General features: G+C 26.8%; 92 protein-coding genes, 3 tRNA genes, 1 other RNA gene and 1 other annotated feature. Of the genes, 14 read left to right on the top strand and 82 right to left on the bottom strand.

Going from position 1 to position 92,040, the window contains the following annotated elements:
* Nucleotides 1–132: 132 nt before the first annotated feature.
* The 3 genes from ACTHUW_RS01140 to spoIIP all read right to left on the bottom strand — a co-directional run bounded on the left by ACTHUW_RS01140 (nucleotide 133) and on the right by spoIIP (nucleotide 1,644).
* Nucleotides 133–414, bottom strand: coding sequence for a hypothetical protein (locus tag ACTHUW_RS01140; RefSeq protein WP_442212327.1), 282 nt, complete (start codon nucleotides 412–414; stop codon nucleotides 133–135).
* A gap of 47 nt (nucleotides 415–461) precedes the next feature.
* Entirely contained in the window at nucleotides 462–1,004 is a 543-nt protein-coding gene (gene lepB / locus ACTHUW_RS01145; RefSeq protein WP_442197927.1) for a signal peptidase I, read from the bottom strand.
* Nucleotides 1,005–1,065: 61 nt separating this feature from the next.
* Nucleotides 1,066–1,644 carry a stage II sporulation protein P gene (gene spoIIP / locus ACTHUW_RS01150; protein WP_442197926.1) on the bottom strand — a complete coding sequence of 193 codons (579 nt, stop codon included), beginning with the start codon at nucleotides 1,642–1,644 and terminating at the stop codon, nucleotides 1,066–1,068.
* 169 nt (nucleotides 1,645–1,813) lie between these two features.
* On the opposite strand from spoIIP, the gene rpsT reads away from it, so the two are divergent.
* Nucleotides 1,814–2,077, top strand: a complete 264-nt coding sequence (rpsT, locus tag ACTHUW_RS01155) for a 30S ribosomal protein S20 (RefSeq protein WP_442197925.1) — start codon at nucleotides 1,814–1,816, stop codon at nucleotides 2,075–2,077.
* Nucleotides 2,078–2,113: 36 nt separating this feature from the next.
* Here rpsT and holA read toward each other — a convergent pair whose 3' ends face one another.
* From holA to ACTHUW_RS01195, 8 genes are all read right to left on the bottom strand, one after another.
* The gene (gene holA / locus ACTHUW_RS01160; protein ID WP_442210126.1) at nucleotides 2,114–3,142 is read right to left on the bottom strand and encodes a DNA polymerase III subunit delta; all 1,029 of its coding nucleotides are present in this window, start codon (nucleotides 3,140–3,142) and stop codon (nucleotides 2,114–2,116) included.
* Nucleotides 3,132–5,552 (bottom strand): DNA internalization-related competence protein ComEC/Rec2, encoded by a 2,421-nt coding sequence (locus ACTHUW_RS01165; RefSeq protein ID WP_442197923.1) that lies wholly within the window; start codon nucleotides 5,550–5,552, stop codon nucleotides 3,132–3,134. Before ACTHUW_RS01165 ends, holA begins: the two co-directional genes overlap by 11 nt.
* A 98-nt stretch (nucleotides 5,553–5,650) precedes the next feature.
* A complete protein-coding gene (argF, locus tag ACTHUW_RS01170; protein ID WP_442197922.1) occupies nucleotides 5,651–6,646 on the bottom strand; it encodes an ornithine carbamoyltransferase in 996 nt (331 codons plus the stop codon).
* 25 nt (nucleotides 6,647–6,671) lie between these two features.
* A complete protein-coding gene (gene arcA, locus ACTHUW_RS01175) occupies nucleotides 6,672–7,901 on the bottom strand; it encodes an arginine deiminase (protein ID WP_442197921.1) in 1,230 nt (409 codons plus the stop codon).
* Nucleotides 7,902–8,100: 199 nt separating this feature from the next.
* Nucleotides 8,101–9,375, bottom strand: coding sequence for a hypothetical protein (locus tag ACTHUW_RS01180; RefSeq protein WP_442197920.1), 1,275 nt, complete (start codon nucleotides 9,373–9,375; stop codon nucleotides 8,101–8,103).
* On the bottom strand, nucleotides 9,365–10,510 hold the full coding sequence (locus ACTHUW_RS01185) for a DUF58 domain-containing protein (protein ID WP_442197919.1): 1,146 nt from the start codon (nucleotides 10,508–10,510) through the stop codon (nucleotides 9,365–9,367). The genes ACTHUW_RS01180 and ACTHUW_RS01185 overlap by 11 nt, the downstream gene beginning before the upstream one ends.
* Nucleotides 10,511–10,518: 8 nt before the next feature.
* Nucleotides 10,519–11,475, bottom strand: a complete 957-nt coding sequence (locus tag ACTHUW_RS01190) for an AAA family ATPase (protein ID WP_442199161.1) — start codon at nucleotides 11,473–11,475, stop codon at nucleotides 10,519–10,521.
* 19 nt (nucleotides 11,476–11,494) lie between these two features.
* Nucleotides 11,495–11,674 carry a DUF4177 domain-containing protein gene (locus ACTHUW_RS01195; RefSeq protein WP_442199160.1) on the bottom strand — a complete coding sequence of 60 codons (180 nt, stop codon included), beginning with the start codon at nucleotides 11,672–11,674 and terminating at the stop codon, nucleotides 11,495–11,497.
* A 167-nt stretch (nucleotides 11,675–11,841) separates the two neighbouring features.
* Between ACTHUW_RS01195 and ACTHUW_RS01200 the strand changes: the two genes are divergently transcribed.
* Nucleotides 11,842–12,231, top strand: a complete 390-nt coding sequence (locus tag ACTHUW_RS01200; protein ID WP_442210117.1) for a hypothetical protein — start codon at nucleotides 11,842–11,844, stop codon at nucleotides 12,229–12,231.
* 11 nt (nucleotides 12,232–12,242) lie between these two features.
* Here ACTHUW_RS01200 and ACTHUW_RS01205 read toward each other — a convergent pair whose 3' ends face one another.
* Together ACTHUW_RS01205 and eam are read right to left on the bottom strand one after the other, a co-directional pair.
* Nucleotides 12,243–12,824, bottom strand: a complete 582-nt coding sequence (locus ACTHUW_RS01205) for a hypothetical protein (RefSeq protein WP_442210115.1) — start codon at nucleotides 12,822–12,824, stop codon at nucleotides 12,243–12,245.
* Between the two features lie 51 nt (nucleotides 12,825–12,875).
* Nucleotides 12,876–14,135 (bottom strand): glutamate 2,3-aminomutase, encoded by a 1,260-nt coding sequence (eam, locus tag ACTHUW_RS01210; protein WP_442210114.1) that lies wholly within the window; start codon nucleotides 14,133–14,135, stop codon nucleotides 12,876–12,878.
* A gap of 196 nt (nucleotides 14,136–14,331) precedes the next feature.
* Here eam and ACTHUW_RS01215 point away from each other — a divergent pair, with 196 nt between their 5' ends.
* On the top strand, nucleotides 14,332–15,300 hold the full coding sequence (locus tag ACTHUW_RS01215; protein ID WP_442197821.1) for a hypothetical protein: 969 nt from the start codon (nucleotides 14,332–14,334) through the stop codon (nucleotides 15,298–15,300).
* A gap of 23 nt (nucleotides 15,301–15,323) precedes the next feature.
* Nucleotides 15,324–16,052 carry an alanyl-tRNA editing protein gene (locus ACTHUW_RS01220; RefSeq protein WP_442199156.1) on the top strand — a complete coding sequence of 243 codons (729 nt, stop codon included), beginning with the start codon at nucleotides 15,324–15,326 and terminating at the stop codon, nucleotides 16,050–16,052.
* A gap of 27 nt (nucleotides 16,053–16,079) precedes the next feature.
* On the opposite strand, the gene ACTHUW_RS01225 is transcribed toward ACTHUW_RS01220, so the two are convergent.
* The gene (locus ACTHUW_RS01225; RefSeq protein ID WP_442197823.1) at nucleotides 16,080–16,535 is read right to left on the bottom strand and encodes a hypothetical protein; all 456 of its coding nucleotides are present in this window, start codon (nucleotides 16,533–16,535) and stop codon (nucleotides 16,080–16,082) included.
* 142 nt (nucleotides 16,536–16,677) lie between these two features.
* Between ACTHUW_RS01225 and ACTHUW_RS01230 the strand changes: the two genes are divergently transcribed.
* The gene (locus ACTHUW_RS01230) at nucleotides 16,678–17,178 is read left to right on the top strand and encodes an SEC-C metal-binding domain-containing protein (protein ID WP_442197824.1); all 501 of its coding nucleotides are present in this window, start codon (nucleotides 16,678–16,680) and stop codon (nucleotides 17,176–17,178) included.
* Between the two features lie 38 nt (nucleotides 17,179–17,216).
* On the opposite strand, the gene ACTHUW_RS01235 is transcribed toward ACTHUW_RS01230, so the two are convergent.
* The 3 genes from ACTHUW_RS01235 to ACTHUW_RS01245 all read right to left on the bottom strand — a co-directional run bounded on the left by ACTHUW_RS01235 (nucleotide 17,217) and on the right by ACTHUW_RS01245 (nucleotide 19,647).
* Nucleotides 17,217–17,774, bottom strand: coding sequence for an HD domain-containing protein (locus ACTHUW_RS01235; RefSeq protein WP_442197825.1), 558 nt, complete (start codon nucleotides 17,772–17,774; stop codon nucleotides 17,217–17,219).
* Nucleotides 17,775–17,873: 99 nt separating this feature from the next.
* Nucleotides 17,874–19,175, bottom strand: a complete 1,302-nt coding sequence (locus ACTHUW_RS01240) for an alkaline phosphatase family protein (protein WP_442197826.1) — start codon at nucleotides 19,173–19,175, stop codon at nucleotides 17,874–17,876.
* Nucleotides 19,168–19,647 carry a methylated-DNA--[protein]-cysteine S-methyltransferase gene (locus tag ACTHUW_RS01245; RefSeq protein WP_442197827.1) on the bottom strand — a complete coding sequence of 160 codons (480 nt, stop codon included), beginning with the start codon at nucleotides 19,645–19,647 and terminating at the stop codon, nucleotides 19,168–19,170. Before ACTHUW_RS01245 ends, ACTHUW_RS01240 begins: the two co-directional genes overlap by 8 nt.
* A gap of 136 nt (nucleotides 19,648–19,783) precedes the next feature.
* Here ACTHUW_RS01245 and ACTHUW_RS01250 point away from each other — a divergent pair, with 136 nt between their 5' ends.
* Complete coding sequence (locus tag ACTHUW_RS01250; protein WP_442197828.1) at nucleotides 19,784–20,338, top strand: biotin transporter BioY; 555 nt, start codon at nucleotides 19,784–19,786, stop codon at nucleotides 20,336–20,338.
* A 38-nt stretch (nucleotides 20,339–20,376) separates the two neighbouring features.
* On the opposite strand, the gene ACTHUW_RS01255 is transcribed toward ACTHUW_RS01250, so the two are convergent.
* Genes ACTHUW_RS01255 through ACTHUW_RS01265 form a run of 3 tightly spaced genes read right to left on the bottom strand, consistent with a single transcriptional unit; the run spans nucleotide 20,377 to nucleotide 22,509 of the window.
* Complete coding sequence (locus ACTHUW_RS01255; protein WP_442197829.1) at nucleotides 20,377–21,411, bottom strand: hypothetical protein; 1,035 nt, start codon at nucleotides 21,409–21,411, stop codon at nucleotides 20,377–20,379.
* Nucleotides 21,412–21,432: 21 nt separating this feature from the next.
* The gene (locus ACTHUW_RS01260; protein WP_442197830.1) at nucleotides 21,433–21,693 is read right to left on the bottom strand and encodes a GIY-YIG nuclease family protein; all 261 of its coding nucleotides are present in this window, start codon (nucleotides 21,691–21,693) and stop codon (nucleotides 21,433–21,435) included.
* 42 nt (nucleotides 21,694–21,735) lie between these two features.
* Nucleotides 21,736–22,509: a methyltransferase domain-containing protein gene (locus ACTHUW_RS01265; protein ID WP_442197831.1), complete on the bottom strand. Its 774-nt coding sequence runs from the start codon at nucleotides 22,507–22,509 to the stop codon at nucleotides 21,736–21,738.
* Nucleotides 22,510–22,598: 89 nt separating this feature from the next.
* Here ACTHUW_RS01265 and ACTHUW_RS01270 point away from each other — a divergent pair, with 89 nt between their 5' ends.
* Together ACTHUW_RS01270 and ACTHUW_RS01275 are read left to right on the top strand one after the other, a co-directional pair.
* Nucleotides 22,599–23,426 (top strand): thymidylate synthase, encoded by an 828-nt coding sequence (locus ACTHUW_RS01270; RefSeq protein WP_442199154.1) that lies wholly within the window; start codon nucleotides 22,599–22,601, stop codon nucleotides 23,424–23,426.
* Nucleotides 23,427–23,436: 10 nt separating this feature from the next.
* A complete protein-coding gene (locus ACTHUW_RS01275; RefSeq protein ID WP_442197833.1) occupies nucleotides 23,437–23,946 on the top strand; it encodes a dihydrofolate reductase in 510 nt (169 codons plus the stop codon).
* Between the two features lie 17 nt (nucleotides 23,947–23,963).
* Here ACTHUW_RS01275 and ACTHUW_RS01280 read toward each other — a convergent pair whose 3' ends face one another.
* The 10 genes from ACTHUW_RS01280 to ACTHUW_RS01325 form a co-directional block, all read right to left on the bottom strand.
* A complete protein-coding gene (locus ACTHUW_RS01280) occupies nucleotides 23,964–24,284 on the bottom strand; it encodes a YkvA family protein (protein ID WP_442197834.1) in 321 nt (106 codons plus the stop codon).
* A 66-nt stretch (nucleotides 24,285–24,350) separates the two neighbouring features.
* Nucleotides 24,351–24,728, bottom strand: a complete 378-nt coding sequence (locus ACTHUW_RS01285; protein ID WP_442197835.1) for a universal stress protein — start codon at nucleotides 24,726–24,728, stop codon at nucleotides 24,351–24,353.
* A gap of 116 nt (nucleotides 24,729–24,844) precedes the next feature.
* Nucleotides 24,845–24,941: transfer RNA gene (locus ACTHUW_RS01290), tRNA-Sec, on the bottom strand.
* Between the two features lie 81 nt (nucleotides 24,942–25,022).
* On the bottom strand, nucleotides 25,023–25,877 hold the full coding sequence (locus ACTHUW_RS01295) for a GerMN domain-containing protein (protein WP_442199517.1): 855 nt from the start codon (nucleotides 25,875–25,877) through the stop codon (nucleotides 25,023–25,025).
* 18 nt (nucleotides 25,878–25,895) lie between these two features.
* Nucleotides 25,896–27,350, bottom strand: coding sequence for an ATP-binding protein (locus ACTHUW_RS01300; protein ID WP_442212329.1), 1,455 nt, complete (start codon nucleotides 27,348–27,350; stop codon nucleotides 25,896–25,898).
* The gene (locus ACTHUW_RS01305; protein ID WP_442197838.1) at nucleotides 27,319–28,014 is read right to left on the bottom strand and encodes a response regulator transcription factor; all 696 of its coding nucleotides are present in this window, start codon (nucleotides 28,012–28,014) and stop codon (nucleotides 27,319–27,321) included. Before ACTHUW_RS01305 ends, ACTHUW_RS01300 begins: the two co-directional genes overlap by 32 nt.
* A gap of 37 nt (nucleotides 28,015–28,051) precedes the next feature.
* A complete protein-coding gene (gene selB, locus ACTHUW_RS01310) occupies nucleotides 28,052–29,959 on the bottom strand; it encodes a selenocysteine-specific translation elongation factor (protein WP_442197839.1) in 1,908 nt (635 codons plus the stop codon).
* A 1-nt stretch (nucleotide 29,960) separates the two neighbouring features.
* Nucleotides 29,961–31,373 carry an L-seryl-tRNA(Sec) selenium transferase gene (gene selA, locus ACTHUW_RS01315; protein WP_442197840.1) on the bottom strand — a complete coding sequence of 471 codons (1,413 nt, stop codon included), beginning with the start codon at nucleotides 31,371–31,373 and terminating at the stop codon, nucleotides 29,961–29,963.
* 11 nt (nucleotides 31,374–31,384) lie between these two features.
* Nucleotides 31,385–32,422 carry a selenide, water dikinase SelD gene (gene selD / locus ACTHUW_RS01320; protein ID WP_442210109.1) on the bottom strand — a complete coding sequence of 346 codons (1,038 nt, stop codon included), beginning with the start codon at nucleotides 32,420–32,422 and terminating at the stop codon, nucleotides 31,385–31,387.
* A gap of 16 nt (nucleotides 32,423–32,438) precedes the next feature.
* Entirely contained in the window at nucleotides 32,439–33,074 is a 636-nt protein-coding gene (locus ACTHUW_RS01325; protein ID WP_442197842.1) for a helix-hairpin-helix domain-containing protein, read from the bottom strand.
* A 161-nt stretch (nucleotides 33,075–33,235) separates the two neighbouring features.
* On the opposite strand from ACTHUW_RS01325, the gene ACTHUW_RS01330 reads away from it, so the two are divergent.
* Nucleotides 33,236–34,522 carry a D-alanyl-D-alanine carboxypeptidase family protein gene (locus tag ACTHUW_RS01330; protein ID WP_442197843.1) on the top strand — a complete coding sequence of 429 codons (1,287 nt, stop codon included), beginning with the start codon at nucleotides 33,236–33,238 and terminating at the stop codon, nucleotides 34,520–34,522.
* A gap of 24 nt (nucleotides 34,523–34,546) precedes the next feature.
* Here the strand turns inward: ACTHUW_RS01330 and ACTHUW_RS01335 are convergent, their stop codons facing one another.
* The 39 genes from ACTHUW_RS01335 to polA all read right to left on the bottom strand — a co-directional run bounded on the left by ACTHUW_RS01335 (nucleotide 34,547) and on the right by polA (nucleotide 70,837).
* Nucleotides 34,547–35,203 carry a helix-turn-helix transcriptional regulator gene (locus ACTHUW_RS01335; protein WP_442197844.1) on the bottom strand — a complete coding sequence of 219 codons (657 nt, stop codon included), beginning with the start codon at nucleotides 35,201–35,203 and terminating at the stop codon, nucleotides 34,547–34,549.
* Between the two features lie 12 nt (nucleotides 35,204–35,215).
* Nucleotides 35,216–37,687 (bottom strand): leucine--tRNA ligase, encoded by a 2,472-nt coding sequence (leuS, locus tag ACTHUW_RS01340; RefSeq protein WP_442212331.1) that lies wholly within the window; start codon nucleotides 37,685–37,687, stop codon nucleotides 35,216–35,218.
* A gap of 72 nt (nucleotides 37,688–37,759) precedes the next feature.
* Nucleotides 37,760–37,942, bottom strand: a binding site (T-box leader).
* Nucleotides 37,943–37,969: 27 nt separating this feature from the next.
* The gene (rsfS, locus tag ACTHUW_RS01345; protein ID WP_442210097.1) at nucleotides 37,970–38,326 is read right to left on the bottom strand and encodes a ribosome silencing factor; all 357 of its coding nucleotides are present in this window, start codon (nucleotides 38,324–38,326) and stop codon (nucleotides 37,970–37,972) included.
* 11 nt (nucleotides 38,327–38,337) lie between these two features.
* Nucleotides 38,338–38,913, bottom strand: a complete 576-nt coding sequence (gene yqeK / locus ACTHUW_RS01350) for a bis(5'-nucleosyl)-tetraphosphatase (symmetrical) YqeK (protein WP_442210096.1) — start codon at nucleotides 38,911–38,913, stop codon at nucleotides 38,338–38,340.
* 9 nt (nucleotides 38,914–38,922) lie between these two features.
* Entirely contained in the window at nucleotides 38,923–39,534 is a 612-nt protein-coding gene (gene nadD / locus ACTHUW_RS01355) for a nicotinate-nucleotide adenylyltransferase (RefSeq protein ID WP_442212333.1), read from the bottom strand.
* A gap of 49 nt (nucleotides 39,535–39,583) precedes the next feature.
* On the bottom strand, nucleotides 39,584–39,769 hold the full coding sequence (locus tag ACTHUW_RS01360) for a hypothetical protein (protein ID WP_442197122.1): 186 nt from the start codon (nucleotides 39,767–39,769) through the stop codon (nucleotides 39,584–39,586).
* Between the two features lie 60 nt (nucleotides 39,770–39,829).
* Nucleotides 39,830–40,123, bottom strand: coding sequence for a ribosome assembly RNA-binding protein YhbY (yhbY, locus tag ACTHUW_RS01365; protein ID WP_442197121.1), 294 nt, complete (start codon nucleotides 40,121–40,123; stop codon nucleotides 39,830–39,832).
* Between the two features lie 24 nt (nucleotides 40,124–40,147).
* Nucleotides 40,148–41,425 carry a GTPase ObgE gene (obgE, locus tag ACTHUW_RS01370; protein WP_442197120.1) on the bottom strand — a complete coding sequence of 426 codons (1,278 nt, stop codon included), beginning with the start codon at nucleotides 41,423–41,425 and terminating at the stop codon, nucleotides 40,148–40,150.
* A gap of 125 nt (nucleotides 41,426–41,550) precedes the next feature.
* Nucleotides 41,551–41,844: a 50S ribosomal protein L27 gene (rpmA, locus tag ACTHUW_RS01375; RefSeq protein ID WP_442197119.1), complete on the bottom strand. Its 294-nt coding sequence runs from the start codon at nucleotides 41,842–41,844 to the stop codon at nucleotides 41,551–41,553.
* Nucleotides 41,845–42,177: a ribosomal-processing cysteine protease Prp gene (locus ACTHUW_RS01380; protein ID WP_442197118.1), complete on the bottom strand. Its 333-nt coding sequence runs from the start codon at nucleotides 42,175–42,177 to the stop codon at nucleotides 41,845–41,847. It lies immediately after the preceding gene.
* 8 nt (nucleotides 42,178–42,185) lie between these two features.
* Nucleotides 42,186–42,497, bottom strand: coding sequence for a 50S ribosomal protein L21 (gene rplU / locus ACTHUW_RS01385; RefSeq protein ID WP_442197117.1), 312 nt, complete (start codon nucleotides 42,495–42,497; stop codon nucleotides 42,186–42,188).
* Nucleotides 42,498–42,590: 93 nt separating this feature from the next.
* Nucleotides 42,591–44,084: an Rne/Rng family ribonuclease gene (locus tag ACTHUW_RS01390; protein ID WP_442212335.1), complete on the bottom strand. Its 1,494-nt coding sequence runs from the start codon at nucleotides 44,082–44,084 to the stop codon at nucleotides 42,591–42,593.
* A gap of 22 nt (nucleotides 44,085–44,106) precedes the next feature.
* The gene (locus tag ACTHUW_RS01395; RefSeq protein ID WP_442198951.1) at nucleotides 44,107–44,775 is read right to left on the bottom strand and encodes a TIGR03936 family radical SAM-associated protein; all 669 of its coding nucleotides are present in this window, start codon (nucleotides 44,773–44,775) and stop codon (nucleotides 44,107–44,109) included.
* Nucleotides 44,775–46,613, bottom strand: a complete 1,839-nt coding sequence (locus ACTHUW_RS01400) for a TIGR03960 family B12-binding radical SAM protein (RefSeq protein ID WP_442210128.1) — start codon at nucleotides 46,611–46,613, stop codon at nucleotides 44,775–44,777. The genes ACTHUW_RS01395 and ACTHUW_RS01400 overlap by 1 nt, the downstream gene beginning before the upstream one ends.
* 51 nt (nucleotides 46,614–46,664) lie before the next feature.
* Nucleotides 46,665–47,546 (bottom strand): site-2 protease family protein, encoded by an 882-nt coding sequence (locus tag ACTHUW_RS01405; RefSeq protein WP_442210092.1) that lies wholly within the window; start codon nucleotides 47,544–47,546, stop codon nucleotides 46,665–46,667.
* Between the two features lie 14 nt (nucleotides 47,547–47,560).
* The gene (locus ACTHUW_RS01410; protein ID WP_442198949.1) at nucleotides 47,561–48,235 is read right to left on the bottom strand and encodes a murein hydrolase activator EnvC family protein; all 675 of its coding nucleotides are present in this window, start codon (nucleotides 48,233–48,235) and stop codon (nucleotides 47,561–47,563) included.
* 82 nt (nucleotides 48,236–48,317) lie between these two features.
* On the bottom strand, nucleotides 48,318–48,725 hold the full coding sequence (mgsA, locus tag ACTHUW_RS01415) for a methylglyoxal synthase (RefSeq protein WP_442210089.1): 408 nt from the start codon (nucleotides 48,723–48,725) through the stop codon (nucleotides 48,318–48,320).
* 12 nt (nucleotides 48,726–48,737) lie between these two features.
* The gene (gene minE, locus ACTHUW_RS01420; RefSeq protein WP_442197111.1) at nucleotides 48,738–49,022 is read right to left on the bottom strand and encodes a cell division topological specificity factor MinE; all 285 of its coding nucleotides are present in this window, start codon (nucleotides 49,020–49,022) and stop codon (nucleotides 48,738–48,740) included.
* Nucleotides 49,023–49,036: 14 nt separating this feature from the next.
* Nucleotides 49,037–49,834: a septum site-determining protein MinD gene (gene minD, locus ACTHUW_RS01425; RefSeq protein ID WP_442198947.1), complete on the bottom strand. Its 798-nt coding sequence runs from the start codon at nucleotides 49,832–49,834 to the stop codon at nucleotides 49,037–49,039.
* A 21-nt stretch (nucleotides 49,835–49,855) separates the two neighbouring features.
* Complete coding sequence (locus ACTHUW_RS01430) at nucleotides 49,856–50,476, bottom strand: septum site-determining protein MinC (RefSeq protein ID WP_442198946.1); 621 nt, start codon at nucleotides 50,474–50,476, stop codon at nucleotides 49,856–49,858.
* Between the two features lie 48 nt (nucleotides 50,477–50,524).
* On the bottom strand, nucleotides 50,525–54,004 hold the full coding sequence (locus tag ACTHUW_RS01435) for a penicillin-binding transpeptidase domain-containing protein (RefSeq protein ID WP_442198945.1): 3,480 nt from the start codon (nucleotides 54,002–54,004) through the stop codon (nucleotides 50,525–50,527).
* Nucleotides 54,005–54,008: 4 nt separating this feature from the next.
* Complete coding sequence (mreD, locus tag ACTHUW_RS01440; protein ID WP_442197107.1) at nucleotides 54,009–54,512, bottom strand: rod shape-determining protein MreD; 504 nt, start codon at nucleotides 54,510–54,512, stop codon at nucleotides 54,009–54,011.
* Nucleotides 54,513–54,535: 23 nt separating this feature from the next.
* A complete protein-coding gene (mreC, locus tag ACTHUW_RS01445; protein WP_442197106.1) occupies nucleotides 54,536–55,375 on the bottom strand; it encodes a rod shape-determining protein MreC in 840 nt (279 codons plus the stop codon).
* Nucleotides 55,376–55,387: 12 nt separating this feature from the next.
* A complete protein-coding gene (locus ACTHUW_RS01450) occupies nucleotides 55,388–56,440 on the bottom strand; it encodes a rod shape-determining protein (protein ID WP_442197105.1) in 1,053 nt (350 codons plus the stop codon).
* A gap of 23 nt (nucleotides 56,441–56,463) precedes the next feature.
* Entirely contained in the window at nucleotides 56,464–57,159 is a 696-nt protein-coding gene (gene radC / locus ACTHUW_RS01455) for a RadC family protein (RefSeq protein WP_442197104.1), read from the bottom strand.
* Between the two features lie 11 nt (nucleotides 57,160–57,170).
* Nucleotides 57,171–57,758 carry a nucleoside triphosphate pyrophosphatase gene (locus tag ACTHUW_RS01460; protein WP_442212337.1) on the bottom strand — a complete coding sequence of 196 codons (588 nt, stop codon included), beginning with the start codon at nucleotides 57,756–57,758 and terminating at the stop codon, nucleotides 57,171–57,173.
* Between the two features lie 153 nt (nucleotides 57,759–57,911).
* Nucleotides 57,912–58,889, bottom strand: a complete 978-nt coding sequence (locus tag ACTHUW_RS01465; protein ID WP_442198943.1) for an RnfABCDGE type electron transport complex subunit B — start codon at nucleotides 58,887–58,889, stop codon at nucleotides 57,912–57,914.
* Nucleotides 58,890–58,903: 14 nt separating this feature from the next.
* A complete protein-coding gene (gene rsxA, locus ACTHUW_RS01470) occupies nucleotides 58,904–59,476 on the bottom strand; it encodes an electron transport complex subunit RsxA (RefSeq protein ID WP_442197101.1) in 573 nt (190 codons plus the stop codon).
* A 1-nt stretch (nucleotide 59,477) separates the two neighbouring features.
* On the bottom strand, nucleotides 59,478–60,110 hold the full coding sequence (rsxE, locus tag ACTHUW_RS01475) for an electron transport complex subunit RsxE (RefSeq protein WP_442197100.1): 633 nt from the start codon (nucleotides 60,108–60,110) through the stop codon (nucleotides 59,478–59,480).
* A gap of 12 nt (nucleotides 60,111–60,122) precedes the next feature.
* Complete coding sequence (locus ACTHUW_RS01480) at nucleotides 60,123–60,701, bottom strand: RnfABCDGE type electron transport complex subunit G (protein WP_442198942.1); 579 nt, start codon at nucleotides 60,699–60,701, stop codon at nucleotides 60,123–60,125.
* Nucleotides 60,694–61,635: an RnfABCDGE type electron transport complex subunit D gene (locus ACTHUW_RS01485; RefSeq protein ID WP_442197098.1), complete on the bottom strand. Its 942-nt coding sequence runs from the start codon at nucleotides 61,633–61,635 to the stop codon at nucleotides 60,694–60,696. Before ACTHUW_RS01485 ends, ACTHUW_RS01480 begins: the two co-directional genes overlap by 8 nt.
* A 19-nt stretch (nucleotides 61,636–61,654) precedes the next feature.
* Nucleotides 61,655–62,980, bottom strand: a complete 1,326-nt coding sequence (gene rsxC / locus ACTHUW_RS01490) for an electron transport complex subunit RsxC (RefSeq protein WP_442197097.1) — start codon at nucleotides 62,978–62,980, stop codon at nucleotides 61,655–61,657.
* A 237-nt stretch (nucleotides 62,981–63,217) separates the two neighbouring features.
* Nucleotides 63,218–64,006: an SPOR domain-containing protein gene (locus ACTHUW_RS01495; RefSeq protein ID WP_442197096.1), complete on the bottom strand. Its 789-nt coding sequence runs from the start codon at nucleotides 64,004–64,006 to the stop codon at nucleotides 63,218–63,220.
* Between the two features lie 14 nt (nucleotides 64,007–64,020).
* Entirely contained in the window at nucleotides 64,021–65,079 is a 1,059-nt protein-coding gene (dinB, locus tag ACTHUW_RS01500) for a DNA polymerase IV (RefSeq protein ID WP_442197095.1), read from the bottom strand.
* Nucleotides 65,080–65,150: 71 nt separating this feature from the next.
* A tRNA-Leu gene (locus ACTHUW_RS01505) sits at nucleotides 65,151–65,237 on the bottom strand.
* A 57-nt stretch (nucleotides 65,238–65,294) separates the two neighbouring features.
* Complete coding sequence (locus ACTHUW_RS01510; RefSeq protein WP_442198941.1) at nucleotides 65,295–66,950, bottom strand: ABC transporter substrate-binding protein; 1,656 nt, start codon at nucleotides 66,948–66,950, stop codon at nucleotides 65,295–65,297.
* 35 nt (nucleotides 66,951–66,985) lie between these two features.
* Nucleotides 66,986–67,531 (bottom strand): lytic transglycosylase domain-containing protein, encoded by a 546-nt coding sequence (locus tag ACTHUW_RS01515; RefSeq protein ID WP_442197093.1) that lies wholly within the window; start codon nucleotides 67,529–67,531, stop codon nucleotides 66,986–66,988.
* A gap of 23 nt (nucleotides 67,532–67,554) precedes the next feature.
* Nucleotides 67,555–68,172, bottom strand: a complete 618-nt coding sequence (coaE, locus tag ACTHUW_RS01520; RefSeq protein ID WP_442198940.1) for a dephospho-CoA kinase — start codon at nucleotides 68,170–68,172, stop codon at nucleotides 67,555–67,557.
* Nucleotides 68,159–70,837, bottom strand: a complete 2,679-nt coding sequence (gene polA / locus ACTHUW_RS01525; RefSeq protein WP_442197091.1) for a DNA polymerase I — start codon at nucleotides 70,835–70,837, stop codon at nucleotides 68,159–68,161. Before polA ends, coaE begins: the two co-directional genes overlap by 14 nt.
* A gap of 201 nt (nucleotides 70,838–71,038) precedes the next feature.
* Between polA and ACTHUW_RS01530 the strand changes: the two genes are divergently transcribed.
* Nucleotides 71,039–71,125, top strand: a tRNA-Leu gene (locus tag ACTHUW_RS01530).
* Between the two features lie 58 nt (nucleotides 71,126–71,183).
* On the opposite strand, the gene ACTHUW_RS01535 is transcribed toward ACTHUW_RS01530, so the two are convergent.
* Nucleotides 71,184–72,599 (bottom strand): hypothetical protein, encoded by a 1,416-nt coding sequence (locus ACTHUW_RS01535; RefSeq protein ID WP_442197090.1) that lies wholly within the window; start codon nucleotides 72,597–72,599, stop codon nucleotides 71,184–71,186.
* Between the two features lie 134 nt (nucleotides 72,600–72,733).
* On the opposite strand from ACTHUW_RS01535, the gene ACTHUW_RS01540 reads away from it, so the two are divergent.
* Nucleotides 72,734–73,648 carry a selenium metabolism-associated LysR family transcriptional regulator gene (locus ACTHUW_RS01540; protein ID WP_442197089.1) on the top strand — a complete coding sequence of 305 codons (915 nt, stop codon included), beginning with the start codon at nucleotides 72,734–72,736 and terminating at the stop codon, nucleotides 73,646–73,648.
* 18 nt (nucleotides 73,649–73,666) lie between these two features.
* Here ACTHUW_RS01540 and ACTHUW_RS01545 read toward each other — a convergent pair whose 3' ends face one another.
* The 10 genes from ACTHUW_RS01545 to ACTHUW_RS01590 all read right to left on the bottom strand — a co-directional run bounded on the left by ACTHUW_RS01545 (nucleotide 73,667) and on the right by ACTHUW_RS01590 (nucleotide 85,740).
* Nucleotides 73,667–75,094: an aminopeptidase gene (locus tag ACTHUW_RS01545; protein ID WP_442197088.1), complete on the bottom strand. Its 1,428-nt coding sequence runs from the start codon at nucleotides 75,092–75,094 to the stop codon at nucleotides 73,667–73,669.
* Between the two features lie 36 nt (nucleotides 75,095–75,130).
* A complete protein-coding gene (locus ACTHUW_RS01550; protein WP_442198939.1) occupies nucleotides 75,131–75,790 on the bottom strand; it encodes a response regulator in 660 nt (219 codons plus the stop codon).
* Nucleotides 75,750–76,931 (bottom strand): sensor histidine kinase, encoded by a 1,182-nt coding sequence (locus tag ACTHUW_RS01555; RefSeq protein ID WP_442197087.1) that lies wholly within the window; start codon nucleotides 76,929–76,931, stop codon nucleotides 75,750–75,752. The genes ACTHUW_RS01550 and ACTHUW_RS01555 overlap by 41 nt, the downstream gene beginning before the upstream one ends.
* A gap of 36 nt (nucleotides 76,932–76,967) precedes the next feature.
* Nucleotides 76,968–77,423 carry a chemotaxis protein CheW gene (locus ACTHUW_RS01560; protein ID WP_442197086.1) on the bottom strand — a complete coding sequence of 152 codons (456 nt, stop codon included), beginning with the start codon at nucleotides 77,421–77,423 and terminating at the stop codon, nucleotides 76,968–76,970.
* 69 nt (nucleotides 77,424–77,492) lie between these two features.
* Complete coding sequence (locus ACTHUW_RS01565) at nucleotides 77,493–77,663, bottom strand: DUF896 domain-containing protein (RefSeq protein WP_442197085.1); 171 nt, start codon at nucleotides 77,661–77,663, stop codon at nucleotides 77,493–77,495.
* A 31-nt stretch (nucleotides 77,664–77,694) separates the two neighbouring features.
* On the bottom strand, nucleotides 77,695–78,720 hold the full coding sequence (locus ACTHUW_RS01570) for a LacI family DNA-binding transcriptional regulator (RefSeq protein WP_442197084.1): 1,026 nt from the start codon (nucleotides 78,718–78,720) through the stop codon (nucleotides 77,695–77,697).
* A gap of 35 nt (nucleotides 78,721–78,755) precedes the next feature.
* Entirely contained in the window at nucleotides 78,756–84,050 is a 5,295-nt protein-coding gene (locus ACTHUW_RS01575; protein WP_442212340.1) for a diguanylate cyclase, read from the bottom strand.
* Nucleotides 84,051–84,067: 17 nt separating this feature from the next.
* Nucleotides 84,068–84,487 carry a MarR family winged helix-turn-helix transcriptional regulator gene (locus tag ACTHUW_RS01580; RefSeq protein ID WP_442212342.1) on the bottom strand — a complete coding sequence of 140 codons (420 nt, stop codon included), beginning with the start codon at nucleotides 84,485–84,487 and terminating at the stop codon, nucleotides 84,068–84,070.
* 39 nt (nucleotides 84,488–84,526) lie between these two features.
* Nucleotides 84,527–85,423: a diacylglycerol/lipid kinase family protein gene (locus ACTHUW_RS01585; RefSeq protein ID WP_442198649.1), complete on the bottom strand. Its 897-nt coding sequence runs from the start codon at nucleotides 85,421–85,423 to the stop codon at nucleotides 84,527–84,529.
* A 125-nt stretch (nucleotides 85,424–85,548) separates the two neighbouring features.
* The gene (locus ACTHUW_RS01590; RefSeq protein WP_442198652.1) at nucleotides 85,549–85,740 is read right to left on the bottom strand and encodes a hypothetical protein; all 192 of its coding nucleotides are present in this window, start codon (nucleotides 85,738–85,740) and stop codon (nucleotides 85,549–85,551) included.
* Nucleotides 85,741–85,883: 143 nt separating this feature from the next.
* Between ACTHUW_RS01590 and ACTHUW_RS01595 the strand changes: the two genes are divergently transcribed.
* The 3 genes from ACTHUW_RS01595 (at nucleotide 85,884) to ACTHUW_RS01605 (ending at nucleotide 91,404) form a co-directional block, all read left to right on the top strand.
* Entirely contained in the window at nucleotides 85,884–87,638 is a 1,755-nt protein-coding gene (locus ACTHUW_RS01595) for an ABC transporter ATP-binding protein (protein WP_442212344.1), read from the top strand.
* 12 nt (nucleotides 87,639–87,650) lie between these two features.
* On the top strand, nucleotides 87,651–89,726 hold the full coding sequence (locus ACTHUW_RS01600) for an ABC transporter ATP-binding protein (RefSeq protein ID WP_442212346.1): 2,076 nt from the start codon (nucleotides 87,651–87,653) through the stop codon (nucleotides 89,724–89,726).
* A 124-nt stretch (nucleotides 89,727–89,850) separates the two neighbouring features.
* Nucleotides 89,851–91,404 carry a putative polysaccharide biosynthesis protein gene (locus ACTHUW_RS01605; RefSeq protein WP_442212348.1) on the top strand — a complete coding sequence of 518 codons (1,554 nt, stop codon included), beginning with the start codon at nucleotides 89,851–89,853 and terminating at the stop codon, nucleotides 91,402–91,404.
* A 20-nt stretch (nucleotides 91,405–91,424) separates the two neighbouring features.
* On the opposite strand, the gene ssrS is transcribed toward ACTHUW_RS01605, so the two are convergent.
* Together ssrS and ACTHUW_RS01615 are read right to left on the bottom strand one after the other, a co-directional pair.
* Nucleotides 91,425–91,601, bottom strand: a non-coding RNA gene (gene ssrS, locus ACTHUW_RS01610) — 6S RNA.
* Between the two features lie 64 nt (nucleotides 91,602–91,665).
* Nucleotides 91,666–91,959 (bottom strand): hypothetical protein, encoded by a 294-nt coding sequence (locus ACTHUW_RS01615; protein ID WP_442212351.1) that lies wholly within the window; start codon nucleotides 91,957–91,959, stop codon nucleotides 91,666–91,668.
* Nucleotides 91,960–92,040 lie beyond the last annotated feature (81 nt).

The raw sequence follows: 92,040 nt of genomic DNA on the forward strand, positions 1-92,040 counted from the left end.
ACTCTAGTTCTTCTTTCTCTTATATCCATATTTTCCTCCTTGTTTAGGAAATATTAAAAATTTCATTATTATCTAAGTTGTAGAATATCATATAATCATATATAAGTAAATAAAAAGCGACAAAGTCGCTTTTTATTGAAAGATATCTACTATTTGATTTTTAATATTGTAAATGATTTCTGATAAATTAATATTGTATTTATTACCAAATAATTCAATTACATGAGTAGATTTTTCATATTCATAATTAAAAACTGAAGTATTAGATAAATTAAAATAATTATACAAACTATCATTTACAATACTAATAGCAATAAATAAAAAAGCTATAAGTAATAAAAAAACCAAATATTTTTTTAAACCTTTTCTTTTTTGTTTCTTTTGTTCTAAGTATCTATTAAGTCTACTTTCCATATTTTATCACCATTAATAATTATGGACAGCTATTTGAATTTTATACTTTATTTTAATCTTCCAAATCTATCATTAAAAGGATAATATCTAAAAAATGCCTTGCCTGTTATCTCATCTATGTTTACAGTTCCAAAATATCTACTATCTTTACTAGCATTTTTATGTCTATTATCTCCTAGTACAAAAACTTCTTCCTTACCTATTTCTATTTCTAATTCTTCATTAGTATAAACATCTTCATCTATATATTCTTCTTTTAATTTTTCACCATTTAAATATACAAATCCATCTTTAATTTCTACAATGTCTCCTTCTACACCTATTACTCTTTTTATATAATCTTTATTTCTTTCATCAGGAGCATGTAATACTACAATATCTCCTCTGTCTGGTTCACCTATTAAATATAAAACTTTATTTGTAAATAATCTGTCCTTTTCATGTAGTGTAGGATACATGGAATTTCCTAAAACATAAGTGGTATTGAATATGAATGTTTTTATTATTATAGCAATAACTACAGCAAATAAAATGCTTTTTATCCATTCAAAAGCTTCGTTCCTAACCTTTTCTTTTTTATCTTGTGACACAAAAACACCTCCGATTAAACTAATAGTATTATAACATTTTTAGGAAAAAAAAAGAAGGGTATCAATTTACTATACCCTTTAGTGCTACATCTAATATTTCTGCTATATAATTTGCAGTCATTTTTGTTTCATCAAGTGTATTTACATTAGATCCTATCTCTATAAGCAAACTATAATCACTCATATATTGATTGAATTTTCCATAAGGTTTTATTATAGGTTTCAGGCATAATCCTGGATACATCATATCTGATACAGATTTTACATAATTAGAAAACTGTATCAATTTATCTTTATTTGGGTTGTCATTTCCAACTACAAATTTAAAGGTTCCAACACGCTTGCCATCTATCTCTACTACACTTTCTTTTTTCATGCGATTATAATAAGAGGCACCAGGAGATACTCCATCTCTATGTAAATCCATTAATATTTTTAAATTTTTTCCATTTGATAATTCTGTTTCTAGAGTTTTTCTTGCTCTAGAATAGGAAGCGTTATAATTTGGTGAATCATGCATTGTTTGTACATGCTTTACTGCATGACCTTTTTCTATTTCTACTCCTGAAATTTCTTTATCTTTTCCCTCAGTATATATTTCCCTAGCTTCTATGGCTAAATCTGTACGTGCACTAAACATATCTATCACTCCATTTCAATTTTTTCATATATATAATATACTTCCTAAGTGAATGAAAAAATATTCTTATGCCTTTAAATTTTATATATTCCATATTTTCTCTTGTAATAGAAGTTTTTTTGTGGTAAAATAGCTTTTGTTAACGTATTTTGAAGGGGGTGAAAACCTAATGGCAAATATTAAATCCGCTAAGAAAAGAATTAAGGTTATTGAAAGTAAAACATTGGTTAATAAAAAAAGAAAATCTCAAATAAAGACATACATCAAAAAGTTTGAAACTGCTTTAGATAATAATAATATAGATGAAGCAAAAGAATTATTTAAAACAATAGAAAAGAAACTTGACAGAGCTGCAGTTAAAAACACTATGCATAAAAATAAAGCTAGCAGAAAAGTAAGTCAATTATCTAAAAAATTAAATATAGCTAAATAATATAAAACTTCGGGGAATATTAAATACCCGAAGTTTTTATTGTTTCATATTCATTATAAGCATCTCTACTCCAAGAATCTGCTCTATTTTACCTTTTTTAATATCCCTATCTGTTAGTATGCATTGCTCTAAGGTGTTTTTCAGTTCAATTATAGAGAAATTTTTACTTTGATTTATTGTTTTTCTAGCCACAAAATTTGGGACTTTCATCTTTTTAGCTAGTTCTCCTATGCTATAACCCTTAGCTTCTAATATCCTTGACATTAATAATAGTCTAAACTGTCTTGTTATCATATGAATGATTAAACCACATGGCTCATTATTTAAAATCATTGTATTGAAAACAGATATTGCTTTATCAAATCTCATTTCACCTAACATATCAACTAATTCAAAAATATTTGCTTGTAAGGATTTTATAAGTACTTTTTCTATTGTCTTTTCTTCTACCTTTTCATTTTGCCCTATATAATTTATGATTTTTTGAATTTCATTTTTTAAATCATATAATGTAATTTCATTATTATTATTTAAGTAGCCAGTTAAATCTATAATTTTATCTATACTAGATTCATCTATAATTTTATTTTTACTTTTAAATTCTTTTTTAATCCATCTTTCTAGTTCTGATCCCTTAATTTTTGAAAATTCTATAGTTCCATTGTTTTTCTTTATAGTCTTAAATACTTTTTTTCTTTTATCTATAGATTCAGATGTTAAAACAAAAATTAAAATTGTAGAATTGCTAGGCTTTTCTATATAATGTGATATTTCTTCTATATCTTCTGCTTTTGCTTTATTTGAAAACCATAAGGGATTATTTACTACAACTATTTTTTTGTCTGACATAAAGGGTAATGTTTCAGCTGCATTACTTACCTCATTTGCATCTACTTGCTTGCCATCAATAGATATGAAATTCAATGTTTCAAAACTTGGCTTTATATATTTTTCTTTTATTGTTTGTATACAAAAATCTATCAAATATGTTTCTTCCCCATAAAAAAGGTAGACATTCTTTAAGCTATTATTTTTTATATCATTTAAAATTTCTTTATATCCCATCTAACTTCTCCTTTGTATTTTGAAATTCTATATACTTTAAATCCATAAATAATATAATCATGAATAGAATCATATTAAATACATCTTTTAAACTTAGTATAATTCTTTTTTCATTATATAAATATATATCATAATTTTTATAGCTGTTTTTGATTAAAATGTTTCCATCTATATCAGTTCTTTTAACTCTTATATTTTCATTTTTAAGATTTTCTAATACTTCTTCATTTGGATGACCATAACTGTTTTTACCTACAGATATTATAGCTAAATTAGGCTTTATATTTTCTAAAAGATTAATGGATGTAGAAGTACCGCTCCCATGATGACCTATTTTTATGATATCATATTTAGCTTTATTGTGTTTTATAAATTCATCTTCAAGTTCTTTTTCTGCATCACCCATATATAATATTTTCATCTGATCAGTATTCATACTTATAATATTGCTATTATTGTTTTCTTCTAAATCTGTCTTTTCATTGTTAAAAAATCCAAATTCTGCTATGTCATATACCTTTAGTTTATTTTGATTTTTCATTTGAATCATTTCTATATTTTTTAATTTTGATATATTTTTAATTTCTTTATATAAATTATTTTTAATATTGTTTTGATTATAGTATATCTTTTTAACTTTAATAAAATCTGTTTTTAATAAACTAATAAGCCCTTCAGTATGATCTTCATGAAAGTGTGATATAAATACCCCATCTAATTTTCTAATATTGTTTTTTAAAAGATATGGTATTAAAAGTTTTTCTCCTAAATCATAATCAGAAAGTATATTTCCACCTGTATCTATTAAAAATGCTTTATCCTTTATTCTAATAAGTGAGCTATCACCTTGTCCTACATCAATAAAATTGATACTCCACTTAAAAGTAGATAGAGACACAAAATTCAAAATAGTAACTAATAAAATTGTATAAAAAAACATATTAACATATCTATATTTAAGTTTTTTAATTTTTTTTATATTAAGCAGGATATATATAATTATGTAATAAGAAACTATATTCATTAAATACCAAGAGGAATCATTCAAAACTATATTTAGATAATTATGATGAAAGTTTATGATTTTTGTAAAGTAATTAAGTGTTATATCTATAATTTTCATAATAGTTATTGATAGATTAAAAAATGGTATTGATAATCCTAGTAATATGATTGTAGCTATTAACACATATGATAATATAGGAATAAGTATCATATTAGAAAAAAGTGATGTTAGAGATATATAATTAAAATGATATATAAGCAAGGGCAATGTCCCCAGTTGAACTGAAATTAGGGCTGAAAATGTTTTTGCAAATCTAACTTCTGAAAATATTTTTTTACTTATTATAGGTGTTAGTATTACAATAGATAAGGTAGCTATAAATGATAATTGAAAGCCTATATCAAATATCCATAATGGATTATAAAGTAATAATATTAGTCCCACAAGACTAATGCTATTTATATAATCAGGCCTTTTAAAGAAAATCCTAGCAATAATTATCATGAAAAGTATCATACTTGCCCTAAGTATAGATGCAGGAAAACCTACAATATATCCATAAGTAAATATAAATATCAATGTTATAAAACTAGAGATTTTATAACTTATAGCTAAATTTCCAAACACAAATAATAAGGCACCTGCTATTATTCCTATATGAAGCCCAGAGATTGCAAGTATATGTGCTATGCCAAGCTGCCTGTACTTGTCCTTATAATCCTCATCTAATAAAGAATCATCCCCTAATATAATTGCTTTCATTACACTAGCATTTTTCTTGTTTAAAGATGTATGTAAAAAATCTTCTATATAAGTTTTAGAATTGATTTTTAAGTAAGAAAAATAAGTTGATTTTTTTCTGCCTATTATTTCATAACTTTGCTTATTTAAATCAGCAATTGAATGTATTTTTTTGGTTTTTAGATATGTAAAATAATTAAATAGTCCTTTATTTGTATTAGACTTAGCTTTTAATAAATTCACCTTTGCTTTTATAATGGTATTATATTCTAGATAATCTTTGTTTTTTATCTTTATAATAGATTTTTCATCAATCTTATATGATTTTTCATTATCATATATATTAATTATTTTTCCTTCATATGTATTTGAATAATCATTTTCATTTACTAATTCTTTTATAAGGATGGTAGAATCAACTTCTTTACCTATAAAATCCTTTGTTTTATAGGTATTTATATTTAAGTACAATATCAATCCTGCAATGGTAATTATAAAAATATTAAAGAATATCTCTTTCATCATATTATCTTTAAGATATATGCTTAAAACCAAGCTTACAATAGAAAATAATAATATAAGATATAAATCTATTTGAATGTAATAGAAAAAAAGTATAGCAATTATATATAATATTACAATATTTAAAAATGGTCTCTTCATTTTTATTCTCCAATTACTTTTTAATAGTATTATATCATTTTTACTATAAAAAAAGAAAAAGAAAAGGACCAAATCAAATTGGTCCTTTTCCTAAAAGATTAATCCCCGAGTGTTGCTACCATTACAGCTTTTATTGTATGCATTCTATTTTCTGCTTCTTCAAATACTACTGATTGTTTAGATTCAAATACTTCATCTGTAACTTCCATTGCATCTAAATCAAATTTTTCATATATATCTTTACCAACATCAGTTTGAGTATTGTGAAAAGATGGTAGGCAATGCATGAATATTGCTTCATCATCAGCTTTGCTCATCATTTCCTTGTTTACTTGATATGGTTTTAATAGTTTTATTCTTTCTTCCCATACCTCTTTAGCTTCACCCATTGATACCCACACATCGGTATATATTACATCTACTCCTCCTACACCATCATCTACTGAATCTGTAACAGAAATTTTAGCACCAGTTTCTTTTGCTATTTCTTTTGCATTATCTACTAAATCTTGCTCTGGAAATAAACTTTCTGGAGATACTATTCTAAAGTCCATGCCCATTTTTGCAGCACCTATCATTAGAGAGTTTGCCATATTGTTTCTTCCATCACCAACATATGCAAATTTAATCCCTTTAAGATATCCTTTTTTTTCTTGTATAGTCATCCAATCTGCAAGAATTTGAGTTGGATGAAATTCATCAGTTAATCCATTCCATACTGGAACTCCTGAAAATTCTGCTAAAGTTTCAACTGATTCTTGAGAAAATCCTCTATATTCTATACCATCATACATTCCACCAAGAACCCTTGCAGTGTCTTTTACTGTTTCTTTTACACCCATTTGTGTACCTGTAGGTCCTAAATATGTTACTCCTGCTCCTTGGTCCATTGCTCCAACTTCAAACGCACATCTTGTACGTGTTGATGCTTTCTCAAATATTAAAGCAACATTTTTTCCTTTCATTGTTTGTCTTTCAGTTCCTGAATATTTTGCCCTCTTTAAATCTCTTGATAAATCAAGTAAATAATTAATCTCTTTTGGTGAATAATCTAATAATTTTACAAAACTTCTACCTCTTAAATTAACTGGCATAAAAGACCTCCTTAAATTTTTTATATTATATTTTTTCCCTAATTAAAGGCATGCTCATACATCTTGGACCTCCACGGCCTCTCACAAGTTCAGTTCCTTCAACCTTGTGTAATTTAATTCCTTTTTCTTCTAATAATTTATTTGTAACATGATTTCTATCATAAACTACAACTTCTCCTGGAGCAATTGCAAGTGTATTTGAACCATCATTCCATTGTTCACGTGCAGAATCTATTGGATCTCCTCCAGCACATCTAATCAATTCCACATTGTCTAATTCAAGATACTTTGCAAGTAAATGCTCTAGAGTATCTCTTTCTCTTTCAATATTTAAATCTCCATCCTTGCCCTTAGTAATTGAAAATACAGTTAAAGGACCTTCTATTCCTGGATGAATTGTAAATTTATCATAATCAATCATTGTAAATACAGTATCTAAATGCATAAATGCCCTAGTTTTTGGAATATCAAAAGCAAGTATGGTTTCAAATGATTCATTGTTTTCAAATAGCCTTTTAGCTAGTTTTTCTATAGAATCAGCATCTGTTCTTTGAGATATACCAAGTGCTAGAACTTTTTCACTAAGTACAAGCTCATCTCCACCTTCCATAGATGTTTTTTCATCTCTGTTTAACCATATTGGTACTCCAGCATCTTTAAATCTTTTATGATATTTAAATATATATTCTGCAAATATAGTTTCCCTATTTCTAGTTGCAGTTCTCATTTGATTTATAGTTATACCCGTTCCTATAGTTGCAAATGGATCTCTTGTAAAATAAAGATTTGTCATAGGGTCTAATACTAACGGGTAATCATCATCTGCCATATCTGCAAGTGATTCAGCATTATAATCTTTTAACTCAGTTTTTCTAATTCCAGCCATTAAAGTATCTATTAAATCTTTATTATCTAACTCACTAAAATGCTCTTTTAATGCTTTTATAGTACCTTCACCACTTATATTTGCTTCTTGTAAAAATTGCTCGATAAATTTTTCTCTTATCTTTTCATCCTCTATTGACTCTGCTGCTAATTCTTCTAAATATAAAACTTCTACTCCATTATCCTTTAATACTTTTGCAAAATTATCATGCTCTTTTCTTGCAGCTTCTAAGTCAGGAATATCATCAAATAAAAGTCTTTCCATAAAATCAGGCGTTATATTTTGAAGTTCACGTCCTGGTCTATGAAGTAATACTGTTTTCAATTTACCTATTTCAGATGTAACATTTATAGCCTTTTTCTCATCCATAATATATCCTCCTATTTAAAATTTTATAACTTGTTTCATTTTTCTACCATATTAATTTAATACCCAACAATATAGTTTTAAACATAGTAAAGTGATTTTTTTAAATATTTATTCACTTAATTAATATTATTTCATATTATTATTATAGACAACTTTTTATGCATTAATAATATAAAGGTTACAATTATAAAAATTAATTTTATTCTCTATTAAAATCATCCTTATATTTATATATTTTCATCATATCTTCTTCACCTATACTTTTCTTGCCATATCTTACCTTTTCATATGTGTCTATAAATTCTTTTGTTTTTTCTAAATCTTTTTTGTTTTGGAAAATAAATTCTCTTGGAGTAAAATTCTTTTTATACTCATATCCTTTTTGAATCATTGAATTTGAGATATCTATAAAAATAAGCCTGATTATATGCATATTTTTATTTGTATTATTATTTGTATTTTTCTTGAATTTATTTTTTATATTATTTATTATATTTTTTCTATTAAATATAAATTCTTTTTCCTCTACAATAATATTATCATTACTTTTTTCACCACTATCTATGTTTTTTGAAATCCTATATATTATATAAACTAAAGTAGCTATTATAAAAGCTACTAAAAAATATCCTAAATAATTTAATACAACTTGTGCAATTTCATTTTGTTCTATATTTTCCTCTAATAAATTATTATCACTATTTTCTAAATTTAAAGAATTTTCTTGTGGTGTTTCTTTAAGCTTGAAATCAGGAAATATTTTCTTAAAAAATTTATATAGTATTGACACTATAAATATAAGTGGATTTATTACAAACTCTAATACAGGATATATTTTAGTCTTTACCAATTCCATATTACTAATTCCAAAAGAAAAATATAATATTATAAGCATAATAAATATTATTATAATATTTGATAAAACATTGAATATTTTTAAATTCTTGCTTTTATTTATGGCATTATTATCTAAGTATGCATTGTATAAATTTAATCTAATGCTATATATAAAAGAAACTATTATGAAAATAATTATATATGGAACTAAATCATTCATAAACCATCTTGTATTTCCCATGAATATATCTAATGAGAATATAGTTGCTATAAGTGATGTAAGTATAATTTTTTTAAAAACATCATCATTACTATAACTTTCATCTTTTAATCTAAGACTCACAATCCAAATAGATAAATAAATTATAGTAAATAGTATAAAAACCAAGCTTGATTTTGTGCTATAATATGAAAAAACAATTGCAGTTATTATTCCAAGAAAAGGTATAATCTTTAATAATTTATTTTTATTAATATTGCTTTTACTAATAAATCCAGATAATAAATAGCTAAGTATCATTATAAGGAAAACAAATAATACAAGCTTATTAAAGATAATATTCTCTGTCACCATTCCTATTATTGTCATAATCAAAATAATATATCTTAACCCATCAAAAGCAATTTTATAAATCATAATATAGCTCCTTTAGACTGAATATTTCTATATTTTCATCTAGCAAATAGTCATTTGAACTTCCTCTAAGAAGTATCAGTTTTATACTATAACCTACATATAAATATTCATTAATGATCTCTATTGTTTTTTCATCTAAATATGGGGTTATTAATATAAATGTAGTATCTCTTTTATAATTATTTACTGTTTCATAAAGTAAATCTGATACTTTTACTTTAAATAACAAGGAAATTCTAGCTAATATATTTAATATTTCTTCTGCTATATTTATATTTGTATTTGGAGAAATTGTAATTATTTTTTCTTCTATTAAATTATCAGAAAGCAATATAGAATTTGTCGAAAATCCCACTGGTATACCTGATTCTATTGAGTCATTCATTATAGCTGCTGATATATCTACTCCCTTTTCTATTGAATATTCATCATTATCTGCCCAAGGTATTTCATTACATTGAACATTCAGTATTATTTGAATAGATTTTTCAGATGTAAAATCAAAATCTTTAACATATAAATTATTAAACCTTGCAGTAGCCTTCCAATCAATTATATTAAAACTATCATTAAAATTATATTCCCTAACTCCCTTTATAGCTAAGGGGTCAGAAATTATAAACCTATTGACAGAGATTTCACCTTGTGGTTCATTTTCATCTACAATCAAATCATTTATATTTTTAATCTCAGGATAAACAACTATAGAAATAGGAGATTTTATATTCATAAGCCCTTTAGATATACCAATAAAGTCCCCTATAGTAAGTCTGATATTATCAATATTATAATAGCCTCTTTTATTTATATAAAATTTATTTTTCCTTGTCACTTTTTGGAATGGAAGTAGGGATGTTATTACCTTATATATATTTGTATTTATATTTTTTTTATATTTATATGACTGATCTATATATTTTATTGGTTCAGATAATTCACTATACATTTCTATCCATGGTAAGGGGATAATTTTATGATTAGATATTACTGTAGTGATTACAATTTCTTCATTTGGAAAAACTATATCTTTATCTATAAATCTATTGTATCTTACATTTTTTATTGATAACTCCGGCCAAGTCCTGATTAATAAAAAAGATATAATTATAAAAAATAAAATTGATATAAATATCATATTAATACCTAATTTCCAATTTGTTCTGAAGGTACTAATGTATCTTCAATGATTTTTTGAATTATTTGATCATTGCTAGTATCAGTAAACCTAGATTTACCTTTTACAATAATTCTATGTCTAAATATAGGCTTTACAATACTCTTTATATCATCTGGAATCACATAATCCCTGCCTGAAATAGCTGCTTTTGCTTGTGCTCCTTTAAAAAGAGCCTGTGCTCCACGTGGACTTATGCCAAGTTTTATATTTTCATCTTCCCTTGTTTTCCTTACTAGATTTAGTATGTAGCTAGTTAAGTCATCATCTACCCTTATCTTTTGAAATAAATTTCTTGCTTTTAAAATATCCTCTGAATTTATAACTGGCTTTATTTGATCAAATGGATTTTTATTCTTAAATCTTTTAAGTATTTTAAACTCTTCTTCAAAATCAGGATATCCCATTGAAATCTTCATAAAAAACCTATCTAATTGGGCTTCAGGTAGTGGATATGTTCCTGCATTTTCAACTGGATTTTGTGTAGCTATTACAAAAAATGGTTGTTCTAATAAATGCGTTTTACCATCTATTGATAATTGATTTTCTTCCATTGCTTCAAGCAAGCTTGATTGTGTTCTAGGTGTTGCTCTATTGATTTCATCTGCTAAGACTAACTTATTCATAATAGGACCTTTTTTAAAGATAAATTCACTTTTCTTTTGATTAAAATAATTTATTCCAGTAATATCAGATGGTAATAAATCTGGAGTAAATTGAATTCTAGAAAAATTACTATCTATTGATTTTGAAATGGTTCTTGCAAGCAATGTTTTACCAAGTCCTGGTACATCTTCTAGAAGTATATGACCTGAACATAGGATAGATATAACTATATTTTCTATTATTTCATCTTTTCCTACAATTACTTTTTGAACATTTTCTTTCACATGGTTGGTCATTTCTTTTATTTTTTGTATTTCCACTTCAAAACTTCCTTTCATATTATATTTTTTCTCTTTTAAAAACTGCTGCTATATTCCTACCACTTGCAGATGCAGTAAGTCCTACCATTTCCCAACCTTCTTCTCCTAATTCATTTAATTTTTTTTCATGTTCTTTTGTAAGTACCATAGATGTCATTCCATGTAATCTCATGTTTTCTACCTTGTATTCAAATTTCATAATATATCACTCCTTTATATATCTCGAATATTAATTATTATTTTATCATATTTTAAAACAAAGATATTAATTTTATTGAATTTGGTTTATAATTTTATATATTAAGGATATAAATATAATATCTTTAATATCTTTTAAATAGAATAAAATAAATAGGAGATGATGAAATGTATAAAAATAGAATTCAAGTTGATTGGTTAAATAAATTGTATGATGATATTTATTATAGTGAGTTAGAAGATAGTGAGCATACTTTAGATATAATCACTAATTTGATTTCAAGTAAAGAGGTTAAGTTTCAAGAAGAGGAAAAAAGTCTTGTAGCTGTTGTAATAGAGGTCACAGAAGAATTAGCAAGCTTATTAGAAAGTGAAGAATTGCTAGAAAGTTATAATTTTATTACTAAAAGAATAGAGGAAATACAAATGGGAGATTTTGATAATGCCTTTAGAGAAGAATACTTCCCTGATTTTTATGATTTAGAAAAAGATGAGGAAATGGAAATAGAAATAGATATGGAAGAACTAGATGATGAAGATGAAATAGATGAATATTAAAAAAAATCCTATTAGATTAGGATTTCTTTTTTTTCTTTAAGTTCATTTATAAATTCAACTGATGGTGAAGGTTTGTAGAAATATTTTAATTCTCCATGCTCATTATATAATTTTTCAATTAAAAAAGAGATGTTTTCAACTGTTATTTTATTAAAATCATATTTCAAGAGTTTATTTATAATATAAGATGCAAGTTCATTATCAATAACATATACATCATAATCACTAACTTTAAATGCTTTTCTAAGTTCTGAAACTGTAAGGATATCTTTTAGAGCTATATTATATATATTATTATATTGATTTTCTATATCAACCACCATTTTAGACCAATGTTTAAAGCCTTCTGTGTTTAACTTTGGTAAAACTTTGTTTTTATCTTCAAATATTTTTATAAGAAGTATTTTAAGAGAATGGTTTATAGCAGATTTGGCTATAAATAACTCATACCATTTTTCCTCACTTAAATCAGAGTTTAAACCTGACTTAGCTCTAATCTTTCTTATAACACCTATGTTTTCATATTTATATTTCATAATAAAAAAATCAATAAATTCTCTTAAATCTGTTAATAATGATTCATTATAATTCAAAAAACATCTACCTCCTTTTTTAATATTGTTGACAAACTACAATTATATATACTAGTAAACTTCCTTTATGTCTATAGTTTGATGGTTTTCATACTTATAAGTTTTACCTTCCCAAGTTCTTATCAATATATAATCCTTACCCCTTGAAATTAAATATTCAGGAAGTATTGGAGTTTTACCATGACCTTTAGGTGCATTAATTATATAGGTTGGGATTGCCATACCGGATGTATATCCTCTTAAATATTCCATTATTTCAATTCCATCATCTACTGAAGTATTAAAGTGAGTAGTCCCTTTTACATGTTTAGCATGAAAAATGTAATATGGTCTAACCCTTATTTTTAATAATTCTTGATTTAATAATCTCATTATATATTTATCATTGTTAATTCCATTTAAAAGTACAGCTTGGTTTCCAAGAGGAACGCCTGCATTTGCAAGTTTTTCACATGCTTCTTTTGACTCTCTTGTAACTTCTTTAGGATGATTAAAATGTGTGTTTATATATATAGGATGATATTTTTTTAGCATATTTACAAATTCATCTGTTATTCTTTGAGGCATTGTAACTGGAGTTCTTGTACCTATTCTTATATATTCTACATGTTCTATTTCATAAAGGCTCTTTATTATCCATTCCAATCTATCATTTGATAAGGTTAGTGGATCTCCACCTGTTATTAAAACATCTCTTATTTCTTCATTTTCTTTAACATAATCTATGGATTCTTGAATTAACTGTGTATTAGTATGGTTGTCAGTCTGACCTATATTACGTCTTCTTTGGCAATGTCTACAGTACATAGCACATTCATTTGTTACATTGATTATTAATCTATCTGGATATCTTCTTGTTATAGTTCCTGCAGGATTTGTAAATTCCTCACCCATTGGATCACTATCACCAAGTTCATCTATTAGCTCTATACTAGAAGGAATGGATAACATCCTTATAGCATCATATTTATCATACTTGTCCATTAAGCTGACATAATATGGTGAAATTGACCATCTATATTGCTCTCCTACTTTTCTGATTGAATCTATTTCCTTTTCAGTTAAATTTATCATTCTATTTAAAGTCTCTATGTCAGAAACACGATTTTTCAACTGCCATTTATAATCATTCCAATTTTCTTCATTTGCATCTAAAACTTTTAAAATATGATTTTTGTTTTTTTGATATTCATTTTCTAAATCTAAACCTTTTGGGATAGATTTTCGAATATTCAAATAATCATCAATAGTTCTTTTTAATTCATCAGCTCTTTTTAAAGATTCTTCTCTCTGCTTACTTATTTTGGCCATAGGATGCCTCCTTATTTGTTTTTATTGTTACAGGATTATTTATAGATTATTTCTTTATTCATAAAGAGAATATATATTTAATATCTATATATTAAGGATAAGTTATTAAAAATTTGAATTTTATGAAATTTATTTCACCTTTAATTATATCCTTAATGCTCTAAAAAGTCAATTTTGCTAAAGGAGATATACTACTATGAAAAAATCTACATCCTTATTTTTTATTGTTACTTTTTTTATTGTTATGACTTTAATTTTGTTTCTTAGCTATAAGGTCATTCCAATCTCACATCAAAAAACAGATTCAAAGTTAAGTGAAAAAAATATTGATAATTACTTCTCAGATAATATAAAAGAAAAGACAAAGGCTATAGAATCAATAAAAGAAATAGTGCTCTCAGATTTAGGTTTTAAAGAATGGATGGATTATAAAGAATATATGAGCATATTAGTTTTTCCAAGTGATTTAAAAAATGAAAATATAGATCTTATAATAGGTCTTAACTTGTCTAAAGATACAGGTGTTATAGCTTTATATGAAAAACAAAATGATAAATATGTTTTACAAGACTCTATAAAAGATTTATCATATATTGATTATATAAAAACCAAAGAATTTAATGATAAATTTTTATTAATAGTAGAAGAAACTATTGATGAAAAACTTGGTGGGTATTTTTATGATGAGAGACTTGTGATATATTATAAACAAGAGGATTTTAAAAAAGTTTTTGATAAAACTAAAGTATATGAATCTTACCTATATGAAGGTTGGAAAAAGGAAAAAATCAAAAACCCAAAATGGTTTAAATTAACAGAAAATAATATAATAGATATTGTAGAAAAGGACAATTTAAATATAGACTTACATAAGGAATTAAATATCTACACTAGTGATGAATCATCTACTTCTATACCAAGTAATTTTAAGGAATATAAAAATAAAAACTTGAAATTAAATTATACTTGGGATAAAGATTTTAATTATTTTATTCAAAATAAAGGAATTATAACTTCTACTAAGGAATCAGTTGGTATAATATCTATGTCAAATCAAAGTGTTGACTATTATTTAGACAATGAAAAGATATTATATAAGATAATTGATAAAAAAGGTGATGTAAGATATGAAGATTCTGATAAAATTAGGGTATTAGAGAAATAACAAAGTTTGAAGAGGTGTTAATAATGACAGAGAAAATTTATTTGAAAAATCCTTATTTGATGAAATTAAATGCTAAAATAATAGAAAATGATTTTAAAGATAATAAGTTCCACGTTAAATTAAATAGAACTTTATTTGAGCCTAATATTTCTGGAGGTCAATTTGGAGATAAAGGCAGTATTGATGGAATTAGCGTGTTAAATGTTTATGAGCAAAAAGATGATATCATTCATGTTTTAAAGGATTTACCAAAAAGTAAAGAAGTTGAAATATCTATAGATTGGGATATTAGATTTAGTAATATGCAACAACATACTGGAAGTCATATACTTTCTAATGCTTTTTATAAATTATATGATTTTGACACATTAAATTTTCATATAGGAGAAAACTTTAATTATATTGATATCAATACTAATCTTTTAAATAAAAATATAATAGAAAAAATAGAATCATATTCTAATAGAATTGTATTTTCTAATTTTGAGATTTCTACTTATATTGTAGATAGGGAATATGTTTCTAATTTGCCTATAAGAGGTAGTATAAAAAAAGATGGAGACATAAGAATTGTAGAGATAAATAGATTGGATTTTTGTGAATGTAACAGCATCCATAATAGAAGAACTGGTGAAGTGGGGCTTATAAAAATAATTAATTGCTATAAGATAAAGGAAAATTATAGGGTTGAATTTGTATGTGGTATAAAAGCACTTAAAGATTATCAAATGAAAATATCGATGAAATTATAAGAGATATAAATAGATAGATCAATTGATTTATCTATTTATATCTGTGTTTTTCTTTTTTTCATCTAAGCTCCTTTTTATATCTTTATATCCTAAAATAAAATATGCGTATTCTATAGAAAGTATAGATATGCTTAGTAATATTAAAAGCATAGAGTATATATCATTTTTTATGCTTGCATTTTCTGATAATACAAAATTCATAATACCATTTGCAAATAATAGGAAAGTAATTATAAATGCTATAGTTATTATAATGTTAAATCTAGTTTTTGATTTTAGCTTGTAACTATTTCTAACTATCCTAATCATTATATAAGTTATATAAATGGCATATATAAATATGTAAATAAAATATTTGTTTTTAAATAAATATTCATTATTAAATTTATATATACTATATACAAATAATATGAAGCTTATTATTCTTATAATTATTCCTAAAGGTGATACTTTTTTTATTTTAATTCTATTCCTTCTACTCATACATTCCCTTACCTTTCATTTTTTATTATAACATAATTTTTTATTATAACATAATATTTTCTTTAAATTCTATCTTATAATACATATTCCCTTAATTTTATGTTATAATTATTTTTGCAATAAATTTTAAAGGAGAATGATAATGGGTTTATATAAAGATTGGACAAATTTAGTAGAATCACATGCTACACCTGAGCAATATGAAGAATTTTGGAAAATATATCTTCCACAAGAACAAAAGATTTATGAAGCAATATTAAAGAATAATGAAAGTATAATTGAAGGTAATATGAAAGATTTAGCTGAAAAATATGATGTAGAAGCAGTTATATTTACTGGATTTATTGATGGAATAAATACGAGTTTAAATAAAGAAATTGATTTAGAATCTTTAGAAGAAGATAAAAATGTAGAAATTGATTTAAACTTTGAAAAATTATTTTATAATATGCATGAAGCTAAAGCTAAATGGCTTTATAAGTTACCAGAGTGGGAAAATGTTCTTTCAAAAGAAAAAAGAAAAGAAATAAAAAAAGAATATGATAAGACAGTTATAGTAGTAAAAGAAGAAAAAGTAGGCAGAAATGATCCTTGCCCTTGTGGTAGTGGGAAAAAACATAAAAAATGTTGCTTAAATAAATAATATAAAAATACAAACCATATGGTTTGTATTTTTATTATTTATAATAAGCTCAAATTTTCTTTATTTAAATCTTCTTCCCTATTTCTAAGACCTTCAATTAATATGTTTATATGTTCTGTAAGATCCATATTCAAATCTTCACTACTTTCTTTTATCTGATCCCTATCTACAGCGGCTGCAAAAGATTTTGTCTTTAATTTCTTTTTAACAGATTTAGCTTTTAAACCTTCAAATTTAGTAGGTCTTACAAGTGCTGATGCTACTATAAAACTAGATAACTCATCCACTGCATATAGGGTTTTTGCAAGTAAACTTTCTCTTTCTTCTTCTTTTTTCCCATGACCCTTTATAGCGTATATTATATCCTCATCTATTCCTTTTTCCCTTAAAATCTCAAGACCTTTATAAGGATGTTCTTGTGGATACATTTCAAAATCAATATCATGTAATAATCCAGTTATAGACCATTTGTCTAAATCTTCATTAAAATGATTTGCATAAGTTATCATGCTTGTCTCTACAGCAAGTGAATGTTTTATGAGACTATCTTCTTTGACATATTCTTTTAATAAATTAAATGCTTCTTCCCTATTCAAAATATCACCCCTAACAAATTATTATAAATTATAATATCATAGATTACAGTGAATTGACAGAATAATTTATAAATTGTTTTACACATTATTTTGGATATCTTACTCTATTATTTCATCTAATACCCTACCATCTATATCATTCATTTCAAAGCCTAAAATTCTTGCAAAAGTTCCTGCATAGTCTATAAGACTCATTTCATCAATTACAATGCCTTTCTTAATCCCACACCCTTTTGCCATAAATACAGTAGTATAATCTTCTTTAAATGGAGAATATCCATGTGTTGATAGTGTAATATGTGCAATATTACCTATATCTTCTTCTTTTATATCTTCTATTACCTTCCTTTTATGATCATCTAAAAAGTAATATCCTTTTTTAGCTTCAAGCATAAATGCACATTTCTCATCTGCACCTAGTTCTTTTGCTTGATTAGATGTAAATATATTATCTATACAATTATGTTTCATATTAAATTCATTTAACAGTTCAAAAATTTCCTCTTTTATCTTTTCATCATCATTTTTTGTATAAACATAGGCTGACCCATCACAATTTTTAACTATTGCTAGGTAAGTAACTATAGACCCTTCTTTATTTACTTCAATATATCCTTTTTCTTTTAATAATCTATTTAAATAAATTACTTTGTTTTCATTTAAGCTACTATGATCACCTAGTAATATCAGTGTAGATTCTTCATACATATTAGACTCTTTAAGTGTATTAATTATTTGACCTAATCTTTGATCATGTCTATCTAAAGCTTCCTTTGCTTCTTTCCCCTCAAATCCAAATTCATGTCTTATGGAATCTAGGTCTGTAAAATGAACCATAGTAATATCAGCTTTCTTATTTTTTAAGGTGTCAATTAAGGATTTACTTGTAAAATTGTCTAGTTCAGGCTGGGCGCGACCTTTACGTATATACCCATATTTATAATTCATCTGAATTTGATAAAGTGGACTTCCATTTAATAATGAAACTATTATTTGATTTTGCCACTTTCTATTTGCAAATATTTCTGGCATATTATATTGTATCTTGGATTTAGCTGTTACAGGCCACAAAAGGGCTGCTACTTTCATCCCCTTTTCTATAGCTATATCATAAAATGTCTGTGCTTTTATATCACTCCTCTTCCAATACCAATCTGGAGAGTCAGTATTTAACTCAAAATAAGTATTATTTACTACCCTATGATTATTTGGATATTTTCCTGTTACAATAGAGGTATGAGCTGGATAAGTAAGACTTGGATAAACACTATATACATTTTTACAATATGAAGAGTCTTTTATAAATTCTTTGAAATTATCTAATGTATTTATATAATCAAAATCTAGGCTAGATAGACCATCAAAAGATACAATTATCAAATGTTTCGTTTTTCTATTCATCATTATTCTCCCTTTCATGATTAAGTAGCCATTCCTTTTTTGAAATTCCTCCTCCATATCCTACTAATTTACCACTACTACCTATGACTCTATGACATGGAATTATTATAGAAATGTTATTTTTATTATTTGCGCCCCCTACTGCTCGAGATGCATTTTTATTATTTATATTTTTAGCTATTTCACCATAAGAACAAGTTTTTCCATATTTTATATTTTTAAGTTCATTCCATACCTTTTTTTGAAATTCTGTTCCTTGTAATTTAAAAGAAATAGTAAATTCTTTTCTATCTCCTTTAAAATATTCAACTAATTGTTCCTTGCATTCTAAAATAATATCATTATGATTTTCTTTTTTATCTTTTTTATCTACAAAATTTACAGATAAAATATCTTTATCATCTGCTGTTATTTCTATAATTCCAAGAGGTGAATCTAAGTATAATAAATAATTAGAATTTTTTTTAGACATGCAATTCTCCTTTATTTTTGCATTGTCAACCATTTATTTAAAAAACAGTTGACAATCATGTTTTTTTAGAATATTATTTAATTGTTAAGTAAAATAAACCATATTAATTTAAAACTAAAAATTTTGGAGGAAAATTATGAAAACAAAAAATCTTTTATTATCATCATTATTTGTAGCTTTAACTGCAGTATGTGCACAAATTTCTATTCCACTTCCATCTGGAGTACCAATTACCTTGCAAATTTTAGCTGTTTTTTTATCAGGCACTATTTTAGGTGCTAAATTTGGATTTATATCGCAATTAGTATACATTTTAGTAGGTGCTATAGGTATACCCGTATTTGCATCTAGTAGTTCAGGACTTCAAATTTTATTTGGTTTAACGGGTGGATATATCTGGAGCTTTCCTATAGCTAGTTTTCTAATAGGGCTTATAACAGAAAATATAAAAACAAATAAAGATTCTATTATAATTATAAATTATAGCTTATCTTTTGTATTAGGTCTTATAACAATTTATATATTAGGATCCTTTCAATTTTATATTTTATCAAATATAGCTTATATAGATACATTAAAACTTACTATACTTCCCTTTATAATACCTGATTTGATAAAAATTGCTATATCAGTTCCTATAGCTTTAAAAATCAAAAAATCCTTATTAAAAGCAAATTTAATATATACATAATATCATATATTAAAAATAAAAAACCCCTAGGGGTTTTTTTATTTAATATATTCTTCAATTCTTTTTATCAATTGATTTTTTAATATATCTGATTTGGTAAAATCAATATTATCTACATAAAATTTTTCTAATTCATCATGTAAAGCTTTTGAATGTTTTATATTTTCTACTGCCTTTTTAATTAAATCATTTGAAACATTTTTATCTTCTTCTATAATTTTTTTGTATGGCTTATATTTTTCCTCATCCCTATATTTATTCAGATTTAAAGTTTTATTTTCATCTATAAATTTTTCATCTATAGTTATTCCTACCTTAATATCCTTAATAAATACAGTTTCTATTTTTTCTGGCATTAAAGGTGTATGTAAAACTTCTACATCTAATCCTTTTTCAATTGCAGATTTATATATTTTTTCAAGTATAGTTGTTTTTCCTGTTCCTATATCTCCACTTATACTATGAATTTGTGTTGAATTAGATAAAACAGATTCAGTACAGCTTACAAAACCTCCTGGAGTATATGCACTTCCAAATAAGTGTCTTGCTTTTCCAAGTTTATCTGAATAAGTATGACCCATAAAAATTTCAGATATAAATTCATTTGTCTTTAAATTTATTTGACCAAAATCCATAAATGAACTATTAAGCTCCATTGTATCTTCTAATACAAGTTTTGCAGCTTTTAAATATTTATATACTCTTTTAAAACTCCTACTTACATCCTTTGTTAAAGGAATTACTTTTTCTTTGTTTTCTTCCATTTTTTTAACATCCCAAAATTCACCCAAATTTATAATTTCATCAACTACTCCTGGATTTTTAGCTGCTATTGTATGAGGTGATGTAGCATCAATTGAATTATTATCAGATGAACAATGATGATATTCTATGTCAAAACCTCTTTTAAAAAATTCTCTACCTATATCCTTCATTAAAGATGATTTACCCGTTCCTGGTCCACCCTTTAACAAAAATATTCTATTTGCATCATTTCCTATAACATAATCATAATATGAAAAGAACCCTTCACCTGTATTTCCCCCCGGAAAATAATCTTTTATTATTGGCAATATAATTACCCCTTTCTAAGTTTATATTTTATTTTTAGATTTAAATTCATTGATTATCATTTCTTTTTTTCTTCTAGTGAGTTTCTTTATATTATATTCTCTTTTTGTTGCTTCTTTTTTACTATCATACTTTTCAAAGTATTCTAATTTAACAGGTAATCTTCCTCTTGTGTATTTAGCACCTTTTCCACTATTGTGCACCTTTAATCTATTGTCAATATCAACTGTCCATCCAGTATATAGAGTATTGTCCTTACATCGTAAAATATAAACATAATTCATATATTATCATCCTAAGCTCTTCGTTTTTTATATAATATCATATTAAATTAATTTTGTTAAAAATAATATGGCTTCATAATCTATTTGTATTTTCTTGTTATTTTCTTTTAAAATATTTCTTATATCAATATTTAAAGATTTTTTTATATGATCATCTAATAGATAATACATATCATCTATATTTAACATATCGATATATTCCTCCACTGAGTATATTTTATTCCAATTATACTTTTTTGTTTCAAAATTATAAAATATATTTTTATTTATTATTTCTTTCTTTATTTTAAATATATTATCTAAAGAAGAGTCATAGCTATTTAAAAATAATTTTAAATTTATTTTATTATATATATCATTTAGTTTTTCTTTGATTTTATAATCTGCACTTTTTTCAAATATCCAAAATAATGCCATAACTCCATCTTTTTTTAATGTATTTTTTATTTTATTAAGCCTTATTTTAGGATTTAAAAAGTGAAAGGAATTTGCACACATTATCATATGGTATTTATATGTTGGATTTTGCCATTCTTCAAAAGAAGATATATAAATATCAACATTTTGATTGAATTTTCTATCCATATAAGCTCCTAATTCATACTCTAGTTCTATACAAGTTACATCATTAAAATTCAAATCCAATATCCCTTCTGTAGCTTTTCCTGTCCCAGAACCTATTTCTAATATCTTACTATCTTTTCTTAAATCTCCATAATTGTTTATATCCATGAAAATTTCTTTTGGATATTTAAAAACTAGTTCATCGTATTTTTTAAATGTTTTATATATATTCTCACATCTTATATTATACATATTAATACCTCTTCTTTTTTTAATCTATATTCATATATACCCTTATATATGATAGAATATTTTTAATATAGATGAAAGGAGTTTTAAAAATGATAAAAGCTGATAAAATATTTATAGATAATATAAATGAAATATTATCCAATGGATATAGTACTGAAGATGGGAAGGTTAGACCACATTATTCTGATGGGACTCCAAGTCATACACTCTTTATACCTCAGGTATATGAGAAATATGATATTTCAAAAGGAGAATTCCCTATCATAACTCTTCGTCCTACAGCATGGAAAAGTGGGATAAAAGAAATTTTTTGGATTTACCAAGACCAAACTAATGAACTTTCAGTATTAAAAGAAAAATATAATATTCACTGGTGGGATGATTGGAATGTAGGTGATGGAACTATCGGAAAGAGATATGGGGCTACAATTAAAAAATACGATCTCATAAACAAATTACTTGATGGCATAAAAAATGAGCCTTATGGAAGGCGTCATATCATGGATTTATATCAGTATTCTGATTTTGATGAAAGTGAAGGATTGCATCCTTGTGCTTTTATGAGTCTATGGACGGTAAGGGGAGATTATTTAGATATGACCTTAGTGCAAAGATCAAATGATTTTCTAGTAGCTGGACACATAAATAAAATTCAATATGTAGCACTTATGATGATGATAGCAAAGGCTACAGGTTATAAGCCCGGAATATTTACTCATTTTGTTCAAAATCTTCATATATATGATAGACATACTAAACAAGCAAAAGAACTTTTAGATAGAAATCCAAAAGACACTCAAGCTAAATTAATTTTAGATACAGATAAAACAAACTTTTATGATTTTACTATAGATGATTTTAAAATGGAAAATTATGATCCAATAAAACCGCAATTAAAATTTGAACTTGCCATATAGGGGGTAGAAAATGCAAATAAATATGATCGTAGCTGTAGATAAAAATTTGGGGATAGGTAATGACAATAAATTATTAACCCATATCCCAGAAGATTTAAAATACTTTAAAAATGTTACTAAAGGCCATATTATAGTTATGGGTTATAATACTTATATGTCTCTACCAAAAAGACCCTTGCCAAGTAGAACTACTATAGTGCTAACTAGGAAGGCTAAAAACGCTTATAGTGAGCTTCAAGATGTATATGTATCTAAGAGCATAGATGAATTGTTTATCTTGCTTAAAGATGAAAATATGGCAGGTAAAGAGATTTTCATTTGTGGTGGTGCATCTATTTATAAACAATTCATGCCCTTTGCAAATAAATTATATATTACTCATATATTTGAAGAATTTAATGCCGATACTTTTTTTCCTGAAATAAAAAAGGAAATATGGCACATGGCAGAAATCAAAGCAGATTTTGAAAACATATATAATGAAAAACCTCATATATTTACTATATACAATAAAAAATAGACCATATGGTCTATTTTTTATTGTATATCATTATCTTTGTCTTTTATATCATATTCTACTCCATCAACTACATTTTTATTTCTAAAATTTACAACTCTACTCTTTTTATTTTTCTTAGGTATATATTTATCTAGATAATCTGATAATTTTGTATATGCATATAAAAATATAATTAGGTCATCTATCCAGCCTAAAAATAATATAGGATCTGGTATAATGTCAAATGGAAATATTATATATGCTGCTGCAATAGCAATCAATGCTTTTTTAGATAATGAAACATCACTATCTTTGAAAAATCTAGGTAACATCTTTAATTTATAAATGAACTTACTCATTTTTATCATCCCTTTATTAAAGTATACTTGTTTATACCCTTTTTTTTGAAATTTCAATTATATTTTTTATATAATTGAAAAATTACATGATGGTAATTCTTTCTTTAGTATATTAGTTATATTATCATTTTTATTACCCTCATCAGGAGATTCTCCCATTACTATATGTGTTATATCTTGTTCTTTGATAAATTTTATAATAGCTTCAGATAAATTTTTTGATCTTATCACAGTTAAATTTGCTCCTACAGCTTTTGAAACACCAAATAGGTATTCCAATGCTTCACCATCATTATTTTTATTAAGAAAGGTATCGTTTTCATTTACTACATGTATAACATATAATCCATCTTTATTTTCTTTTATACTGTCATTGCCAAATTTGATAAGTCTTTCACAGTTTTTCTGCTGAGTAACGCAAACCATAATCTTTTTTTCTTTCATTTATTGCTCCTTTCGCTAAAATACATCTTTATCATTTAGCTCTATGATATAACCATTATAACAATAATTTTAAAAAAATCAAAATAAAAAACAGGCTAAAAGCCTGCTCTATAATATGGCGGGAATATGTGAGAATCGAACTCACCCAGGACGCTCTTAACGCCCCGAACTGGTTTTGAAGACCAGAAGGCACACCAGCACCCATCTACTCCCAAAGCTATATGATTATTACTACTAATATATTTTAGCATATATAGGGATGTGAGTCAAGAGTGAAGAGTGCGCTAGCTTAAATTAATAAATCTCATTTATTTTAAATACATTTTCTTCATGAGTTTTATCATATATCATGCTAAAAACTCTATTAAATTTATTTGTCTTATCATCACTTGTTATACTTTCAATTGTCAGATCTACTAATATAGAGTTTTTATAATGATTTATTTTATATTCTTTTATTTTATATTCTTTTATGTTTTTATCTACATATTGCATTTCATAATACACTCTACTTTTTTTATCTGTATTTCTAAATAATGTAGATAACTTAGAAAGATCTTTATTGTTTAATATTTCATAATATTTTTCTATTGTATCAAATGGATCATTATATTCATCTTTTACTATTAAATCACTATATTTGATTGGATTTTCTATACTAAATATATTTGATAAAACTTCTTGTTTTTCTCCATCTATTAGAATTTGAACTGAATTTATAGAGTCTAATCCAGTCATAGTATTTACAATAGAATATATAAGTAATACTTCTTCCTTTTCTGTGAAATCATTTTTCTTTATATCATTAGAAAAATTTATATAGGCAATTTGGTTTTCTATATCTATTGATCTAACTCTTGTATCATTTGGTATTATATTATTTATATGATCATCAGCTATACCACTTATTAATTTCTCTAATACTTCTATTTCTATTTTTCTTGTTATATCTTTAATTGTTATATTTTTTATGACAAGTTTTTCATTGTATTCATCTGGATAATATAAGTCTATATTAAAATTATCTTCTATGGGATTAGGCGTTATTATAGGAGTATTCCCATCTAGAATTTCTCTATCATCATATCTTTCACAAGCACTTATTATAATTGTTAAAAATATTATAATAAAAAGAAAATTTTTCTTCATTTATTTCAACTCCTTATCTTATACAATAGTGTCATTTAATGGTAATTTTATATAAAAGGAAGTTCCTTTATTTATCTCACTTTTAACTTCTATTTTACCTTGATGTAGGATTACTATTTGATTTGCTATTGCAAGTCCTAAACCTGTACCTCCTGTATTTCTTGTTCTAGCTTTATCTACCCTATAAAACCTTTCAAAAATATGTTCTAAATCCTTTTCTGGTATTCCTATTCCATCATCTGTGATTTCAATGATAACATCTTTGTTTTTTGAATATAATGAAACATCTATAGCACCATTTTCTGGAGTGTACTTAATAGCGTTGTGCAAAATATTTATAATAGCTTGTTGAATTTTATTTTTATCTAAATTTATTTGAATTTTATTAAATTCATTATATTTTAATGTGATATTTTTCTCTTTAGCTAAAGGATTTAATCTACTTATTATTTTTTCTAATAAGTGATTTATATAAGTTGCCTTGTAGTTTAAATTTAGTTTTTCTTTATCTAAATCAACTAATGATAATAAGTCATCAATTATATTATTTAATCTATCTACTTCAGAGTCAATATCAGATAAAAATTCTTTATATATTTCTTCATCTACTTTATCTTGATGTAATAATGAACCTGATAATAACTTTATTGAACTTAAGGGTGTTCTAAGTTCATGACTTACATTTGCCACAAAATCTTTTCTTTGTAAATCCACTTGATCAAGCTTGGTACTCATTATATTAAAAGCATTAGCTAATTGTTTGAATTCATCATTAGTTTTAATTTCAACTCTTTGATTCAAATTACCACGAGCCATATTCATTATGGCATTGGTAAATTTTTGTATGGGTTTTGAGAAGATATTTGCAAGTATAAAGCTAATTACAGCTATAGATATAATAGATATAATAGATATCAAATATAGTGCTTTTTTTATATCATCTACTCGTGTGTAAATATTATCTATAGAAGTTGAGGTAAGTACTGCGCCTTCTATCTTGCCGTTTAAGATAAGAGGAACTGATGTATACATTATATGTCCATATTTTTTATAATAATATTCATTAGATAAGCTTTTTCCTTTTAATGCAGAATTCACTTCACTATGATTAAATTTTTCCCCTTCAAATTCTTCCTTTGAATCTATTGTCACAGTTTTTTCTTCATCTAATATAATTATCCTTGAATTAATTTCTTTACTATAGTTTATAACTTCATTTTTTATTATTTCATATATTATAGAATTAGATCTAGATTCATTAGAATAATCAATATCATTTGCTATAATATTAGTTTTTGCTAACATATCTATATTTTTTTCTTGTAAATATATGTTAGTAATAGTCTTTGTAATAAATATATTTATAACAATTAACAATAAAATAACTAATAATAAATAGGTGGAAACAAGTTTCCACCTTATACTAATAAATTTTGTTTTTTTATTTGTTTTTGCCCCTAAAATAGTAACCAACTCCCCATTTTGTAAGGATGTATTCAGCTTGTGATGAATTTTTTTCGATTTTTTCTCTAAGTCTTCTGATATGAACATCTACTGTTCTTAAATCACCAAAATATTCATAACTCCATATTATTTCAAGTAATTCTTCCCTTGTAAATATCTTGCCTGGATTTGTAGCTAGCAATAAAAGTAAATCAAATTCCTTTGCTGTTAAATTGACATCCTTACCCTCTATTGAAACTTTTCTACCAAGTGTATTTATAGTAAAATCATCAACTTGAATCACTTGATCTTGAACTTTACTATTTTTGTTTACAGCTCTTCTTAAAATAGCTTTAATTCTTGCTTTTAATTCTAAAATGTTAAAGGGCTTTGTTAAATAATCATCTGCACCATATTCAAGTCCTAAAATTTTGTTCATATCTTCACCTTTTGCAGTTAACATTATTATAGGAACTGTTGAACTTTCTCTTATCTTTTGACACACTTCCAAACCATCCATTTCTGGAAGCATTAAATCTAATATAATTAGATCAAATTCATTTTCTGTTGCTTTCTTAAGTCCTTCTTTTCCATCAAAAGCTGTATCTATTTCATAGTTATCTTGTTCAAGGCTATATTTTAGACCTTTAACTAATAAAGCTTCATCATCTACAATGAGTATTTTACTATCCATTTCCATCACCTCAAATTAATTTTTCTCTTCATTTATATTAAAATAATATCCTCTTACCTTTAATTCTTTTAGTAATTTTTCTTCTATCAAAATCTTCTAACAATACAATAGCAATCTTTCTACTTGTATTTAAAGCATCTCTAAAATCCCCTAAAGAAATTGATTCATTTTCTTTTAAATATTCCTTTAAAACACTTATAGATTTTTCATAATAAACTTTAGAGATTATTAAATCTTCATTTAATAAAACTAAATCCTCAGATTGAATCATGGCATTTATTGTTTTTGAAATATCTTGATTTTTATAGTCTAATATATTGATTATATCACTAATCTTTGGAGTATTAAATTTTTCTTTTAGCATTAAATCATTTATATCATTTTTTATGCTTTTTTCTGATTCACTAAATTCTATTTCAAAATCTTTTAAAGATATAAATAAATCATTTTGTTTTAAAATATCATCATCTATTAATTTATCAATAAAAAGTTCCCCTAATTTAGGTTTTATATTAAAAAAGTATTTACTTCTTAATTCTTCTCTTAAAACACCCTTTTTTAAAGAATTTTTTTCATGATATTTATTTAAAAATTCTTTTATATCATCTTTTATTTTATTGAAATAATCAATATGAATAAAAGATTGTGTGTCTGATAGTTTGAAAGCTACTATTTTTTCTTCACCTATTAATTTTTTTATATTTTTTTTTATTTCTTCTTCTTTTGTAACAAGCTCAATTGATAAATCTTTTATAGATGCAAATTCTCTACTTCTTTCTTTGATACTTTCTTCTAAAATTTTTACCTTATTTCCAGTTTCTCTATTTTTTAATTCTTCTATTATATCTGCTTTAAATCTTTTTTTCTTTGATGGATTATTATCTAATACTATTCCTCCACCTACAGTAGTCATAGGTGAGTAAAATCTCACTATAAATCTATCGCCTATCTTAGATGAAGTTAAACTTTCAAGTCTTAGTTGTACATAACCACTTTCTCCAGGAGTTAAGTTTTCCTTATCTAGTACAACTGCTCTTGCTAGTATTTCTTCAGTACCTAAATATAACCTTAACCTTGTTCTATTTTCTATTATCCATGGTGAATTATCTAAAACATTCAATTTAACATCAAGCATTCTGGTGTTTACCATAGAATCTGGAAGTGATATTATATTTCCTTTTTCTATTTCTGATTTTTTTACACCTACTATATTAACAGCAACTCTTTGACCTGCAATTGCAGTTTCGGAATTCTCTCCATGAACCTGTATTGATCTTATTCTAGCCTTTAGCCCTTTAGGATAAATTTCTACTTCATCACTTATTTTTAAATTTCCTTGTAACAAAGTACCAGTAATTATAGTTCCAAAACCAGTAAGTGTAAATACTCTATCTATTGGTAACCTTGGAATATTTTCTATATCCCTATCTTCTATTTCACCCGTTAAAACATCAATTTCTTCTGCTAATTTATCTAATCCTTTGTTCTTGGTAGAAGAAATTTCAATTATTTTTGAATCTTTCAAGAAAGTATTTTCTACACTTTCATAAATATCTTCTTTTACAAGTTCTATCCAATCACTATCAACCAAATCAGTCTTAGTTAATGCTATTATACCTTTTTTTATATTTAAAAGATTAAGTATATTAAGATGTTCTATAGTTTGAGGCATCATGCCTTCATCTGCTGCAACTACTAGAATTACAACATCCATTCCACTTACACCTGCTAACATATTCTTTATGAATTTTTCATGTCCTGGTACATCTATTATTCCAGCACGTCTACCACTTGGTAGATCAAAATACGTAAAGCCAAGCTCTATTGATATACCTCTATCCTTTTCCTGTTTTAAATTGTCAGTTTCTCTGCCTGTTAGTGCTTTAATAAGGGTTGTTTTACCATGATCAATATGTCCTGCTGTTCCTATAATAACGTTTTTCAAACTATTCACCTCTATAATTATTTATTGCCCATTTAATTCCCTCAGATATAACTTGTATTTCATCTTCTCTTACTGTTCTTAGATCTATATATAGTTCATCATTTTTAATCCTTCCAACTATAGGAGGATTAAAATTTCTCAAACTTTCTTCAACTTTGTTCATCTTTTTATCTAATGATTTTATGATTATTACTTTTGTTTTTATTTGCTCAAGTGGTAATGATCCTCCACCTACTTGAGAGAAGTCATCTTTTATTTGTATTTTTATATTTTTTATATTAATTAATAAATCATATAATTTTTTAGCCTTATTTTCTATTTCTTCAATATTCATAGTAAGCATCTTTAATGTCTCGATGTTTTTTATAGCCTTATCTTCATCTAAATATTCTCTTAAAGTAAGTTCAAGTGCAGCTAATGTCATTTTATCAACTCTAAGTGCTCGTGTAAGTTGATTCTTTTTCATTTTTTCTATTAGATTCTTTTTACCTACTATTATTCCAGCTTGAGGCCCACCTAATAATTTATCTCCACTAAAACTAACTATATCTACGCCCTTTTCTATAGATTCTTGGACTGTAGGTTCATAACTCAATCCATATTTGCTTAAATCAATAAGTACCCCACTACCTATATCTTCTACTACCGGAATATTGTTTTTCCTTCCTATTTCTACTAGTGATTCTAAATCTACACTTTCTGTAAATCCTAGTATTTTATAATTACTTGTGTGAACCTTTAGTAAAAGTCCAGTTTCCTCATTTATTTCTCTTTCATAGTCAAATTCATGTGTTTTATTTGTAGTGCCTACATCAACTAAATGAGCTCCACTTTCTTTCATAACATCAGGGATTCTAAAAGAACCTCCTATTTCAACCAATTCACCACGAGATACTATAACTTCCTTTTTTTTAGCTAGACTAGATAATATAAGCATAACAGCTGAAGCATTGTTATTAACTACAAGGCTTGCCTCTGCACCTGTTATTCTACATATAATATCTTCTATATGACTATATCTTGAACCTCTTTTACCTTCTTTTAAATCATATTCTAAATTAGAGTAATTTGATGAAGTTTCTATTACTTTTTCCATTATCTCTTTTGATATTAAAGATCTTCCTAAATTAGTGTGTATGACTGTTCCGGTTGCATTTATAAGTTTTTTAAGCTTTGGTTTTATTTTATCTTTCGCAGATTTGATTATTATTTGGCTTATATTATCTATATTTTCATATAAATTTTCTTTTTTTATATTATTTGAGATATCAAATCTGAATTTATCTAGAGTATCTCTTATGGATTCTATGATAATCTCTCTTGGGAGATATTCTAGAGCTTCCTTTATCTTTTCTTTTTCTAAAATATCATCTACTTTAGGTAAAGATCTAAATAATTCTTTTTTATCTGTCATTACCTCACCTCTTATTCTACAACTATATAATGATCTTGCTTTGCGAGTACTCTTCCTACTAGCCTATATTCTGTATCTAGGTCTTTTAATTTTTCCATTAATCCATCTTTTTTTTCTTTAGATACAGATATTAATAATCCTCCTGATGTTTGAGGATCAAATAATATATCTCTTAAAGGTTCTGATACATCTTCACTTATTTTTACATTATCTCCTATAAAAGTTTTATTATTATATGCTCCTTCAGGTATTATTCCCATATTTGCAAGTTCATAAGCTTCTTCTATGAAATGTACTTTGTCTGAGTAAAAAACAAAAGTTTTGTTACTTCCCTTTGCCATTTCAAGTCCATGTCCTAAAAAGCCAAAACCTGTAACATCTGTAGCACTATTTACTCCAACTTCCATCATAGAATCTTTTGCCTTTTTGTTTAATGTAGTCATAGTTTTTATAGCTTCTTTATATCCATTTTCACTAGCCATATCAGCCTTTATTGCAGTATTTAATATTCCAATTCCAAGTGGCTTTGTAAGAATTAGATAGTCTCCTTCTTTTGCACTACTATTTCTTACAACATCTTTTGGATTTATAAATCCTGTAACTGAAAGCCCATATTTAGGTTCATCATCTTCTATGGTATGTCCACCTACTATTAGTGCTCCTGCTTCTAATACTTTATCATTTCCACCTTTTAATATTTCTGTCATTACATCAGCTGATAAACAATTTGGAAATGCAATGATATTCATTGCAAGTTTTGGATCTGATCCCATAGCATAAATATCACTCATAGAATTTGCTGCAGCAATTTGTCCAAATACATATGGATCATCTACAACTGGTGTAAAAAAATCAACTGTTTGAATTATTGCAGTATCATCATTTATCTTATATACTGCTCCATCATCTGAAGTATCTATCCCAACTATTAAATTAGGATCGACATTTTTAGGTATATGACACAAAACTTGTGCCAAGGTCTCAGGACCTATTTTACCTGCTCAGCCAGAAGCAGATGTCATTTGTGTAAGTCTAAGTTCTTCTTTCATATATATTACTTCCTTTCTAAATCGTAAGTTTATTCTTTATATTTTCAAAAGTTTTTTCTCCAATTCCATCTACATTCATTATATCTTCTATCTTTATGAATTTAGTCTTAGCTCTATATTCTATAATATTATTTGCCTTTACTTTGCCTATTCCAGGAAGTGATTCTAAACTTGCATTATCAGCAGTATTAATATTTATTTTTGAACTATCATCTGCTGGATTTCCTTCATGAGTCTGTGTGTTTTGATCACTTTCATTATTTATTATTTCTTCTTCTCCAATTTTATAGATATGAATCTTTTCTTCATCAACAATTTTTTTAGCTAAATTAACCTTATTTATATCAGCTTCTTGTGTAAGTCCACCTGCAATTTCTACAGCATCATTGACTCTACTTTCAGCTTCTAATGTAAATATTCCAGGATTATTTACTGCTCCACTTATATGGATTACAATATCTGCTAAGTCTACTTGAAGATCCTCTTCTTTAGTCTCTATTTCATTTTCCAAATTAGAATTGTCTAAGTTTGTAGAAGCTTCATAAACTATATCCTCTTCCCTATCCATTAGTAAATTAAATCCTATTACACCTATGACAAGTATAACTAATATAAGTATAACTATTTGCTCCTTTTTTGTAAAGCTTGGCATAATTTAACCCCCTTAAATCAATACAATATAGTTATACTTCTACAAAAAAATACAAATTCCTTTAAAATTTATATAATAATTTTAAAAAAGTATTTTTTTGTTTAAAATCTATGCTATTTTCTGTTATACTATATAATATCTAAATATAAGAAGGTGGAAAATTGAAAAAAAGTATAGTTATAATTGTAATAATGCTCATATTGAATTTGAACTTAGCAGTATATGGACAAAGTAATGATTTATTAAAGGATGATATAAATGCACAATCAGCCATTTTAATTAATGGAGAAACAGGTGAAATATTATTTGAAAAAAACATGCATAAAAAAATGTATCCAGCCAGTACTACAAAAATACTTACTGGTATACTTGCTCTTGAACAAGGTGACTTAGATAAAATTGTAACTGTAGATGATAAGACACCTTTTGAAATTGATGGTACGCATATAGCTCTTGAACCAGGAGAAGAACTTCGCTTTAAAGAACTTTTAAATGCAATGCTCATAGAATCAGCCAATGATGCTGCTCTAGTACTTGCAAAAGATATGGCAGGAAGTGTAGAGGATTTTTCTAAATTAATGAATGAAAAAGCAAAGGAAATTGGAGCAATTAATTCTAATTTTGTAAATCCAAATGGACTCCCTGATGAAGACCATATTTCTACAGCTTATGATTTAGCTATGATTGCTAAATATGGTATGAAAAACAAGCAATTTAGAAATATAGTGAAAAATTATCAGTACAGTATAGAAGCTACTAACATGAAAAACGAAAGAAGAAATATGCAATCTGTAAATAAATTATTATATAGTAATCAAAAAATAAATTTAGATGGCAATTACATAGATATAAAGTATGATGGAGCAATAGGGGTTAAAACAGGATATACAAAAGATGCAGGAAATTGTCTAGTATCTGCTGCAAAAAGAGATGGAAAAATGCTAATATCTGTAGTTTTAAAATCACAAGGAACTAATTTATGGATAGATACACATAAACTTTTAAATCATGGTTTCAATGATTTTGATAAAAAAATATTGGGTTTTAAAAATGAATTCGTGAAAAATATTGATATAAATAATGGAGATAAGGATTTTGTTACAGGAGTTATTTCAGAAGATGTTTCAGTTTCATTAAAAAGTGATATGAAAAATGATATATCTAAGAAAATTAAAATAAATGACAATATAAGAGCTCCTATTGAAAAGGGTGAAGTCTTAGGCAGTATTGAGTATATTAATGATGAAAAGATTATAGAGAGTGTAAATATAGTCTCAGCAGAAGAAATAAGTCTCATAGCAGGTTATGAAAAAACTCTTTCTGCTTCTCTATTTAATGATTTTAATATATGGTGGATTGTAATTATTCTTTTTTTATTTTTGATTTTAAGAATTAACATACTCAGAAAAAGACGAAAAAAGAGAAAAAGAAAGAAAAGAAAAATATAAAGAAGGCTCAATCTTGAGCCTTCTTTATTTGAATCTTCTTATTTCATCTAAATAATTATATATTGTATAAATAGATACACATAATTTTTCTGCTAAATATTCTACTGAACCTTTTATTAGAAAAACACCTTTTTCTTCCAATTGATTTACTACTTCTATTTTATCGTTTCTTGTTAAATATTTTATAGGTTTAGCTTTTTCTTCTAATACTTCTCTAACCAAACTATATAAAATATCATTTACATTTTCAAAATTATTTTTTGAATAATCTATAGTTTTTTCTTTTTCATCTATTGTTTGCGTAAGTTCTGATATAACTTTTTGTGCTACCAAAAATTCGGATATATCTACATTTATACATAAGCAGCCTATAACTTCATTTGACTCATCTTTTATAAAAAGAGTAGATGATTTTAATGTTCTCCCATCTTTTGTTATAGTTTTATATTTGATAAGATTTTTTTCATATTCATCTTCTCTTAGAGCTTTTATACCTTTTTCAGCCATAGGGCTTCCAATTTCTCTGCCTGTAATGTGACCATTGGATATTGCTATAACCGAATTTTCAGGATTTTTTAAATCGTGTAAAACTACCTCACAATTACTTCCAAGTGTCTTTGAGATCCCTTCTACAAGTGGTATCATATTTAATAATAAGGGATGTACTTTCTTTATAGTCATCTTTTCACCTCATTAGTTTGCTACAATGTTTACTAATTTTTTAGGTACAACTATCACCTTTCTTATCGTTTTACCTTCTATGAGATTCTTTATTCTTTCACTTTCTAAAGCCTCTTTTTCTAAATCTTCTTTAGATAAGTCAGATCCAACCATCATTTTATCTCTTACTTTGCCATTTACCTGTATAACTACTTGCACTTCATCTTTTATAAGTGCAGCTTTTTCATATTTAGGCCATCTTACATCATGCACACTTTGAGTTTTGCCAATCATATTCCATAACTCTTCACTTAAATATGGAGAAAAAGGAGCAAGCAATACTATTGTAGTTTCAATAGCTTTTGATAATAATTTATTTTTGTTTTTATTTTCATTTTCATTTACTTCTCTAAATTTATTTGTATCATTTACAAATTCCATTATTGCAGATATAGCTGTATTAAAATTAAATCTTTCTTTTATATCCTCTGTTACTCTTTTTATGGTATTGTTTAGAGAATAATTAAATTCTTTTTCTTTCTTGCTTAATTTACTTATATCATTTAATTCTTTGCCATTATAATTATCTCTTAATTCATCTATTAACCTATATACTCTATTTAAAAATCTAAAGCAACCTTCTACTCCACGTTCATTCCACTCTAAATCTCTTTCAGGTGGGGCTGCAAATAATACAAAAAGACGTGCAGTATCTGCTCCATAATTATTTACTATCTCTTCAGGACTTACTACATTGCCTTTTGATTTAGACATCTTAGCTCCATCTTTTAAAACCATTCCTTGGGTAAGTAAATTTTCAAATGGTTCATCTACTGGAGAAAGTCCCATGTCATACAATACCTTTGTAAAGAATCTTGCATATAATAAATGTAGTATTGCATGTTCTACTCCGCCTATATATTGATCAACTTTCATCCAATATTTTGCATCTGACTTTTCAAAAGCTTTTTTGTCATTATTAGCATCAGTGTATCTTAAAAAGTACCAAGAACTATCTACAAATGTGTCCATTGTATCAGTTTCTCTTCTTGCCTTCTTACCACATTTTGGACAGGCAGTATACATAAATTCCTTACTTGTAAGTAATGGAGATTCACCTTTTCCACTGAATTCTACATCTGTAGGTAGAAGTACAGGTAAATTTTCTCTAGCTACAGGTACTACTCCACAGTCATCGCAATAAACCATAGGTATTGGTGTTCCCCAATATCTTTGTCTTGAGATAAGCCAATCTCTAAGCCTATAATTCACAGTTTTTTTACCTAGGTTTTCTGATTCAATATATTTTGTTATTTCTTTTGATGCTTTTTTTGTCGTTAAGCCATCAAATTTATCAGAATTTACAATTATACCATCTTCTACATACGCTTCATTTAGCTTAGCATCTTCTTCACCAGCTTTAACTATTACTCTTCTTATATCTAAATCATATTTTTTAGCAAATTCAAAATCGCGAGCATCATGTGCTGGTACTGCCATTATAGCACCTGTTCCATAGTCTATTAATACATAATTTGCTATATATATTGGTATCTCCTTTTTAGTTAAAGGATTTATAGCATATCTACCTGTGAAAACTCCTTCTTTTTCTGTATCAAGTGATGTTCTATCAATATCTGATATATGTTCTAATTTTCTTTTAAAATCCCTTATAGTATCTTCATATTGACTATCCTTTACTAATTTATTTACTAAAGGATGCTCAGGAGCTAAAACCATATAAGTTACACCATAAATAGTGTCAGGACGAGTAGTAAATACATTTAACTCATTATCAAAGTCTTTGATTTTAAAGTTTATTTCAGCACCTTCACTTTTACCTATCCAGTTTTTTTGCATTGATTTTACTTTTTCAGGCCACCCATCTAACTTATCCATATCTTCTAACAATCTATCTGCATATTCTGTGATTTTAAAATACCATTGGTCAAGTTCCTTTTTACCAACTTCACTATCACATCTTTCACAATTTCCATTTACTACTTGCTCATTGGCTAAAACTGTTTCACAAGATGGACACCAGTTAACAGCATAATTTTTCTTATATGCTAAACCCCTATTATACATTTCTATAAAAAATTCTTGTGTCCACTTATAATAATCTGGTGAACATGTAGCTATTTCTCTATTCCAATCATAAGAAAGACCTATTTCTTTTAACTGTTCTCTCATATCAGCAATATTTTCTAAGGTCCATTTATTTGGATGAATACCATGTTTTATAGCTGCATTTTCTGCTGGAAGCCCAAATGAATCCCAGCCCATAGGATGAAGCACATTGTAGCCTTCCATTCTCTTAAATCTAGCTACTACATCTCCTATTGAATAGTTTCTCACATGCCCCATATGAATACGTCCTGATGGATAAGGGAACATTTCTAATTGATAGTATTTCTTTTTGTCTGTCTTAAAGCTTTCAAATGCACCTTTGTCTTCCCAATTTTTCTTCCATTTCTTTTCAATCTTACTGAAATTATAAGTCATATTTTCACTCCTATTTATATATTTTAAAATTATTAAACATTAAAAAACTTCTCATCTCTATCTATTGATTTAGATAGGGACGAGAAGTTACTCGCGGTACCACCCTAATTGACTATAAAGCCCACTTAAGAGTCTTTTAATGGAGACTAATCTATAATCTAAAGTAAGTTCAATAATTAAAAATTATCAGCTTCCACCAACACTGACTCTCTAAAAATTTCTATATTATCTACTACTCTTTATAATACTTTATTAAATTTTATCTATTATAAATATTATATATTAACTAATGTAATTGTCAATATCAATTTTATTTCCATCTGCCCACAATCTTTCCAAGTTATAAAATCCTCTCTCATCTTTATGGAATATATGAATTATTATGTCTGTAAAATCTAATAATATCCATCTTCCTTTTCTATGTCCTTCTTTTGCCCTTAATATATATCCTTCTTTTTTTAATTTATCATCTATAGCATCAGCTATTGCTATTACTTGTCTTTCATTGTTTCCACTACATATCATAAAATAATCTGCAATACTTGTAAGTTCACTAACTTCTAAAACATCTATATCATGAGCTAGTTTATCATCTGCTGCATTTATAATTAATGCTAATTTTTCTTTAATTTCTTTCAATTTATCATCTCCTAAATATTATTTTCATTTTTTAAAATCAAGCTATTTCTAGTTTCAATCGTATCAGGATGTATTAGAAAACCTCTATCAATTATATATTTCAAAGTATTATCCATGGCAAGTACCATTGATTTATCAATGTTTTTAAAAGCTAAGTCTCTTATATGATCTATACCAGGAAAACTTCTATTTGGTTCTATAAAATCAGCCATAAATATTATCTTTTCTAACATAGTCATATTGCATCTTCCTGTTGTGTGATATTTTATGGCATTTAATATATCTTCATCTACTATATTATACTTAAGTTCTGCTATTTTTGCTCCTAAATAAGGATGAATTAAATGATGATTGTTTTTTAAAATAACATCTAATATTATATCAAATTCATTTGCTTTTTCAAGTAATACTTCCCTATCTTTATATTTAGCTGAGTCATGTAAAAGGGCTGCTAATTCTGCTTTTTTTTCATCCACATTATAAGTTTTTGCAAGTTTTATAGCCATATCTACTACTCTAATAGTATGCTTATATCTCTCTTCATCTATTTCATTTTTTAATATTTCTTTTATTTTAGAAATCTCCATGGTATCCTCCTATCTATAAAATTCTTTTTCTACAATATAATTTATAACCGAATCACTAGTCATATATTTAATGGTTTTATTTTCCTTTATTCTTTTTCTTATCTGACTAGAAGATACATCCATAGGGGCAATGGTAAGAAAGCTTATTTTCTTATTATATTTTTTTTCTAATTTATCTATTTGAAAATTCACTTCATCTAAATTATATCCTGGTCTTGTCGCTGCTATAAATGTGCATATATTAAGTAATTCTTCAGTATCTTTCCAATTTTCTATATCTAGTATAGAATCTGCTCCTGTTATAAAAAAAAGTTCAGAGTCCTTATAAATTACATTTAATTTTTTTAATGTGTCTATTGTATAACTTGTCCCTATCCTATTAGTTTCAATATCAGATACGGTAAAATATTTGTTCTTTATTGTTGCAAGTATAGTCATTATATACCTATCTAAGGCAGGTATTAATTTAGTCTTATCTTTATGAGGAGGAGATCCAGTAGGGATAAATATTACTTTATCTAAATTGAATTTTTTTCTAGTTTCTTCTGCAATTATCAAATGGCCTATGTGTATAGGGTTAAAGGTTCCTCCCATTATTCCTATTCTTTTGATTTTTCGCATTATATCACTCCAATTAACTATTATGAAAATTAATCCTCTAAAAAGAAGATTAATTTTCATCTATAAAAGCTTTTAATTCATCTATTTCTTCTGAATCTGAAGAAGAAATCTCTTCTATCTTTTCTTTTTCAAAATTTTTAAAATAAATTATCATACTTCCATTTACATCATTTTCATAACGTATGCATCTGTAATTTTCTTCATACAGATTTTTTACCTTTTCTATATTAGTCATATCTACAACAACTCCTTTATATATATTTATAATTCTTACCTGAGTTGCCTTAAATATTCATTACTTAGGTAAATTTATTTTTTTGTTTTCTTCTGATTCCCTATATAATATTATTTTATTTCCTATCGCTTGAACAAATTCAGAATTAGTCTTTTCTGCAAGCTCATTTGCTACTTCTTTAGCATCTAAAAGATTATTATTTAAAACATTTAATTTAATCAATTCTCTAGCTTCTAAGGCTTCATCAACTTGTTCTATCAAATTATCAGATAAACCATTTTTACCTATTTGAAGTATTGAATCCATATCATGTGATTTTTTCTTTAAAAAACTTCTTTGTTTTCCTGTAATCATATTTCTACCTCTTTTCTTTTAATTTTATTCAAAGAATTCAAATTCATATCCACAAATATTTACTGAATCCTCTTCATTTATTCCAAGTTCTCTTAATCTATCAATTATACCTAATTCTCTTAATCGCTTTTGAAAATATCTTGTAGAATCTACATCCTCTAAGTTTGTTGAATCCATTAATTTTTGAGCTATAGCTCCTTCTACAAAATATTCGCCATCTTCTTCTTTAACTATAATATCTTTCTCATCCTTTGAATCATAAGTCTTTATATCTTCTTCTACTTCTATTAGTGACTCCATATCTCCTGTTTCTTTAAGCATATTACTTATTTTATATACAAGATCTTTAACACCTGTTTTAGTTGCAGCAGATAATTTGTATACATTATAACCTAATTTTTCTATTTCTTCTTTAAAGTCATTAAACTTATCATTATTTGGCATTAAATCACTTTTATTTGCTACCACTATTTGAGGTCTTCTTGCTAGTTTTTCATTGTATAATTTTAATTCTTCATTTATTTTATGAAAATCTTCTATTGGATCTCTTCCCTCTTGTCCTGATATATCTACCATATGAACTAATACTTTTGTTCTTTCAATATGTCTTAAAAACTCATGACCAAGACCTGTTCCTTCATGGGCACCTTCAATAAGTCCTGGTATATCTGCTATTACAAAATCATTTGCATCATTTAATTTAACAACACCTAAATTAGGATTTATAGTAGTAAAATGATAATTAGCAATCTTTGGTTTTGCAGCTGAAACTATAGAAAGTAAGGTTGATTTACCTACATTAGGAAATCCAATAAGTCCTACATCTGCAAGTAGTTTAAGTTCTAATATTATCCATCTTTCTTCACCAGCAGCTCCACCTTCAGCAAATCTTGGAGCTTGCCTTGTAGGTGTTGCAAATTTTGCATTACCTTTACCACCTCTACCACCTTTTGCTACAGTAAAGGTATGGTTTTCTTCTGTTAAATCTGCAATTACCCTACCTGTTTCTTCATCTCTTACAATAGTTCCTGCAGGTACATTGATTATTAAATCTTCACCCTTACTACCATATTGTCTTTTTGATCTCCCATTTTCACCTGATTCTGATTTGAAATGTTTTTTAAATCTCAAATCCATAAGAGTTCTAAGTCCTACATCTACCTTTAAAATAACATTTCCACCATGGCCACCATCTCCACCTGCAGGTCCACCTGAGGGTTCATACTTTTCTCTTCTCCATGCAACTGCTCCATGGCCACCATTTCCACCTTTAACAAATATCTTTGCTTTATCTATAAACATTTTTATCATCCTCATTTACTTTTACTTTACATATAATTTTACCCATATGTAATGTTTACCTCAAAAGTCTATAAATTATTCACTAATAAAAAAATAAAGACCTACCACAATAGGTAGGCCCGGTATTATTTAGCAATAGCTTCTTGAGGATATACACTCACTTGCTTTTTGCCTTTTCCTTTTCTTTCGAATTTAACTACTCCATTTACTATAGCAAATAAAGTATCATCTCCACCCTTTTTAACATTAATTCCTGGATGAATTTTAGTTCCTCTTTGTCTAACTAATATATTTCCTGATAGTACGTTTTGTCCATCGCCTCTTTTAACTCCAAGTCTTTTAGACTCACTATCACGACCATTTTTTGAACTACCTACCCCTTTTTTATGAGCAAATAATTGTAAATTCATTAACATCACTTACACCTCCCGATAGTCTAGGCTTATATAATCTGGATAAGATTCCGCTACACTTTTTATGCCGATTAATACTGTATTTAATACAATTTGTGATTTTTCAAAATCATCTTTATTTAGGTTTTTTGGTAATATTACTTTAATATATCCATCTTCTATTAGATAAGATATTTTCAAGTTTAAAAATTCTAACAAAGACATTAAACCAGTTTGAGCAAGTACAGATACTGCCGCACAAACTATATCTTTACCATGTTCATCATAACCTGTATGACCATTCATGATATATTTAAGTATATTACCATCATCATCAAAGAAAAATTCAACTTTAGTCATTTATATCACTAGGCGTTAATTTTTTCAATTTGTATTTTTGTATAAGGTTGACGATGCCCTTGCTTCTTTCTATAATCTTTCTTTGCCTTAAATTTATATACGATTATTTTCTTTCCTTTTCCATGTCCAACTATTGAAGCATCAACAGTTGTATTTTCAACAAATGGCTTGCCTACTTTAACATCACCATCATTAGATACAAATAACACTTTATCAAACTTGATACTATCTCCTTCGTTTCCAGCTAACTTTTCAACGAAAAGAGTATCACCTTCTTGAACTCTATATTGTTTTCCTCCAGTTTCAACTACTGCATACATTACACTTACACCTCCTCAAACCAGTCTCGCCAAATAATAGGTACTCTCGTTTTAAAACCTAAATTGAGCGGCTACTTACAGAATAACATTTTATCAAATATTTATCCCCTTGTCAATCAAATCTTTAACTCTACCCATTTTTTTATTTTTAATTTCATCAATATTCAAATCATTATTTTCTTTGAAAAATATTTTTATATCATTGTTTTCTTCAATAGAATTTATTGCTTTTTCATGATTTTTGATTATATCTTCAAATTTATAAGAATTTAATTCAAATAAGACTGCAGATGAAGATGTATGGTTTTTTACTCTCTTTACTTCTTTTTCAATTTTAGTTAATAAAAACCCAGTTGATTTTATTTTGCCAGTTCCCTTGCAACATTTACAAGTAGATAAAACTTGTGTTGATAGTTTGTTCCTACTTTTCTTTCTGGTCATTTCAACAAGTCCAAGACCTGTCATGCCAATAACAGTAGTTTTTATTCTATCTTTTTTTAATTCTCTTTTTAAAAGTTCTATAAGTTCATCTTCTTCACCACTATTAAACATATCTATAAAATCAATTATTATTATTCCACCTATATTTCTAAGTCTTAATTGCTTTGCAATTTCTTTTGCTGCTTCAATATTAGTCTTAAAAACAGTGTCTTTTAGATCTATACTTCCTACAAATTTCCCAGTATTTACATCAATAGAAGTAAGAGCTTCAGTTTCATCAATTACTAGATATCCTCCACTTTGAAGCCATACTTTCTTTTCAATTGCTGATTCTATTTGCAAGTTGATAGATAATTCACTAAATAAATCACTATCTTCTAGGTAGTTAATTCTATCCTTTAAATTTGGTGATATAACCTTAACTAATTTTAGTATTTCATCATACTTTTCTTTGTTGTTTATAAGTACCTCATCTATTTTTTTAGTGAATATATCTCTAATAGTGCGTTTAGGTAAATCTAAATCTTTATATATTAACCTAGGTGAAGATCCAACATTTTCTTCTGCCATTATTTTAGAATATAAATCTACTAAATAATTTATATCTATTTTAAGTTCATCTACAGATTTATCTATTGAAGCTGTCCTCAATATAAGACCCATATCTTCAGGCTTTAATTCATTTGCCAAATCTTTTAATCTTTGTCTTTCATTTTCTTTGTTTATTTTTCTAGATACTCCTACATAAGTATTATAAGGCATGAGTACTAAATATCTACCAGGTAGAGAAATATGAGTAGTTACTCTTGGTCCTTTTGAATCATATGGTTCTTTTATCACTTGTACTATTAGCTCATCACCTTGTTTGACCAAATCATTTATTGATAAATTTTTATAATCTACTCCATTTATATATTGCTCCTTAGGCAAGGCATCTTTTATATAAAGAAAAGCATTTTTACTAAGCCCAATGTCAACAAAGGCTGCTTGCATTCCTTTAAGTACATTTACTACCCTACCTTTATAAACATTTCCTTGTACTTTATTTTCATCTTTTTTTTCATGAAATACTTCTATTAGTTCATCAGCTTCTAAAACTGCCACCCTATCTTCATATGTTCCAACATCAATTATTATTTTATTCATTAAATCACTCCCAATGAGGACTTTAAGTAAATAATTCTACTCTATGAATTTTATAATCAGAGCTATTTACCATTAACCCTTCATTTATTAAAGAATCTATTAAAAGCTCAGGCTTTAAATTTCCACTACTACCTGTTTGTAATAAAGTTTTTAAAACAATCTTATTTCCTTCAAAAGATACTAGGCTAAGTTCATATATATTACTTCTTATATCAATATCTCTCTTTATAGTTCTACCTTTTTTCTTTTTGCTTTTTGTTATATATATTTCATCTTTTTCTATGAAATTATCAATAATATCTTTAACATCATTCTCATTGATATTTTCTAATAGTTCAACTTCTATTGTATAAGTAGAAGATTTAACCAAGGACATTAAGGAACTTTTATCATCAGTATAATTGGCCTCTAAAATTTCTATCCCTTGTGGAAGAACATTGTTCATCTTTTCTATGAATTCATTGGAATTTATTTTTTCCTTTAATTCTAAATCCATATATTCAGCCTCACTTGTAGTGCCAAGTGCTAGTGCTGTAGCAAAAGAAAATTTGGGCTTAGGGTTATATCCTTCTGAATACTCTATGGGTATACTGGCGCGTCTAAATGCCCTCTGAAACAATCTCATAAGGTCTAGATGAGAGATGTATTTCATAAGTAAATGTTTTTTGAATTTTATTCTTAATTTTAGCATTAGCACAAGTCTCCTTTAAATCCTTTTTCTATTCCACATCCACTACAACTTACCTTACAATTTGGAGTTAATTCAGAGAGTTTTGCCTTTTCATTTTCTTTTATTAAGAATGATTTACTTACACCTATATCTATGAATTCCCAAGGTAATACTTCTTCATAATCTCTTTGTCTATTAGCATAAAATGCTGGGTCAATTTCTAATTTTTCAAATGCATCCATCCACACATCATATTTGAACCTGTCTCTCCATCCATCAAACTTAGCTCCATTTTTAAATGCTTCTATAAGAACTTTTGAAACCTTTCTATCTCCTCTAGCAAAAACCGCTTCAAGAAAACTTGTCTTTGCATCATGAGTATCAAATTTAATCTTTTTATCTTTTATTATAGTTTTAAGATAATCTTGTTTTTCTTTAAATTCTTCTAATGTACTTTGAGGATACCATTGAAATGGAGTAAAGGCTTTGGGTACAAAACAAGAAGCAGATGTGTTTATTTTAAGATTTCCTTTTAAGTTTTCTTTAGGTCTATTAAAAAATTCACCTCTAACCTTATAGGCAAGATCCTTTATGCCTTCTAAATCTTCTTTAGTTTCAGTAGGAAGTCCTATCATAAAATATAACTTCACCGTTGACCAACCCATATTAAATGCATCCCTTGATGCCTTTAATAAATCTTCTTCATTTATTCCCTTGTTTATAACATCCCTAAGTCTTTGACTTCCTGCTTCTGGAGCAAATGTAAGCCCTGTTTTTCTTACCTTTTGTATCTCTTGTATTAAGTCAAGAGAAAAAGAATCAAGTCTAAGAGATGGAAGTGATAATCCAATTTTATCTTCCTTAAATTCATCCATTAAACGAATTACTAAATCTTCTAATTCAGAATAATCACTAGTAGAAAGTGAAGATAAAGATATTTCTTCATGACCTGTTGATTTTATTAATTTTTTTGCAATTTTTAATAAACTTTCTACACTTCTTTCACGAACAGGCCTATAAATCATACCTGCTTGACAGAATCTACAGCCTCTAGTGCATCCTCTAAATATTTCAAGTATTACTCTATCATGTACCGTTTGAATGAAGGGTACAATCATTTTATCAAGATAATAAGTTTCATCAAGATTTTTCTGAATTACCTTTTTAATTTTACGAGGATAATCTTCATTCTTAGCTATCATTTGATCTATAGTCTTATCTTCCTTATATTTGATATTATAAAATGAAGGTATATATATACCTTCTATATTTAATATTGATTCTAAGAATTCTTTTCTAGTTAATTTTTGCTCTTTAGATTCTTTATGCTTTTGCATAACCTTTAAAATAGTTTCTTCAGCTTCACCTATGATAAAAAAGTCAATTATATCAGCTAAGGGTTCAGGATTATAAACACAAGGTCCTCCTGCTAAGATAAGGGGATCTGATTCTGTTCTATCCTTACTTTCTAAAGGAATATTAGATAAATCTAACATATTTAATATATTTGTATAGCTCATTTCATATTGAAGTGTAAATCCTACAAAATCAAATTCATCTAAAGGTGTTTTAGTTTCTAAAGAATAAAGTGGGATATTGTTTTTTCTCATTTGATCTTCCATATCTACCCATGGAGAAAATACTCGCTCGCAATAAATTCCTTCTTCATTATTTAAAAGATTATATAATATATGTAGTCCCAAATGACTCATTCCTACATCATAAATATCTGGAAATGCAAATGCAAATCTAGTCTTTATATCTTCTTCTTTTTTAATGTAAATATTTTGTTCATTGCCTATATATCTGGCAGGCTTTTCTACTTTGAGTAATATTTTATCTAATGTTTCTTGTTTAATCAAATTAATCATCCTTAATTTAAATTTACTTTTTAGTACAAGAGTATTTTATCATTTTTTACTATTAATTAGTAGTGTTTCTATATTTTCTGTTACTCCATTTACTATTATACCATTAAAAAAACATTCCTCGCTTATATTGCCCAAGAAATTTCCTTCATTATCAATTATAAATATTATATTATATCTATTAGGTAATATAATATCTAATATACTTTTTAGTTCAGTACCCTTTAAGACTATCAAAAAGTGAGTTTTCATTACAGATTTATTTTTTAATTTTTTCTTTTTTCTTCCTATGCCTCTAGTTAAAATAAAGGCTGCCATTTCATTTTCAACTTTGGCAGCCTTATATAGATAAATAGTCATAGTAGCTAAAATAATTATTTCAAATATATCCTTTACATATAATAGGCCTATTAAAAATAATAATGATAAACTTATTTTACCTACAATATTTGTAAATTTATTTGCAAATTTAAATCCTCCATGAATATATAATATTCCTCTTAAAATCCTACCTCCATCCAAAGGCATTATGGGTAAAATATTCACTATGAATAAGATTAGATTAACTTCAATAAAAAAATCTAATAAGATTATTCCTGTGAAATTTATATATATTTTATACGATATTATAAACAATATAAGATTAACTAAAGGACCTGCTATGCTTATCATTATTTCTTTGATTGGCTCTATCCCCAAAGGATATTCAAATTTAATTATAGCTCCTAATGGAAATATATTGACCTCTCTTATCTTAACATCTTCTATTATTGCTACAATCAAATGTCCTATTTCATGAAATGATAATACTACAAACAATATAATAAATTCAAGCATATAATTATTAAAATACATTATTAAAATTATAGGTATTAATAGTAAATGGAAATTTATGTCTATCTTTTTAAATGTAAATAATTTCATCTCTCACCTTCCTATCAAATAAGCAATATATCTTCATTTGTAAAATCTATATTCTCTAAGGGGTCTATAACTTCATCATCCTTATATAATTCAATTCTAAAGTCTAAACTTCCATCATTCTTTTTTATAGTACCTATCTTTTCACCTTTTTTTACATTTTGATTAATTTCTTTATCAATAATATCAAATCCATAATATTTTGCCGTGTATTCATCATGTTCTATTACTATGAATTTTCCATATATATTATCCTTACCTATCTCTTTTATTGTTCCATCAGCTATTGATTTTACCTCTTCTTCATTTGCAACTACATCTATTCCTTTATTAAATACCTCTACGTTATTAGATTTTTTATACATGCCATAGCCCCTATATAAAGAACCCGAAACAGGAAAAATATAATTAGAAGTGTTTTCATCAAATATATTATTAAAAACTTCCCTTTCCTTTATCTTATCAATAACTAATATAGTATCTGATTTGATATTTCTATCATTTTCCAAAAAATATTTTACTGTTTTAATTGTATTTTGTGCAGATTCTACATTAAATAATTTAATTACAATTATAGTTATAACGATTAAAACACAAAAAAAAGTTTGAATAAATAATTTCCTATAACTTTCTTTGTTGTATTTAGTTTTAGTTTGATATCTTTTTCTTTTATTAAACATTTTATTATTCATATTTATCTCCTACCTTATAAGTATTCTTATTACTAGATTATTTAATAAGGATAGATTTTATTACAAAAAAACAACCTAATCATTAATGATTAGGTTGTTTTTTTATTTCTCTCCAAGAAAGATCTCCACGTTCCATTCCTTTAATAAGGACCTCAGCACTACCCATATTAGTAGCAAGTGGTATATTATGAACATCACATAAACGAAGAAGAGCTAAAACATCAGGTTCATGTGGTTGTGCTGTCAGAGGATCTCTTAAAAATATTACTATGTCCATATTATTTATAGCTATCATAGCTCCTATTTGTTGATCTCCACCTAAGGGTCCAGAATTAAAACGAGTTATATCTAAATTAGTATTTTCCTTTATTCTAAGACCTGTTGTACCTGTGGCAAATAAATTATGTTTTTTTAAAGTATCTTCATATGCTACAGAAAAATTAATTATATCATCTTTTTTCTTATCATGTGCAATAAGTGCTATATTCATTTTTTTAACTCCTTACTTCATATGTTTATCTTTCATTTTTATAATAGGTATATTAGCAACTAGAGCAGGTATTGGAGAATTATCAGATTCTCTTCTTGTCCTAGTAAATTGTATATCCAAACCTTCTTCATCGATTTCCATATAATCAGATATTACATTTATAATATCACCCTTTATCATCTCTAAAAATTTTGGAGATACATTAGTTCTATCATGAATAAGTACTAGTTTTAATCTTTCTTTGGCAACACTTTTACTTTTATTGTTAGATTTTCCTAAAAAATCAAATAAGCCCATCGTTATCCCCCCTCTTATTTTTTACCAAAAAATATTTTCTTCAGTTTAGTAAACATATTTTCATCTACATCTAAATTAAGTAGAGGAACTTCTTCCCCTTGAATGCGTCTAGAAATGTTTTTATAAGCATTTCCTGAAAGTGAACTATCATCAGTTACAGCTGGTTCACCCTTGTTTGTAGATATTACTATGGCTTCATCATCAGGTACTACACCTAAAAGATCAATGGCTAATATATCTATCATATCATCTATATTCATCATATCTCCTCTTTTAACCATATCATTTTTGATTCTATTTATTATAAGCTTAGGATCGTGTATTCCTTTTGCTTCTAATAAGCCTATTATTCTATCTGCATCCCTTACAGCAGATATTTCTGGTGTAGTAACTACAATAGCCCTATCAGCTCCTGCTATAGCATTTTGAAAGCCTTGTTCAATCCCTGCAGGACAATCTATAATAACATAATCAAACATATTCTTTAATTCTTCTGTTAAATCTAGCATTTGCTCTGGAGCTATTGCAGTTTTATCCTTTGTTTGAGCAGCTGGTAAGAGAAAAAGTCCAGGATATCTTTTATCTTTTATAAGACCTTGCTTTAGTCTACATACACCTTCTACGATATCAACTATATCATAAACAATTCTATTTTCTAAACCCATTACTACATCTAAATTTCTAAGTCCAATATCTGCATCAACTACAACCACTTTTTTACCTTGCATAGCAAGTCCAGTTCCTATATTTGCAGAAGTAGTAGTTTTACCTACTCCTCCTTTTCCCGATGTTACAACAATAACTTCACTCATTTATTTTCCTCCAATTTCAAACTATTTTTTTTGTAAGTAAGGTTCTATAATAACTTTATTAGCTTGTACACGTGCAATTTCTGGCCATTTAGGGTTTAAAACTTCATTATCAGGGCTTCTAGCTATTATATCTGCTATTCTAAGTTGAGTTGGTTTCATTTTAAATGCAGCTACAATAGAATCCTTGTTTCCATCACTCCCAGCATGAGCTATACCACGAAGAGTTCCCATAACAATAATATTTCCTTTTGCTACTATATCTGAGCCTGGATTAGTATCACCTAAAATAACAATATTACCATCATACTCTTCTCTTTGACCCGATCTTAGAGTATTTCTTATGAATTTAGTATCTCCTTCATATATACCACTAAAAGGCACTTCATATTCAACTTTTTCTATTTCTTTTGGCATAATATCTATTTTAATATCAAATTCCTCTATTATATTTGATAAAATAGCAATTTCTATATCTGTAAGATTATAACCTCTTATATCTATTACCTTAACACCTTTAAAGAAATCTTTTGTATTTGTTAATTTTTTTGTTAATTCTTCTTTTATAATTTTAAAATCTGCTTCATTTATTTGAATATAAATTCCTTCTTTATTGCCTTTAAAACTTATTATATCATGATTCATATTTTTTTACCTCCAAAAAATTTGGCCTTTCTTAGATAATATTCTACTTTATATGCTAAAATCCTTCAATTTTTTTACATCTTCTTCTTTTTTATTATTTATTTCCAAATATTTACCTATAATATCTCTTGTTACAGGTGCAGCATTACCACCACTACCCCCTTGAAATATTACTGTTGCTACAGCAATTTCAGGATCTTCATATGGTCCAAAACCAACAAACCAAGCATAGTTATCATAATTATTACCTGTTAAAATATTTATACCTGCTTGAGCTGTACCAGTTTTTCCTGCTACTTTTACTGGAAAACCATTAAATATACTTTTAACTGATCCACGTTCTACCACTCTTAGCATACCTTCTTTTATATCATCAAGATATTTATAATCTTTTAAATCAATTCTTTCTCTTTTTTGTTTTTTCTCATATCCTATATCTTTTCCATCATAACTTGTTATATCATCAATTATAGTAAGCTCATTTCTATATCCATCATTTGCAATAGTTGCAACCATATTTGCCATTCCTATTGTAGTATAATTGTTTTCACCTTGTCCAATAGAAATACTTAATTTAGATGAACTAAAATCAGTACTACTAAGATAAGTATATTTTATATAATCTTTAAGAGACACACCATCTTTTGGATTCTTGTAAGAACCTCTTTCTCTTTCTACTACATTTAATTTTTCTAATTCATCTATAACTTCCTTAGCTGACATAATATCTTCTCTACTAGCCCATTCAGAAAATATATTCATCAATTCATCTATATCCTTATCTTTTAATTTCTTACCTTCTATCAAATTATCTTTTCTTGATTTTATAAGACTTCTAAGAGGTTGATTGATTGTTCTTAATTTATCTTCTTCATTTGGAATACTACCTGCTATTTCTTCAGGTATTTCTATTCCAGTTTTATCATTTAATCCAAGTTGTATTGACATATCTTGCATATCTTCTACAGTAACTTCTACTCCTAGGGGCTCTTTTGTCCTTGGATTTCTACCTTCAACCAATGTATAGAAATAGTAGTTACAAGATTCTTGCAATGCCTCAAACATATTAGTAGGACCATGTGTACCCCTATAGTCATTCCAAATCCAACATGATTGACGACTACCATCAGCTAACTCCACATAACCAAGTGAGTTCACTTTTTTATATGGACTAAGACCATTTTCAAGAGCTGCTAGAGCTGGTACCATTTTAAAACTAGAACCAGGTGGAAGCTTGCTTCTAAGCGCTGTATTTACAAGAGGCCTAGGTGCCATTAAATCTTTTTCATTATCAGGTTTTAAACTTTCATAGTCACTTATGGTTATACCTGTAGAAAAAAGATTTGGATCATATGATGGATAATTTGCGACCGCTAGTACTTCTCCAGTCTTTACATTTACAGCTACACTAGCTCCAGATTTAGCATTCCTATATGGTTTTGTGAATTTATAATTACCATATTCACTTTGATAAGTTCCACCTACCTGTACCTTTTCTATAGCTTCCTTTAAAGCATCCTCTGCCATTTTTTGAACATCATGATCAATTGTAAGTTTAACATTATTTCCTGGAACTGGTGCTTCTTCTTTATTGGTTTTATGAGTGTTTCCAAATGCATCTACCTCTATTAGTTTATATCCATCTTCACCATTTAAATAATCTTCAAATTCTTGTTCAATACCAGTTTTACCTATTATATCATTTCTAGAATAATCACTATTATTTATATATTTATCTATCTCATATTGTTGTGATATCTTACCTAAATAGCCTAATGTATGAGCGGTAGTTTCTCCCATGGGATAATACCTCATAGGCTCTATAGATGTATTTATGCCTGGAAATGACATACTTCTTTCTTTTATCATTGCTACAGTTTCATCTTTCACATTATAAGCTATGTTTATAGGTTCATATGCCCTATATCCTTGCCTGGTTATTATGTCATCCATTAAAAGTATAAATCTCTTTTCATATACATTTAATTCTTCTGTAATACTTTCATCCTCATTTATATCAGATTCATCTACTAATTTTTCAAATACATCTTTTGCATCTTTATATTTTTTTATATTTTTACCTTTAATCCACTTATCTTTTTCTATTATAGAAGTATATTTCCATTTCGATATAGAAATTCTTGGATTTACAAATTGCAAAAGAAATCTTTGGGCATATATTTTTATATCTTCTGAGCTTACAAATTCATTAAAGATATTTTCTTTTTTAATATACATTTCTAATGCAGAATCAGCTGATATTTCTTTTTGTAAGTTATTTTTATTTATAAATGTATTTTTTGATTTTTCATCTTTATATGCAAATATATTTCCATCATCAGGTTCGTATTTAAAAGGCACATTTATATCTTTTTCTTTTAAATAATCTAAAAGTTCCATTCCTAATGTAGTTATTTCCTTATCCTTCTCATAGCTAAAACTCATCATTCCTTTAAAACTTTGATACTTAAGAAGAGTTATGAAATCTTCCTTTGCCTTAGTATCAAAACTTATATCAGGATAAAGATAAGGATAATCTTCTTTTAATGATTTTATTGTATTTATTTTTTGACTATCTGAAAGTTCAGGCTTTTTTTTGCCAAAAAGCTCAATTTCTAATTCATCAGGTAAATCATTATCTATTAAATTTAGTAGGGCTGTATCCAAATAAGTTATAAGGTTTTTTTTCTTATCCCTATAATCACTGTCAAAGGAAAATTTGTAATCCACTAACTTATATTTACTCATTTGTCCTCTAGATTCTAAAAGTTCAAATGCATATTTTCTAACTATAGGATGATTTATAAGAGTTTTTATTCTTTCTTCATCTCTTAATAAAAGAGTTAATATATCATTTTTAGGATTTTCAGCTTTAGCAAGCTTCAAAGTTTCTTTCCACTCTTTAATGTCTTTTCCTTCTTTATAACTATAAACTACATTCCCATCTACATATTCTATTTTAATAGGTAGCTCTATTACTTCTTTAGCTTCAATCAATGTAGATAATGCCCTATTTGCTACTGAAAATTTATATTCATTAAAATCTGTAATATGTTCATATGTCATATCTAATAAATCATCTACTAAATTATTTTTTATAAGTAGATTTGTGATAGTTTCATTTATACTTACTTCATCATAAAAAAAATCCGATTCATTTTTATAATCAATTGAATTTAATATTATGGGGAATTCATCTATATAATTTTCACCTTGTTTTTCTAAAAGTGTCATTATTTTTAAACTTGCAAGATTTTTTTCATTTTCAATTAATTCATCTTTCATAATTTGAACTGAAAATCCAGTTATATTTTCTGCAAGTATCTTTCCATCTACATCTAAAATATTACCACGTGGTGCAGGTGTAGGTATTTTTTTAACCTTAGTATTGTCTGCCTTTTCCCTATAGTCCTTACCATCAATAATCGTTATTTCTGCTAATTTAAAGCCCAAAACAGAAAATATAACGGTTATAACTATTATAAGTATTGTATATCTATTTCTTAATTTATCTAATATTTTTTGCAAATTTTCAACTCCTTCTACCAAATTGCAAACTAGGAGATATAAATAATTTTTTTATGAAATTATATATGAATATTGAAAGTATAGAGTTATATATTGATTCTATAAAAGCTATATCCTCTATCATTTCTATAAAAGTAATATTTACTGCTGAAAAATAATATAAGAAGAAAAACATTATATTTGCTACAAAAGTAAATGTAAATGTATATAAAAAGGGTATTATGAAATTTTCTTTAGAAAAATTAGTATTAGTTGCCCCTATAAAATATCCAATTAAAAAATATATCAATGCATGAATACCTATAGCTTTTCCAAATAATAAATCTTGCAATAATCCTACAATCAATCCTAAAGTTCCACCTACTTTTTTATTTGTAAATAAAGATAGTAAAATAATTAGAATCAAATTAGTATTAGGTATCACATCAAATATAGATATATATTGATATAATGTGGATTGTAGTACAAAACTTAATATAAACAAAATAATTATACTAAAAATTCTCAATTTCTAAACTCCTTTTATTTGCCTTATTGTTTATTGATAACAAATAGATCATTTATTTTTTTGAAATTAACTGCTGGCTTGACTTTAATTTCCTTTTTAAGTTCTTCTTCTTTTGTCTCTACATCAGTAACTTCACCAATATAGATGTCTGGTACAAATATTTCACCCATACCAGATGATATGATTTTATCCCCTTTTTTCACATCAGCTTCAATATCAAAGACAAAACCTTTCATAGTGTTGTCAATAGTACCATTTACTACTCCAAAATCTTGAGTTCTTATAACTTTATAGCTTACACTACTACCTGTATCTGTAATTGGTAAAACCTTAGACCAATTATCTCCTACCTCTATTACTATCCCAACTAATCCTTCTCTTATTATACCACCATCTAGTTCAATTGCTTGTATCACTGCAGCATCTTTTTTTATTCCATCTATAGAACCTTTATCTATCAAGAAATTATTGAACCAGTTTTCTGGATCCCTTGAAATAATTCTAGTTCCTATCATAGAAAAGTTAGAATTTTGTTTTAATCTCATTTCTTTTTCTAAAAAGTCTTTTCTAGCAATTACATCACTCATATTTCTATTTTCTTCTTCTAGTTTTTTAATTTCTTTTACTAATATATCATTCTTTTCTTTTGCATTTACATAATCTCCTATAGAAGAAAACCTATTTGTAACACTATCTCCTATCTTATAAAAAAAACTTTGAACAGGAGTTATGATTTGACCTATCTTATTCTCTAAAAAACTAATTTTCTCTCTATCATTGGCTGTTATACCAATTGTTATAAGCAGAATGATAGTAACTATTGCTACTATCATTCTGCCCCCATATTTTCTTAATACAGACATCTATATCACCACTTATCTCCTTTTTGAGCTAGTAGAAACTCTTTTTAGCATATCAATATCTTCTACTGCTTTTCCAGTACCAAGTACTACACAATCTAGAGGATCTTCTGCAATATTTACTGGCATTCCTGTCTCTAGTTTAACAAGTCTATCTAATCCATCTAATAAGGCACCGCCTCCAGTAAGCATTATACCTTTATCCATGATATCTGCTGCAAGTTCTGGTGGTGTTTTTTCTAAGGTGAACTTTATAGCTTCTATTATATGTGATACAGGCTCCTTTAGAGCATCTTCAATTTCTTTAGCACTAATTTCTATCACTTTTGGAAGACCTGATACTAAATCTCTACCACGTATTTTCATTTTAGTCTCACTTGATAGATGTCCCTTTCCACTATCTCTTAACATTGCTGATCCTACTTCTATTTTTATGTTTTCTGATGTTCTTTCACCAATCATTAAATTATATTGCTTTTTGATGAATTGAACTATAGAGTCATCTAATTCATCTCCACCTACTCTTATAGACTTACTTGTTACTATACCTCCTAATGAAATTATAGCAACTTCAGTAGTTCCTCCACCAACATCAACAACCATACTACCTGTTGGTTCTTGTACAGGTAGATTAGCTCCTATAGCAGCTGCCATAGGTTCTTCTATAAGAAATGCTTCTCTTGCTCCTGCTTGTTCTGCTGCTTCTTCTACTGCTTTTCTTTCAACTTCAGTAACCCCAGATGGCACACACACTACTACTCTTGGTTGTGAGAGTGAAGATTTTTTTCCATTAGCTTTTTTTAAAAAATATTCTATCATACTTTTGGTAACATTAAAATCAGCAATTACTCCATCTTTCATTGGCCTAATTGCCACTATATTTCCAGGTGTTCTACCTATCATTCTTTTAGCTTCAGATCCTACAGCTAATACCTCATTTGATTTAGTTTGTATAGCTACAACTGAAGGCTCCCTTACAACAATACCTTTACCCTTAATAAAGACTAGTGTATTTGCTGTACCTAAATCAATACCCATGTCTTTTGAAAACATTCCGAAAAATCCCATTTATTATTACTCCTCTCTGATATCTATATTATCTCTTCTTCTTTTAAACTAATATATTTTTCATTTCCAACTATAATATGATCAAGTACACGTATCCCCAATATTTCTCCAGCATTAATCAATCTTTTAGTAATATTTATATCTTCTTTACTAGGAGTAGGATCACCACTTGGATGATTGTGTACTAAAATTATAGAAGCACTACTTCTTTTGATTGCCCTATTAAATACTTCCCTTGGATGAACTATAGAAGCATTTAAACTACCAATTGAAATATCTTCATGACAAATTATATTGTTTTTAGTATCTAACATTATACTTCTAAAATACTCTTTTTTATATTCCTTCATACTTTCAATCATAAATTCGCACACATCTCTTGGACATGTGATTTTTGTAGGTCTTACTATGTCTTTAGAATGTATTCTCTTGCCTAATTCTATTGCTGCAAGTATCTGTGCTGCTTTACATTTGCCTATCCCATCAAGTTTGATTAATTCTTGAATAGTAGAATTTTTTAAAAACTCAAGTGAGTTGTGATCTAGTTCTAAAACACTTCTTGCAAGTTCTATTGCAGATTGTTTCCTATTTCCTGTTCGAATTATTATAGCTAATAACTCAGTATTTGACAATTCACTTTGACCTTTTTCAAACAACTTCTCTCTAGGTCTTTCATCTAATGGTAACTGTTTGATTGTATAATTCATTCTACTTTCCATATATCCTCCAATTATATCAAACTTATTTTAAAATATTCTTTTAAAAGCATATCTAACTTAACTATAGGAAGTCCTACTACATTTGGATAAGAACCATTTATTTCTTCAATTAAAATTTCTCCTTTTCCTTGAATACCATAACTCCCTGCTTTATCTTCATATTCTTTAGTAGTTAAATAATTTTCTATGATTTTTTCATCGAGCTTTCTAAATTTAACTTTAGTCATAGAATAATCAACTATTTTTTCGTTTGTACCTACCTTTATTATAGCAATACCTGTATAAACATAGTGAGTATTACCACTTAGATTTTTAAGCATATTTCTTGCTTCTTCTTTATTGTTTGGCTTTACAAGTATTTTTTCATCAAAATAAACAATAGTATCTGCTGCTATTATTATATCATTTCTTTCAGTTTTTTCTAAAATATTTGTAGCTTTTTGAAATGCTAAACTCATTACAGTAATTACAGGACTTTTATTATCAATAGTTTCTATTATATCACTTTTTAATATTTTAAAATCCATACTATATTTCTCGAAAAAATCTCTCCTTCTAGGTGAAGAAGAGGCTAGTATAATATTTCCCACATTTAACACCTACATTTCTATTCTTTAAAATTGAACAATAAAAAAACATATTTATACATATAAAGTTTACCATTTAGATAGTATATTTACAAGTAGCAATTTATGTATTTTTATTTCATTTGTATAACAAAATAAATGCAGCCTAGGCTGCATTTTATGATTTTATTTCATTATTATTGCATCTTTAGGACATTTTTGTTCACATACTCCGCATCCTACACATTTATCCGGGTCTACTTCATGTATCTTTTTAAATTCTCCATCTATAGCATCTACTGGACAATTCTTAGCACAAATGGTACACCCTATACATTTATCTTCTATTATTTCAGCAGTCTTTCTTTTAGAAAAATCTGCCCATATAGCCTTTGTAGGACATTTTTCTGCACATATCATACAATTAGTACATTTATCATAATTTATTTTAGCTAAATTATTTTCAAATTCCATAGCATCAAAAGGACATGCCTTTACACATATTTGACATCCTATACATCCTGTTTTACATTTTACTTTTACTTCTTTACCAAATCCATTACTATTACAATCTACAACTACATTTTGACTATATGGAGCCCATTCAATTACATTTTTAGGACATGCATCCACACAATTACCACAAGCAGTACATTTATCAGGATCTATATGAGCTATACCATCCTTCATTCTAATTGCATCAAAAGGACATACATCATAACAAGTTCCAAAGCCTAAACAACCATATTCACAAGATTTATTTCCTCCTTGAACAAGTGCAGCAGCCTTACAATCTTTTATTCCAGTATATTCAAATTTATCTTTTGCATTACATTCAGTTCCATTACATATTACTCGTGCTACCTTTTTCTCTGTAGCACCAGCTTCTGAGCCCATTATTTCTCCTAGTCTTTCTGCTGTTTCAGATCCTCCTACAGGACAACCATTTACCGGTGCTTCTTCTCCTGAAACTGCATTTGCAAATGCATCACAACCAGGATATCCACAAGCTCCACAGTTAGCTCCAGGTAAGGCAGCTCTTATCTTTTCAACCTTTGCATCTACCTCTACAGCAAAGATTCTTGATGCTACAGCAAGACCACTTCCAAATATTAATCCTAATCCACCCAAACTAACTACGGGTAGTAATATACCATCTAACATATCTCACTCACCTCCTAAACTAATCCTGCAAACCCTAAAAATGCAATAGACATAAGTCCTGCTGTAATAAGCGCTATTGGAAATCCTTCTAGAGCTTTAGGTACATCAGCAATTGCAAGTCTTTCTCTAATACCTGCAAATAATATTATTGCAAGTCCAAAACCTATTGCTGCAAAAACACTATGAACTATTGTTTGAACTAAATTAAATCCTTCTTGTATATTTAAAACCGTTAAACCAAGTACCGCACAGTTTGTAGTTATTAAAGGAAGATAAACACCTAGTGCTTCATAAAGTGTAGGACTTGCCTTTTTTATAAACATTTCTACAAATTGTACAAGCGATGCAATTATGAGTATGAATGCAATCGTCTGTAAATATTCTATATTGAAGTATTCAAGTACAGTAACTTGAATTATATAAGTCATGATAGATGCAAGTGTCATAACAAAGGCCACTGCCATTGTCATTCCTGTAGCAGTTTCTACCTTTTTGGATACTCCTAAAAATGGACAAATTCCAAGAAATCTTGATAATATAAAGTTGTTTACTAGCATAGCACTTACTGCTATAGATACTAATTCCATATTATATTACCTCCTTTAAATCTTCATCTAAGTTTTTAGATTGATTTTTATTTTGTATATGATTTAATAAACCTATTAATAATCCGAGTGCTAAGAATGCTCCTGGTGGTAATATCATTATTATTGCTGGCTTAAATGCTTCTCCAAATAAAGACACTCCAAATATGCTACCTGCTCCAAGAATTTCTCTCACAATACCAAGTACAGTTAACGCTATAGTAAAACCAAATCCCATTCCAAGTCCATCAGCTATTGAAGGTGCTGGAGTGTTTTTAGATGCAAATGATTCTGCTCTACCAAGTATTATACAGTTAACAACTATAAGTGGAATAAAAAGCCCAAGTGATTTATATAAACTCATTGCATATCCATGCATAAACATACCAATAAGTGTAACAAAGGTTGCTATTATTACTATATATGCTGGTATTCTTATCTTATCTGGTATTACATTTCTAAGTATGGATATAGCAAAGTTTGCTGCAAATAAAACTGCCATAGTAGCAAGACCCATAGCCATTCCATCTAATGCTGATGTTGTAACAGCAAGAGTAGGACACATTCCTAAAAGTTGTACAAAAACTGGATTTTCATTTAATACACCATTTTTAAATATTTTAAATAACTTCATCATTTCACCTCCAAATTATTTTAAATTTTCAATATAAAGTTCTCTAGCCATATTTACACTATTTCCTACAGCATCTGAAGTTATTGTAGCTCCTGTTAGAGCTTGTACTTCGTTTTCAGATTGTGCTTCAGTCTTTACTATTTCAACTTCTTCTGTTGCAGGAACTCCACTAAATCTTTCTTGAAATTCTTCAGAAGTAGCATTAGCTCCAAGTCCTGGTGTTTCTTGATGATTTACTACATTCATACCAGTTATAGTGCCCTCAGTTGAAATACCAGTTATAACTTCTACATCTCCACCATATCCTGAAGAAGCCGTCTTTATAGCATAACCTATTACTTCATCTTGATCATTTATTCCTTTATATACTTCTAAAATATTTGGATTTTCTTTTACTTCTTTATCAATTTTATCTGAATTTTCTTCTTCAAATTTATCTGCTTCAGGTAAAACTGCCATTCTTGCTTCTTCACTAACAGAATTTTCAGCTTCTTCTATTTTCCCTTGCGTTAAATTATTAGAAAGTCCTAAAACTACAGCAGATATAGATGTGATTAAAAGTAATATAAGTCCTAATTTAATTATCTCACGCAACTTTCTTCACCTCCCCAAATACTTTTGGTGATGTATATTTATCAATTAATGGTGCTGCAACATTCATAAGTAATATTGAATATGAAACTCCTTCTGGATATCCACCATATATTCTTATCACAGATGTAAGTATTCCACAACCAACTCCAAAGATTATATGTCCTCTTGGTGTTACTGGTGTTGAAGAATAATCAGTAGCCATATAAAAAGCACCACACATTAAACCACCAGATAATGTATGATAAATCATACTAGTAAATCCACCATCTAATAAAAATGTCATTACCATAACAGTTCCAATAAAACTAGCAGGAATTTTCCAAGTAATAACTCCCCTATATAATAAATACAATCCACCAATTATAAGTAATAATGCTGAAGTTTCACCTAGGGATCCTCCAATATTACCTATTAAAACATCTGTAATAGAAGGAAGAGTTCCTTCTGCTTCTCCTTTTAAAATCCCAAGTGGTGTAGCAGTACTTACAGCATCTGCCCCAGGTGATACCCAATTAGTCATTATTACAGGCCAAGATGCAAGAAGCATAGCACGAGCTGCAAGTGCAGGATTTATAAAGTTATTACCAATACCTCCAAAGGCTTGTTTCACTATTGCAATTGCAAAAGCTGAACCAATTACAGGTATCCACCAAGGTGCTGAAGCAGGAATATTAAATGCTAGTAAAAGTCCTGTTACTACAGCACTAAAATCATTTATTGATATAGGCTTTTTCATAAATTTTTGAAGAGCCCATTCAGTTAATACTGCTGTTAAAATAGAAATTCCTATAAGTTTTATTGCATTAAATCTGAAAAAATATATACTTGCAAGTGTTGCAGGTAGTAGTGCTATCAATACATCAATCATTATTCTTGAAATAGTTTCATCACTTCTTATATGAGGTGATGATGAACCATATAACATGTTTTCCATAGTAATCCCTCCTATTTAATTAATTTTTTCTACTGTTAGATATAATTTCTCTTTTAGCTACCCTTATGGATTGAAGTAATGGTCTCTTTGAAGGACATATAAAAGAACATGATCCACATTCAATACAGCTTAGTGCATCATAGCTAGCTGCTTCATCATACATTCTCTTTAGAGATAACTTACTTATAAATAAAGGTTGTAAACCTACAGGGCATATATCTACACATTTTGCACATCTTATACAAGGATCTGGATCTGGCAATTTTGCTTCTTTTTCATCTAAAACAAGTATTCCAGAAGTTCCTTTTATTGCTGGGACTTCAATAGAAAATTGAGCAAGTCCCATCATTGGGCCTCCCATTATAACCTTACCTACTTGGTCCTTAAATCCACCACATTCTTCTATCAAGTCTTTAAACTGGGTACCTATTTTAATAATTAAATTTTTAGGATTATTTATACCACTTCCAGTAATAGTTGCTACTCTTTCAATTAAAGGCATACCATTTAATATAGCATTTCCTATAGCATGAGCAGTACCTGTATTGTTTACTACCACTCCTACATCCATAGGTAATCCTCCAGATGGAACAACTCGTCCTGTTATTGCATTTATTAATCTTTTTTCATCACCTTGGGGATATTTTGTTTCTACAGAAATAACTTCTATATCTTTTTCATTCTTAGCTGCATCTAACATTATTTCAATAGCATCAGGTTTATTGTTTTCAATACCTATATATCCCTTCTTAACATCTACTGCCTTCATTATAGCTTTTAAACCTTGTATAATTATTTCAGGTTGTTCTAGCATCAATCTATGATCAGCTGTTAAATATGGCTCACATTCTGCTCCATTTAAAATTACAGTATCGACATTTTTCTCAGGTGGTGGAGATAATTTTACATGCGTAGGAAATCCTGCCCCACCCATTCCTGTAATACCTGCTTCCTTTATAATTCCTACAATTTCTTCCTTTGTTAAATCATCAATATTTCCTTTTGCTTTAACAGATTCATGAATTTCATTCTTTTCATCTGATTCTATAACTATTGTAGTAGCATTACCTGTAGGTGTTTCTAATTTTTGGATTTTTTTCACCTTACCTGAAATACTAGAATGTATTGGAGCAGATACAAAAGCTTTAGCCTCTCCAATTTTTTGTCCTACTTTAACCATATCTCCTACCTTAACTATTGGTTCACAAGGTGCTCCTATATGCTGATGCATTGGTATAAATACCATTTTAGGATCTCTTGCTCTTTCTATAGCTAAATTTTCAGTAGCTTTTTTATGATGAGGAGGATGTATACCTCCTTTAAAAGTATGAGATTTTAAATTCATTTAATTCACCTCTTATTAATATTTTATTAAAATAGTTTTGCATACAAATTCTTCCTTTGATAAAAAAGTAACTTATAATATTAACCTCGGCTAATATTATATCATAACTTTGTATACAATATATAATTATTCCAAATTCATTATAACATTCTTTAAACAAGTTTAACAATATTTTATTGTATTAATTATATTTTATATTTGTTATATTTTCTTCTAGTATTTTGCTTATAAATATCTTTAATCAGTTTTATCTCTTATGATATTAATATATGATATTAAATTTTTAGTGTAATTTGAATAAGAGCTAATAATATTCTCTTTCTTAAGTTCTTCAGCTATTTTCTTGCGTGAATCTAATATTAGATTCATCTTTTTCATGATTTCACTTTCTTTTTTAATGGATTTATGAATCTCATCTAATTTTTCATTGTTTTTATTGATAATATTTTTAATATCTTTACTTTCTTTTGAAATTAATGCTTTCTTCCAAGTTGAAGTTTCAGATAGATTAATTTCATTATATTTATCTATCAAATCATTAATTTCTTTTAATTCTTCTTTTTTAAATTCATCATTAAAGTTTTTATTTTCTTTTATTATATTTTCATGTAAAAAAGTTTCATCTATATTTTCCTCTAAATAGACTTTAAATTCTTCTGCATCTTTCTTTTGTGAAAATGTACCTGAAAAAACTTTATAATTATCTAATTTTACTACATAAGCAGGGATTTGCTTTGCATTTAAGGAGTCTTTAAAAGCATTTGCATTAGAAAGATCATCAAAGCTTCCACTTTGTATATTAAATATTTTTAATTGAGATTCATCCTTTTTTTTGTCTCTTTCCTCTATCACAGTTGATGGTTTATAATCATTATTAATAAATTGTGGATAAATTATATATTGCACTAAAAAAAAACCTAATGTGATAGCTACTACTGGAGATATTATACCAAAAAGTAATATGAAAATCAGCTTGTCCTTAGGCTTTCTACCTTTTTTTCTATAACTCCTCCTATACCTTCTCATATATTCCCTCTCCTTTAAAAATAATTATCTAAGTTAAGCATGATTTGTACTGGATCATTTGGATATATAAAATTAGAAACTCCTAGCCCTAATAACCTCACCTTTTTATTTATTTTAAATTTGTTTTTTAATATAAAATGTGAAGTTAATTTGAGTGTTTCTAGGCTATCTGTAGCATTTTCTAAAGTTATTGATCTAGTTTCAATTGAAAAATCATTGTATTTTAACTTAATAGTTATTGTTTTATATTTATAAGCTCTCTTAATAATACTATTATAAATATCTAAGGAATATTCATCTATTTTTTGATGAATATAATCTATATCATCTATATCATATGAAAAAGTATTTTCTTCACTTATAGATTGGGCAAGAGTGTTTCCATCTACCTTTCTATTATCTATTCCTTTTGAAAATAACATTAATTCATTACCTTTTTTACCCAACTTGTATATTAAAGTATCTTTATCATAGTTTTGAATATCATAAATTGTATATATTCCCATACTATGAAGAACTTTCTCGGTTTTTGGACCTACCCCCCAAAGTTTTCTTATTGGCATAGGCCTTAAAATATCCAAAGCATTATCTTTATTAATTATAGTTATACCATTAGGTTTGTTTATATCCGAAGCCAATTTTGCTAAAAATTTATTAAAAGATATCCCTACAGAACAGGTTAAATCTAATTCCTTTTTTATATCTCTTCTTATAGATTTTGCAATATTTAAAGGATCATGGGACTTTATTTCTAAATATGCTTCATCTAAAGATAGAGGCTCAATATTATCTGAATATCTTCTAAATATATTTCTTATATGATCTGATGCCTTTTTATATTTTTCTTTATGTGTATCTACAAAAATTAGATTTTTACAAAGCATCTGTGCTTTTTTAGAACTCATTGCAGATTTAATGCCATATTTTCTAGCTTCATAACTAGCTGCACATACCACTCCTCTCCCATCAGGACTTCCACCTACTGCTACAGGTTTTCCTCTAAGATTTTTATTATCTCTTTGTTCTATTGAGGCATAAAAAGCATCCATATCAATATGTAATATATTATTCATTTGATTATCCCCCCATAATTTAATATATTAGAAAAAGACAGAGATTAATCTCTGTCTTTTTCTAATATATTTGGTGCCAAGGGCGGGAGTCGAACCCGCACGGTCATAAGACCACTACCCCCTCAAGGTAGCGTGTCTGCCAATTCCACCACCACGGCTAGTATTTAGATTACTTGTATATTTTAACTCTAAATACTATCATTTGTCAAGTTTATTTATTCTTCTTTTGCACCCTTTTGCAATTCTTCTGGTATGAACCATTTTTCTATATTATTATATAATCCATACTCTAAAGGCTTTATATCTCCCTTTATTCTTTCATCCATAATTAAAGCATTGTTTGTAAAAAACAACCCTACATATGGTAAATCTTCTAATAATATATCTTGAACTTCCTTATATTTATCCTTCTTTACTTTTCTATCTTTTGCACTAAATGCTTCAACTAACAACTTATCCATCTCTTTGTTTGAATAAGATATGAAATTTGATCCATTTTCTATATTATCAGAATGAAAGGCAAAAGTTAAATCAACACTTTCAGATAATTCTAATCCTAATAATGCTATATCAAAATCTCCTTTTTCCATCTTAGATATCATAGAATCTAAATCATCTTCATAACTTTTTTCAACTTCTATTCCTATTTCATTTAAATCTTTTATTATCATATCTGCAGTTTTTTCTCTATACTTATCATTAGAGTTAGTCATTAATTTGAATTTAAGATCTTTAATATCTGCTTTTTTCAATATTTTTTTAGCTTCTTTAACATCATACTCATACATATCAGCATTTTCATTTAATAAATATGAATTATTTAATAAAGGAAGGCTAGCTTTTGTAGCATCTTCATTATATACATCTTTTATTATTTTATCTCTATCAATAGCATGAGCAATTGCCTGTCTTATAGCTTTTCCATCTTTTCCTTTGAATTTATCATTTTTAAAATTAAATCCTAAAAAATCAAAATCATTACTAGCATATTCACGAATCCTTACATCTTTATCTTTTTTGAAATCATCAAAGGATTTAAATGTAGTTTCTAATACATCAATATCACCCTTATCTAATGCATTCTTAAATTCATCTGCCTTTAACATAATCCCTGATATATTCTTAATATATGGCTTGTCTTCATTCCACCAATTATCATTTGATTCTAGGTTTATTTTTTTACCTTCTTCATAACTCACAAATTTATAAGCCCCACTACCAATTGGCTTAAAATCTTTTGTATTTTCTAGGGCAGTATCATATAAAATATTTTCTTCCTCATCTATAAATAGATGTGCAGGAAATATTGGAAAAGCTAAAGTTTCAAGGGAATTACTAAAACTTCTATCAAAATCAATAGTTATATTTTTTTCATCAACTATATTTACACTATATATATGCTCTATATCCTCAGGCTTTATAAACTTATCATATTTAGATAATATATCTCTATATTCTTTAGTCTTAAAAGCATGTCTTAATAAATCTATGGTAAATTTAACATCTTTAGATGTAAAATCTTCTCCATCATGCCATTTTACATTATCTCTTAATTTTATATTTATTGTTCTACCTTCATTTTCTATTTTATAATCTTTTGCAAGTACATTTTCCATATCATGATCATCTTTAAATCTAAATAATCCCTCATATATTAAATCATAAAAGCTATATAAACTTTCATTTTCACTTAATAGAGGATTCATGTTTTCTACAGTTTCTATAGGTAGATTCATCTCTCCACCGTAAGCTTTTTCATATTTCTCTTCATCTTCTACCTTTTCACTATCATTTCCACCGCTTGTACATGCTGTAAAAATAAGACTTACAAGCAAGATAACACCCAATATTTTAATTTTTTGTTTTATCAACTTAACTTCCTCCTAATATTATATAGTTTCTTTTTTTATAAATCATATAAAAATTCGTATATATTTCTCTGATTCTTTACCTTTTTTACATATTCTTCTGTTTCTTTAAAAGGAATAGAATCTAATTTGAGACCATCTTCACTATATTTTTTGTCTTTAAGCCATTTTTCTACATTACCACTCCCACCATTATATGCTGCAAGTGCCAAATCTAGGCTATCAAATTGATCCACCAAGTTTTTAATATACCATGAACCTAATTTCACATTTGTAGATGCATCATATAACATATATTCTTCAAATTCTATCATATTATTAGTCTCTGCAATCCATTTGCCAGTTTCAGGTAATATTTGCATAAGACCTATTGCATTTTTTTTAGATACTGCCTCTTTATTAAAATTGCTTTCAACATTTATTATAGCTGCTACTAAATTTGGATCTATATCATTTAAATCTGAATTCAAAACTATATATTCCTTATACTCCAAAGGATATATAAATCTTCCTATGTTTTTCACATTTAATAAAAGTAGTATTAAGATGAATAAAATACCATAAAAAAATATTCTTTTTTTCAAATATATCATCACCTACTTTCTAATTAAATGTTTTTTAATTCTTTTATCAATTGTTTTTTTGTGTTTTTAATGTCCTTAGAATTATCTATTATTCTATCACAATATTTAATTTTTTCCTCTATATCCATTTGAGAATTTATTCTTATATTAGCTTCTTTTTTCAAATAGTTATTCCTTTGAATCAATCTTTTTACTTGATTTTTTTTATCTAGATATACTAACCAGATTTCATCAAAAACAATATCTTCTTTACTTAGCTTTTCTTTTATTTCTATTAAAAGAGGTATGTCTATAAAGATTATATTTTCACCTTGGTTTTTATAGGTTTTTATTTCTTCTTTAATTTTTTCATATATTCTTGGATGGACTATATCATTTAATTTATCTCTTAAATTTTCATCATTAAAAATTATTTGTCCTAACTTTGCCCTATCTATCTCACACGTATCATTTAATATATCTTTACCAAATAAATTTAAAATATCATTATATGCTGGCTTATTTTTTTCCACTACAACTCTTGCTATTTCATCTGCGTCTATTACTATATACCTACATTCCTTTAGCATATTACTGACAGTAGATTTACCTGTTGCAATTCCACCAGTTAATCCTATTATTTTAATATCATTTTGTTTCATACCAACTATCTCCTTCTTGCATATCTACAGTTAAAGGAACTTTTAATTTAATTGCATTTTCCATTAAATTTTTAAGCAAGTCCTTTACTTCATCTAATTCATCTATGAAGGTTTCTATAATTAACTCATCATGAATTTGAAGTATAAGCTTTGACTTAAGTTTTCTATTTTTAAGTTCTTTATATACATTTATCATAGCTATTTTTATGATATCAGCCGCTGTTCCTTGAATTGGAGTATTCATAGCAGTTCTTTCACCAAATGATCTTACATTATAATTTCTTGATGTTATTTCTGGTATAAATCTTCTTCTATTTAATAATGTTTTTACATACCCTTTTTCCTTTGCAATATCTATTATATCATCCATATATTGCTTTACAAAACTATAATTTTTAAGATAATTATCAATATATTTTTTTGATTCTTTCCTTGGAATATTTAAATCTCTAGAAAGTCCATAATCACTTATACCATAAACTATACCAAAATTAACAGCCTTAGCCCTATTTCTCATAAGTGGGGTCACATCTTCTCTTTCCACTTCAAAAACTTCAGATGCTGTTTTTGCATGAATATCATCTTTATTTTCAAATGCTTCTATTAATTTTTCATCTCCAGAAATATGAGCAAGTACTCTGAGCTCTATTTGTGAATAATCAGCATCCACTAATTTATGTTCTTTATTTTCTGCTACAAAAACCTTTCTAATTTTACGACCTTCTTCAGTTTTTATAGGTATGTTTTGTAAATTAGGATTTGTGCTACTTATTCTACCTGTAGTTGTAATGGTTTGATTGAAACTAGAATGCACTTTATTGGTATCTTTATCTATCAATGGAATAAGTCCATCTATATAAGTAGATTTAATTTTTACTATTTGTCTATATTCAAGTAATTTTTCTATTATTTCATGCTTGCCTAATAATTTATCTAAAACCTCAGCATTAGTTGAATATCCTGTTTTAGTCTTTTTTATAACTGGAAGCTCTAACTTATCAAACAATACTACTCCTAATTGTTTAGGTGAATTTATATTAAATTCTTCTCCACTTAATTTATAAATTTCATCTGTCAAATTATTAATTTGTTCTTCAAACTCATTGCCTAATTCATTTAATTTTTCTATATCTATTTTAAATCCTTCATATTGCATATCTGCAAGTACTTTTGTAAGGGGCATTTCTATATCTTCTAATAGGTCTTTCATATCATATTCTATTATTTTTTCAAGTAATTTATCTTTTAATAGATATATTACTTTTAAATTAGATGATATATATTTAGTTAATTCTTCTGTACTTGTATCACTTAAAGATTTCTTTTTCTTACCCTTGCCAAGTAAATCTTCTTCATTTTCTATATGAACATTCAAATATTCATCTGCAAGAGTTTTTAGAGAATAATCTTTTTGGGATGCTTCTATTAGATATGCTGCTATAAATGAATCAAAGGAAATGTTGTATATTGGAATATTATATCTAAATAAAACTAATAAATCTTCTTTTATATCATGCCCTATCTTATTTATTTTTTCATTTTGAAATATAGGTGCTAATATATTTAATTTTTCCTCTAAATCATCTTCATCATTAAATGAAATATAAAATGACTCTTTTTCATTGTATTTAAATCCTATTCCTAGAATATTATCCTTTAAATTATTATCACCATCAACTGCAAATTTAAATATAAAATCATCATCTTCTTTAATTTCTTTTATCTTTTCTTCAAGTTCTTCTTTAGTTTTTAAGCTTCTTATGTTTAATTCTAAATTTTCCTTAGAATCTTTTATGGTTGACTTATCAAATTTATTTAAAAATGAATTAAATTCAAATTTTGTATATAATTTCAAAAGTTCATCTTGATTTGCTTCTTCCTTTTTCATTTTTTCTAAATCCATATCTATAGGTACATCAGTTATAATCTTTGCTAGCATTTTACTCATGAAAGCTTGATTTCTATTTTCTATTAATCTTTCCTTTAATTTTTTTCCTGAAACCTCATCTATGTTTTCATATATATTTTCTATAGATTTATATTGTTTTAGTAACTTTATACCTGTTTTTTCTCCTACTCCTGGTACTCCTGGTATATTATCTGATTTATCTCCCATAAGCCCTTTTAAATCTATAAATTCTGTAGGTGTTAGACTATATCTATCAATCATAGCATCTACATCATAAGATTCTAAATTTGTCATACCTTTTTTTGTAATTAAAACCTTTATATTTTCATCTACTAATTGTAAGTAATCCTTATCACCTGTAACTACTATGACATCCATTTCTTTAGAACTACAATGTTTGGCAAGAGTTCCTACTATATCATCAGCTTCGTATCCATCAATCTCTACTCTATGAATATTCATATTATCTAGTATTTCTTTTAACATAGGAAATTGCATCCTTAAATCATCAGGGGTCTTTTTTCTCCCTGCCTTATATTCTTTATATTCATTATGTCTAAAGGTAGGTCCTTTTTTATCAAATGCTACTGATATATAATCAGGTTTATAATCCTCTAAGATTTTATATAACATTGTCATGAAGCCATATACTCCATTTGTAAATAAACCTTCTTTGTTGGTAAGTGGTGGCAAGGCATGATAAGCTCTATGTAACAAACTATTTCCATCTATTAATACCATTCTTTTATTTTTCAAATTAACAGCTCCTTTGCATCTTTTAAAAGCAATCTAATTAGAAGTATATATTAAAACTAAGCTATAGTAAACAAGTTATATATTCCGATTTACTTATTACCCTTTTATTTATCTAATATTCTTTACTTTGCTATTTAAATTTAAACTTGACTTTTAATTAATATTTATGATATTATTTATCTTGTTCTTAATTTAAAATATGCTGGAGTGGTGGAATTGGCAGACACGCCGGATTCAAAATCCGGTTGGGTTAAACCAGTGTGGGTTCAAGTCCCACCTTCAGCACCAAAACACATAAATAAAAGCTCTGAACTAAGATTATAAACTTCTTAGTTCAGGGCTTTTATTATATTATAAACATGGCTACTATAGTTGTGACTATCAGTCCTATTATAACTGGTTTTAAATTTCTCCTTGCAAGTTCAAATGGATCAACTCCACATATAGCTGCTGCCGGTATTACTGCCCATGGTACTATTGTTCCTCCACCAACCCAAATGGCTGCCACTTGACCAAGAGCAGTTAATGTAGCTACCCCACCACCTATAGCTGTAGAAAATAATCTTGCAATAGGACCCACTAGGGATATTCCTGAAAATCCAGAACCATCCAAACCTGTTATAGTACCTACACTAGTTAATGTTATTGCTCCTACGAAATCATTTAAAGGTACAGCATGAGCAAGTGCTACACCTAAATCATTTACAAGCCCTTCAGACATTTCAGGTAGAACTTCCCCAAATACAGATACAAAACCCATATCTCCCATATAAAAAAATGCTGCTATAGGAATTACTGGCCCAAAAATCTGAAATCCAAATTTAAAGCCAGTGATAAGAAATTCAGTTATTTGCTCCATTCCTTTATTTTTATAGGTGAACATAGAAATTAGTATGAGTATAAATACAGCAGTTCCTCCTACTAGTGCTGTTGCATCTCCTCCTTGAAGATTTAATCTTATCATTATAAATAAATCTAAAATAAACAATATTGGAATGATTATAGCAAATGTTTTTTTAGTTTTATTAGATAATCTTGTCTTAACAATATCACCTTCAGTTTCTTCTTCATTAGAAAAAAGTGCTATATTTGTATCATTTTCTTGTACTTTGATCTTGCCTGATTTCATATCTTTCTTTAATGATATAAATGCTATTATAGTAGTAACAACTCCCATTGTAATTACAAGGGGAATACTTGCAGATATAACATCACCTACAGGCAATCCTGCTGATTCTGATGTTAGTTTAGGTGCTCCTTGAATTATAAAATCACTTGATAGGGCTATACCATGACCAAATAAATTCATTGCTACAGCAACGCCTATAGCTGGCAATCCTACCCTTACAGCAACTGGTAACAATACAGCACCCATTAGGGCTACGGCAGGTGAAGGCCAAAAGAACCACGATATTACCATCATAAGTATCCCTATTATCCAATATGCTAAAGTTGGAGTTTTGATAAATCTAGTAAAGGGTGATATCATAACCTCATTTATTCCTGTAGCTTCTAAAACTTTACTCATCCCATAGATAATTGATATTATAAGTATTGTCCCTAATAGTTCTGTAATAGCATATATTAAACTGTTAAAAACTCCTGTAACAGCAAGTGGTAAAGATTTTGTAGCTACAACTCCTAAAATAAGTATTCCAAGAATACATACAAGCGTTGTATCTCTTTTTCTTATCATAACACCTATTATAAGTAGTATGAATATAAGATATATCCAATGAAGCGAGTTTAAACTTACTAACATAAACATTCCTCCTAACAAACTTTACTTTATTTTAGTCTATGCAGTCAAAGAAACTTTGTGAGTGCTTATGATTGACAAATAAAGAATGTTAGAATAATATTAAAATATATTTATAAATAGAGAGTGGTGATTTTTTGGATTTTAGACAGTTAGAGACTTTTGTTGAAGTGATAAATTCTAAAAGTTTTTCTAAAGCAGCAAATAATTTATATTTAACCCAACCTACAGTTACAAACCATATTCAAAATTTAGAAAAAGAAATTGGTAGCCCTTTATTAAACAGATCAAATAAATCTATAACTTATACCAATGCAGGTCGTATACTTTATGACTATGCAGTTGAAATTATTAATTTAAAAGATACAGCATACTTTAAGCTTGGAGAATATAAGGGAAAAATTGAAGGAAATCTTTTAATATCTTCAAGTACCATTCCTAAGTTATACATACTTCCTTATTTATTAAAAGATTTTATTTCAGTTTACCCAAATGTAACAATTGAAATGATGCGTGATAACTCTAAAGATGTAATGAAAGATATTTTAAATAATAATATTAATTTTGGAATTGTAGGAGCTAAATATCATGATAAGAACCTGGAATATATTGAACTTATAGAAGATGAGTTAGTTTTAATTTCATCAAAAGATAAGCATCTATCAAATGATAATGATTTACTGATAAAAAACATTATAAATGAAAAGTTGATAATAAGAAAAGAAGGATCTGGTTCCCGTCTATTCTTGGAAAGATCTTTAGCTGATATAAAATTGGATTTGGATGAATTTAATGTTTTTGCAAGTAGTGATAGTAATGAGAGTATAAAAAAACTTGTAGAACTAGATTTAGGCGTGAGTTTTATGTCAAAGCTTGCTATTAAAGAAGAAGTTAAAAGAAATACAATAAAATATTATAATATAAAAGATTTAAATTTAAAAAGAAAGTTTTATTTTGTTTATTATATAAAAAGAAATTTATCGCCATTAGAAAATGCTTTTAAAGATTTTATATTTAATTGGATAAAAAACACGAAAAATATGGACTTTTAGTCCATATTTTTCGTGTTTTTAAGCTTTATAAAAAGAATTATATCCTTTATAAGTCATATATACATCTGCCTTACTTACTATTTCATAAGGAGCATGCATACTTAGTACTGGTACTCCACAATCTACTACTTCCATACCATATTTTGATAACATGTAGGCGATAGTACCTCCACCACCTTGATCTACTTTTCCAAGCTCTCCCATTTGCCAAATGATATTATTTTTATTAAATATATTTCTTATCTCAGATATATATTCTGCATTTGCATCATTACTTCCACCTTTTCCACGTGCACCTGTATATTTAACTAATGTTATACCTTTACCCATAAAAGATGCATTTTTCTTATCTAATACTTCTGGAAAATTTGGATCAAAAGCTGCAGCCACATCTGCTGATAGAACTTTTGAATTTAATAATGCTCTTTTAACTAATAATTCGCTATAGTTTTCTGTTATTAGAGATATTACTTCAGATGTAATGTTTTCAAAGAATAAAGAATCCATTCCTGTATTACCTACACTTCCTATCTCTTCTTTATCTGCAAATAACGCAACAGCTGTTTTCTTAGGGCTATCTATATCTAAAATAGCACGCAAGGAAGTGTATGCACAAACTCTATCATCTTGTCCATATGCTGCTATAAGACTTCTATCTATTCCTAAATCACGAGCTTTGCCAGCAGGTACTGCTTGGAATTCTGCTGTTGTGAAATCTTCTTCTGTAATATCATATTTTTCATTTAATATCTTTAGGATATTTAATTTAATTTTATCACTTAAATCCTTTTCATTATATGGAATACTTCCTATGATAATATTAAGTCCTTCACCTGTTATTCCTTCAGCTAATTTTTTAGCCATTTGGTCTTTTGCCAAATGAGGTAACAAATCTGATATCATAAATATAGGGTCATTTTCATCTTCTCCTATAGATATATTCATTTTTTCCCCATTACTCTTTACAACTACTCCATGCAAGGCAAGGGGTAGAGCTACCCATTGATATTTCTTTATTCCACCATAATAATGTGTTTTAAGCATTGCTAGTTCTGAATCTTCATATAGGGGGAATTGTTTTAAATCTATTCTAGGAGCATCTAAATGAGAGCCTATTATATTCATTCCCTTTTTAATATCAGAACTACCAATTACATACATAACTACAGATTTATTTTTATTATTAGCATAAATTTTTTGTCCTGGCTTTAATTTTTGATTCTTTTCTATAAGCTTGTCTAAATTTTCATATCCATTTTTTTCAGCTATTCTTATAATCTCATCAGTTGCAAGTCTTTCTGTTTTAGCTATATCTAAAAATTCTTTATAGTCATCATTAAAGTTAAATATAGTTTCATTTTCACCTTCATTAATGTTTTCCCACACATTCTCCCACTTATGTGTTAATTTTTCTTGTAACTGTTTTCCTTTTGTCTTTTCTGCCATTTTAACTCCTCCATTTTATATTACTTTATTTTTGATCTAAATTCTTTTTATATTATTTTTAAATGCAAATATAGCAGCTTGTATCCTATCTGTAACATTTAATTTTTTAAATATGTTTGAAACATGATTTTTGACTGTTTTTTCACTTATGCACAGTCTTTCACCAATTTCTCTATTATTCAAACCTTCTGCAATAAGCTTTATTACATCAAATTCTCTTTTTGTTAAAGATTCCTTCTTCAGATTTTCATTATATTCATCTTCAGTTTTATATCCTTTAATAAGTAAAGTAGTAAGACTTTGTTGAATATAAATTTTACCATCATTTACTTCTTTTATGGCTGTTACTAAAGTATCTGAATCCGCATCTTTAAGTACATATCCATCTGCACCTATTTTTATTGTTTCCTCTAAATATTCCTTATCATCATGTATAGTTAATATTATTATTTTTGATTTTATACCAGATTCTTTTAGACGTCTTAATGCTTCTATTCCATTTATTTTAGGCATATTAATATCAAGTAATATAACATCTGGTGCTTTTTCTATCCCCTTTTTTATTGCTTCATTTCCATCAGATGCTTGTCCTATAACTACAAGTTCATCATCCAATTCTAAAATTTGCTTTAATCCTTGTCTCATCAAACAATGATCATCTGCTATCATTATTGAAACCTTGCTCATGAGATTCATCCTCTCTCTCCATTGGAAATGTCAATGTGATTTTTGTGCCTTTAGATATATCAGATTTTATCTCTAATATTCCATCTAATAATTTAGCTCTTTCCTTTATTCCTATAATTCCATATCCACTGTCCATACTTTCATCACTATTATTTAATTCATTCATATCAAAGCCCTTGCCATTATCTTTTATAACTAGATTAAATCTTTTTTTGTTTGCTTCAATTAAAATAACTACTCTTTTTGCATGGGAATGTTTCTTTATATTATTTAATGATTCTTGTATTATTCTAAATACAGTAAGATTTCTATATATATCTAAATTTGCTTCAATAGATAATATTTTTACATTAACTTCAATTCCTGTCTCTTCATAGAAAAAATCTGCATACCTTTTTATAGTTGGTATAAGTCCTAAATCATCTAAACTCATAGGTCTTAAATCATAGATTATTTTCCTTACATCCTTTAAGCTTGATCTTAAAATCACTTTTAAATCTTTTAATTCTTCTATAGCTTTAATTGGATCTTTTTTTATCATTTTTTCAGTTAACTCTGTTTTTAAAATTACATTTGCAAGTGTTTGTGCTGGCCCATCATGTACATCCCTTGCAACTCTTCTTCTTTCTTCTTCTTGAGCCTTTATAATTTTAATACCTACTAATTGATTTTTACTTAGATTATCTACTGTTTCTGTAACCTTATCAGAATTTTTACTTAAATATTTTAAAGCTACACCAATTTGAGAGACTACCTTTTCTGCTTTTTCAAGATTAATATAATTGTTTTTTAATTTAATTTCTAAATTATTTCTTTCAAGTATAAGGTTTTTTTCTTCTTTTCTTTGAAGTACAAGACTTACTCTATATTCATTTGCAATATTATATGCTTTTCTAATATCAGCTTCACTATATTTTTCAAAGTTTTTACTGACTAAGGCAAGCTTATTTCTAGCCTTTTTTTCTTTTATTTCTAGTTGATCAATATCCTTGATCATTTTTTTTATAGTGATTTTCAGATTTTCTATTTGTTCTTTTAACTTTTCACATTCTGTTCTAATGCTTTCAGATATATCAAATACTTCTCTTTTGCCTTCTTCAATTGAATCTATTGTTTTATTAAGTATTTCAGTTATTTTTTTTCCAGTCAATAATTCTTCCAGTGAAACCACCTCTAACGAGTTTTATTAAATTTGAAGTTCATTAATCTTTTCTTTTTCATTATCTGTTAATACTTTTTCTAAATCAATTATTAGTATTAATCTATCATCCTTCTTACCTACAGAAGTAATATACTTTGAATCTATTCCTGTAACTAATTCTGGTGCTTTTTCTATATCAGATTCATCTAATCTTATAGTTTGAGATGCTTCATCTACTACAAATCCAATTTGTTTGTCATTTATATTTATTATTATAACTCTAGTATTTTTGTTAATTAATAAATTATTTAAGTTAAACCTCTTTTTTAAATTTACTATAGGGATAACTTCCCCTCTGTAATTAATTATTCCTTCAATGAAGTTTGGCGCATTTGGTACCTTTACAGGTTCTTTATATATACCAATTTCTTTCACATTAATAATATCTATCCCATACTCTTCCTCATCTAACTTAAATATTACAAATTGTTTTTCAGCCATTTATTAACCCCCATAAGATTATATTATATTATATTTTATTATATATAAATTAAGAGACTAAGAGTTTTCTTAGTCCACTATTTCAATTGAATCTAACTGACTCCTAAAGTTTTTTCTAAAAGATTTTAAATATTCTTCTCTTAGTTTTTTTTGTTCTTCTTTTTCTTTGATTGAAAGATTAGATTCTTTTGATTTTTTTGCTAGTTCATTTATTCTTTTTATTTTTTCTCTAGATAACATGTAGACACTCCTTTAAAAACTTACCTTTAGTTTATTCCTTATCTTTATATTTTTCAAGCTCAATTTTTTTTGAACTATCTCTCTTTTGAATTTGATAAGGTAGTTTTATATGCTTCTCTTCACTAACTTCTTTAGATAAATCTTTGATTATTCTTCTTATAGCAACAGCTCCCATATCATAAAAAGGCTCTTTAATTGTGGTCAGTTTAGGCCTTATAAGTGAAGCTATAGGAATATCTCCAAAACCTACTACTGATATATCTTCAGGCGTATTTATTTTATTGTCATAGCAATAATTTAAAGCTCCTAAGGCAATTTTATCATTACTACAAAATAATGCAGTTAAAGCATGGTCTAAAACTGAATTATCTAATGCATCATAGCCTTCATGTATATTTAATCCCTTAGTTTTATAGATAAAAGAAGGATCAAGCCCCGTCTCTTCCATAGCTCTAATATATCCATTTAATTTTTCATATTGTGTAGAATCCTCATCTTCTAAATAACCCACAAATCCTATCTTTCTATGACCTAAAGATATAAGATATTTGGTCATTTCATAAGATGCAAAATGATAGTCAATGCTTACTGTAGGATACTTAGTTGATTTAGAATATCTACTTAAATAAACAAAAGGTATATCATATTGGTCTATTTCTTTATCTACTTCTTCATCTATGGTAGAAGATATAAGTATCATTCCCTCTACTTGCTTCCTATTTAAAAGCTGAATATATTTAAGTTCAGCCTCTTTATCTCCATAGGTACTACAAAGTAAAATATCATAATTATACATCTTACCTATTTCTTCTATACCTCTTACCATATCTGCAACATATGAATCTGCTAAATCAGTTACAATAACTCCTATTAAATATGATTTTTTTGTAACTAAAGTCCTTGCTATCTCATTAGGTTTATATCCTATTTCTTCAATTACTTCTAAAACTTTTCTTTTAACTTCTTTACTTACAGGCTTTGAATCATTTATCACTCTAGAAACCGTTGATATTGATACCCCAGAAAGCCTGGCTACATCTTTTATTGTTACTGCCATAATAATCACCTCTAATTTTTTTATAAAAATTGTTTTTATAAAACTGGGATAATATTTGATAATATATTTACAAAATTATATGAATTATAATCAAATTCTTTTTCTTTTATTGGAACAGATAATTTGATTATACCTTTTAATTCACCATTTGAAATCATTGGAACTATAATATTAGATTTCCAGTTTGGATTTAATGTTATAGTATCTATATCATCAGTTTGTTCCCAATCTATGAAATATCTACCCATTTTACTTTTAATTATATTTTTTATTGGATCTGTATTTATTTTATTATCTACCCATTTATTGACAAACCTCTCACGAGTATAAATGTTTTTTATTTCTTCTTCATTATTTACTTCTATTAACGAACCTTCTTCTGCCTCTGTGGTTTCTATAAGTCTACCAAGCATTAGAAAATATTTATCTATTTTGGGCATATCTTCTTTAACTAAACCTATTATCTCTGTCATTGTCAATACTATCCTATGATCATGAACTATATCTCCTGTAATTATTCCCGCTAATTTATTAATAGTTTTTGCTGACTTTAATAATGTCTTATCCCAAATTACAGTATTATTTCTATTATTACTTTTAGCATTATACAATGCCTTATCTGCATTTTCTATTATTTCTTCTTTAAACTGACCATCTTCAGGATAAGCAGATACTCCTATACTAACTGTAATATCACCTGGATTATTTAAAAGACTATTACTACATATAATCTTCCTTAGTTTTTCTGCTACTAAATATCCATTTTCCTTACTTGTTGATGGAAGTATTACTATAAATTCTTCTCCACCATACCTTGCTATTATATCAGTATTTCTAAGATTTTCTTTTAAAATATTACCTATCTTTGAAAGTATAACATCCCCCGTTGGATGACCATAGGTATCATTAACATTTTTAAATCTATCAATATCTAGCATTAATAATGAAAATATTGAATTTTCTTTTCTACATTTATTGTATAGCTCATCATATACAGTTTCCATATATTTTCTAGTATATACATTCGTAAGCTTATCTATAGAAGAAAGCACTTTGAAATAGTAATTATCTATATTAAGTATTATTAAATTAATTAATTTTTTTAATTCAAAAAAGTTTTTACCATTAAACTTATTAAATAGTTTGTCTGTATCCAAATAAATGTAACCTTTTATTTTCTTATAATTATTTTTATAATTTCTTCTTTCCTTTATTTCATCTATAGAATGATGTTTACTACTATAAATAGGTAAAAATATCATAGAAGTAATGTTTTGTGGCAATTTTTCATCTTTAAAAGTTTTTATAACACCTTTTTTTTGAGTTTGAAATAATTTTTTTATATTTCTTTTCACTTCATCATTTTTTTCTATACCATTTGACATTATAGTATCAAATTCATCTTTTGATTCATCATATAAACCTACTATAGCCCTGGTTGCTAATACTTCTTTCATAGCATATCTCATAATCAAATCAATGTTTTTCAAATAATTAGTCCCTAAATTATATACTAAATCTCCTACACAATTTATATTCATAATTAAAGGATCATTGTATTGATTTGATACAATCTTCAAAAATCTTTCATTTGAAAATAAATTTTGATATTTATCAATATCAAAGTAGCAATCATAATCTATAAAATCTTCTTTTACATTTTCAGGCTGACCATTTATAACTTTTTTTATTATATCTAACCTATTTATAACTTCATTTACATGGAAGCTTTTTGAAATATTCATTTTTATATCTTTTTCATTAAATTTTGATATTAACTTATATACAGATTCTATAAAAACAACATAATAATTAGCAGCAATATTATATTCTTTTCTTTCAAAATATTTTTTTGCAATTATATTACTATACATTATTTCTAAAAAAAACATTTTGTGCTTTTGAATTTTTTTGTATTCATTTTCAATCAATTCTAAATTATCATTTAAGCTACTTTCAAGTACTATTTTAATACTTTTAACTAAGTTGCTATCATTTTTATCTCTAAATTTATCTAATATTTCAAGAATTATCTGAGATATATGAAGATCATCTTTTAAAATAGTATTCATACTAAAGATTAATAAATAATATTTATTAATGAATTTTAAATCATTAATTTTATAATAATTATTTAGATTATAAACTTCATTAATATCAAAATCTTCATCTTTAATATACTTTATTATTATTTCCATAGTTATTGCTATTATATGGTTTTTATCATTAATTCCTTTATATTTATTTTTAATTTCTTTTGTTATTTTTAGAACTTTTTCATAATCAGCTATTACATAATAAAACAACATTGATGTCTCTAAATATTTATCAACTTCATCTATGATAATAAGACCTTTATCATAGATTTTATTTAATTCTTCCATATAAACCTTTAATTTATCCAGTTCACCAGTTTCTAAATATATACGTGCTAAATTAAGATATGCAGAAGATACTAAAGACTTTTCATCAATATCAAATGCAATATCGAGTAATCTTTCAGTATGTTTTTTTGCTAAATCATATTTATTTTCATACAAATATACTTCAGATATGTTAGCATAAAAATAAGCAATATTAATCATAGAATTATGTTTTTTGGATATGTTTAATCCCTTTTGAAAATAGCTCATAGCTTTATTTGTATCATTGTAATGTTCGCTATAAATAAGACCTAGATTGTTTATAGGTTTGGTTATTTCTAAGGTGTTTTTAGATTTTTCATAATAAGATATACTTTTTTTATAATATCGTTTTGAATCTTCTAAATCTCCTAATAAATAGGTTGAGATTCCTAATTGATTAAATAATTCAGCAGCACTATTATAATTATTGTTTTTTATAGCTATCTTTAAATATTTCAAACTTCTTTTAAAAACATCATTGTTATTGCCACCATAATAATTTATTTTATTTAGTAATATAACTGAGTTTAGTAAGCCATCTACATAGTTAATATTTTTAGCAAGTTTTTTGGATTTTAGAGCTATTTCTAAAGCTTTGTCATTTTCTGTGATTCTATTATATAAATCACTCAATAAATTTTTAATATCAACAATTGTTTCAAATTTTTTTAAATTATATGACACATTTAATGCTTTTTTATAACATCTTATAGCTCTACTTTTTTCACCTTCTTCATCATAAAGCTTAGCTAAATTAATATATATTTCAATATTATATTCAGAAGGTTCTATATAATTTAAACAATTTTTAGACATCTTCCATATTTCTATAGATTGTTTGTTTATATTTAATTGTTGCATAGTCTTTGCAAAATTAATACAATAATAGATTGCTTTTTTATATTGATTGGACACCTTTAAATGATAAATTAACTCTTCTATATTATTTCTATCTTCCTTTTCATATATTTCTTCTAATATATTAGATGCTTTTTTATGTAATTTTATTCTATTCTCTTCATTTAAATTATAATAAATATAATTTTTTATTTGAGTATTATAAATATTATAAGTATAGCCCCAATCTTCAAGCTTTTCTTCTAATAGCTTCATTGAAACTAATCTCTCCATAACCCTATCTACCCATTCAAGCTCAATTTCTTCAGACATTTTATTTATAATGTTTTTAGAAATAGAGGTATTAAATATAGCTATATTTTCTAATATATTATATATGTAAAGAGGTAGTAACCTTAATTGATTTTCTATTACTTCTGTTATATTAGTAGGAATATAGATTTTAGAATAACTTCCAGCTTTATAGTCCCAAACACCATCTTCATTTATAAAGAGCTCTTTTCTTACAAAGAGGTTTTTTATGATTTCTTCTATATATCTTGGATTTCCATCAGTTTCTTTGTAGAGAAATGTAGAAAAATTCATAGCTTTTTTATTCATACCTAGGATGTTTTTTATTAATAAGGATGTTTCTTCTAAATTAAATTTTAATAGTTTAAAAGAAGCACTTCTCTTATTAAAACTCCAATTTTCTATATGATTTAATTTATTTTTAATTAAATCATTGCGATTATAGCTCATTATTATTGTTATAGGTTTATCTTTAATATTATTTATCATATAATTTATAATATTAAAGATATCCTCATCAGCATTTTCAAGATTATCAAATATTATATACTTATGCTTATTTGATAGCTCAAAAATATAATTTGTTATTCTATCATATAACCTTAGTTTTTCTTTTTCTTTACTTAAAGAATCTGAAGAAGAAATATTATATGAATCTTTTAATATTGGTAAAACTTTTACTAGTTCCTGTCCATATTTATCTAATAAAGTATCCCCGTATTTTTTTATCATAGATTTTAATACTTGACTTATTGGGATGAGATTTCCAGACTTGTCTTTTACTATTTTAACTTTATATGTTTCTATATTTTTTAAATCAAGTCTATATTCTATTTCAGATAAAAGCCTAGTTTTACCAGATCCTTCTTCTCCACTTATAAGTATAATTTTCTTTTCAGAATTATTTTGTTTTATTTTTTTATTGTTTTCCATGATATAATTTATTTCATTATCTCTTGCGATTATTGGATTGTTAAAATTTAATATTTCTCTTGTATCTTTTAGATGATTATTATATTCTGTTTCATCAAAATCACCTATATCTTTTAAAATACTTTTAAAATCTTTGTATATTATATTTATATCATTACTTAATAATTTAGTTTTAATAAAGTTTAATTTATCATAAGTATTATGTACATCTTGATTGTTATAAATATCATCACTAATCAAATATTCTAAAATATTACCAAGAGTATAAATATATTCATAATTAGGTAAAAGGTTAGGATTCTTAATCATTTCATGAGTTCTTGTAAAATCAAAATATGTACTATATTTATTTGTAACTAAATCAAATGTAATAGAGGCTAAATCTTTTATTTTAAAATTGATATTTTCTCCCTTACTTATTAAAATATTGTTAGGATGAATGTATTCTTTGCTTATACCCCTATAATATATATAATCTGTTATACTGCATAATTGTTTGAATATTTTCATTATTTCTAAGGAATCTATCTTTTTATCGAAATTTACTAAAGTAGTTCCATCAAAAAATTCAGTTGTATAAAAATATTTATTTTCTTTTACTTCTTTATTATCAACTGAATTTATAATTGAGAAATTATGGTCTTTTAATATAAATTGATTATTTATAGTTGAAAAATATATGAAATTTTTAATGAAATGTTCTTTTATTTTTTCTACATCATTTATAATTTTAAGAAATACTATATTATTTGAGTTTATTAAATCTATAGCTTTATAGGTAATTTCTCGATTATTTTCTTTATAAACATTAAGAATTTTATATCTTTTATTTACTATCTCCATAATTTCCCTCCTAGCATCTACTTCATTACTTCATATAATTTAATTAGATTTTCTGAAAGTGCTTGTTTTTCTTTTGTACTAAATGTTTCAAGTACTTCTGAAAGATAAGCCTTTCTTCTATTTAAAACATCCTCTACTATTTTACTTCCCTTATCTTCAACTTTAATTCTTACAACTCTTCTATCCTTTTGATCTTTAAATCTCGTCACTAAGTTATTTTTTTCCATTCTATCTATTAGATCAGTTATAGTACTACAAGCTAGGCTCATTTCATTACTTAACTCACCTATTGTTAGATTTCCTTTAGAGATTATTCTTTGAAGAGCTATAAATTGAGGTGCAGTAATATAGCTATCTTTTAATATTTCTCTTCCCTTTTTTCTTATAATATAATCTATTTGTCTTAAACTTTTTTCTATATCAGTAACTACATCCATAATCAATCTCCAATCTAAATAATATAATAATTGACTAATTTATTTTTTTATAAATATGGGTAATATATTACGTCTGATTTTTATATTTACAGGCAATTCTCCTGCATATTCTCCATCTATATCAACATGAACTTCTTTTTGAGACACATTTTCTATAGTTATATCTTTGGTTTTAAAATACTCAACTCTTGGATGATTTACATGTTCACCTGTATATATCTTTAAAAATATTGAAACTATATCTTGAAAATCTGCCTTTTTAATTATCACACAATCTAATAATCCATCCTGTACTTCAGCTGTAGGAGATAGTTTTTTAAAACCACCTACAGATTTTCCATTAGATATTACAAAGAGTAAAACATCCTCTTCTTCACTATATTCTTCAGATGTAATTTTAAGTCTTATAGTTTCAAATTTTTGTTTTGGTATTTCTTTTATACCTTCAAAATAATATGCCATCCTACCTAAAACTGTTTTGTTTTCTATGGGAACTGTATGAGCTACATTTGTAAGAAGTCCTCCGGTTGCTACATTTATAAAATACGATTCATTACAAAGCCCCATATCAACATATTCAATATCCCAAGCTTCTATCATCTCCACAAACTCGACACGCGTCTTAGGTATCTCCATATAAGTTGCAAAATCATTTACTGTACCACCTGCAAGTATTGCAATTGGAATTCTTCTTTTACTTTTGGCTACTCCAGATGCTACTTCGTTAATGGTTCCATCTCCACCACATGCTATTATTGCATCCCAATCTTCCTTGCAAGTCTTCATGGCTTCATTTTCAGCATCATCTTTTTTTTCAGTAGCATATTTTCCTACTATATAACCTAAATCAAGTAGACTTATTATAATTTCATCTATTCTTCTTTGAATTACTTGTCTTCCTGAAGAAGGATTATATATTACTTTTATTTTTTTCATCATTACTTCCTCCTGATAACTATATTGTATTCACTTAACATATAGTTATTATAACTTTTAAACTAATATAGTCAATAACATTATATCATTAATTTGAATGTAAAAAAACAAATAAGGAAAATTCCTTATTTGTTTTCTTCTTTCATCTTTTTAAGTATTGCCTGAAGTCTTTTAGCTTGCATACCAGTTTCTTCTGCAAACATTTTAAAAGTTTCACCTATTTCAACATCTCTAATGTTTTTAGAATAGGATTCATAATCCCTTATCATTTCTTGTGCATCTAATAGTTTCTTTTTCACAATATCTTTTTCATTCATCTCCAATTTTATATCACCTCCTACAATATATCATTTTCTATTTTGCTTGTTATTATGTATAATAAATTTCAAGATAACTTTTTAATTTATTTTAAAAGGGTATAATATTTAGTGATGCGAAACTTTGAATGGAGGTTGACTTTATGAAACATTTTAAAACGTTGAAAAATTTTCTCTTAAAACATAAAAAGAGATATATCTTAGGTATAATGTGGTTGCTCATTGTAGATATATTACAATTAGTATTTCCCCAAATATTAAAAGCTATAACTGATTCATTGCAATCTAATGAATTGTCTTTAAGAGAATTATTAAATTATTCTTTACTAATTATATTGTTAGGTCTTGGTACGGGTCTAGGAAGATATTTTTGGAGAATTTACATACAAACTACCGCAAGAAAGGCTGAATATTACTTGAGAAATAGATTGTTTTCTCATTTGCAATCTCTTTCTCCTGATTATTTCAATACCCATAAAACTGGAGATTTAATGGCACATGCTACTAATGATATCAATGCTGTAAGAACTGCCTTAGGTCCTGGAGTTGTAATGATAATTGATTCGCTTTTTATAACAATAGCTACCTTGATAATGATGATTCGAACAACTAATATCTACTTAGTAATAATAGCACTATTTCCTCTTCCATTTTTAGCTTTTACAGTACAAAAGATGGGAAAGGTAATCCATACAAGATTTAGAACAGTTCAAGAAACCTTTTCTGATCTTTCTGATAGGGCCCAAGAAAATTTTGCTGGAGTAAGAGTAGTCAAATCATTTGTTCAAGAAGATGAAGAAATAAATAAATTTTCTAAGGTTAACCAAAATAATTTTGAGGAAAATATGAATTTAATAAAAATTTCTGGATTATTAAGACCTTTAATTCAATTTTTATCTGGAATAAGCTTCTTAATAGTTATATGGTATGGTGGTATGTTAGTAATTAGAGATGAGATTTCTCTAGGTGATTTTGTAGCCTTTAATAGTTATCTATCACTTTTAGTTTGGCCTATGATGGCCATAGGTTGGGTTATTAATATACTTCAACGTGGTTCTGCTTCTATGGAACGTATAAACAATATTTTATATGAAGAGGCAAGCATTGTAGATTCAGCAGAAACTAATAATGATATTAGTAGTATTCACGGTAATATCCAATTTAAAAATGTTTATTTTAAATATGAAAATAGTTCAGATTATGCTTTAAAGGATATAAATATTGATATAAAACAAGGAACTAGCTTAGGTATAGTAGGAAGAACTGGAAGTGGTAAAACAACCCTTGTAGATTTACTTTTAAGATTACATGATATAGATAAAGGTGAGATTTTAATTGATGGTATGAAAATAAAAAAACTCCCACTAAAAGTGCTTAGAGAAAATATTGGTTATGTTCCTCAAGATAATTTTCTTTTTTCAAATACTGTAGCTGAAAATATCTCATTTGCTTTTGATCATGATATAGATAAAGAAAAAGTATATGATGCTGCAAAAAAATCAGAAGTATATGATAATATAATTGAATTTCCAAAAGGATTTGATACATCTCTAGGAGAAAGAGGAGTTACTATGTCTGGAGGCCAAAGACAAAGAACTGCACTTTCTCGTGCAATAGTTAAAAATCCTAACATATTAATATTAGATGATAGTCTCTCTGCAGTAGATACTCAAACTGAAGAGCGCATACTTAAAAATTTAGATGATATGATGACTAATAGAACAAACATTATAATTGCCCATAGGATTTCTACAATTAAAAATTCTGATCACATCATAGTGCTAGATGAAGGGGAAATAGTAGAACAGGGCACACATAATGAATTACTAGCAAATGATGGTATTTATAATGACATTTATAAAAAACAATTATTAGAAGAAAAGATTAAGAATATATAAGGAGGGTTCAATTTGGAAAATATACATGAAGAAGAAAAATTAGCTAAATCTTATGACTCTAAATTAATGCTAAGATTATTATCCTATGCAAAACCATATTGGAAGTATTTAGCTATTTCTATAATTTTATTAATATTTGTTACCTTAGCTGATTTAGCTCGTCCTTATATAATCAAAATAGCTATTGATAACAATATCTCCGCAGTAAATGAGCCCATGTATGTTTATAACTTAAATTCTTCACCTATAGATGGTATTGAATTTAATGGAAAAGAATATGTCAGAAAATCACGATTTGAAGATGAAAGTTTACAGTCTAATCAAAGTATATCTACCTTAGTTAAAGATAATGGAACTTATTACTTAGTAAATGGTGATATCAAATCTGATTTTGATAATATAGAAATAATTGGCCAAGGCAATAATCCAACCATTAAGATAAATGAAACTACTTATAACTCAAGATCTTTAAGTGATGAAGAATACAAAGAATTTAGAGAAGAAGATATTTCAGAACTTAATAATTTAGGGCTTATATATTTAGCTATAATAGTTTTAGGTTTTATATTTAATTATCTCCAAGTTTATATATTAAATTATGCTGGTAAAAAAATTATATATAATATCAGAAATGAAGTTTTTACTAATATTCAAAAAATGTCACTTAGCTTTTTTGATAATAATCCTGTAGGAAGGCTTGTTACAAGAGTAGTTAATGATACTGAAAAATTAAATGAAATGTATACAGAAGTACTCATAAGTTTTTTAAAAGATATATTTATGCTTATAGGTATAGTTGTAATAATGATTCAAATGGATTTAAAATTAGCTCTTATGAGTTTTACTGTTGTTCCTTTTATTTTAATAGCTTCTATAATATTTAGAATTCAAATTAGAAAAGTCTATAGACTTGTAAGGGTTAGACTTGCAAAAATAAATTCAACATTAAATGAAAATATTACAGGAATGAATACAGTCCACATTTTTGCTAAAGAAAATAAAAAGTTTAAAGAGTTTGATCATATAAATAGTTCTTATTTAGATATTGTAAAAAAAGAAGTTAAAATATTTGCCTTATTTAGACCTTCCATAGAGATTATTCGTTCCCTTGGTATAGCACTTATTGTCTATTATGGTGGAGGTCAAGCTATTTCTGGAGTGATAGAATTTGGTGTGCTATTTGCATTTATAAATTATCTTCAAAGGTTTTTTCAACCTATTATGGAACTTACACAAAAATTCAATATATTACAATCTGCAATGGCATCTTCAGAGAGAATATTTCAATTATTAGATAAAGAAGAAGAAATAAAAAATGATATTAATGCTAAAACACTTAAAAAATTTGAAGGAAAAATAGAGTTTAAAAATGTTTATTTTGCTTATAATGATGATAATTGGGTTTTAAAGGATGTTAATTTTACAATTAACCCTGGAGAAAACATAGCCTTTGTAGGAGCTACGGGTGCTGGTAAGTCTTCTATCATAAACTTAATAAATCGTTTTTATGATATACAAAAGGGAGAAATATTGATTGATGGTATAAATATAAAAACCATAGATAAGTATTCTTTAAGAAGAAGGATAGGCATAGTATTGCAAGATGTGTTTTTGTTTACTGGAGATATAAAAGAAAATATTCGTTTAAATAATGAAAATATTTCATTAAAAGATATAAAAAAAGCTTCAAAGTATGTAAATGCAGATAAATTTATATCAAAATTGCCTAGAGCTTATGATGAAGCAGTCATGGAGAGAGGATCAACTTTATCATCTGGTCAAAGACAGTTGCTAGCCTTTGCAAGAGCACTTGCTTATGATCCAGATATATTGGTTCTAGATGAGGCTACCTCCAATATTGATACTGAGACAGAAGTTTTAATTCAAGATGCTTTAGTAAAACTTATAAAGGGTCGAACTTCTATTGCAGTAGCACATAGACTTTCAACTATTCAACATTCAGATAAAATAATAGTACTTCATAAGGGAGAGGTAAAAGAAGTTGGAAAGCATCAAGAGTTATTAGATAAAGGCGGTATATATTATGATTTATATACTCTTCAATATAAAGAAAGTTTTAATAACTAATATATTAAATAAAAAAAATAAACAATATGGAATAAAATTCCATATTGTTTATTTTTTTTATTATTCATTTTATGTAATCTTTTAGAATAATTATTAATATACAATTCTTTTAAGAGGTGATATATTGAATAAAAAAAATTTTATATATGGAGCTATGATTTTAACATTTGTAAATTTCATTGTGCGTGCAATGGGTTTTGCTTATAAGATAGTTTTATCAAAAATGATTGGTGCTAAAGGAATAGGATTGTTTCAACTTATAAATCCTGTTTTAATGCTCTTTTTAACTTTAACTACTGCTGGGATTCCTATAGCTGTGACAAAACTTGTAGCTAAAGAAGAAGCTAAAAATAATTATTTGGGGAGTAGAAAAATACTTAGAGTTTCCCTTTATATCACTCTTATAATTTCACTCATCTTATCTTTAATCTTGTTTTTAACTGCACCTTATATAAGTAAAAACATATTAAAAAACAAAGAAATATTATCTTTTTTATATTTTTTAATACCAGCAATTCCAATAGTATCAGTATCTTCAGTTACAAGAGCTTATTTTTATGGATTGAAGAAAATGGCTGTATCTGGTTCTTCTCAAATTATTGAGCAGATAGCAAGGATATTATTTGTATTAATAGTCTTGTATCTGTCCTATCCTATAAGCTCTACTTATGGAACTTTTATAGCTATATTAGGTTTAAGTGTTGGAGAACTTTTTGGACTTTTATGGTTGTTTCTAAGTTATAATATATTAAAATTAAGACAGAAAAAAATAGCAATAACTAAAAAAATTCCTACTATAAAAATAGTAAAATCCTTGTTTTTAATTTCATTACCTATAACTTTATCAAGCCTGTTTCACGTACTACTTACCATATCAAATACCATATTAATTCCACGAAGACTTATTATGGCTGGATATACTAGTGAACAAGCAATAGAAATATTTGGAAGAGTTGTGGGAATGGCTATGCCTTTTATTTTCCTACCATTCATATTTACTAGTGCATTGGTTACAAATATAATTCCAAATATTTCAGAACAAATCAGTAGAAATAAAATATCTGAAATTGAAGAAAGCACTAGCTTATGTCTAAAGATTACATTTTTATTGGCTATACCTATAACATTCATATATGCTTTTTATTCCATACAACTAGGAAATTTCATCTATAATGACGAGTTGGTAGGTAGATACTTATCAGCACTTTCATATAGTACTTTGTTTTTATCACTCCACCATACAGCATCAGGTATTTTACATGGATTAGGCAAGCAGGTTAAAGCAAGTATAAATCATTTGATAGGTATGTCTATTCAATTGTCAATTACTTATTTTTTAGTAGCTAATCCTAATTTTAAAATATATGGTTTTTTTATTGCTTTTTTAACTTGCTCAGTTATAATGTGTAGTCTTGATTTTATAGTACTTAAACAAAATATAAATATTAAATTAAATATATTAAATTCTATTATAAAACCTATCTTGTCTTCTTTTATTATGATATATTTTATAAAAATTGGTTTTTATTATATAAATTATTTTAATTTATATAATCCATATACAATACTTTTAAACTATGTAATGTCAGTATTTATTTATTTGTTTTTATTAATAATAAGTAAAAGCTTACCTTTAAATACTTTATTAAAAATAATAAATAAAAATAAACATAATTAAACCCTTAAGCTAAGCTTAAGGGTTTACCCAATGTGCCGTCATTCTCATTAATTCAGACCCGCAACTCTCGCAGGTGGGTGCTCTGCTAATAATTTCTGATGTCCTCTAAGAGGCATACCATACATCACCAGACTCCGAGCTCCCGTATTAAATATGTCGGTTGAATTAAAGAGTTTACACAAACACACCAGGAATGTTTCTTTAAATACATTATACTACAAAGTGAAGGAAAATGAAAGACTAAATTAAAATTTTTATTATTTACTCTGCATCTTTTTTAAGCACTTCTAATAATGTATCTAACTTTTTATTTTGACTCTCATTTAACATAGGTCTTAATTTTTCTAGTTTTTTTATTTTTTTCATGAATTCTTCTTTGTTTTGACCTTCAGAGAGTTTTTTATTCAGATTTATTATTTCAAAATATAACTCATCTTCTGATTTATCGGAATAATTATTTGCTAGATCCTTTAATTTTTCTACATCTTCATCACTTGCATTTACACTAGATTTTAACTTATCTACTAATTTAGAGAGATCTTTTTTTTCACTCAATTTAATTCCTCCTTTATAATATCTATTTTAGCTCGTTGCAGAACTCTACAACTCGCATATTTACTACGTTTATTTACATTG

The sequence above is a fragment of the Senegalia sp. (in: firmicutes) genome (assembly GCF_052088025.1).
Classification (GTDB): Bacteria; Bacillota; Clostridia; order Tissierellales; family SIT17; genus Anaeromonas.

Excerpts from the sequence above, each read along its gene's own strand:
- ACTHUW_RS01560 (WP_442197086.1), bottom strand. The coding sequence starts at position 77,423 with ATGGCTGAAAAACAATTTGTAATATTTAAGTTAGATGAGGAAGAGTAT.
- ACTHUW_RS01535 (WP_442197090.1), bottom strand. The coding sequence starts at position 72,599 with ATGTTAGTAAGTTTAAACTCGCTTCATTGGATATATCTTATATTCATA.
- ACTHUW_RS01230 (WP_442197824.1), top strand. The coding sequence starts at position 16,678 with ATGGGTTTATATAAAGATTGGACAAATTTAGTAGAATCACATGCTACA.
- ACTHUW_RS01395 (WP_442198951.1), bottom strand. The coding sequence starts at position 44,775 with ATGCTAAAATTAAGAATAAAATTCAAAAAACATTTACTTATGAAATAC.
- ACTHUW_RS01180 (WP_442197920.1), bottom strand. The coding sequence starts at position 9,375 with ATGATTTATAAAATTGCTTTTGATGGGTTAAGATATATTATTTTGATT.
- minE (WP_442197111.1), bottom strand. The coding sequence starts at position 49,022 with ATGGGCTTATTTGATTTTTTAGGAAAATCTAACAATAAAAGTAAAAGT.
- ACTHUW_RS01595 (WP_442212344.1), top strand. The coding sequence starts at position 85,884 with ATGAAACATTTTAAAACGTTGAAAAATTTTCTCTTAAAACATAAAAAG.
- ACTHUW_RS01285 (WP_442197835.1), bottom strand. The coding sequence starts at position 24,728 with ATGAAAGAAAAAAAGATTATGGTTTGCGTTACTCAGCAGAAAAACTGT.
- ACTHUW_RS01305 (WP_442197838.1), bottom strand. The coding sequence starts at position 28,014 with ATGGATAGTAAAATACTCATTGTAGATGATGAAGCTTTATTAGTTAAA.
- mgsA (WP_442210089.1), bottom strand. The coding sequence starts at position 48,725 with ATGAATATAGCACTTATTGCACATGATAAGAAAAAAGATGATATAATT.
- ACTHUW_RS01225 (WP_442197823.1), bottom strand. The coding sequence starts at position 16,535 with ATGAGTAGAAGGAATAGAATTAAAATAAAAAAAGTATCACCTTTAGGA.
- holA (WP_442210126.1), bottom strand. The coding sequence starts at position 3,142 with ATGGGATATAAAGAAATTTTAAATGATATAAAAAATAATAGCTTAAAG.
- ACTHUW_RS01250 (WP_442197828.1), top strand. The coding sequence starts at position 19,784 with ATGAAAACAAAAAATCTTTTATTATCATCATTATTTGTAGCTTTAACT.
- ACTHUW_RS01570 (WP_442197084.1), bottom strand. The coding sequence starts at position 78,720 with ATGGCAGTAACAATAAAAGATGTAGCCAGGCTTTCTGGGGTATCAATA.
- ACTHUW_RS01545 (WP_442197088.1), bottom strand. The coding sequence starts at position 75,094 with ATGGCAGAAAAGACAAAAGGAAAACAGTTACAAGAAAAATTAACACAT.
- ACTHUW_RS01485 (WP_442197098.1), bottom strand. The coding sequence starts at position 61,635 with ATGGAAAACATGTTATATGGTTCATCATCACCTCATATAAGAAGTGAT.
- ACTHUW_RS01580 (WP_442212342.1), bottom strand. The coding sequence starts at position 84,487 with ATGGATGTAGTTACTGATATAGAAAAAAGTTTAAGACAAATAGATTAT.
- ACTHUW_RS01265 (WP_442197831.1), bottom strand. The coding sequence starts at position 22,509 with ATGTATAATATAAGATGTGAGAATATATATAAAACATTTAAAAAATAC.
- dinB (WP_442197095.1), bottom strand. The coding sequence starts at position 65,079 with ATGAATAATATATTACATATTGATATGGATGCTTTTTATGCCTCAATA.
- obgE (WP_442197120.1), bottom strand. The coding sequence starts at position 41,425 with ATGTTTATAGATAAAGCAAAGATATTTGTTAAAGGTGGAAATGGTGGC.
- ACTHUW_RS01185 (WP_442197919.1), bottom strand. The coding sequence starts at position 10,510 with ATGATATTTATATCAATTTTATTTTTTATAATTATATCTTTTTTATTA.
- ACTHUW_RS01220 (WP_442199156.1), top strand. The coding sequence starts at position 15,324 with ATGACAGAGAAAATTTATTTGAAAAATCCTTATTTGATGAAATTAAAT.
- rpsT (WP_442197925.1), top strand. The coding sequence starts at position 1,814 with ATGGCAAATATTAAATCCGCTAAGAAAAGAATTAAGGTTATTGAAAGT.
- ACTHUW_RS01405 (WP_442210092.1), bottom strand. The coding sequence starts at position 47,546 with ATGAAATTATTTACATTTAAAAAGATAGACATAAATTTCCATTTACTA.
- ACTHUW_RS01360 (WP_442197122.1), bottom strand. The coding sequence starts at position 39,769 with ATGACTAATATAGAAAAGGTAAAAAATCTGTATGAAGAAAATTACAGA.
- ACTHUW_RS01495 (WP_442197096.1), bottom strand. The coding sequence starts at position 64,006 with ATGAGAAGGTATAGGAGGAGTTATAGAAAAAAAGGTAGAAAGCCTAAG.
- ACTHUW_RS01565 (WP_442197085.1), bottom strand. The coding sequence starts at position 77,663 with ATGTTATCTAGAGAAAAAATAAAAAGAATAAATGAACTAGCAAAAAAA.
- ACTHUW_RS01245 (WP_442197827.1), bottom strand. The coding sequence starts at position 19,647 with ATGTCTAAAAAAAATTCTAATTATTTATTATACTTAGATTCACCTCTT.
- ACTHUW_RS01430 (WP_442198946.1), bottom strand. The coding sequence starts at position 50,476 with ATGAATCATGATATAATAAGTTTTAAAGGCAATAAAGAAGGAATTTAT.
- ACTHUW_RS01575 (WP_442212340.1), bottom strand. The coding sequence starts at position 84,050 with ATGGAGATAGTAAATAAAAGATATAAAATTCTTAATGTTTATAAAGAA.
- yqeK (WP_442210096.1), bottom strand. The coding sequence starts at position 38,913 with ATGGAGATTTCTAAAATAAAAGAAATATTAAAAAATGAAATAGATGAA.
- leuS (WP_442212331.1), bottom strand. The coding sequence starts at position 37,687 with ATGACTTATAATTTCAGTAAGATTGAAAAGAAATGGAAGAAAAATTGG.
- argF (WP_442197922.1), bottom strand. The coding sequence starts at position 6,646 with ATGCCAGTTAATTTAAGAGGTAGAAGTTTTGTAAAATTATTAGATTAT.
- coaE (WP_442198940.1), bottom strand. The coding sequence starts at position 68,172 with ATGAAACAAAATGATATTAAAATAATAGGATTAACTGGTGGAATTGCA.
- ACTHUW_RS01450 (WP_442197105.1), bottom strand. The coding sequence starts at position 56,440 with ATGGGATTTTTCGGAATGTTTTCAAAAGACATGGGTATTGATTTAGGT.
- ACTHUW_RS01410 (WP_442198949.1), bottom strand. The coding sequence starts at position 48,235 with ATGAATAATAAAATGTTTAATAAAAGAAAAAGATATCAAACTAAAACT.
- ACTHUW_RS01260 (WP_442197830.1), bottom strand. The coding sequence starts at position 21,693 with ATGAATTATGTTTATATTTTACGATGTAAGGACAATACTCTATATACT.
- radC (WP_442197104.1), bottom strand. The coding sequence starts at position 57,159 with ATGGAAAGTAGAATGAATTATACAATCAAACAGTTACCATTAGATGAA.
- ACTHUW_RS01585 (WP_442198649.1), bottom strand. The coding sequence starts at position 85,423 with ATGAAAAAAATAAAAGTAATATATAATCCTTCTTCAGGAAGACAAGTA.
- ACTHUW_RS01200 (WP_442210117.1), top strand. The coding sequence starts at position 11,842 with ATGTATAAAAATAGAATTCAAGTTGATTGGTTAAATAAATTGTATGAT.
- arcA (WP_442197921.1), bottom strand. The coding sequence starts at position 7,901 with ATGGATGAGAAAAAGGCTATAAATGTTACATCTGAAATAGGTAAATTG.
- ACTHUW_RS01275 (WP_442197833.1), top strand. The coding sequence starts at position 23,437 with ATGCAAATAAATATGATCGTAGCTGTAGATAAAAATTTGGGGATAGGT.
- rsxE (WP_442197100.1), bottom strand. The coding sequence starts at position 60,110 with ATGATGAAGTTATTTAAAATATTTAAAAATGGTGTATTAAATGAAAAT.
- ACTHUW_RS01550 (WP_442198939.1), bottom strand. The coding sequence starts at position 75,790 with ATGAATCTCATGAGCAAGGTTTCAATAATGATAGCAGATGATCATTGT.
- ACTHUW_RS01195 (WP_442199160.1), bottom strand. The coding sequence starts at position 11,674 with ATGAAATTTGAATACAAGGTAGAAAACATGAGATTACATGGAATGACA.
- ACTHUW_RS01390 (WP_442212335.1), bottom strand. The coding sequence starts at position 44,084 with ATGAATAAAATAATAATTGATGTTGGAACATATGAAGATAGGGTGGCA.
- ACTHUW_RS01280 (WP_442197834.1), bottom strand. The coding sequence starts at position 24,284 with ATGAGTAAGTTCATTTATAAATTAAAGATGTTACCTAGATTTTTCAAA.
- rsxA (WP_442197101.1), bottom strand. The coding sequence starts at position 59,476 with ATGGAATTAGTATCTATAGCAGTAAGTGCTATGCTAGTAAACAACTTT.
- rsxC (WP_442197097.1), bottom strand. The coding sequence starts at position 62,980 with ATGAATTTAAAATCTCATACTTTTAAAGGAGGTATACATCCTCCTCAT.
- ACTHUW_RS01325 (WP_442197842.1), bottom strand. The coding sequence starts at position 33,074 with ATGCCAAGCTTTACAAAAAAGGAGCAAATAGTTATACTTATATTAGTT.
- ACTHUW_RS01215 (WP_442197821.1), top strand. The coding sequence starts at position 14,332 with ATGAAAAAATCTACATCCTTATTTTTTATTGTTACTTTTTTTATTGTT.
- minD (WP_442198947.1), bottom strand. The coding sequence starts at position 49,834 with ATGAGTGAAGTTATTGTTGTAACATCGGGAAAAGGAGGAGTAGGTAAA.
- mreC (WP_442197106.1), bottom strand. The coding sequence starts at position 55,375 with ATGTCTGTATTAAGAAAATATGGGGGCAGAATGATAGTAGCAATAGTT.
- ACTHUW_RS01380 (WP_442197118.1), bottom strand. The coding sequence starts at position 42,177 with ATGACTAAAGTTGAATTTTTCTTTGATGATGATGGTAATATACTTAAA.
- rplU (WP_442197117.1), bottom strand. The coding sequence starts at position 42,497 with ATGTATGCAGTAGTTGAAACTGGAGGAAAACAATATAGAGTTCAAGAA.
- ACTHUW_RS01270 (WP_442199154.1), top strand. The coding sequence starts at position 22,599 with ATGATAAAAGCTGATAAAATATTTATAGATAATATAAATGAAATATTA.
- spoIIP (WP_442197926.1), bottom strand. The coding sequence starts at position 1,644 with ATGTTTAGTGCACGTACAGATTTAGCCATAGAAGCTAGGGAAATATAT.
- ACTHUW_RS01590 (WP_442198652.1), bottom strand. The coding sequence starts at position 85,740 with ATGAATGAAAAAGATATTGTGAAAAAGAAACTATTAGATGCACAAGAA.
- ACTHUW_RS01165 (WP_442197923.1), bottom strand. The coding sequence starts at position 5,552 with ATGAAGAGACCATTTTTAAATATTGTAATATTATATATAATTGCTATA.
- nadD (WP_442212333.1), bottom strand. The coding sequence starts at position 39,534 with ATGCGAAAAATCAAAAGAATAGGAATAATGGGAGGAACCTTTAACCCT.
- eam (WP_442210114.1), bottom strand. The coding sequence starts at position 14,135 with ATGGCCAAAATAAGTAAGCAGAGAGAAGAATCTTTAAAAAGAGCTGAT.
- ACTHUW_RS01335 (WP_442197844.1), bottom strand. The coding sequence starts at position 35,203 with ATGACTATAAAGAAAGTACATCCCTTATTATTAAATATGATACCACTT.
- ACTHUW_RS01465 (WP_442198943.1), bottom strand. The coding sequence starts at position 58,889 with ATGTTAGATGGTATATTACTACCCGTAGTTAGTTTGGGTGGATTAGGA.
- ACTHUW_RS01295 (WP_442199517.1), bottom strand. The coding sequence starts at position 25,877 with ATGAAGAAAAATTTTCTTTTTATTATAATATTTTTAACAATTATAATA.
- ACTHUW_RS01140 (WP_442212327.1), bottom strand. The coding sequence starts at position 414 with ATGGAAAGTAGACTTAATAGATACTTAGAACAAAAGAAACAAAAAAGA.
- selA (WP_442197840.1), bottom strand. The coding sequence starts at position 31,373 with ATGACAGATAAAAAAGAATTATTTAGATCTTTACCTAAAGTAGATGAT.
- yhbY (WP_442197121.1), bottom strand. The coding sequence starts at position 40,123 with ATGATTACAGGAAAACAAAGAAGTTTTTTAAAGAAAAAATCACATGAT.
- ACTHUW_RS01240 (WP_442197826.1), bottom strand. The coding sequence starts at position 19,175 with ATGAATAGAAAAACGAAACATTTGATAATTGTATCTTTTGATGGTCTA.